Annotated in this window: 106 protein-coding genes and 1 rRNA gene (1 of these 107 running past the window's edge); 34 read left to right on the plus strand and 73 right to left on the minus strand. The window is 60.5% G+C overall.

Annotated elements, in window-relative coordinates; translation table 11 throughout:
* Positions 1-442: ribosomal RNA gene (locus tag OJHNALOF_RS15570) — 16S ribosomal RNA — on the minus strand; the annotation flags it as partial.
* A gap of 364 nt (positions 443-806) precedes the next feature.
* Positions 807-2,123, minus strand: a complete 1,317-nt coding sequence (locus tag OJHNALOF_RS15575; RefSeq protein WP_094202016.1) for a hemolysin family protein — start codon at positions 2,121-2,123, stop codon at positions 807-809.
* A gap of 237 nt (positions 2,124-2,360) precedes the next feature.
* Here OJHNALOF_RS15575 and katG point away from each other — a divergent pair, with 237 nt between their 5' ends.
* Positions 2,361-4,541 (plus strand): catalase/peroxidase HPI, encoded by a 2,181-nt coding sequence (katG, locus tag OJHNALOF_RS15580; protein ID WP_165662615.1) that lies wholly within the window; start codon positions 2,361-2,363, stop codon positions 4,539-4,541.
* A 91-nt stretch (positions 4,542-4,632) separates the two neighbouring features.
* Here katG and arsJ read toward each other — a convergent pair whose 3' ends face one another.
* The 6 genes from arsJ to OJHNALOF_RS17125 are packed head-to-tail and all read right to left on the minus strand — an operon-like array spanning position 4,633 to position 9,925.
* Positions 4,633-5,862, minus strand: coding sequence for an organoarsenical effux MFS transporter ArsJ (gene arsJ / locus OJHNALOF_RS15585; RefSeq protein WP_165662616.1), 1,230 nt, complete (start codon positions 5,860-5,862; stop codon positions 4,633-4,635).
* On the minus strand, positions 5,863-6,864 hold the full coding sequence (locus OJHNALOF_RS15590; RefSeq protein WP_165662617.1) for an ArsJ-associated glyceraldehyde-3-phosphate dehydrogenase: 1,002 nt from the start codon (positions 6,862-6,864) through the stop codon (positions 5,863-5,865). It lies immediately after the preceding gene.
* A gap of 24 nt (positions 6,865-6,888) precedes the next feature.
* Complete coding sequence (locus tag OJHNALOF_RS15595; RefSeq protein ID WP_165662618.1) at positions 6,889-7,377, minus strand: tyrosine-protein phosphatase; 489 nt, start codon at positions 7,375-7,377, stop codon at positions 6,889-6,891.
* Positions 7,378-7,379: 2 nt separating this feature from the next.
* A complete protein-coding gene (arsB, locus tag OJHNALOF_RS15600; protein ID WP_165662619.1) occupies positions 7,380-8,408 on the minus strand; it encodes an ACR3 family arsenite efflux transporter in 1,029 nt (342 codons plus the stop codon).
* 16 nt (positions 8,409-8,424) lie between these two features.
* Positions 8,425-9,144 (minus strand): arsenical resistance protein ArsH, encoded by a 720-nt coding sequence (gene arsH, locus OJHNALOF_RS15605; RefSeq protein WP_165662620.1) that lies wholly within the window; start codon positions 9,142-9,144, stop codon positions 8,425-8,427.
* On the minus strand, positions 9,134-9,925 hold the full coding sequence (locus OJHNALOF_RS17125; RefSeq protein WP_165662621.1) for a metalloregulator ArsR/SmtB family transcription factor: 792 nt from the start codon (positions 9,923-9,925) through the stop codon (positions 9,134-9,136). The genes arsH and OJHNALOF_RS17125 overlap by 11 nt, the downstream gene beginning before the upstream one ends.
* 330 nt (positions 9,926-10,255) lie before the next feature.
* On the opposite strand from OJHNALOF_RS17125, the gene folE2 reads away from it, so the two are divergent.
* Positions 10,256-11,173, plus strand: coding sequence for a GTP cyclohydrolase FolE2 (folE2, locus tag OJHNALOF_RS15615; protein ID WP_165662622.1), 918 nt, complete (start codon positions 10,256-10,258; stop codon positions 11,171-11,173).
* A 59-nt stretch (positions 11,174-11,232) separates the two neighbouring features.
* Entirely contained in the window at positions 11,233-12,564 is a 1,332-nt protein-coding gene (locus OJHNALOF_RS15620) for a dihydroorotase (RefSeq protein WP_165662623.1), read from the plus strand.
* Between the two features lie 2 nt (positions 12,565-12,566).
* On the opposite strand, the gene glmS is transcribed toward OJHNALOF_RS15620, so the two are convergent.
* The 30 genes from glmS to gspE form a co-directional block, all read right to left on the minus strand.
* Complete coding sequence (glmS, locus tag OJHNALOF_RS15625) at positions 12,567-14,396, minus strand: glutamine--fructose-6-phosphate transaminase (isomerizing) (RefSeq protein ID WP_165662624.1); 1,830 nt, start codon at positions 14,394-14,396, stop codon at positions 12,567-12,569.
* Between the two features lie 10 nt (positions 14,397-14,406).
* Positions 14,407-15,177 carry a DeoR/GlpR family DNA-binding transcription regulator gene (locus OJHNALOF_RS15630; protein WP_094202005.1) on the minus strand — a complete coding sequence of 257 codons (771 nt, stop codon included), beginning with the start codon at positions 15,175-15,177 and terminating at the stop codon, positions 14,407-14,409.
* A 256-nt stretch (positions 15,178-15,433) separates the two neighbouring features.
* On the minus strand, positions 15,434-16,792 hold the full coding sequence (glmU, locus tag OJHNALOF_RS15635; protein WP_165662625.1) for a bifunctional UDP-N-acetylglucosamine diphosphorylase/glucosamine-1-phosphate N-acetyltransferase GlmU: 1,359 nt from the start codon (positions 16,790-16,792) through the stop codon (positions 15,434-15,436).
* Between the two features lie 182 nt (positions 16,793-16,974).
* Positions 16,975-17,400 carry a F0F1 ATP synthase subunit epsilon gene (locus OJHNALOF_RS15640; protein ID WP_094202003.1) on the minus strand — a complete coding sequence of 142 codons (426 nt, stop codon included), beginning with the start codon at positions 17,398-17,400 and terminating at the stop codon, positions 16,975-16,977.
* A gap of 18 nt (positions 17,401-17,418) precedes the next feature.
* Positions 17,419-18,807: a F0F1 ATP synthase subunit beta gene (gene atpD, locus OJHNALOF_RS15645; RefSeq protein WP_094202002.1), complete on the minus strand. Its 1,389-nt coding sequence runs from the start codon at positions 18,805-18,807 to the stop codon at positions 17,419-17,421.
* A 33-nt stretch (positions 18,808-18,840) separates the two neighbouring features.
* Entirely contained in the window at positions 18,841-19,701 is an 861-nt protein-coding gene (gene atpG / locus OJHNALOF_RS15650; RefSeq protein ID WP_094202001.1) for a F0F1 ATP synthase subunit gamma, read from the minus strand.
* Between the two features lie 45 nt (positions 19,702-19,746).
* The gene (gene atpA / locus OJHNALOF_RS15655; protein WP_094202000.1) at positions 19,747-21,288 is read right to left on the minus strand and encodes a F0F1 ATP synthase subunit alpha; all 1,542 of its coding nucleotides are present in this window, start codon (positions 21,286-21,288) and stop codon (positions 19,747-19,749) included.
* Positions 21,289-21,302: 14 nt separating this feature from the next.
* Positions 21,303-21,833 (minus strand): F0F1 ATP synthase subunit delta, encoded by a 531-nt coding sequence (gene atpH, locus OJHNALOF_RS15660; protein ID WP_094201999.1) that lies wholly within the window; start codon positions 21,831-21,833, stop codon positions 21,303-21,305.
* 13 nt (positions 21,834-21,846) lie between these two features.
* A complete protein-coding gene (atpF, locus tag OJHNALOF_RS15665; RefSeq protein ID WP_014290940.1) occupies positions 21,847-22,317 on the minus strand; it encodes a F0F1 ATP synthase subunit B in 471 nt (156 codons plus the stop codon).
* Positions 22,318-22,367: 50 nt separating this feature from the next.
* Entirely contained in the window at positions 22,368-22,592 is a 225-nt protein-coding gene (atpE, locus tag OJHNALOF_RS15670; protein ID WP_071471457.1) for a F0F1 ATP synthase subunit C, read from the minus strand.
* Positions 22,593-22,652: 60 nt separating this feature from the next.
* The gene (gene atpB / locus OJHNALOF_RS15675; RefSeq protein WP_094201998.1) at positions 22,653-23,432 is read right to left on the minus strand and encodes a F0F1 ATP synthase subunit A; all 780 of its coding nucleotides are present in this window, start codon (positions 23,430-23,432) and stop codon (positions 22,653-22,655) included.
* Between the two features lie 8 nt (positions 23,433-23,440).
* Positions 23,441-23,833 (minus strand): ATP synthase subunit I, encoded by a 393-nt coding sequence (locus tag OJHNALOF_RS15680; RefSeq protein ID WP_165662626.1) that lies wholly within the window; start codon positions 23,831-23,833, stop codon positions 23,441-23,443.
* Between the two features lie 197 nt (positions 23,834-24,030).
* Positions 24,031-24,936 (minus strand): ParB/RepB/Spo0J family partition protein, encoded by a 906-nt coding sequence (locus OJHNALOF_RS15685; protein WP_165662627.1) that lies wholly within the window; start codon positions 24,934-24,936, stop codon positions 24,031-24,033.
* Positions 24,933-25,736 (minus strand): ParA family protein, encoded by an 804-nt coding sequence (locus tag OJHNALOF_RS15690; RefSeq protein ID WP_094201995.1) that lies wholly within the window; start codon positions 25,734-25,736, stop codon positions 24,933-24,935. The genes OJHNALOF_RS15685 and OJHNALOF_RS15690 overlap by 4 nt, the downstream gene beginning before the upstream one ends.
* A 9-nt stretch (positions 25,737-25,745) precedes the next feature.
* On the minus strand, positions 25,746-26,369 hold the full coding sequence (rsmG, locus tag OJHNALOF_RS15695; RefSeq protein ID WP_165662687.1) for a 16S rRNA (guanine(527)-N(7))-methyltransferase RsmG: 624 nt from the start codon (positions 26,367-26,369) through the stop codon (positions 25,746-25,748).
* A gap of 8 nt (positions 26,370-26,377) precedes the next feature.
* Positions 26,378-28,267 (minus strand): tRNA uridine-5-carboxymethylaminomethyl(34) synthesis enzyme MnmG, encoded by a 1,890-nt coding sequence (gene mnmG / locus OJHNALOF_RS15700; RefSeq protein ID WP_094201994.1) that lies wholly within the window; start codon positions 28,265-28,267, stop codon positions 26,378-26,380.
* Positions 28,268-28,791: 524 nt separating this feature from the next.
* The gene (gene mioC / locus OJHNALOF_RS15705) at positions 28,792-29,247 is read right to left on the minus strand and encodes an FMN-binding protein MioC (protein WP_165662628.1); all 456 of its coding nucleotides are present in this window, start codon (positions 29,245-29,247) and stop codon (positions 28,792-28,794) included.
* Between the two features lie 59 nt (positions 29,248-29,306).
* Positions 29,307-29,954 carry a general secretion pathway protein GspB gene (locus tag OJHNALOF_RS15710; RefSeq protein ID WP_165662629.1) on the minus strand — a complete coding sequence of 216 codons (648 nt, stop codon included), beginning with the start codon at positions 29,952-29,954 and terminating at the stop codon, positions 29,307-29,309.
* Between the two features lie 13 nt (positions 29,955-29,967).
* On the minus strand, positions 29,968-31,620 hold the full coding sequence (locus tag OJHNALOF_RS15715) for an ExeA family protein (protein WP_165662630.1): 1,653 nt from the start codon (positions 31,618-31,620) through the stop codon (positions 29,968-29,970).
* Positions 31,621-31,669: 49 nt separating this feature from the next.
* A complete protein-coding gene (gene gspD, locus OJHNALOF_RS15720) occupies positions 31,670-33,766 on the minus strand; it encodes a type II secretion system secretin GspD (protein ID WP_165662631.1) in 2,097 nt (698 codons plus the stop codon).
* On the minus strand, positions 33,763-34,287 hold the full coding sequence (locus tag OJHNALOF_RS15725; protein ID WP_165662632.1) for a type II secretion system protein N: 525 nt from the start codon (positions 34,285-34,287) through the stop codon (positions 33,763-33,765). The genes gspD and OJHNALOF_RS15725 overlap by 4 nt, the downstream gene beginning before the upstream one ends.
* Entirely contained in the window at positions 34,284-34,877 is a 594-nt protein-coding gene (gspM, locus tag OJHNALOF_RS15730) for a type II secretion system protein GspM (protein ID WP_165662633.1), read from the minus strand. Before gspM ends, OJHNALOF_RS15725 begins: the two co-directional genes overlap by 4 nt.
* The gene (locus tag OJHNALOF_RS15735; protein WP_240919771.1) at positions 34,874-35,950 is read right to left on the minus strand and encodes a PilN domain-containing protein; all 1,077 of its coding nucleotides are present in this window, start codon (positions 35,948-35,950) and stop codon (positions 34,874-34,876) included. The genes gspM and OJHNALOF_RS15735 overlap by 4 nt, the downstream gene beginning before the upstream one ends.
* A gap of 12 nt (positions 35,951-35,962) precedes the next feature.
* Positions 35,963-36,877 (minus strand): general secretion pathway protein GspK, encoded by a 915-nt coding sequence (locus OJHNALOF_RS15740; RefSeq protein ID WP_240919772.1) that lies wholly within the window; start codon positions 36,875-36,877, stop codon positions 35,963-35,965.
* Complete coding sequence (locus OJHNALOF_RS15745) at positions 36,855-37,520, minus strand: prepilin-type N-terminal cleavage/methylation domain-containing protein (protein ID WP_165662635.1); 666 nt, start codon at positions 37,518-37,520, stop codon at positions 36,855-36,857. Before OJHNALOF_RS15745 ends, OJHNALOF_RS15740 begins: the two co-directional genes overlap by 23 nt.
* Entirely contained in the window at positions 37,517-37,918 is a 402-nt protein-coding gene (locus tag OJHNALOF_RS15750; RefSeq protein WP_165662636.1) for a prepilin-type N-terminal cleavage/methylation domain-containing protein, read from the minus strand. The genes OJHNALOF_RS15745 and OJHNALOF_RS15750 overlap by 4 nt, the downstream gene beginning before the upstream one ends.
* The gene (locus tag OJHNALOF_RS15755) at positions 37,911-38,375 is read right to left on the minus strand and encodes a GspH/FimT family pseudopilin (RefSeq protein WP_165662637.1); all 465 of its coding nucleotides are present in this window, start codon (positions 38,373-38,375) and stop codon (positions 37,911-37,913) included. Before OJHNALOF_RS15755 ends, OJHNALOF_RS15750 begins: the two co-directional genes overlap by 8 nt.
* Entirely contained in the window at positions 38,344-38,772 is a 429-nt protein-coding gene (gene gspG / locus OJHNALOF_RS15760) for a type II secretion system major pseudopilin GspG (RefSeq protein ID WP_094201983.1), read from the minus strand. Before gspG ends, OJHNALOF_RS15755 begins: the two co-directional genes overlap by 32 nt.
* A gap of 10 nt (positions 38,773-38,782) precedes the next feature.
* A complete protein-coding gene (locus OJHNALOF_RS15765) occupies positions 38,783-40,000 on the minus strand; it encodes a type II secretion system F family protein (protein ID WP_165662638.1) in 1,218 nt (405 codons plus the stop codon).
* 1 nt (position 40,001) lies between these two features.
* Entirely contained in the window at positions 40,002-41,714 is a 1,713-nt protein-coding gene (gspE, locus tag OJHNALOF_RS15770; protein WP_165662639.1) for a type II secretion system ATPase GspE, read from the minus strand.
* Positions 41,715-41,941: 227 nt separating this feature from the next.
* On the opposite strand from gspE, the gene gdhA reads away from it, so the two are divergent.
* From gdhA to urtE, 6 genes are all read left to right on the plus strand, one after another.
* Positions 41,942-43,294, plus strand: a complete 1,353-nt coding sequence (gdhA, locus tag OJHNALOF_RS15775) for an NADP-specific glutamate dehydrogenase (RefSeq protein ID WP_165662640.1) — start codon at positions 41,942-41,944, stop codon at positions 43,292-43,294.
* 274 nt (positions 43,295-43,568) lie between these two features.
* Positions 43,569-44,903, plus strand: coding sequence for an urea ABC transporter substrate-binding protein (gene urtA / locus OJHNALOF_RS15780; protein WP_370462340.1), 1,335 nt, complete (start codon positions 43,569-43,571; stop codon positions 44,901-44,903).
* 132 nt (positions 44,904-45,035) lie between these two features.
* Entirely contained in the window at positions 45,036-46,634 is a 1,599-nt protein-coding gene (urtB, locus tag OJHNALOF_RS15785) for an urea ABC transporter permease subunit UrtB (RefSeq protein WP_165662642.1), read from the plus strand.
* Positions 46,635-46,637: 3 nt separating this feature from the next.
* Positions 46,638-47,744, plus strand: coding sequence for an urea ABC transporter permease subunit UrtC (gene urtC / locus OJHNALOF_RS15790; protein ID WP_165662643.1), 1,107 nt, complete (start codon positions 46,638-46,640; stop codon positions 47,742-47,744).
* Positions 47,741-48,586, plus strand: coding sequence for an urea ABC transporter ATP-binding protein UrtD (gene urtD / locus OJHNALOF_RS15795; RefSeq protein WP_165662644.1), 846 nt, complete (start codon positions 47,741-47,743; stop codon positions 48,584-48,586). Before urtC ends, urtD begins: the two co-directional genes overlap by 4 nt.
* Positions 48,586-49,284 (plus strand): urea ABC transporter ATP-binding subunit UrtE, encoded by a 699-nt coding sequence (urtE, locus tag OJHNALOF_RS15800; protein WP_094201975.1) that lies wholly within the window; start codon positions 48,586-48,588, stop codon positions 49,282-49,284. The genes urtD and urtE overlap by 1 nt, the downstream gene beginning before the upstream one ends.
* A gap of 19 nt (positions 49,285-49,303) precedes the next feature.
* On the opposite strand, the gene OJHNALOF_RS15805 is transcribed toward urtE, so the two are convergent.
* Positions 49,304-49,654: a RidA family protein gene (locus OJHNALOF_RS15805; RefSeq protein WP_094201974.1), complete on the minus strand. Its 351-nt coding sequence runs from the start codon at positions 49,652-49,654 to the stop codon at positions 49,304-49,306.
* Positions 49,655-49,751: 97 nt separating this feature from the next.
* Between OJHNALOF_RS15805 and OJHNALOF_RS15810 the strand changes: the two genes are divergently transcribed.
* Positions 49,752-50,864, plus strand: a complete 1,113-nt coding sequence (locus OJHNALOF_RS15810) for a YcbX family protein (RefSeq protein ID WP_165662645.1) — start codon at positions 49,752-49,754, stop codon at positions 50,862-50,864.
* 30 nt (positions 50,865-50,894) lie between these two features.
* Here OJHNALOF_RS15810 and OJHNALOF_RS15815 read toward each other — a convergent pair whose 3' ends face one another.
* From OJHNALOF_RS15815 to OJHNALOF_RS15835, 5 genes are all read right to left on the minus strand, one after another.
* Entirely contained in the window at positions 50,895-53,696 is a 2,802-nt protein-coding gene (locus tag OJHNALOF_RS15815; RefSeq protein WP_165662688.1) for an FAD-binding and (Fe-S)-binding domain-containing protein, read from the minus strand.
* Positions 53,696-54,349: a lactate utilization protein C gene (locus OJHNALOF_RS15820; RefSeq protein WP_165662646.1), complete on the minus strand. Its 654-nt coding sequence runs from the start codon at positions 54,347-54,349 to the stop codon at positions 53,696-53,698. Before OJHNALOF_RS15820 ends, OJHNALOF_RS15815 begins: the two co-directional genes overlap by 1 nt.
* On the minus strand, positions 54,350-55,768 hold the full coding sequence (locus OJHNALOF_RS15825) for a LutB/LldF family L-lactate oxidation iron-sulfur protein (protein ID WP_165662647.1): 1,419 nt from the start codon (positions 55,766-55,768) through the stop codon (positions 54,350-54,352).
* On the minus strand, positions 55,761-56,528 hold the full coding sequence (locus tag OJHNALOF_RS15830) for a (Fe-S)-binding protein (protein ID WP_206063769.1): 768 nt from the start codon (positions 56,526-56,528) through the stop codon (positions 55,761-55,763). The genes OJHNALOF_RS15825 and OJHNALOF_RS15830 overlap by 8 nt, the downstream gene beginning before the upstream one ends.
* Positions 56,529-56,591: 63 nt before the next feature.
* The gene (locus tag OJHNALOF_RS15835; RefSeq protein WP_165662689.1) at positions 56,592-58,289 is read right to left on the minus strand and encodes an L-lactate permease; all 1,698 of its coding nucleotides are present in this window, start codon (positions 58,287-58,289) and stop codon (positions 56,592-56,594) included.
* A gap of 163 nt (positions 58,290-58,452) precedes the next feature.
* On the opposite strand from OJHNALOF_RS15835, the gene OJHNALOF_RS15840 reads away from it, so the two are divergent.
* A complete protein-coding gene (locus OJHNALOF_RS15840; protein ID WP_165662648.1) occupies positions 58,453-59,358 on the plus strand; it encodes a LysR family transcriptional regulator in 906 nt (301 codons plus the stop codon).
* An 18-nt stretch (positions 59,359-59,376) separates the two neighbouring features.
* Here OJHNALOF_RS15840 and glcF read toward each other — a convergent pair whose 3' ends face one another.
* From glcF to OJHNALOF_RS15855, 3 genes are read right to left on the minus strand one after another with little or no spacing between them, the layout of a single operon-like run.
* Positions 59,377-60,591: a glycolate oxidase subunit GlcF gene (gene glcF / locus OJHNALOF_RS15845; protein ID WP_165662649.1), complete on the minus strand. Its 1,215-nt coding sequence runs from the start codon at positions 60,589-60,591 to the stop codon at positions 59,377-59,379.
* An 11-nt stretch (positions 60,592-60,602) separates the two neighbouring features.
* Positions 60,603-61,661: a glycolate oxidase subunit GlcE gene (gene glcE / locus OJHNALOF_RS15850; RefSeq protein WP_165662650.1), complete on the minus strand. Its 1,059-nt coding sequence runs from the start codon at positions 61,659-61,661 to the stop codon at positions 60,603-60,605.
* Complete coding sequence (locus tag OJHNALOF_RS15855; RefSeq protein WP_165662651.1) at positions 61,661-63,106, minus strand: FAD-linked oxidase C-terminal domain-containing protein; 1,446 nt, start codon at positions 63,104-63,106, stop codon at positions 61,661-61,663. The genes glcE and OJHNALOF_RS15855 overlap by 1 nt, the downstream gene beginning before the upstream one ends.
* A 208-nt stretch (positions 63,107-63,314) precedes the next feature.
* On the opposite strand from OJHNALOF_RS15855, the gene OJHNALOF_RS17180 reads away from it, so the two are divergent.
* Together OJHNALOF_RS17180 and OJHNALOF_RS15865 are read left to right on the plus strand one after the other, a co-directional pair.
* A complete protein-coding gene (locus OJHNALOF_RS17180; protein WP_206063762.1) occupies positions 63,315-64,085 on the plus strand; it encodes an FCD domain-containing protein in 771 nt (256 codons plus the stop codon).
* A gap of 108 nt (positions 64,086-64,193) precedes the next feature.
* Positions 64,194-65,228 carry a Gfo/Idh/MocA family oxidoreductase gene (locus OJHNALOF_RS15865; RefSeq protein WP_094201964.1) on the plus strand — a complete coding sequence of 345 codons (1,035 nt, stop codon included), beginning with the start codon at positions 64,194-64,196 and terminating at the stop codon, positions 65,226-65,228.
* Here the strand turns inward: OJHNALOF_RS15865 and OJHNALOF_RS15870 are convergent.
* On the minus strand, positions 65,222-66,193 hold the full coding sequence (locus tag OJHNALOF_RS15870; protein ID WP_165662652.1) for a TDT family transporter: 972 nt from the start codon (positions 66,191-66,193) through the stop codon (positions 65,222-65,224). The genes OJHNALOF_RS15865 and OJHNALOF_RS15870 overlap by 7 nt on opposite strands.
* Positions 66,194-66,284: 91 nt before the next feature.
* Here OJHNALOF_RS15870 and OJHNALOF_RS15875 point away from each other — a divergent pair, with 91 nt between their 5' ends.
* The 5 genes from OJHNALOF_RS15875 to OJHNALOF_RS15895 all read left to right on the plus strand — a co-directional run bounded on the left by OJHNALOF_RS15875 (position 66,285) and on the right by OJHNALOF_RS15895 (position 70,771).
* A complete protein-coding gene (locus tag OJHNALOF_RS15875; protein ID WP_094201962.1) occupies positions 66,285-67,157 on the plus strand; it encodes a LysR substrate-binding domain-containing protein in 873 nt (290 codons plus the stop codon).
* Between the two features lie 96 nt (positions 67,158-67,253).
* Positions 67,254-68,186: a metal ABC transporter substrate-binding protein gene (locus OJHNALOF_RS15880; protein WP_165662653.1), complete on the plus strand. Its 933-nt coding sequence runs from the start codon at positions 67,254-67,256 to the stop codon at positions 68,184-68,186.
* On the plus strand, positions 68,183-69,088 hold the full coding sequence (locus OJHNALOF_RS15885) for a manganese/iron ABC transporter ATP-binding protein (RefSeq protein WP_165662654.1): 906 nt from the start codon (positions 68,183-68,185) through the stop codon (positions 69,086-69,088). Before OJHNALOF_RS15880 ends, OJHNALOF_RS15885 begins: the two co-directional genes overlap by 4 nt.
* Positions 69,072-69,926 carry a metal ABC transporter permease gene (locus OJHNALOF_RS15890; RefSeq protein WP_094201959.1) on the plus strand — a complete coding sequence of 285 codons (855 nt, stop codon included), beginning with the start codon at positions 69,072-69,074 and terminating at the stop codon, positions 69,924-69,926. The genes OJHNALOF_RS15885 and OJHNALOF_RS15890 overlap by 17 nt, the downstream gene beginning before the upstream one ends.
* Positions 69,926-70,771 carry a metal ABC transporter permease gene (locus OJHNALOF_RS15895; RefSeq protein WP_165662655.1) on the plus strand — a complete coding sequence of 282 codons (846 nt, stop codon included), beginning with the start codon at positions 69,926-69,928 and terminating at the stop codon, positions 70,769-70,771. Before OJHNALOF_RS15890 ends, OJHNALOF_RS15895 begins: the two co-directional genes overlap by 1 nt.
* Before the next feature lie 17 nt (positions 70,772-70,788).
* Here OJHNALOF_RS15895 and OJHNALOF_RS15900 read toward each other — a convergent pair whose 3' ends face one another.
* The 7 genes from OJHNALOF_RS15900 to OJHNALOF_RS15930 form a co-directional block, all read right to left on the minus strand.
* On the minus strand, positions 70,789-71,832 hold the full coding sequence (locus OJHNALOF_RS15900; RefSeq protein ID WP_165662656.1) for a LacI family DNA-binding transcriptional regulator: 1,044 nt from the start codon (positions 71,830-71,832) through the stop codon (positions 70,789-70,791).
* 462 nt (positions 71,833-72,294) lie between these two features.
* Positions 72,295-73,584 (minus strand): histidinol dehydrogenase, encoded by a 1,290-nt coding sequence (hisD, locus tag OJHNALOF_RS15905; protein WP_165662657.1) that lies wholly within the window; start codon positions 73,582-73,584, stop codon positions 72,295-72,297.
* A gap of 291 nt (positions 73,585-73,875) precedes the next feature.
* Entirely contained in the window at positions 73,876-74,874 is a 999-nt protein-coding gene (locus OJHNALOF_RS15910) for an alpha/beta hydrolase (RefSeq protein ID WP_165662658.1), read from the minus strand.
* 98 nt (positions 74,875-74,972) lie between these two features.
* Positions 74,973-76,331, minus strand: coding sequence for a TRAP transporter large permease subunit (locus OJHNALOF_RS15915; RefSeq protein WP_206063763.1), 1,359 nt, complete (start codon positions 76,329-76,331; stop codon positions 74,973-74,975).
* The gene (locus tag OJHNALOF_RS15920) at positions 76,328-76,969 is read right to left on the minus strand and encodes a TRAP transporter small permease subunit (RefSeq protein WP_165662659.1); all 642 of its coding nucleotides are present in this window, start codon (positions 76,967-76,969) and stop codon (positions 76,328-76,330) included. Before OJHNALOF_RS15920 ends, OJHNALOF_RS15915 begins: the two co-directional genes overlap by 4 nt.
* Complete coding sequence (locus OJHNALOF_RS15925) at positions 76,969-78,063, minus strand: TRAP transporter substrate-binding protein (protein ID WP_206063764.1); 1,095 nt, start codon at positions 78,061-78,063, stop codon at positions 76,969-76,971. The genes OJHNALOF_RS15920 and OJHNALOF_RS15925 overlap by 1 nt, the downstream gene beginning before the upstream one ends.
* Positions 78,064-78,080: 17 nt before the next feature.
* The gene (locus tag OJHNALOF_RS15930; RefSeq protein WP_165662660.1) at positions 78,081-79,031 is read right to left on the minus strand and encodes a 3-hydroxyacyl-CoA dehydrogenase; all 951 of its coding nucleotides are present in this window, start codon (positions 79,029-79,031) and stop codon (positions 78,081-78,083) included.
* 474 nt (positions 79,032-79,505) lie between these two features.
* Between OJHNALOF_RS15930 and OJHNALOF_RS15935 the strand changes: the two genes are divergently transcribed.
* Entirely contained in the window at positions 79,506-80,270 is a 765-nt protein-coding gene (locus OJHNALOF_RS15935) for an SDR family NAD(P)-dependent oxidoreductase (RefSeq protein WP_165662661.1), read from the plus strand.
* Positions 80,271-80,322: 52 nt separating this feature from the next.
* On the opposite strand, the gene OJHNALOF_RS15940 is transcribed toward OJHNALOF_RS15935, so the two are convergent.
* A complete protein-coding gene (locus tag OJHNALOF_RS15940; protein WP_165662662.1) occupies positions 80,323-80,883 on the minus strand; it encodes a hypothetical protein in 561 nt (186 codons plus the stop codon).
* Between the two features lie 48 nt (positions 80,884-80,931).
* Between OJHNALOF_RS15940 and OJHNALOF_RS17100 the strand changes: the two genes are divergently transcribed.
* From OJHNALOF_RS17100 to OJHNALOF_RS15975, 8 genes are all read left to right on the plus strand, one after another.
* On the plus strand, positions 80,932-81,066 hold the full coding sequence (locus OJHNALOF_RS17100) for a hypothetical protein (protein WP_255459211.1): 135 nt from the start codon (positions 80,932-80,934) through the stop codon (positions 81,064-81,066).
* Positions 81,067-81,357: 291 nt separating this feature from the next.
* A complete protein-coding gene (locus tag OJHNALOF_RS15945; RefSeq protein WP_165662663.1) occupies positions 81,358-82,374 on the plus strand; it encodes an XdhC family protein in 1,017 nt (338 codons plus the stop codon).
* A 2-nt stretch (positions 82,375-82,376) separates the two neighbouring features.
* On the plus strand, positions 82,377-83,084 hold the full coding sequence (locus tag OJHNALOF_RS15950; RefSeq protein ID WP_165662664.1) for an NTP transferase domain-containing protein: 708 nt from the start codon (positions 82,377-82,379) through the stop codon (positions 83,082-83,084).
* A complete protein-coding gene (locus OJHNALOF_RS15955) occupies positions 83,077-83,568 on the plus strand; it encodes a (2Fe-2S)-binding protein (protein ID WP_165662665.1) in 492 nt (163 codons plus the stop codon). The genes OJHNALOF_RS15950 and OJHNALOF_RS15955 overlap by 8 nt, the downstream gene beginning before the upstream one ends.
* Before the next feature lie 3 nt (positions 83,569-83,571).
* Entirely contained in the window at positions 83,572-85,857 is a 2,286-nt protein-coding gene (locus OJHNALOF_RS15960; protein ID WP_165662666.1) for a xanthine dehydrogenase family protein molybdopterin-binding subunit, read from the plus strand.
* Positions 85,858-85,986: 129 nt separating this feature from the next.
* Positions 85,987-86,676 (plus strand): hypothetical protein, encoded by a 690-nt coding sequence (locus OJHNALOF_RS15965; RefSeq protein ID WP_206063765.1) that lies wholly within the window; start codon positions 85,987-85,989, stop codon positions 86,674-86,676.
* A 30-nt stretch (positions 86,677-86,706) separates the two neighbouring features.
* Positions 86,707-87,321 carry an NAD(P)H-dependent oxidoreductase gene (locus tag OJHNALOF_RS15970; protein ID WP_165662668.1) on the plus strand — a complete coding sequence of 205 codons (615 nt, stop codon included), beginning with the start codon at positions 86,707-86,709 and terminating at the stop codon, positions 87,319-87,321.
* On the plus strand, positions 87,318-89,255 hold the full coding sequence (locus OJHNALOF_RS15975; protein ID WP_165662669.1) for a monovalent cation:proton antiporter-2 (CPA2) family protein: 1,938 nt from the start codon (positions 87,318-87,320) through the stop codon (positions 89,253-89,255). Before OJHNALOF_RS15970 ends, OJHNALOF_RS15975 begins: the two co-directional genes overlap by 4 nt.
* 50 nt (positions 89,256-89,305) lie before the next feature.
* Here the strand turns inward: OJHNALOF_RS15975 and OJHNALOF_RS15980 are convergent, their stop codons facing one another.
* The 14 genes from OJHNALOF_RS15980 to azu form a co-directional block, all read right to left on the minus strand.
* Positions 89,306-89,665 carry a DnaJ family domain-containing protein gene (locus OJHNALOF_RS15980; protein WP_165662670.1) on the minus strand — a complete coding sequence of 120 codons (360 nt, stop codon included), beginning with the start codon at positions 89,663-89,665 and terminating at the stop codon, positions 89,306-89,308.
* A gap of 56 nt (positions 89,666-89,721) precedes the next feature.
* Positions 89,722-90,612: a DMT family transporter gene (locus OJHNALOF_RS15985; RefSeq protein ID WP_165662671.1), complete on the minus strand. Its 891-nt coding sequence runs from the start codon at positions 90,610-90,612 to the stop codon at positions 89,722-89,724.
* Between the two features lie 88 nt (positions 90,613-90,700).
* Positions 90,701-92,062, minus strand: coding sequence for a tRNA uridine-5-carboxymethylaminomethyl(34) synthesis GTPase MnmE (gene mnmE, locus OJHNALOF_RS15990; RefSeq protein WP_094201947.1), 1,362 nt, complete (start codon positions 92,060-92,062; stop codon positions 90,701-90,703).
* A gap of 118 nt (positions 92,063-92,180) precedes the next feature.
* Positions 92,181-93,842, minus strand: coding sequence for a membrane protein insertase YidC (yidC, locus tag OJHNALOF_RS15995; protein ID WP_165662672.1), 1,662 nt, complete (start codon positions 93,840-93,842; stop codon positions 92,181-92,183).
* Between the two features lie 4 nt (positions 93,843-93,846).
* Positions 93,847-94,092 (minus strand): membrane protein insertion efficiency factor YidD, encoded by a 246-nt coding sequence (yidD, locus tag OJHNALOF_RS16000; RefSeq protein ID WP_094201945.1) that lies wholly within the window; start codon positions 94,090-94,092, stop codon positions 93,847-93,849.
* Positions 94,053-94,415 carry a ribonuclease P protein component gene (rnpA, locus tag OJHNALOF_RS16005; protein ID WP_094201944.1) on the minus strand — a complete coding sequence of 121 codons (363 nt, stop codon included), beginning with the start codon at positions 94,413-94,415 and terminating at the stop codon, positions 94,053-94,055. The genes yidD and rnpA overlap by 40 nt, the downstream gene beginning before the upstream one ends.
* A complete protein-coding gene (gene rpmH / locus OJHNALOF_RS16010) occupies positions 94,415-94,549 on the minus strand; it encodes a 50S ribosomal protein L34 (RefSeq protein WP_014290886.1) in 135 nt (44 codons plus the stop codon). Before rpmH ends, rnpA begins: the two co-directional genes overlap by 1 nt.
* Positions 94,550-94,810: 261 nt before the next feature.
* Complete coding sequence (locus tag OJHNALOF_RS16015) at positions 94,811-95,551, minus strand: amino acid ABC transporter ATP-binding protein (protein WP_094201943.1); 741 nt, start codon at positions 95,549-95,551, stop codon at positions 94,811-94,813.
* Positions 95,552-95,561: 10 nt separating this feature from the next.
* Positions 95,562-96,227, minus strand: coding sequence for an amino acid ABC transporter permease (locus tag OJHNALOF_RS16020; protein ID WP_094201942.1), 666 nt, complete (start codon positions 96,225-96,227; stop codon positions 95,562-95,564).
* 4 nt (positions 96,228-96,231) lie between these two features.
* Positions 96,232-96,990, minus strand: a complete 759-nt coding sequence (locus tag OJHNALOF_RS16025; RefSeq protein ID WP_165662673.1) for an amino acid ABC transporter substrate-binding protein — start codon at positions 96,988-96,990, stop codon at positions 96,232-96,234.
* Positions 96,991-97,223: 233 nt separating this feature from the next.
* Positions 97,224-98,168, minus strand: coding sequence for a LysR substrate-binding domain-containing protein (locus OJHNALOF_RS16030; RefSeq protein WP_094201940.1), 945 nt, complete (start codon positions 98,166-98,168; stop codon positions 97,224-97,226).
* A gap of 27 nt (positions 98,169-98,195) precedes the next feature.
* A complete protein-coding gene (locus tag OJHNALOF_RS16035; RefSeq protein ID WP_165662674.1) occupies positions 98,196-100,205 on the minus strand; it encodes a CocE/NonD family hydrolase in 2,010 nt (669 codons plus the stop codon).
* A complete protein-coding gene (locus tag OJHNALOF_RS16040) occupies positions 100,189-101,793 on the minus strand; it encodes a BCCT family transporter (RefSeq protein ID WP_165662675.1) in 1,605 nt (534 codons plus the stop codon). Before OJHNALOF_RS16040 ends, OJHNALOF_RS16035 begins: the two co-directional genes overlap by 17 nt.
* A gap of 266 nt (positions 101,794-102,059) precedes the next feature.
* Complete coding sequence (azu, locus tag OJHNALOF_RS16045; RefSeq protein WP_094201937.1) at positions 102,060-102,512, minus strand: azurin; 453 nt, start codon at positions 102,510-102,512, stop codon at positions 102,060-102,062.
* A gap of 325 nt (positions 102,513-102,837) precedes the next feature.
* On the opposite strand from azu, the gene dnaA reads away from it, so the two are divergent.
* The 7 genes from dnaA (at position 102,838) to OJHNALOF_RS16080 (ending at position 111,977) form a co-directional block, all read left to right on the plus strand.
* Positions 102,838-104,220 (plus strand): chromosomal replication initiator protein DnaA, encoded by a 1,383-nt coding sequence (gene dnaA, locus OJHNALOF_RS16050; protein ID WP_094201936.1) that lies wholly within the window; start codon positions 102,838-102,840, stop codon positions 104,218-104,220.
* A 12-nt stretch (positions 104,221-104,232) separates the two neighbouring features.
* Positions 104,233-105,333, plus strand: a complete 1,101-nt coding sequence (gene dnaN / locus OJHNALOF_RS16055) for a DNA polymerase III subunit beta (protein WP_165662676.1) — start codon at positions 104,233-104,235, stop codon at positions 105,331-105,333.
* Position 105,334: 1 nt separating this feature from the next.
* On the plus strand, positions 105,335-106,441 hold the full coding sequence (recF, locus tag OJHNALOF_RS16060; RefSeq protein WP_165662677.1) for a DNA replication/repair protein RecF: 1,107 nt from the start codon (positions 105,335-105,337) through the stop codon (positions 106,439-106,441).
* Entirely contained in the window at positions 106,434-108,851 is a 2,418-nt protein-coding gene (gene gyrB / locus OJHNALOF_RS16065) for a DNA topoisomerase (ATP-hydrolyzing) subunit B (RefSeq protein ID WP_165662678.1), read from the plus strand. Before recF ends, gyrB begins: the two co-directional genes overlap by 8 nt.
* Before the next feature lie 360 nt (positions 108,852-109,211).
* The gene (gene ilvD, locus OJHNALOF_RS16070) at positions 109,212-110,897 is read left to right on the plus strand and encodes a dihydroxy-acid dehydratase (RefSeq protein WP_094201932.1); all 1,686 of its coding nucleotides are present in this window, start codon (positions 109,212-109,214) and stop codon (positions 110,895-110,897) included.
* Positions 110,898-111,045: 148 nt separating this feature from the next.
* Positions 111,046-111,468, plus strand: a complete 423-nt coding sequence (locus OJHNALOF_RS16075; RefSeq protein ID WP_094201931.1) for an Hsp20 family protein — start codon at positions 111,046-111,048, stop codon at positions 111,466-111,468.
* Positions 111,469-111,533: 65 nt separating this feature from the next.
* Positions 111,534-111,977: an Hsp20 family protein gene (locus OJHNALOF_RS16080; RefSeq protein ID WP_094201930.1), complete on the plus strand. Its 444-nt coding sequence runs from the start codon at positions 111,534-111,536 to the stop codon at positions 111,975-111,977.
* A 309-nt stretch (positions 111,978-112,286) separates the two neighbouring features.
* Here the strand turns inward: OJHNALOF_RS16080 and OJHNALOF_RS16085 are convergent, their stop codons facing one another.
* The 3 genes from OJHNALOF_RS16085 to glyS all read right to left on the minus strand — a co-directional run.
* Positions 112,287-113,546: a valine--pyruvate transaminase gene (locus OJHNALOF_RS16085; protein ID WP_165662679.1), complete on the minus strand. Its 1,260-nt coding sequence runs from the start codon at positions 113,544-113,546 to the stop codon at positions 112,287-112,289.
* Between the two features lie 148 nt (positions 113,547-113,694).
* Positions 113,695-114,036, minus strand: a complete 342-nt coding sequence (locus OJHNALOF_RS16090) for an antibiotic biosynthesis monooxygenase (RefSeq protein ID WP_165662680.1) — start codon at positions 114,034-114,036, stop codon at positions 113,695-113,697.
* A gap of 195 nt (positions 114,037-114,231) precedes the next feature.
* A protein-coding gene (gene glyS, locus OJHNALOF_RS16095) for a glycine--tRNA ligase subunit beta (protein ID WP_094201927.1) crosses the window boundary here: on the minus strand, positions 114,232-114,374 show its final stretch. The gene runs 1,927 nt beyond the window's last position; only the last 143 of its 2,070 coding nucleotides appear in the window; its start codon lies off the right edge, out of view — the gene reads right to left on this strand; its stop codon occupies positions 114,232-114,234.

Consider the following 114,374-nt stretch of genomic DNA (forward strand, 5'->3'; position numbering starts at 1 on the left):
GAAAGTGCTTTACAACCCGAAGGCCTTCTTCACACACGCGGCATGGCTGCATCAGGGTTTCCCCCATTGTGCAATATTCCCCACTGCTGCCTCCCGTAGGAGTCTGGGCCGTGTCTCAGTCCCAGTGTGACTGGTCATCCTCTCAGACCAGCTAGAGATCGTCGCCTTGGTGAGCCGTTACCTCACCAACTAGCTAATCTCACTTGGGTTCATCCAATCGCGCAAGGCCCGAAGGTCCCCTGCTTTCCCCCGTAGGGCGTATGCGGTATTAGCCGTCGTTTCCAACGGTTATCCCCCTCGACCGGGCAGATCCCCAAGCATTACTCACCCGTCCGCCGCTCGCCGGCAAAAGTAGCAAGCTACTTTCCCGCTGCCGCTCGACTTGCATGTGTTAGGCCTGCCGCCAGCGTTCAATCTGAGCCATGATCAAACTCTTCAATTAAAGACTTGATGCTCAATGAATATCTGAATTGCTGCTATTTCTAGTGCACTTCACACAACATTGAAAAACAATATTTTTTTGTTTCCCAACATCCTGCGAGTGCCCACACAGTTTGCTTGATAAATTGTCAAAGAGCGTTGACCCTTCTGCGGGTCAGGGCTGCGTATTCTACGCAATCCTTGGTGTTCGTCAAGCGTTGAATCAAACTTTGTTTCGTGTTGTTTCAACCCTGGTGACCGTCGGCGTGTTCCGCCGTGTCAGTGAGGGCGCATTATAGGGAGCCGCCGATTTTGCGCAAGGGCTTTTTGGGTAAAAGTTTCACTTTCAGCGCCAACAGCTCAAACCTTAAACAAAGCGGTGTTTTTTACTGCTTTTTGTTGTCTTCCGTGGCCTCGGAGTGGCCCAGACGGGTCACCAGCAACTGATCGATCTTGTAGCTGTCGATGTCCACCACCTCGAATTTGTAGCCGCCGTGCAGCACAAAATCGGTGCGTTTGGGAATTTTGCGCAGCATGTACATCATAAAGCCGGCAATGGTTTCGTAGTTTTCGTCATCGGGAAAACTGTCGATATCGAGCACCCGCATCACGTCTTCCAGGGGCGTCAGCCCTTCCACCAGCCAGGAGTTGGCATCCCGGGACACGATTTGCTCTTCCTGGGACTGCACCAGTTCCCCCATCACTATGCTCATCACGTCCTTGAGGGTGATGATGCCCACCACCAGCGCGTATTCGTTCATGATGATGGCGAAATCCTCTCCCGCGGTCTTGAAGTGCTCCAGCACTTCATACATGGACAGGGTGTCGGGAATGATCAGCGGATTGCGCAGTATGCCTTCCTTTTGCAGGGAAATAGGCTGCTGGTGCAGTACCTGCATCAAAATGTCACGGGAGTCCACATATCCCACCACCCGGTCCAGGCTGTCTTCGCAAACCAGAAACTTGGCATGGGGGTGTTCGGCAATCTTGGCCTTGATGTCTTCCTGGGCTTCATGAAGGTTGAAGTAGATCAGGCTCTCCCGGGTAGTCATGGCCGAGGTCACGGTGCGGGACTCCATTTCAAAGACATTTTCAATCAGATGGTGTTCCTGCTCCTGCAACACACCCGCCTGGGCACCGGCGTCCATCATGGCGATGATGTCTTCGGGCGTGATTTCGTCCTGACGCATGGTAGGTACGCGGAACAACCGGAACAGCAGGTTGGCCAGGCCGTTAAACAGCCATACCAGGGGGCGGAACAGAATGATCAGCACCCCCATCGGCCGTACCACCGCCACCGCGATTTTCTCGGGGGCTATCATCGCCAGCCGTTTGGGCATCAGATCCGCAAACAGAATAAACAGGGAAGTGACAATAAAGAACGACAGGAAAAACGCCATCTTGTCGAGCCACACGCCCTGCAGCCACCAGTCCAGCAGGCTGCGGGTAAAGGGCGTGAAGGCCGACTCACCAATAATGCCGCCCAGAATGGCCACGGCATTGAGCCCGATCTGCACTATGGTGAAAAAGTTGCCCGGCTGCTCCTGCAACAGCAATACCTTTTCCGCATTCACGTCGCCGTCACTGGCCATCAGCCGCAGTTTCATCTTGCGCGCCGCCGCCAGGGCGATTTCGGAAACGGAAAAAAAGGAGCTTATCGCCACCAGCAGGGCGATAAGCAGCACTTGCTCAAACATGGTCATCTTTATGTCACCAATACAGGGAGGGAGCGCCGAAGCAAAACCAGAATAAGGGAGCTATGTTACAAAATACTAAACAAGCCCAGAATCTAGCAGAACCTTTGGGCTTATACCACAGCCGGATTTTGCCGCAGCTAGCCCTCGGTCGGACGAAACGGCCCGTTTCCTTGGTCTATTCTGAAGCGACACCCTGTTACTCCCTACCCTGTTCATTCCTTTTATGTTCACAGGAGGCTTTTCATGACACAGCATTCTTCCGGCAAATGCCCGGTAATGCACGGCGCCCTCACCGAAGCAGGCAGCTCCAATACCGACTGGTGGCCCAAAACGCTGAACCTGGACATTCTTCATCAACACGACACCAAGACCAATCCGCTGGGCGAGGACTTCAATTACGCCGAGGCCTTCAGCAAGCTGGATCTGGATGCGGTCAAGCGTGATCTCAAACACCTGATGACCGACAGTCAGGACTGGTGGCCCGCCGACTGGGGGCATTATGGCGGCCTGATGATTCGCATGGCCTGGCACAGCGCCGGCAGCTACCGCATCGCCGACGGCCGCGGTGGTGGCGGCACCGGCAACCAGCGTTTCGCTCCGCTAAACAGCTGGCCCGACAACGCCAACCTCGACAAGGCTAGGCGACTACTGTGGCCAATCAAGAAGAAATACGGCAACGCCCTGTCCTGGGCCGATTTGTTTATTCTGGCCGGCAACATGGCCTATGAGTCCATGGGCCTGAAAACCTTTGGTTTTGGTGGCGGCCGGGCTGATATCTGGCACCCGGAAAAGGACATTTACTGGGGATCGGAAAAGGAATGGCTGGCCCCCAGCAACAACCCCAACAGCCGTTACTCCGGTGAGCGAAACCTGGAAAACCCGTTGGCGGCGGTGATGATGGGCCTGATTTACGTCAATCCGGAAGGGGTGGACGGCAAACCCGATCCGCTGAAAACCGCCCACGATGTGCGGGTCACCTTTGCCCGCATGGCGATGAATGACGAGGAAACCGCAGCCCTCACCGCCGGCGGCCATACCGTGGGCAAGACCCACGGCAACGGCAGTGCCGCCGACCTGGGAGCCGAGCCCGAAGGCGCCGGGCTCGAAGAGCAGGGCCTGGGCTGGAACAACAAGGTGGGTCGGGGCATTGGACGCAATACCGTGACCAGCGGCATTGAAGGCGCCTGGACCACTCACCCCACTCAATGGGATGGCGGCTATCTGGATATGCTGCTCGACCACGAGTGGGAGCTGGCCCAAAGCCCGGCCGGTGCCTGGCAATGGCAGCCGGTGAATATCAAGGAAGAAGACAAGCCGGTAGACGTGGAGGACCCCTCTCGTCGCTGCATGCCGATCATGACCGACGCCGACATGGCCATGAAGATGGATCCGGACTATCGCCAATACATGGAGCGCTTTCGTCAGGACCCGGCCTATTTTGCCGACACCTTCGCCCGGGCCTGGTTCAAGCTCACCCACCGGGATCTGGGGCCCAAAAGCCGTTACCTGGGCCCGGATGTGCCCAAGGAAGACTTAATCTGGCAGGATCCCGTTTCCTCGGTGGACTATTGCCTGACCGACCAGGAAATCGCCGACCTCAAGGCGGCCATTCTGGCCTCCGGCCTGAGCGTGCCCGAGCTGGTGGCCACCGCCTGGGACAGTGCCCGCACCTTTCGCGGCTCCGATTACCGGGGCGGCGCCAACGGTGGCCGCATTCGCCTGGCCCCGCAAAAAGACTGGCAAGGCAACGAGCCGGCCCGGCTGCAAAAGGTACTTAGCGCCCTGGAACAACTGCGGGACGGCCTCGACAAGCCGGTGAGCATGGCCGACCTGATCGTGCTGGGCGGCTGCGCCGCGGTGGAGCAGTCCGCCAAGAACGCCGGAGTGAAGGTCACCGTGCCCTTTGCCCCCGGCCGGGGCGACGCCACCGATGAAATGACCGATGTCGAGGCCTTTGCCCCGCTGGAGCCACTGCACGATGGTTACCGCAACTGGCTGAAACAGGACTATGCGGTCACCCCGGAGGAAATGCTGCTGGATCGTACTCAGCTGATGGGCCTGACGGCGCCGGAAATGACGGTGCTGGTGGGCGGCATGCGGGTAATGGGTGCCAATCATGGCGACAGCCGCCACGGTGTCTTCACCGACCGGGTGGGCGTGCTCAGCACCGACTTTTTCGTCAACCTGACCGACATGGCCTATCAATGGCGGCCGGCGGGGAACAACCTGTACGAAATCGTCGAGCGCAGCACGAGCAAGGTCAAATGGACCGCCACCCGGGTGGATCTGGTGTTTGGCTCCAATTCGGTGCTGCGCAGCTACGCCGAGGTCTATGCCCAGGACGACAACAAAGAGAAATTCGTGCACGACTTTGTGGCCGCCTGGACCAAGGTGATGAACGCAGATCGCTTCGATTTGCAGTAGGCCAACCGCTGAACCGTGGATGCCCCATGGTGATGAGTAAAACAAAGCCGCCGTAAAGGCGGCTTTGTCATTTTAAATGAGCACTAGCCATTCAGGCCGCCCTGGAAGAACGGGGCAAGCCGAATGAAATCAGCGTCGCCAGCAGCAGGAATCCCGCGGACACCCACAGGCAAGCCTGTATGCCGCTGCTGCCCTGTCCCGCCAACTGGAAAATCCAGCCCGACAGCACGGTGCCAAGCAGGCGCCCCATGGCGTTGGACATATAGTAGAAGCCCACATCCAGGGAAACGCCATCATCACCGGCGTAGCTGACGATCAGATAACTGTGCAGCGAAGAGTTAACCGCAAACACGGCACCAAACAGCAGCAGGCCGCCGATGAGCACGACCGTCGGATCCCATTCAGCCATCAGCCCCAGCGCCATCGCCCCGGGCAACAGGGTCAGTATCAACGCCCACACCGTAGCCGCCCGACCGTCGGGCACTCGGCCCGACGCCTTGCCGGTGATGCGCGGCGCCAGCGCTTGCACCATGCCATAGCCGATCACCCACAGGGCCAGAAAGCCGCCGGTCTGACTGTGATTCCAGCCCAATGTCTGGGACAGAAACACCGGCAGCGCAACCACAAACCAGACATCACGGGCACCAAACAGGAACATGCGTGCCGCCGACAGAATGTTGATGGAGCGGCTTTTGGAAAAAATGTCGCGAAATCTGGGCTTGTTTTTCGCCCTGCCCAGATCCTGCCTGAGCAATGCCAGGCTCAGCAGCCACACCAGCGTCAGCGCAATGGCCATGGCCGCCACCGCGCCGGCAAAGCCCAGCCCCATCAGCAGGGCACCGCCAAGGAAAAAGCCCACACCCTTGAGGGCATTCTTGGAGCCGGTGAGAATGGCCACCCACTGGTAGAGCTTGCCCTGGGCTTCACCGGGTACCAGCAACTTGATGGAGCTTTTGGCACTCATCTTGTTGAGATCCTTGGCAATGCCCGACAACGCCTGCGCCGCCATCACCCAGGGCACGGTCAGCCAGGCGGCGGGCACCAGCAGCATGGACAGCGCCAGCACCTGCAGCACCAGGCCGATATTCATGGTGCGGTTCAGGCCCAGATGGGCACCCAGCCAACCCCCGACCAGGTTAGTGATTACGCCGAAGATTTCATAGAACAGAAACAGCAGCGCAATCTCCAGCGGCGCATAACCCAGCCCGTGAAAATGCAGCACCACCAGCATGCGCAGGGCGCCGTCGGTCAGCGTAAAGGCCCAGTAATTGCCCGTTACCACCAGATACTGGCGAATGGCGGGGGAAAGCCGAGTCAGCATTTACCCACGCCCCACCTTCAGCGCCAGCTCGGCGGTGCGGTTGGCATAACCCCACTCGTTGTCATACCAGGCATAGATTTTCACCTGGGTACCATTGACCACCATGGTGGAAAGGGCATCGATCACGCTGGAGCGCGGATCCGTCTTGTAATCGATGGACACCAGCGGACGCTCTTCGTAACCCATAATGCCCTTCAGCTCGCTATCGGCGGCCGCCTTCAGCAGGGCGTTCACCTCTTCCGCCGTGGTTTCCCGTTCAACCTCAAACACACAGTCGGTGATGGAGGCATTGGCCAGCGGCACACGAATGGCATGGCCGTTCAGCTTGCCCTTCAGCTCCGGAAAGATATGGGTGATGGCCGTGGCCGAGCCGGTGGTGGTAGGAATCAGGCTCATGCCACAGGCTCGGGCACGACGCAGATCCTTGTGGGGCGCATCCAGAATGGTCTGGGTATTGGTAATGTCGTGAATGGTGGTCATGGAGCCGTGCCGAATGCCCAGCCGCTCATGAATCACCTTGACCACCGGGGCCAGGCAGTTGGTGGTGCAGGACGCCGCCGTTACAATGGAGTGTTCGGCGGCATCATAGAGGTGGTCGTTGACACCCATCACCACATTGAGCACGCCCTCTTCCTTGACCGGTGCACTGACCACCACCCGTTTAACCCCCTGGTCCAGGTAGGCCTGCAGCACGGCCTTGCTTTTCATCTTGCCCGACGCTTCGATCACGATATCGCAGCCGGACCAGTCGGTGTCCGCTATCGCCTTGTTACGGCTGACGGTAATACGCGAACCACCAATCAGCATGGCGTCGCCGTCTGCGCTGGCCTCATGCTGCCAGCGGCCATGCACCGAATCAAAGTTCATTAAATGGGCCAGGGTGGCCGCATCACCGGCGGGATCATTAATATGCACAATCTCGGCGTCATGCTGATCAAACAGTGCCCGCATGGTCAACCGTCCCATGCGGCCAAAACCGTTAATGCCAACTTTAATGGTCATCGTTTTCTCCGTTTATCTTTCGTCTTAGCCCAAAATATAGGCACGCTGGGCGGGATGACTGAACGCCTTAGGGCGCAGCACCTGGATGGCCGCCACCGCTTCTTTTGCATCGTAACCGGCGGCAACCATCAGCTTGGCAGCCACCAGCCCGGTACGACCCGAGCCGCCCTTGCAGTGCAGGGCCAGGGCTTCTCCCGCCGCCAGGCGTTGCAGCAGTTCGGCTGAGCAGGCCTGCCAGGCATGATCAAAGTCGTCTCCCGGCAAATCATCATCCGGCACCGGAAGATGAAACCAGTCCAGTCCCGCGCTCTGTACGGCCGAGGCAAAGTCCGGCAGCCCCGCCTCGTTCAGCTCGGTCGCCGACATCAGGGTGATAATGGCGCTGGCGCCGCCCGCCTTCAGTTGTAACAGAGACTCGTTCAAATCAACCCCTTGGGTACCCGGGCAGGGCGTCAGCAGCAGGGTGCCCTGCCCCATGGGCAGCGGCCAGTATGAGTGTGACGAAGCAGACATAATCAATCCTCTTGGTGGGCAAACCAGCGATGGGTTTTATTGACGAAATAAACCAGGGACAACATCACCGGCACTTCAACCAGCACACCAACCACGGTAGCCAGTGCCGCCCCCGAGTGTAGTCCGAACAGGGAGATGGCCACGGCCACCGCCAGCTCAAAAAAGTTGGAGGTGCCGATCATGCAGGCCGGCGCAGCCACGTTATGGGGCAGGCGCAGCCACCAGGCGGCCACATAAGTAATAACAAAGATGCCGTAGGTCTGGATCAGCAGTGGTATGGCGATAAGGCCAATGGTCTGGGGCTGGGTCACAATGGTTTCGGCCTGAAAGCCGAACAGCAACACCACGGTGGCCAGCAACCCGAGCATCGACCAGGGCTTGAGTACACGCAGAAAATGGTCGAGGCGAGCGCCATCTCCCTTACGCTCCAGCCGGTGCCGGGTCCAGGCGCCAGCCACCAGCGGCAGCACCACATACAGCAGCACCGACAGCAACAGCGTCTCCCAGGGCACGGCTATGTTGCTGACCCCCAGCAGAAAGGCGGCAATCGGCGCAAAGGCGAAGATCATGATGATATCGTTGACCGACACCTGTACCAGGGTGTAATTGGGGTCGCCCTTGGTGAGCTGACTCCAGACAAATACCATGGCGGTGCAGGGCGCCACACCCAGCAGTATCATGCCGGCGATATATTCACCCGCGCTTTGCGGATCGACCCAGTCGGCAAAAAACACGCGAAAAAACAGCCAGCCCAGCGCCGCCATGGTGAACGGCTTGATCAGCCAGTTGATGATCAGGGTCAGCAGCAGCCCTTTGGGTTTCTTGCCCACATCCTTGATGGCACTGAAGTCTATCTGCACCATCATGGGATAAATCATGACCCAGATGAACACCGCTACCACCAGATTGACATGGGCCAGCTCCAGTCGCGCAATCAGTTCAAACAGATCGGGAGCCAGATTGCCCAGCCCCACGCCGGCGAAAATACAAAGGGCAACCCACAGCGTGAGATAGCGCTCGAAAATACCCATTTATTCCACTCCCTCGTTAAATTGCGCGCTGGTTGACGCGAGCCGTGAGTTGCTCGGCGCTTTCGACCCGCTCGGAGTAGCGGTTGGTCAAATAGTCGCTGCCGCCTCGAGTCAGCAGGGTGAACTTCATCAGCTCTTCCATGACGTCCACAATGCGGTTGTAATAGGACGAGGGCTTCATGCGATCATTATCGTCAAATTCCATAAAGGCCTTGGCCACCGACGACTGATTGGGAATGGTGATCATGCGCATCCAGCGCCCAAGAATGCGTAACTGATTAACCGCGTTAAAGCTCTGGGAGCCGCCACTTACCTGCATCACCGCCAGGGTCTTGCCCTGGGTCGGGCGCACCGCGCCCATGCTCAGGGGAATCCAGTCAATCTGTGCCTTCATCACCGAGGTCATGGCACCGTGACGCTCCGGCGAACACCACACCATGCCCTCACACCACTGCACCAGCTCCCGCAATTCCCGCACCTTGGGATGCTGTTCATCGGCATCGTCCGGCAAGGGCAGCCCGCTGGGGTTGAAAGTGCGGGTTTCGGCGCCCATTGCCTGCAACAACCGGCTTGCCTCTTCGGTCACCAGGCGGCTGAAGGAGCGCTGGCGCAGGGAGCCGTACAACAGCAGGATTCTGGGCGCGTGCGCGGGTCCGTTCACACCCAGGGCGTGCGGGTCGGGGGTTAAAAACTGCCCGGCATCCAGGTTGGGCAGATCGGGAATTTCACAGGACATTAAGGCTCTCCTCACCACAGACATTGCTTTCCGAAGACGGTCGTGACGTCATTTCGCCGAGACGGGCGCAGGGTTGTTCCAGCAGCTCCGGGCTGTGCTCCAGGGTGTCTTTGAGTATGTTGCGCATCCAGTCATTGAGTAACGGATGAATACGATAGAACACCCACTGTCCCTGACGCCGATCCAGCAACAGGCCTACCTTGCGCAGCTGGCTCAGGTGCCTTGATATCTTGGACTGCGGCAGGTTCAGCGCGGCAATCAGTTCACATACGCACAGCTCCCCTTCCCGTTCGATCAACAGCAGGCTCAACAGCCTGGTTTCATCCGCCAGCGACTTGAAAAAGTCCAGCGGCTGTACGGACTTGACCTCAGACTTGATCTGCTTGCTGTTAACCAGCACAAACAGGCGTATTCGCTCACTGAGCTCCTGAAGCGTGAGGGCGAAGGCCCTTGGGTCACAGCTGCCCTTGGGATCGGGAAAATCCCAGGCCATGACCACGCCGCTGCCGGGCCAATGACGACACTCCCGATGGGCCTTGTCACACAAGCTGATCACAAAGTCGAAATGCTGGTGTTCCAGGCTTTCAACCGACTTGGATTCCAGCCCGGCGGTGCTCAGGCCAAAGTCCTGCAGCGCCTTCAGGGTGCGAGGGTCCACCTCCGCAGGCTCGGTTCCGGCACTGAACACCTCGAAACTGTCACCGGCAAAATGGCGTAACAGGGCTTCCGCCATCTGCGAGCGGGCCGCGTTGGCCGTGCACACAAACAATACTCGTTTCATTGAATTCCCCCGTATCATTGGCCCAACAATACATCCGAAAAAACAAATATGCAATTTATCACATATGTATTGTTTCAAATTTAATATCGTGCCCGATCTTGCTACCGGACAATGCGAAGGCAGTCGGTGCAGCAGGGATGGCGGTGAGCGGATATTCAAGACGGGTTCGAACCTTTCGGTGCCGGGTTCTCAGCAAAATAAATATGTTATAACATAACAGTAATTGAGGAATTATCACCCATCACGGCTGCTCCCTTGACGCCTGCCTCATCGTTATCGGGCAGGCTTCATCAACAAGCAGCACCATCACTGCATCCAAATAGGCTGAGCATGAACAGAGATCTGCCAGACGTTGCCGCCAACGAACACTCACCCATTCAGGCCCCGCTGGAATGGGTTGGCATGAGTGGAATCGACCTTCCCGTCACCATTTCCGAACCGGGCTGCCCGGGGCCGGTCCATGCCGTGGTTGATGCCCAGGTCAATCTGCCGTCGGCAACGGTCAAGGGCATACACATGTCCCGCATTTACCGCATGCTGAATGAGTTGTCCCACCAGGCCGAGATCGCGCCGGCGCAGCTTGAAACGCTGCTAGAGCGAATGATTGAAAGCCATAGTGACTGTCATACCGACAGCGCCCGGATCAGGTTGCGCTTTAACCTGCTGACCAGGCGCGCGGCCCTGAAAACCCCCGAGCTGGCAGGCTGGAAGTCTTATCCCGTTCGGCTTGAAGCCACCCTGAAGCGCGGCGAGCTGTCACTGCAGGCATCAGTGCAGGTGGAATACTCCTCAACCTGTCCCGCTTCGGCCGCCTTGTCCCGACAGCTGGTGGCTCAGGGATTCAGGGATCATTTCCCCGACGGCAAGGGAGTAACCACGGAAGACGTCGCGGCCTGGCTGGAGCAGCATGCCACCCTGGCCACCCCCCACAGCCAGCGCAGCGAGGCCCAGGTTGCCGTTACCCTTTGCTCAGATGCCTCAAGCTTTGGCCTGATGGCCCTCATTGATCGAATAGAGCAAGCACTGGCCACCCCGGTACAGACCGCCGTGAAACGCGCCGATGAGCAGGCATTTGCATCGCTTAACGGCCAAAACCTGATGTATGTAGAAGACGCTGCCCGGCGCATTCAGCATGCCCTCGGCGTGCACGACTCTGAAGCACAAATCCATGTTCGCCACCTGGAAAGCCTGCATCCCCACGATGCGGTGGCCTCTGCCAACGGAAACCCGGCCATGGCGGCGCCATAAAGTGACCTCGTTCGGCATCGCGCCAACCTGAATCTGATCAATAGGGAAACAAACACCATATGAAACATGCAGACCTGCTGGTACTCGGCGGCACGGTAATGACGCCCAATGGTCCCGAGCAAATCGACATTGCCTGCCGGGAAGGCCGCATAGTGGCACTGGGGCCATTACAGGGCACGTGGAGCGCAGACAACAGCCTGAATGCCCATGGACTGCATGTGTTGCCCGGGGTCATTGACAGCCAGGTTCACTTTCGTGAACCCGGCCTGACGCACAAGGAAGATCTCGATGGCGGCACCAAAGGCGCCGTGCTGGGCGGCGTGACCGCGGTTTTCGAGATGCCCAATACCAACCCGCTAACGCTGTGGCAGCACGATCTTCAGGCCAAGCTGAATGCCGCAGGGCAACGGGCCTGGTGCGATTATGCCTTCTATATCGGCGGCTCGGCGATTAACGCGCGGCAATTACAGGATCTGGAAACACTGCCTGGTTGTGCCGGGATCAAGGTTTTCATGGGCAGTTCATTTGGTGACCTGCTAGCGGATGAAGACGAGGTGTTGCGGCAAATACTTCGGCACGGACGCCGGCGTATGGCCGTTCACGCCGAAGACGAGGCGCGCCTGCGTGAGCGAAAATCCATGGTCGAGCTCAGCAAAGATGTGCATCAGCACCCCGAATGGCGTGATGTTGAAAGCGCCCTCAAGGCCACCAGGCGCATCGTGGCCCTGGCCGAAGAGACCGGCCGCCGCCTGCATATACTGCATGTCTCCACCGCGGAGGAAATGCAGTTTTTGGCCCGGCACAAACACAGGGTAACCGTGGAGGTTACCCCTCATCACCTGACCCTGGCGGCACCGGAGTGCTATTCACGTTTGGGCAGCCTGGCGCAGATGAATCCGCCGGTTCGAGAGCAGCGCCATCGGGACGCCTTGTGGCAGGCCATTCGTGAGGGAGTGGTTGACGTAATTGGCAGTGATCATGCCCCCCATACCCTGGAAGAAAAGGCACAACCCTATCCGCATTCCCCCAGTGGCATGACCGGCGTGCAAACCCTGCTGCCGATCATGCTTGACCACGTCAATGCCGGCCGGCTCAGCCTGCAGCGGCTGATCGATCTGACCAGCGCCGGCCCGGCACGTATTTTCGGAATACAGGGAAAGGGGCGAATCGCGCTGGGATACGACGCCGATCTGACCCTGGTCGACCTGGCCGCGCAGCGCACCATCACCAACGACTGGATCGCCAGCCGCAGTGGCTGGACTCCCTACGATGGCAAGGCCATCACCGGATGGCCGATACACACGGTGGTGCGCGGCCATGCCGTGGTGCGGGATGAAACACTGTCCCTCACACCACAAGGCCGCCCCCTTTGTTTTCTGGAAACCGGTTAGCCTTATTCCACCGTGACCGACTTGGCCAAATTGCGGGGCTGATCCACGTCGGTCCCCTTGATCAGGGCCACGTAGTAGGACAGCAGCTGCAGCGGCACCGTGTAGACGATGGGCGCGATCACCTCGTCCACGTGCTCCAGCGACATCACCCGCATGGTGTCGTCGCCTTTAAAGCCGGCGCGTTTGTCGGCAAACACATAGAGAATGCCGCCCCGGGCGCGTACTTCTTCCACGTTGGACTTCAGCTTTTCCAGCAGCTCGTTGTTGGGCGCCACCACGATGATCGGCATGTCGGCGTCAATCAGCGCCAGCGGGCCGTGCTTGAGCTCGCCGGCGGCATAGGCCTCGGCGTGAATGTAGGAAATTTCCTTGAGCTTGAGCGCCCCTTCCATGGCGATGGGATACTGCTCGCCCCGGCCCAGGAACAGGCTGTGATACTTGTCGGCAAACTCTTCCGCCAGTTGCTCTATGTCACCGGCCAGGGCCAGGGTGTCAACAATGTGCGCCGGCAGCGAACGCAGCGAGCGCACCAGGCTCGCCTCGGTCTGCTCGCTCATGTTACCTCGGCAACGGCCCACCGCCGCCACCAGCATCAGTAGCGCCACCAATTGCGTGGTAAAGGCCTTGGTAGAAGCCACGCCAATTTCGGCGCCGGCCCGGGTCATAAAGGCCAGATCCGACTCCCGCACCAGGGACGAGCCGGGCACGTTACAGATGGTCAGGCTGCCCATGTAGCCGGACTCCTTGGCCAGCCGCAGGGCCGCCAGGGTGTCGGCGGTCTCGCCACTCTGGGACAGGGTGATCAGCAGGCTGTTGGGACGCACCACCGACTTGCGGTAGCGAAATTCGGAGGCGATCTCGATATCGCAGGGCACCCCCGCTAGGGCTTCGAACCAGTAACGAGCGACCATGCCAGCATGGTAGGAGGTGCCACAGGCAATCAGCTGAATATGTTCCACCTTTTCAAAGATGTCCCGGGCGCCGTTGCCAAAAGACTCCACCACCACGCCCTGCTCGCTCAGCCGGCTCTCCAGGGTGTCGGTGATGGCCTTGGGCTGCTCGTGAATTTCCTTCAGCATATGGTGGCGGTATTCCCCCTTGTCGCCGGCGTCATGGATCACGTCCGACTCCTGTTCGGCACGGGTCACCGGCTGGCCATTGCTGTCAAAAATACGAATCTCCCGGCGGGTCACCTCGGCCACATCCCCCTCTTCCAGGAACAGGAAACGACGGGTGACCGGCAGCAGCGCCAGCTGATCCGAGGCGATAAAGTTCTCGCCTAACCCCAGGCCAATCACCAGGGGTGAACCGGAGCGCGCCACCACCACGCGAGAGGCGTCGTTAACGTCCATCAGCACGGTGCCATAGGCGCCGCGCAGTTCCCTGACCGTGGCCTGCAACGCCGCCAGCAGGCTGTCGGTGTGCTGGCGGTGCCAGTGCACCAGGTGAGCGATGACCTCGGTGTCGGTGTCAGACTCAAACACATAGCCTTTCTCTTTCAGCGCTTCACGCAGCTCTTCGTGGTTTTCGATAATGCCGTTGTGCACCACGGCGATATTGCCGGAAACATGAGGATGGGCATTGCGCTCGGACGGCTCACCATGGGTGGCCCAACGGGTGTGGGCAATGCCGGTGCCGCCGGCCAGCGGCTGCTCGTCAAGGGCGTCGGCCAGCGCCTGCACCTTGCCGAGGCGCCGCACCCGGCCCAGCTGGTTGTCGTGAATAATGGCCACCCCGGCGGAGTCGTAACCCCGGTATTCCAGACGGCGCAGGCCTTCCACCAGAATTTCCGCCACATCACGCTGGGCCACGGCCCCTACAATTCCACACATGCTCTTGTCCTCAGGATGAAGGCGCAATCACCAGGGTGATGCCCTTTTGCTCTAATGCTTGTTGTTCTGCTTCACTAATGCCGCTGTCGGTCACCAGGGTATGAATGGCGTTCCAGGGCAGTTCCAGGTTGGGGATTTTGCGGCCGATCTTGTCGGACTCCACCATCACCACCACTTCCCGGGCTACCTCGGCCATCACCCGCGACAGGCCGGTGAGTTCGTTAAAGGTGGTGGTGCCCCGCTCCAGATCGATGCCGTCGGCGCCAATAAACAGCTGATCAAAGTCGTAAGATCGCAGCACCTGTTCGGCCACTCTGCCCTGAAACGACTCGGAAGACGGATCCCAGGTGCCACCGGTCATCAACAGGGTTGGCTCGGGCTCCAGCTCACGCAGGACATTGGCGATATTGAGCGAGTTGGTCATCACCACCAGGCCACTTTTGCGGCCCAACTCGCCCAACAGTGCCGCCGTGGTGCTGCCGCTGTCGATAATGATGCGGTTGTGATCACGAATGCGCGCCGCCGCCGCCCGGGCCAGTGCCTGCTTTCGTTTTGAAACCGGTTCGGCCGGGCCGTCCGCCACCATTTCGCTCGGCACCGGTACGGCGCCGCCGTAACGGCGCAGCAACAGGCCGTTTTTCTCAAGGGCACCCAGATCCTTGCGAATAGTCACTTCCGAGGTATCAAACCGCCGGGCCAGTTCGTCCACGGTCACCTCGCCCTGCTCATTCAGCAGGGTGATGATGGTATGACGGCGCTGTTGGGTGTTGCGTTTCGACATGACGACATTAAGTTTCGTTTTGAAAGCTGAATGCTAGCAGATCAAAACAAGGGCTGGAAGCTTTAAGCGATTAGTTGTTGTAGGTTGAGAATGAGCGCAGCGAATTCCAACACGAGGCCGGCTGTGACATGTTGTGAATTCGCTGCGCTCATCGCCAACCTACCCACTGCCGAGAAACATGAGCACAAAAAAACGCGGCCGTGAAATCACAGCCGCGTCGGTTTTACTTCTGGCTTTCAGCTTCGCGCTTCCAGCTTTATTTTTTGGTTGGTCGTGGCCAGTTCTTGATATGGCGCTGGGCCACACGGGTGATCACCAGCTCGGCTTCGGCCACGTCCTTGGTGACGGTGCTGCCGGCCCCCAGGGTGGCGTTCTTGCCGATGCGCACCGGAGCCACCAATTGCGTGTCGGATCCGACAAAGACGCCGTCTTCGATCACGGTCTGGAACTTGTTGACGCCGTCATAGTTGCAGGTGATGGTGCCGGCGCCAATGTTCACGCCCGCGCCGATCTCGGCATCGCCCAGATAGCTGAGGTGTCCGGCCTTGGAGCCCTGGCCCAGGCGTGCCTTTTTCATTTCCACAAAGTTGCCGACATGGGCGTCCTCGGCCAGAACGGCACCGGGGCGCAGGCGGGCGAAGGGGCCGGCGCTGCTGGCGCAGCCCAGCTCGGCGTTCTCGACGATGGAATAGGGTTTCACCTCGGCATCGTCGCCAATGACGCAGTTCTTGAGCATGGCGCCGGCGCCGATTTTCACCCGGTTGCCCAGACGCACCTCCCCTTCGATGATGACGTTGACGTCGATCACCACTTCTTCGCCGGCGGTCAGAGTGCCGCGCAGATCGAAGCGGGCCGGATCCAGCAGGCTCACGCCCTCGCGCATCAGCCGCTCGGCCTGCATGCGCTGGTAGGCCCGTTCCAGCCCGGCCAGCTGCACCCTGTCATTGGCCCCTTCCACCTCGGCGGTGCTGGCCGGCTGCACGGTGGCAATGTCGCAGCCATCACGGTGAGCCATGGCAAAGATGTCGGTGAGGTAATACTCCCCTTGAGCATTGTCGTTGTTCAGCTCGCCCAGCCAGCCCTTGAGCCGGCCGGCATCGGCCACCAGCACACCGGTGTTCACCTCGGTGATGGCCAGCTGTGCCGGCGTGGCGTCCTTTTGCTCGACAATGCCGGTGACCTGGCCGTTCTCCCGCACGATGCGGCCATAGCCGGTGGGGTTGGCCAGATTGACGGTGAGCAGGCCCACGCCACCGGGGGGCTGGGCGGCGATCAGCCGCTGCAGGGTATCCGCCTGCAGCAGCGGGGTATCGCCGTAAAGCACCAGCACCTTGTCTTCATCGGCGATATCGGGCAGCGCCACCGCCACCGCGTGGCCGGTGCCCAGCTGTTCGGCCTGGTGGGCCCAGTGCAGATCCGGGGCTTCAATGCGCGCCTTGAGCTGCTCGGCGCCGTGGCCGTACACCAGGTGAATGCCATCTACCCCGCAGGCCTGAGCGGCCTCGATCACATGGGCCACCATGGGCTTGTTGGCCACCGGGTGCAGTACCTTGGGCAGGGAAGAGCGCATGCGGGTGCCCTTGCCCGCCGCCAGAATTACCGCCTGAATCGTCATGAAAATATATCCCGTTTGAAATGACCGTGAGGAGTGAGGGGTTAGAGGTGAGGAGTAAAACCCGTTTGCAGAACGGTTGTTTCTCCTCACCCCTCACTCCTGACACCTCACCGTTAATGCCGTTATTGTGATTTTTTCGCAAAAAAAAAGCGACCCTGAGGTCGCTTTTTCGAACGTTCGGCTTAACGTACGTTTTTCTTAACCAACTGCAGCACGCGCAGTTTCGCCATAGCCCGGGCCAGTTCGGCGGCCGCTTCTGCATAGTCCACATCGTGTGAGGAGTTTTGCAGCTTGGCTTCCGCCGAGCGTTTGGCTTCTTCGGCCTTGGCTTTATCCAGATCTTCGGCGCGAATCGCAGTGTCGGCCAGTACCATGACACTGCTGCCCTGCACTTCCAGCATACCGCCGGAAACATACAGAACTTCCTGCTGGCCGGCCTTGGTCACGTATTGCACCAGGCCGGGACGGATTGCCGTCAGCAGGGGGGCGTGTCCGTAACGAACGCCCAATTCACCCTCAGAGCCGGAGACTGTCACCGCGCTGACAGAGCCGGAAAACAGACGCTTCTCGGCACTGACGATGTCCAGGTGAAAGCTATACTCAGCCATCAGGTCCTCCTTAGAGGCTTACAGTTTCTTGGCTTTTTCGACCGCTTCGTCGATGGAGCCAACCATGTAGAACGCCTGCTCGGGCAGCGTGTCGTAGTCGCCGTTCAGGATGCCCTGGAAGCCAGCGATGGTGTCTTTCAGAGACACGTATTTGCCGGGGGCACCGGTGAACACTTCGGCCACGAAGAACGGCTGAGACAGGAAACGCTCGATTTTACGGGCGCGGGACACGGTCAGCTTGTCGTCTTCAGACAGTTCGTCCATACCCAGGATGGCGATGATGTCTTTCAGCTCTTTATAGCGCTGCAGCACGGTCTGTACGCCACGGGCAACAGAGTAGTGCTCTTCACCAACCACCTGCGGGTCCAGCTGACGGCTGGTGGAGTCCAGCGGGTCAACGGCCGGGTAGATACCCAGGGCAGCGATCTGACGGCTCAGTACCACGGTCGCATCCAGGTGGGCGAAGGTGGTGGCCGGAGACGGGTCGGTCAAGTCATCCGCGGGCACGTAAACGGCCTGTACGGAGGTGATGGAGCCGGTCTTGGTAGAGGTGATACGCTCCTGCAGAACGCCCATCTCTTCGGCCAGGGTCGGCTGGTAACCTACTGCGGAAGGCATACGGCCCAGCAGTGCGGATACTTCGGTACCGGCCAGGGTGTAACGGTAGATGTTGTCCACGAACAACAGTACGTCACGACCTTCGTCACGGAACTTCTCGGCCATGGTCAGACCGGTCAGGGCCACACGCAGACGGTTGCCGGGCGGCTCGTTCATCTGACCGTATACCAGAGATACCTTGTCCAGTACGTTGGACTCGGTCATTTCGTGGTAGAAGTCGTTACCTTCACGGGTCCGCTCACCCACACCGGCAAACACGGAGTAACCGCTGTGCTCGATGGCGATGTTACGGATCAGTTCCATCATGTTTACGGTTTTACCTACACCGGCACCACCGAACAGACCAACCTTACCACCCTTGGCGAAGGGACATACCAGGTCGATTACCTTGATGCCGGTTTCCAGCAGCTCGGCAGAGTTGGACTGCTCTTCGTAGCTGGGGGCTTCGCGGTGAATGGACCAGCGCTCTTCTTCGCCGATGTCGCCTTTTTCGTCGATGGGGTTACCCAGTACGTCCATGATGCGACCCAGGGTCTGAACACCTACCGGCACCTGAATGGGCGCGTTGGTGTTTTCAATTTCCAGACCACGGCGCAGGCCGTCGGAAGAACCCATGGCGATACAACGAACAACGCCGCCGCCGATTTGCTGCTGAACTTCCAGAACCAGACCCTGGCCCTGGCCTTCCGTCGTAATCTTCAGCGCGTCGTATACGTGGGGAACCGCATCTTGCGGGAATTCCACGTCAACAACGGCGCCGATGATTTGGACTATGATACCCTTACTCATGTCAAATCCTCTAAACCTTTGAATACCTTCGCCTTATACGGCACCGGCCCCGGCAACAATCTCACTCAGCTCCTGGGTAATGGCGGCCTGACGGGCCTTGTTATACACCAGTTGCAGATCGTTGATGAGGTTGCCGGCGTTGTCGGTTGCGGCTTTCATCGCCACCATCCGGGCCGCCTGTTCGCTGGCCAGGTTCTCGACCACACCCTGATACACCTGGGATTCCACAAAGCGTACCAGCAGCGTGTCCAGCAGCGATTTGGGGTCCGGCTCATAGAGGTAGTCCCAGCTGTGGCTGGCCACTTCTTCTTCCGATGCAGGCAAAGGCAACAGTTGATCGACCGTCGGCTTTTGCACCATGGTGTTTTCAAACTTGTTGTACACCAGGTACAGCTTGTCTATCTCACCCTTGTCGTATGCCTCAAGCATGACGCTGACCGAGCCAATCAGGCTGTCCAGGGCGGGGTTGTCACCCAGGCCGGAAGCCTGAGCCAGTACCTTTCCGCCATAGCGGTTGAAAAAACTCACCGCTTTGCTGCCGATAAGGCACAGATCAACGCCCACACCCTTGTCGGTGCATGCTTTCATTTCGTTCATGGCAGCCTTGAACACGTTGATGTTCAGACCACCACAAAGGCCACGATCGGTGGAGACGATAATAAAGCCTACGCGCTTGACCTCACGGTCTTCCAGATAGGGGTGCTTGTATTCCAGGTTCCCCTGCGCGATGTGGCCGATCACCTTGCGTATGGTTTCAGCGTATGGGCGGCTGTGGTCCATGCGATCCTGCGCTTTGCGCATTTTCGAGGCGGCCACCATCTCCATAGCGCTGGTGATCTTCTGAGTGTTTTTCACACTCCCGATCTTGCTACGTATTTCTTTTGCGCCGGCCATGTCGCTTCTCCAATTCAGGTGGCAGCAATAAACGCTGCCACATGGTTACCAGGACTGGGTAGCCTTGAAGCTATCCAGCAACGCAGTCAGCTTGGCTACAACGTCTTTGTTGTAGTCGGCTTTCTCGTTGATCTCCGCCATCAGGGCGGCATGTTCTGAATTGGCGTAAGCGAGCAGGGCGTCTTCGAACGTAGTGATGAGCTTCAGCTCAACATCGTCCAGGTAGCCGTTTTCGGCGGCGAACAGGGACAGGGCCTGCTCCGCAACGGACATCGGACGGTATTGCTTCTGCTTCATCAGTTCGGTCACTTTCTGACCGTGGTTCAGCTGCTTGCGAGTAGCGTCGTCCAGATCGGAAGAGAACTGGGCGAAGGCGGCCAGTTCGCGATACTGGGCCAGGGCGGTACGGATACCACCAGACAGCTTCTTGACGATCTTGGTCTGGGCTGCACCACCTACACGGGATACGGAGATACCCGGGTCAACGGCCGGACGAATACCGGAGTTGAACAGTTCGGTGGTCAGGAAGATCTGACCGTCGGTGATGGAGATCACGTTGGTCGGTACGAACGCAGACACGTCGCCGGCCTGAGTTTCGATGATCGGCAGCGCAGTCAGTGAACCGGTCTGACCTTTCACTTCGCCATTGGTGAACTTCTCAACGTAGTCGGCAGACACGCGGGAAGCTCGCTCCAGCAGGCGGGAGTGCAGGTAGAACACGTCACCCGGGTAGGCTTCACGGCCCGGCGGACGACGCAGCAGCAGAGAGATCTGACGGTAGGCAACGGCCTGCTTGGACAGGTCATCGTACACGATCAGGGCATCTTCACCGCGGTCACGGAAGTACTCACCCATGGCACAACCGGCGTAAGGCGCCAGGTACTGCAGGGCGGCAGATTCGGAAGCGGAAGCAACCACCACGATGGTGTTCTTCAGCGCGTCATGCTCTTCCAGCTTGCGGACCACGTTGGCGATGGTGGACGCTTTCTGGCCGATGGCCACGTACACACACTTAATGCCGGAGTCTTTCTGGTTGATGATGGCGTCAACGGCCAGGGCGGTTTTACCCACCTGACGGTCACCGATGATCAGTTCACGCTGGCCACGGCCGATCGGAATCATGGCGTCAACGGCCTTGTAGCCGGTCTGTACCGGCTGGTCTACCGACTGACGGTCGATTACGCCGGGCGCGATTACTTCTACCGGAGAAGTGATATCGGTCTCGATGGCGCCCTTGCCGTCGATCGGCTCACCCAGGGTGTTAACCACACGGCCCAGCAGGCTGCGGCCTACCGGAACTTCCAGGATGCGACCGGTGGAGTGAACCTTGGTGCCTTCGGCCAGATCGGCATAAGGACCCATGACCACGGCGCCCACGGAGTCGCGCTCCAGGTTCAGTGCCAGGGCGTAACGGTTGCCCGGCAGTTCAATCATTTCACCTTGCATGATGTCAGCAAGGCCGTGAATACGAATGATGCCATCGCTTACGGACACGATGGTACCTTCGTTTCGTGCTTCACTGACAACATTGAATTGCTCGATGCGCTGTTTGATCAGCTCGGCAATTTCAGTTGAATTCAGTTGCATGCTCTATTCCCCAATCAAGATTGCAGCGTTTCGGCCAAGCGGGACAGACGGCCCCGCACACTTCCGTCGATAACCAGGTCGCCGGCCTTGATGATAATGCCGGCCATCAGGCTCTTGTCGACGCTGCAATTCAGGTTCACCTGGCGTCCCAGACGCTGTTCCAGTGAAGCCTGAATCTTGGCCACTTGTTGCTTGGTCAGTTTGGCGGCAGATACCACATCGGCATCCACTACCCGGTCCAGTTCCGCCTTCATTTCGGCGAATTCCCGCACCACTGCCGGCAACACACTCAAGCGTCCGTTTTCAGCCAGAACCCGAATCAGGTTCTGGCCTTGCTCGTCGAGCTGTTCGCCACAGACAGCCAAAAACACTTCGGCCATCTTTTCCGCGTTCAGATCGCTGCTCAACACCTGGGCCATGCTGTCGTTTTGTGCCACTTCGGCGGCAAACGTCAGCATGGACAACCAGTTGTCGACCGCTTTTTTCTCAACGGCAAAATCGAAAGCTGCTTTGGCATAGGGGCGAGCAATGGTTTTCATTTCCATGGCTCTGATTCCCTTACAGTTCAGCTACTACTTTCTCAACGATGTCGCTGTTGGCAGCGGCATCAATCTGACGCTCGAGGATTCTCTCTGCACCCACCAGGGCAAGAGCAGCAACCTGCTTGCGCAGTTCCTCTTTGACACGGTTGCGTTCGGCTTCAACTTCCGCCTGGGCCTGTGCCAGAATCTTTTCACGCTCGGCCTGAGCCTCACGCGTTGCATCCTCGATGATCTGGGCCTTACGCTTGTTGGCCTGCTCAACAATTTGAGCAGACTGCAGCTTGGCTTCCTTCAGCTGTTCGGTTGCATTGGTCTGCGCCAGTGCCAGGTCTTTCTTGGCACGTTCGGCCGAAGACAGACCTTCGGCAATTTCTTTCTGGCGCTTCTCGATGGCACCCATGATGGGGGGCCATACGAACTTCATGCAGAACCAAACGAAGATGATAAACGCGATCGTTTGACCGAGGATTGTTGCGTTCATGTTCATCGCAACTCTCCTTTAAAGTTGGTTAGCAGACTGATTAACGTGCCGGGCCATTAGGCTACGGCGAAGATCAGGTACAGAGCCATACCAACGGTGATCATCGGGATGGCGTCAACCAGACCTACCACGATGAAGAAGTTGCCGCGCAGGGCAGGCAGCATGTCAGGCTGGCGAGCAGCACTTTCCAGGAACTTGCCACCCAGCATAGAGATACCGATAGCACCACCGATAGAAGCCAGACCCAGCATGAGAGCGGCAGCGATGAAAATCATTTCCATTTTTTTTCTCCAATTGTTAGCGGTTAGAACGACAGCTTGTTAAATTTTTGTTATCGTTAATTAATGTTCTTCATAGGCCATCGACATGTAGACGACGGTCAGGATCATGAAGATGAAAGCCTGCAGAGTGATTACCAGAATGTGGAAAATCGCCCACGGCACATTAAGGACCCATTGAGACCACCACGGCAGCAGACCCGCGATGAGGATGAAGATCATCTCACCGGCGTACATGTTGCCGAACAGTCGCAGACCCAGGGAGATGGGTTTTGCGATCAGGGATACAGTCTCAAGCACCAGGTTAACGGGAATCATGGACCAGTGGTTCAGCGGTTGCATGGTCAGCTCTTTTACAAAGCCGGACACGCCCTTCATCTTGATGCTGTAGAAAATGATCAGGAAGAAGACACCGAACGCCATGGACATGGTGATGTTAACATCGGCGGAAGGAACAACCCTCAGGTAAGGAACGCCCAGCAATTGCGCACCATAGGGCAGATAGTCGACCGGGATAAGGTCCATCAGGTTCATCAGGAATACCCAGACAAAAATGGTCAGCGCCAACGGCGCGATCAACGCACTTTTGCCATGGAAGACGTCCTTGACAGATTTATCCACAAACTCAACCAGCAGCTCGATGGCACATTGCCACTTGCCTGGAACTCCGGTGGTAGCACGGGATGCCACCTTGCTGAAGCCCCACAAGAACAGCGCGCCCAGGACAACGGAAACAAGCAAAGAATCGATATTCAACGCCCAGAATCCCGAACCAATCTGCAGGTGTTGCAGGTGGTGAGAGATATAACCCTGGGAAGTTAGGACATCTCCTGTTGCAGCCATGTGTTTTCCTAGTAACGGTTGTTGAGAGTGAATGAAAGAATCCACTGCATCAGCAATGCCAGGGCGTAAGCCGCGTACAGGGGCAAGATACTCACCTCCATGTACTTGAACACCACCACAAACAGCATGATGGTGCTGGCCAGCTTAATCCCTGCCCCGCTGTAAAAGCTCGCCACAATGCTTTGCGGCGTGGCGTCACCGGCGCATCTGGCCAGCACCACCACACTGAAAAGGCATTGGGGAACCCAGTAGATTCCGCCTCCAATGAAGGCGGAACGGGCGGCGGCCTCCCCCTGTCCGAAACCGAACAGGCTGGCGACTGCCACCACCAGGAGAAATTGATAAACCAGTATCGCCAGCGCCACTTGTCTGTCACTGAGGTGCCGGGTTTTCTGCTTCACAACCACTCCTGATACAGTTAGGGGCCTTTCCAATGGCATCCATCGGTTAAGCCCCAAAAAAGCAGGTCAAATTATACCCGTGAACGACACAAATGCAATTGCACTAAATCCTTATTTTTTACGGATTTCAGCGCTTTTTTTGGGCATTTTCGGTACGGTTGACCTGATTGAAGAATTACTACAAATTTTGCGTTCGCTCAGCCGCCGGGTTCATCCCCCAGGCCGAAGAAATTCCCTATTTTATCCAGCTCATTCAATGAGTTGTAGGAAATCACCAACTTACCTTTGTCCTTGTTGGTGGACTTGATTTCCACTTTTATTCCTAATTTTTCACCAAACTCCCGTTCGAGCTGGTCCATGAACAGCGAGCGGGGCTGCTCTGTTTGGGGCTTTTCCGGCGCAAGGCTGCGTTTTACCAGCTTTTCGGTTTCCCGCACCGTCAGCCCCTGCTGTGCCACGGTGTGGGCCAGCTGCGACTGGGCTTCCCCTTCCAGGGTCAGCAGCGCGCGGGCATGACCCATTTCCAGGGAGCCGTGCTCCACCAGCTGTTTGACGTCATCGTTGAGTTGATTGAGGCGCAGCAGGTTGCTCACCGCACTGCGGCTCTTGCCCACGGCGTCGGCCACCGTCTGGTGAGTGAATGCAAACTCCTCAATGAGCCGGGACAGGGCGCGGGCCTCTTCCATCACGTTGAGATCTTCACGCTGAATGTTTTCGATCAGGCCGATGGCCAGGGCTTCCTTGTCGGATACCGGCTTGACCAGTACAGGAACCTTGCTCAGGCCCGCCATGCGGGCGGCCCGCCAGCGTCGCTCACCGGCCAGGATCTCGTAACCGCCGGCCTCGAGCGGGCGCACTACGATGGGCTGAATAATGCCCTGCTGGCGAATGGATTCGGCCAGTTCTTCCAGCGCCGGCTGGGACATGTCCCGGCGGGGCTGGTATTTACCCGGCTGCAGGCTGCCGATGGCGAGCGCCTGCAGTTCGCCGCCGGCACCCGCTTCGGAGTGGCTGTCGGCCTGCTCCCGGCGCAGATTGGCGGCCGAGCTGGTGCTGAGCAGGGCGTCCAGGCCCTTGCCCAGTCCACGACGTTTGATATTCATGCTGTCTGTTCCACCTGTTCGGGGTTGGCCTGCTGATCTTCGGCCCGGCGCAGGATCTCGCCGGCCAGGGCGAGGTAGGACTTGGCGCCCACCGAGGACTTGTCGTAATACATGGCGGGAGTGCCGTGGCTGGGCGCCTCGGCCAGGCGCACGTTGCGCGGAATCACGGTGCGATACACCTTGTCACCGAAATAGCTCTTGAGCTGATCCGACACCTCGCTGGAGAGGCGATTGCGGTGATCGTACATGGTGCGCAAAATGCCTTCGATCTTCAGCGCCGGGTTGACCACCGCCGCCAGCTTGCTGATGGTATCGACCAGCGCGGTCAGCCCTTCCAGCGCGAAATATTCGCACTGCATGGGTACCAGCACCGAATCCGCCGCCGACATGGCATTGACCGTCAGCAGGTTGAGGGACGGCGGGCAGTCGATAAAAATGTAGTCATAGTGCTCCCGCACCGGAGCCAGGGCGTTGCGCAGACGCACTTCCCGGGCAAAAAACTCCATCAGCTTGATTTCGGCGGCGGTGACATCGCCGTTGCCGGCAATCAGGTGATAACCGCCGCTGGTGTCGGTGACCACCACCTCTTCCACCGGCCGCTCGTCCACCAGCAGCTCGTAGGCGGTGCAGTCCACCTGATATTTGTCGATGCCGCTGGCCATGGTGGCGTTGCCCTGGGGATCGAGATCAATCACCAGCACGTTGCGTTTGGTGGCCGCCATGGAGGCGGCCAGATTGACACAGGTGGTGGTTTTACCTACACCACCTTTCTGATTGGCAATGGCAATGACTTTTCCCACCGAAAACCTCTACTGGCTGGCTTGCGAAATGACCACCAGATGGCGGTCGCCTTCCTGCTCGGGCACGTGCAGCGGATAAACACCGTGACATATCAGGTGAGCGGGCAGGGATTGCAGCTCCTGCTCCGGAATAACCCCCTTGAGGGCGAGAAAACGGCCATGGGGAGCGGGCAGGTGCGCGCACCAGCTTAGCATGTCATCGAGGGAAGCAAAGGCCCGGCTCAGCACACCGTCAAACTTTTGCTCGGGCTGAAAGGCCTCTACCCGGCTCTGCACCGCGTCCACATTGGTCAGCCCCAGCTGATGCACCACGGTGCGAATAAAGCGAATGCGCTTGCCCAGGCTGTCGAGCAACACAAACTGCTTGTCGGGATTAATGATTGCCAGGGGCAGGCCGGGCAGGCCCGGGCCGGTGCCCACGTCGATAAAACGTTCACCCTCAAGGTAAGGGCTCACTACCAGGCTGTCCATGATATGGCGCACCAGCATGGCCTCGGGATCCCGCACCGAGGTGAGGTTATAGGCCTTGTTCCACTTGTCGAGCAGCCCCACCAGGGCCACCAGTTGTTCCGCCTGCCGTTCGTTAACCTCAAGAGCGGTCTCGGCCAGCAGGGCTTGCAGTCGTTGCAGCATCATCACCCTCACGCCGACTTGCGCAGCAGGCCGCGCTTTTTGAGATGAACCAGCAAAATGGAAATGGCCGCGGGGGTTACCCCGGAAATGCGCGAGGCCTGGCCGAGCGTCTCGGGACGAGCCTGATTGAGCTTGGCGATCACCTCGTTGGACAGGCCGGAGACCTCGGCGTATTCCAGATCCAGCGGTAATCGAGTGTGCTCGTTGCGCAGCTGTTTCTGAATTTCGTCCTTTTGGCGTTCGATATAGCCGGCGTATTTGGTCTGAATTTCCACCTGCTCGGCGGCCTGCTCATGGTCGATGCCCGGACCAATGCCCTCGATGGCCATCAGCGTGGCGTAGTCGAGCTCGGGGCGACGCAGCAGTTCTTCCAGATTGTGCTCCCGGCTGAGCGGGGTTTTCAGTTTTTCGTTCAGGGCCGGGGCGGCGGCGTGTTTGGGATTGATCCAGGTGCCGCGCAGACGCTGGCTTTCCTGCTCAATGCGTTCCACCTTGTCGCAGAACAACGACCAGCGGTGATCGTCCACCAGTCCAAGCCGGCGGCCTTCTTCGGTCAGGCGCAGATCGGCGTTGTCTTCCCGTAGCAGCAGGCGATATTCGGCCCGGCTGGTAAACATGCGGTAGGGCTCCTGGGTTCCCAGGGTGGACAGATCGTCCATCATCACCCCAAGGTAGGCCTGATCCCGGCGCGGCGACCAGGCATCACGGCCAAAGGCGCGCAGGGCGGCGTTGGTGCCTGCCAGCAGTCCTTGGGCGCCCGCTTCTTCGTAGCCGGTGGTGCCATTGATCTGGCCGGCAAAGAACAGGTTGTGCAGGCACTTGTTTTCCATGTTGGATCGCAGATCCCGCGGATCGAAATAATCGTATTCGATGGCATAGCCGGGACGAATGATATGGGCCTGCTCAAAGCCGCGGATCGAACGTACGATCTGTACCTGCACGTCGAACGGCAGGCTGGTGGAGATGCCATTGGGATACAGTTCGGTACTGGTCAGGCCTTCCGGTTCCACAAAGATCTGGTGCGCGTTTTTGTCGGCAAAGCGCATGATCTTATCTTCGATCGACGGGCAGTAACGGGGGCCGATCCCCTCGATCACGCCGGCATACATGGGGCTGCGATCCAGGTTTTGGCGAATCACTTCATGGGTCTGTTCGTTGGTATGCGTGATGTAACAGGGCACCTGCTGCGGTTGATCAGCCCGGCTGCCGATGAAGGAGAACACCGGGGTCGGGTTGTCACCGGGCTGGGGCTGCATTACCGAAAAGTCCACACTGCGGGCATCAATGCGCGGCGGTGTGCCGGTCTTGAGCCGGTCGATGCGCAGCGGTAGTTCACGCAGGCGGCTGGCCAGGGCGATGGATGGCGGATCTCCGGCGCGGCCGCCCTGATAGTTGTCCATGCCGATATGAATGCGACCGTTGAGAAAGGTGCCCACGGTCAGCACTACGGTTTTGGCGCGGAATTTCAGCCCGGTCTGGGTAACCACGCCGGTGACGGTGTCTCCGTCAAGGATCAGATCGTCGCAGGCCTGCTGAAAGATCTTCAGGTTGGGCTGGTTTTCCAGTCGGGTTCTGACCGCCTGACGATAGAGCTGACGATCCGCCTGGGCGCGGGTAGCTCGTACCGCGGGGCCTTTTGATGCGTTCAGGGTACGGAACTGAATGCCGGCATTGTCGGCGGCCTGGGCCATGATGCCACCCAGGGCATCGATCTCCTTGACCAGGTGTCCCTTACCGATGCCGCCAATGGCCGGATTGCAGGACATCTGCCCGAGCGTGTCGATATTGTGAGTCAATAACAGGGTGTTTGCCCCCATGCGGGCGGCGGCGGCGGCGGCTTCTGTACCGGCATGGCCACCACCAACGACGATGACGTCAAACCATTCTTCATATTGCATAGCGAACACTCTTGAAACACTCAGGTGAAAGGATCACGAACCCATGATGCCGACCGTCGGGTGGATCGGATGGCCTTGTTCAGGGGGCAAACATTTTAGCCGTTTTGCCGAACGGATGGAAACCGGATCGAGCGGATCCGTTGATCGCTTATAGATCTATGATCTTTAGATCGATCTTCTATTGGATCTATTATTAGCTTTCGCCGGATCTGTGTATAAGCGCTTTTTGATCATGGAGATCATTCACTTACCACCGATCGCTTGATGTGGAAAACGGATCCCGGACCCGCGTATGACCGGTGATTAACTTGCCACTTTATTCACAGGCGCTCGAGGTGATGAATTTAATTTATAGGATAACTATAGGTTTGGCACCGGTTTTATCCATAGTTATCAACATAAGCCATGGAAAGTAAAAATCCCGAGGGCATGACATTTGCCTCGGGATCTGTTGATAACTCGGTGGAAGAAAGGAGATCGCCCCTGGGCGCAAGATCGGACGACGCGCTCCAGGGGCTGGAGTATCAGTGGATCCCGGCCTGCTTCAGGCACTGATCCAGCCAGCGTATTCCCTGCTGCTCGGGCAGATCCCCCCGGCTTACATCAATCTCGAGGCGATCGCCGATCCGTTCCGCACCCAGGGTATTTAGCTGTTGATCCAGCTTTTGAATGGCGTGGCAAAAGGTATCGTAGCTGGTATCCCCCAGGCCCACGGCCAGGTACCGCAAGCCCTGCAGGGACGGGGCCTGCTGCTGCAGTTGCTCATAAAAAGGCTGAATGTTGTCGGGCAGATCCCCGGCTCCGTGGGTGGAGCACAGCAGCAGCAGAACATGATCGGGGGCGATCAAGATGTGATCAAGCTGGGGAGAAGTGTGAATAACCGTGGTATGACCCTTGGTTTGCAGTTGATCGGCCATTTCCTCGGCCAGATCCTCGGCGTTGCCGAGGGTGGATCCCACCAGCAGGGTAAAGTGATTCATAAGGTAACTCGCATGACTATCAGGCCCGTTATCTTAACCCAATATGGAATATTGAGCCCTCAGCCACCCACCGAATACAGATGGAACTCGTTGCCCTCAAAGTCCAGTATGACGCCTTCCGCAGTGATGCTGCGTACGGTTAACCCGTTGGTATGATCTCCTTCCCGCAGCATTTGACCGTTGATCTTGGCCCTGCGCGCGGCGGGATCCGGCGAGTATATGTGCACCGACAGGGTCAGGGCGGGCAGCCGGGCGCGAATGCCCGCGGAAAGTTCACGGAAGTCCGGTACGCCGGGATCATGGGCCGGTTTCGGTATGGCATTTGTGGCTGCCTGTGGTGGGGCAACCACGCCGTGATGGGCCGATGGCTCCGTGTTTGAGTCGTGCAATCGAATGGCCGAAGGCGCTTCCACCAGAATGCGGGGCGCGTGAGTTCCGCTGATGACGGGGGCGGTTGACGGTGTCACCTGGGAAGCCGGCGCAGGAGCGGAGGGCGGCCCCACCAGCCAGGGGACGCCAAACCGACCCAGCCCATAGCCGGCCGGCAACGCCAGCAGCAGGATCAGCAGCAGCCAGGGCAGGCGACGTCGGTAAAACGGCGGCGAGGGCGGCGGTGGCACCTCGGCGAGGATCGCGGGTCCAGTCACCGGCGCCTGGCCGTTGCGGCGGCGTTCCGATTGTTTCAGGGCATCGAGAATATAAGACATGGCAAGGCTCCGGTTAGTCGCTCAGCCTGGGCAGCCCGTTCAGGCTGGCACTGAAATAAACGCCGGTGCGGGGGCCGAAGATGCCGTCCGGGGTCAGCCCCTTGCTTCTTTGAAACGCCTCCACATCCATGCTCAGCACCTCGTCATAGTAGGGCTGATTGGTGCGCGCGGGGCGGTTTCGCCATGCGGCCAGGTGCTGCTCCAGCCAGGCGACGGCTTCACCCCGGCTGCCCGGTTGCAGCGACTCCTGATAATACGGGGGCGGTTGCCACAGCATCACATAGCTGCCGGGCCATTGTGCTGCCAGCTCGGTCAATGGCAATTGCATGGCCTTGCCGCCCAGCATGATGTTCGCCTGTTCGCCAGCAACGCCGGTCAGGGTGGCGTAAAGCGGGGGATATCCCGCACGTTCCAGCCTGAACACCGCCGGGTGGTTCTGTGCCAGCAGGGTGGAGAGCTCGCCATCTTGCTGCGCGCAGTCCAGCCGCTGGCTACGGGCGTAACGACAGACTACCGGATGGGTGTTGGGATCATACTCCAGTCTCCACAGGGCAAATAGCTGCCGATAGGCCATCACCTGGCTGAGTTCGGTATCCAGATGTTCTGGCCACTGAAAGGAAGGAGTCTGCACTTGAATGTCTTCAGCGGGCTGAAGCGGTGGCACCTGCTCTGGCGAGGCGGCCGGTATGGCGGTGAGGTTTGACTCGGTATCGGTTGTCGAGGGAGCGGCCTGCTTTAGCGACATAAACAGCCTGGAAACCGTGCCCTGGTATTGCCAGCCGGTCAGGCCCAGCCCGGCTACCAGCGCCAGCAGTGATATGGCGGCGATGGCGGCTTTCCTTCGGCGGGCCCTGGGTGCCGATGTTCCCTGCACCTCCATGGCGGCGCGGTTGATGATGCCGGCGTCCACCCTGGGCAGGCGCTGTACAAAGGCGCCCAGCAGGGCGCGATCGCAGATCACGTTGATCAGTCGGGGCACGCCGCCGGTCACACGGTAAAGCCGGCGCAGGCTGTCCGGATTAAACAGCTGTACTTCAATGCCCGCCACCGACAACCGGTGGGCAATGTAGGCGCGCATTTCATGAAATGAAAGCGGCGCCAGGTGATAACGGGCGGTGATGCGCTGCGACAGCTGCCTGAGCTCGGGTCGGGCCAGCTTCTCCGCCAGCTCCGGCTGGCCCAGCAGCATGATTTGCAGCAGCTTGTGGGTATTGGTCTCCAGGTTGGTGAGCAGGCGGACCTGCTCAAGCAGCGCCACCGACAGGTTTTGCGCCTCGTCGATAATCAGCACGGTGTGGCGCCCTTGAGCATGGGACTCCAGCAGGTGATGATAAATGGCATTGGTCAGCTTCAGCGAATCGGGACGTTCGGGAAGGATCACCTTCAGCTCGTGACAAATGGCGCTGAGCAGTTCGGTGGCACTGTTGCCCGGGCTGAGGATAAAAGCCAGATCGGTTCGCTCCGGTACCTGTTCCAGCAAGCTGCGGCAGACCGTGGTTTTGCCGGTACCCACCTCGCCGGTAAGCAACACAAAGCCGCCGGGGCAGTTCAGGCCGTACTGCAAATGAGCCAGTGCTTCCCGGTGCTGCTGACTGGGATAGAGAAAACGGGGATCCGGCGCAATGGAAAAAGGCAGATCCGTCAGGCCAAAATAGTTGCTGTACATTGTATCGTCCCTGTGTAAACGCTCCTAACAGCGGTTTGCCCGAAGCGGGTTACATGGCTACCTGCTGCAACTTGCTGCGGTATTCCTGCGTCACGGCCCGGGCATCAATGGCATTGGTCACGGCGGTTGGCGTGATCAGCACCACCAGCTCGGTGCGGCGTGTGTTGGTACCGCTGCTGCTGAACAGCCATCCCAGTACAGGTACATGGCGAAGACCAGGCACGCCCTGGCTGTCGCGGCTGGTGTTTTCGCGTATCAGACCCCCCAGCACCAGGGTCTCACCGCTCTGTATCGCCACTCTGGTGTCGATTTTTCGCTGGGTGATGGTGGGCGACTGAATATTGGATGTGGTGGTATTGGCCACGTCGTTCACCTCTTGCACCAGCTCCAGCACCACCATGCCGCCGGCGTTGACCCTGGGAGTGACTTCCAGCAGCACGCCGGTATCCCGATACTGAATGGTGCTGGTGACGTTCCCCACGTCGCTGTTGAGGTTGGTGGTCTCAGAGGTACGTATGGGCACCTGATCGCCCACCCTGATCAGGGCTTTCTGGTTATCCAGCACCATCAGCGAGGGAGAGGAAATGACATTGACCTTGGAATCACTGGCCAGGGCGGTTAGCAGGGCCCGGGTACCGGCGGCGTTAAAGACCTCGTAGCTGGCACTGACGTCCAGGCCGCCATCAAAGGGGGAAGGAATGGGAAGGGAGCCGACGGCACCCACACCACTGCGGCCGCCTCCCAGGCTGTTCTTGAAAAACCATTGCAGGCCATAACGCAGTTCGTCTTCCAGGCTGACTTCCACTATGGTGGCTTCCACCAGCACCTGCAGGGGCAGCTGATCCAGCCGCTTGATGGCTTGCTCGACCTTGGCGTAATCGGCGCTGGCGGCCATCACCACCAGGGCATTGCGTTCGGTATCGGCAATGACGCTGACTTCGCCCACATCTAGGCTGGCGGTGCTGATGCCGGTGGCAATCTGCACCGGTTCACCCTCTTCACCCTCCTCTCCGGTGGGCATTGTCTGTGGCCGGGGCTCTGCGCCATGGTGACGGCGCTGGCTGTCAAACAGCTGGTTAAGCAGCTCGGCCAGGTGTTCGGCCTTACCGTTCTGCACATGATAAACATACATGTTAAGGCCACGGGGGTTCTCGGCCCTATCCAGCCGTTCTATCCACACTCGGGCGTCGGTCAGGTAGCGCTCCTGGGGGGTGATCACCAGCAGGGCATTCAGTCGTTCTATGGGCAGGTAACGCACCATGCCCGCCAGGGGGCCTTCGGCTTCGTCGCCGAAAATGGCCTGCAGCTCGCTGGCGATAATCTCGGCGCTGCTGGCCTGCAGCCGAAACAGCCCCACCGACATGCCGCGCAGCTGGTCCACATCAAACAGGTTCACGGTATCGCGAATATTGGTGAGTTCGTCATGGGTGCCGACCAGGGTGATCAGGTTGCGCACATCGTCCACCATCATGGCACCCTGGCGCGGTTTGACCGGCTCCAGAATTTTTTCCATCTCCCGGGCACCGATGTAACGCAGTGGCAAAATCAACATTTGGTAGCCCCGCTCGGCGGTGGGCGCCAAACGCGGGTTGAGGGTCGAGGTCGGCACCTCGCCGGCGGGCACCACATTGAACAATCCATTGCTGTGTACCAGGGCGGCCCCATGGGTTTGCAGCAGGCTTTCGAGGGTGGGCAGCAGATCATCCTGGCTGATGGGGCGGTTGGTTTGCAGAAAGACCTGGCCACGCACCCGTTCGTCGAGGGAATAGTTCAGCTCCAGAATGTCGCCCAGAATGGTTTTTACCACCTCGGCAATGTCGGAGCCCTGAAAGTTGAGTGTCACCGCGCCGGGAGGCGGAGCCGTGCTCTGTGGCGCCTGGCCCAGGCGCAGAAAGTTGCCCGAGCCCCGGTAGATTTCGCTGCGGGTGACCGGCGTGGCCGAGGGTGCCGTTGTCAGGCTGGCCGAAAGGGGGGCGGCGGGGGTTTCACTGGAGGGCAGTTTGACCGGATCATAGCTGCGTTTCACCCTTTCCTTGCCCCAGGGCTTGTCGAGGGCGCTGTGATCGCCGGTGGGCGTGGTGCAGGCCAGCAACAGGGAGCAGACAATGCAGGCCCCAAGCCAGTGATGTAAATGAAGCTTGCTCATGATGACTCCCCGTTACTTCCCTGTTCGGTAGCAGGCTCTTCGCCGTCGCTGGTCTCGGTGCTTCGAGACTGGCCGCCGGTGTCGTCCTTTGATGCCAGCGGCTTGGGCAATGGCCGGGTGGAAGGCGGCCTGGGTTCCCACAGCTTCAGCCTCAGGCGCTGACCATTGTCGAGCAGCAGCACGCCATCCTTGGTTATTTCTTCAAGCAGCCAGTTGCCATGTACATACATGCCGGCGCGAACCCGCAGCCGGCCTTCCCCCAGCCGCTCGCTGAACAGGGCCAGGGGTTGATCGTCCTCCCATACCACGCCGCTGAGCCGCCAGTGCGCGCGCATTTCCGCGGCGCTTTCGGTCAGGGCCGCGCCGTTATCGTTGTCGGGGCGGCGGGTGGCCTTGAACAGCGGTCGATCCAGTATTGAGGCAAACTGCTCCAGGGGCGGATATTCGTGCCCTAAAGCATCATCGGGCTGTACCGGTGGCAGCCACAACAGGAATAACATGGGCCAGGAGAAAGGTTTCATGACGCCCCCTGTGGTGTGTAGCCAAGCAGGTTAAAACGCACATCAAGCGTGGGGCGCTCCGGCTGCTGGCGCCGGTTCAAGGGAGCGGTGCGCCTGTTCTCCCTGGATGAGGCGGATATCACCAGCTCACTGATAAACAGTACGGGAGTGTTTGACTCCAGGGCGTGGAGCAGGGGTACCAGCTCGTCCAGTTCACTGCGCAGGTGCACCCGCAGCATCACTTCCGGCAGGGGCGCATTGGCGTTGGCCGAGGCATTCTGAATGCTGATCAGCTGACCGCCGTGTTGCGCGACCAGGAGGTTAAGGTGCTGTTGCAACCAGGCCTGAGCCAGGGTGGGGCGCTGTTCGGGCAAATAAAGATCGTTGTCGGGCTGGCGGGCCCTGATGTGTTGCAGCTGCCAGTCGGTTTCATCCCGTTGTTCGGCCAATGCCCGGTAGCGCTCCAGCCGGGAGGCCAGCTGGTCGAGTTGCTCGCCCTGGTGGAAAAACAGCCCGATAAGGGGAGTGATGACCAGGCTGGTCAGCAGCACCATCACCAGCAGCAGTAAGCCCAGTGCCGCCAGTCGCTGTTGTCTGGCGTTCGGACTCATGGCGCCGCTCCTTGCACCAGGCGTGCGGTGATCATAAAGCGATCCCTGCTGGTGGCCGGGTTGATGGTTATTGGGGAGCCGAAGCGCACATCGAAAAACAGTGAGGAACCTTCAAGCAGGCCGATCAGCTCCGACGCACGGGTGGATTCGCCGCGAATCTGCAGGCTGTCTTCCTTCAGCTCGAGTCGCGTCAGCCAGGTGTGATCCGGCAACTGGCGAGTGAGTTCGTCCAGCAACAGCAGGGTGGCCCTGCGTTCGGCACGCCTCTGGCCAAGCCAGGTACGACTATCTTGAAGGGCCGTCAGTTCGCGCTTGAATGCGGCCGCCTGTTCGGCGCGCTGGCGCGGTAGCTCCAGTTCGGCGGTGAGGGTGTCAATGCGAGCCTGCCGGTGATAAAGGGGAACCGCGATCAGCAACAGCACCATCACCAACCCCAGGATCACCTTTCGGCTTTTCCGTCGACCGGCCCGTGGCGAAGTATCATTGGGATGAACGGGCAGCTTGATGGCTGGCGCCTCGGGCTGGTCGGCGGCGCACAGCAGGGCGGGGAAAATACTCAGCTCGGCCAGCTCGGCCAGGTGAGCATCGGTTTTCGCTTTGGGGGCCAGCAGCAGGTCAACCTGAATCTGCACGTTGGTTGCCTCCCTCGGTCGGGCATGAAAGCCGAAATAGACCTGGTCGGCGGTAAAGGGGGTGTGCCGGTCCATCTCAAAGCGCAGTACGGCTTCCAGATTGCCGGCAGTGGCGACGGGCAGGGTCACTCGGGTGAGCAACAGCTCATCCTGAGGCAGGTACAACCGTATTTGCCCCGCGTTGCGTACCAGCCGTTGCAGGGCCTCGGGTGGCAAGTCCTTGGGTGAGTGCACCTGGTTACCGGGTTGTTGCTCCAGCCGGTAGCCGTGGTGAGCGGGGTGAATGCACAGCATCTGGCCCGGCTGGCGTAGCCGCCGCTGCCATGTGGCCGGCAGCATGCCCAGCAATTGTTCGCGCCACCAGTGCCAGAACCGGTAAAGTTCGGCCGACACCTGGCGGCCGTGCTGGCCGAGCCTGTGAGCGATGTTGTCCCCATCCATAGGGCGTCTCCGTCAAGGGGAGGTCTTCAAAAACAGCGGAACGAATTCCTGCTCTGTTTTCAGTACCCGCATCTGGCCACGCTGATTTACCTGAACATTGGCGGTAAGCCGGTAGCGATATTCCGGAATCCTGCGGGCTTCTGTATGAATAGTGTAGTTGACCCCGAAGGCATCGTTAACGAGCTGTGCCCGGGGAAACAGTGCGGTGGCCGGCGGCGGTTGCCCCGCGTCATGGCGGGCACGCCTGTCTTCGATAAACTGATCAACCGTGGCTTCGCTCACACCGGGCAGGGAAAGCAGCACCTGGCGGGGGGCAAACTGCGGATTGATGCCCCGGCTCGGGTTGAGGATGGTCAGGCTGTGGCGAATCTGTCGGTACAGCGCCGGGGTCATTGCCAGCACGCGTTGCAGCTCTTCCACCGAGGTAAAGGGGGCATTGGCGGGGCCGTAGTCCAGGCCGGCGGCCAGATAGTCGTCGAGCTCGGCACCGTTGAGCCGGCGCAAATTGTCGCGGTCGCGCCAGTCCAGAATGGCATCCACCAGTCGGGCGCGCAGGGCGGCGTCGGGCTCCACCGTGGCCAGCAGGCCGTCGAGCAATTCGGGGCCGGCGGCGTTGAGATCGATGCGGCCGCTTTCATTGAACAGCGCCACATGCACTTCCATGTCGTCCAGCTGCACCACATTGGGACTGCCATCGGCCTGCCAGGGGCGTTGCTCTGGAGCTTGTGCCAGGGCCAGCAGCGCCAGCTGCTGGCCGGCCTCTGCCCCCTGGCGCAGTTGCGTGGCGGTGGCAATGTTTTCGCTTTGCCGGCCCTGGTTGCGGCTGTTCACCGACACCCCCGAGGCCAGCACCGTCAGCAGCAGCAACAGCCACAACACGCTGACCAGGGCGATGCCTGCCTGTCTAGTCGAGTTGCTTGATGACATCGGGCTGCCCTCCGGGAGATACCACCAGCGCCGGCCAGTCTTCGTTCAGTTGCAGCTTCACCAGTTCCGGCAGCGCATCTTGCTCCTGCCAGTCTGCCTGCCAATCGGACGCCGTGCCGTCTTCATGACGAGGCAGGTAGTTCAGGCTAAAGTCCTCGGCGGGCATCGTCAGCAACGGGGCAATGGTTTCGGGGTGCCGAAAGTCGTCCACCAGTTGGTACCAGTCAACAGTGCTCTTAGACCGCTCGGGCGAAATTTCGCTCAGGGCCCGGCTTTTCAGGATCAGCCTGGGCTGCTTTGGCTCCTGATCGTCCAGCGCCAGGTAGAACCAGGCCGGCTGGCTGACGCGGCTATGCCGCTGGGGCAGGGCCGAGAGAAAGAGAAGCGAATGCTCGTCTCCCTGAAACGACAGCAGCGCGGTTTCCCGAGCCTCCGGCACCGAGCGAGCCTCGCTGCGGGCCAGCAGCCGGCGCAGCAGGCGCTGGGCCTGCACGGTTTCACTCAGCACGTTGTTGTGTTCGTCCACGGTTTGCCAGGCGCGACTGGCCATCCGAAAGCCGCCGAACATCAGTCCCGCCAGCAGGGTAAGCAGACTCAGGGCTACCATCAGTTCCAGCAGGGTGAAGCCGCGGACACGTGTCATCTGGCCTCCGTGCGAACCAGCCGCAGTGTGGCGAGCTCATAGCGGCGGCTGTCGCCCCAGCTCACCACCACCGACAGCCGGTAGGGAAGCAACTGGCTCTGGTTGTCCATCAGCGTCTGGGTGTCGAATTCCTCAATGCGGGATTCCCAGGCAAAGCGGTCGTCAAAGTCACCCCGCTCAACCCCGGGGCGCAGGGTAACGCCGGCGCTCAGCTCGGCGAGCCTGGATTCCGCCAGCAGCACCGCCTTTTGCTGATCCTGGACGGCCTGGGTGGTGCGCATTGCTAGGGAAAAAATATTGAGCAGCACGCCAAGGGTGACGGTGAGCACGGCAAAGGCCACCAGCACCTCCAGCAAGGTGAAGCCGCGCTGGCTTTGGGGGAACGCGGGACTAGTCATCAAACGACACCCTTCCACTCAGCCAGTCGACGTGAATGCGGTATTGCCGGCCGGCCCCCGTCAGCTGCAGGGTGCCGCCGCTGCTGGCGCCGTCTGGATAAAATGCCAGCTCGGCGTGAACCTGTGAAGCCAGCGTTGTTTCAGTGTCGAACAGGCTCAGTTTCACTCCGTCAGGCCAGTCGTATACCGTAGCCTGTCCCGACAACCGGGTATGTCGTTGCTCTGCGCTCAGTGTCAGGGTAACGGTGTCGCCGGTGGCGAGGGCCTGACTACGGGCCAGCCGCAGCAGCGCGGCGGTTTGACGGCTGTAGCTCTTCAGCTCGGCGCCCGGCAGCAGGGCGGCAAAGCGGGGCAGGGCCACGGCCAGGGCCAGGGTAGCGATGGTCAGCACTACCAGCAGCTCGAGCAGGGTAAAGCCGGTGGCCTTATTCCCAACTGACCACGTCCTGGGCTTCACCCGAGCCTCCTTGCTGATTGTCGGCCCCCAGGCTGAACAGATCGAACTCGCCATGCTGGCCGGGAGCGCGGTACTGGTAGTCGTAGCCCCAGGGGTCCTGTGGTACCGATTTCTTGGTCAGGTAGGGTCCATTCCAGCCCTTCGTTTCGGTGGGGGCACTGAGCAGGGCTTCCAACCCCTGCTCGGTGGTAGGGTGGCGGCCCACTTCCAGCCGGTACAAATCCAGCGCCGTGCTCAGCTCCTTGATCTGCAGCGCCGCCGTTTTGGTTTTGGAGCCGCCCAGCTGGCGCAGCACCTGAGGGCCGGCCAGGCTGGCCAGCAGCCCCAGGATCACCAGCACCACCAGCAGCTCGAGCAGGGTGAAGCCGGTTCCGTATGTTTTATGTTGATAACGCACGTTTACCTCCCTAGATGGGCAGTTCGTTGATACCGAGAATGGCCATCAGCATGGAAATGATAATGCCGGCAATCAGCACCCCCAGGCCCAGGATCAGCACCGGCTCCAGTATGGTCAGCAGGCGCTGAATGGCGTTTTCCACTTCCCTGTCATAGGTGTCGGCTACCCTGAGCAGCATCTCTTCCAGCTGGCCGGTTTCCTCGCCCACGCGAATCATCTGTATCGCCAGGGGCGGAAACCGGCCCGAGGCCTGCAGTGGTGCCGCCAGCCGCTTGCCTTCCTTCAGCTCGCGGCCGGCCTCGGCCAGGACCGCTTGCAGCAACTGATTGCCCAGAGTCTGGCGGGCGATATCTAGGGCACCCAGCAGGGGTACGCCGCCTTTCATCAGGGTGCCCAGGCTACGGCTGAAGCGGGCCACTTCCAGCCGCTGTATCAGCGAACCGGCCAAGGGCAGGCGCAGTAACAGTGTGTGCCAGGCCAGGCGCACTCCGGGCTCACGCAACCGATGGCGCAGATAGAGCAGCACCAGCAGCAACCCCAGCAGCAGCCAGGGGCCGGTGTTTCTGATGAAGTCGGCGGTGCCGATGACGATGCGGGTGGGCAGGGGCATGGCCTGGCCCATGTCGGCGAACAGTTGCTGAAACTGGGGAATGACGTAGGTGAGAATGATCAGCAGCGAGGCGGCGGAAACCAGCAGCAGGATCAAGGGGTAGATCAGCGCCGAGAGCGCCTTTTCTCGCAGCCGGCGACTGCGATCAAGGTAGAGGGCCAGATCCGCCAGCCCCTGCTCCAGGTTGCCCGAGAGCTCGGCGGCGCGAATCATGTTGAGGTAAAAGGGCGAAAAGCCGGCGTTTTGCTCCGCCAGCACCGCCGACAACGCCTGGCCACGCCGAATGCCCTCGCGAATGCGGTCGAGCAAGTGCGTATCCTGCTCGCCGCGCACCTGGATCATGATGCCCAGGGCCCGCTCCAGGGGAATGCCGGCCTTGAGCAGGGCCGCCAGATCCTCGGTCAGGGACTGAATATATCGGGCGCCTGTGCCCTGGCGGCCCAGGCCGATTTTGCCGGTCAGTAAACCGGGGCCGTGCGCGCCGGCGGGTTCGACGCTGAGGGGGATCAGCCCCCGCTGTTGCAGTTGCCGCACTATGGCCTGCTGATCGGCGCCTTCCAGCCGGCCTTCCTGCTCTTCGCCGCCGTGGCTCACCGCCCGAAAGTGAAACAGCGCCATCTCAGCCCTCCTGAGTAACCCGAATCACCTCTTCCACATGGGTGATTCCCTGCAAGGCCTTGAGCAGGCCGTCGCCATACATGGTGCGCATGCCGGCGGCCACGGCGGCATGCTGGATCTGGCCGGCGTCGGCATGGCTCAATACCAGCTTGCGAATGTCGTCGTTCATTACCAGCAGCTCCTGAATGGCCAGCCGGCCGTGGTAACCGGTGCCGGCGCAGTGGTCGCAGCCCACGGGACGATACAGCCGTATCGGCTCATTCGGGGCGAGTGCCGCCAGCCCGAGTTCGCGCACCAGTTCAGGCAAAGGGGTATAGCCTTCCTTGCAATGGGGACAGAGCACCCGTATCAGGCGCTGGCCGATAACGCCGTTAAGGGTTGAGGTCAGCAGGTAGTCTTCCACCCCCATTTCCAGCAGCCGGGTTACGCTGCTGGCGGCATCGTTGGTGTGCAGGGTGGACAGTACCAGGTGACCGGTGAGGGCCGACTGCACACAGATGCGGGCGGTTTCCAGGTCGCGCATTTCCCCCACCATGATGACGTCCGGATCCTGGCGCACGATGGCGCGCAGGGCGCTGGCAAAGGTCAGGCCGATGGCGGGTTTGACGTGAATCTGGTTGATGCCCTCCAACTGGTATTCCACCGGGTCTTCCACCGTGATCAGCTTGCGCTCGGCGGTGTTGAGCCGGTTCAGCGCCGTATACAGGGTGGTGGTCTTGCCGCTGCCGGTGGGGCCGGTCACCAGCAGCACGCCGTGGGGAATGGTCAGCACCTGCTGCAGCCTGGCCCGAGTGTCGCGGGCAAAGCCCAGGGCGTCGAAGTCGAGCACCACGCTCTCGCGGTTCAGCAGGCGCATGACCAGGCTTTCGCCGTGCATGGTGGGTACGGTGGAAACCCGAATGTCGAGGTCCTGGCCCTGCACGCGCAGCTCAATGCGGCCGTCCTGGGGCAGGCGGCGCTCGGCGATATTGAGTCGGGCCAGTATCTTGATGCGTGAAATAATGGCGGGGGTCATGCTGACCGGCGGAGCCTCGGCCTGCTGCAACACGCCGTCGATGCGGTAACGAACGTTGAGCCGGTTTTCAAAGGGCTCAACATGGATATCCGACGCCCTCAGCTCCACCGCCTTCTGGATCAGCAGGTTGACCAGCCGAATCACCGGTGCCTCGCTGGCCATGTCTTTCAGCTGGGCGATGCGCTCCTCGGTTTCTTCCTCTTGCTGCACCGCCGACAGAATGTCGCCCATTTTGCTCTGGCCTTCACCGTAGAGTCGTTCAATGGCGGCGTCGATCTCGGAGCTGACTCCCACCCTGGGCTGCACCGGCTGGTTGCAGAGCATGGCCATGGCCTGCAGGGCAAATTGGTCACCGGGATCCACCATGGCCAGTACCAGGGTGTTTTCTTCCTGGCCCAGGGGCACCAGGTGGTGCTCCTTGAGAAACCGGTAGGGCAGGGGCTGCTCCAGCGGAGACGTGGGCGGGTAGTGCGCGCTGTCGGTCAGCGGCAGCCGGTACTGTCCGGCCAGGGTGCGGGCCAGCTCCCGCTCCGACATCATGCCCAGGTTGAGCAGCAACCGGGTCAGGGGCACCGTCTCCTGCTGCTGCTGGCGCAGGCGTGCCAGCCTGCCCAGCTCGGTTTGGGTGAGGTGCCCCTGTTCAATGAGTGTTTGGCCGAGGGCGCTGTCCTGCGCCGACCAGGATCCGCTGACATCCATATCCTTTGCCTCTCAGTGTGCATGATCAAGCATAGCCGCTTGCTTGAGGCCGAGGGCAGGTTGTGATCTGCCTCAACGTTCTAAGAGAGCATAAATATTCTTCTTTCTAGTATATGTATTTGAAAATTAGTCATTGACCCAAGGGCGGCGCCATATTTCAATATGTCGGGGTCTCTTAAATGTGCATCCCAGGTAAAGATTTAAATAAAATAACAAGGAAGAAACTCGTGACGTATATTCATGACACCATTGTCAGACTGCAGAAGACCAGCCCGGCACAAGCAGAATTTTATCAGGCGGTAGAGGAAGTACTCGACTCTCTGCAGCCGATCCTCGAAACCAACGAGAAATACAAGAAACACGCCATCATCGAACGCATGGTGGAGCCCGAGCGCCAGATTATGTTTCGGGTGCCCTGGGTGGACGACCAGGGTAACGTGCAGGTAAACAAGGGTTACCGCATTGAGTTCAATTCCGCCCTGGGCCCGTACAAGGGCGGCCTGCGTTTTCACCCCAGCGTAAACGCCGGCATCATCAAGTTTCTCGGTTTTGAACAGATCTTCAAAAATGCCCTCACCGGCCTGCCCATCGGCGGCGGCAAGGGTGGCGCCAACTTCGATCCCAAGGGCAAGTCCGACGGCGAAATCATGCGCTTCTGCCAGTCCTTCATCAACGAGTTGTACCGTTACATTGGCCCGACCAAGGACGTGCCTGCCGGCGACATCGGCGTGGGTGCCCGTGAAATCGGCTACATGTTCGGCCAGTACAAGCGCCTGACCGGCAACTACGACGGCGTGCTCACCGGCAAGAGCCTGCTGTGGGGCGGCTCCCTGGTGCGCAAGGAAGCCACCGGTTACGGTTGCGTGTACTTCGCTCAGTACATGCTGGAAGCCAAGGGCGACACCCTGGCCGGCAAGCGCTGCCTGGTGTCCGGTGCCGGCAACGTGGCCATCTACACCATCGAGAAGCTGTATCAGCTGGGCGCCATTCCGGTGACCTGCTCCGACTCCAGCGGCACCATCTATCACGAGACCGGCATCAACCTGGAGACCCTGAAGGAGCTCAAGGAAGTGCGCAAGGTACGTCTGAACGAGTACGTGACTGCCCACCCGGAAGCCAAGTTCATTCCCGCCGCCGACTACCCCGCCGACGGCAATGCGGTATGGCGCATTCCGGCCCAGCTGGCCTTCCCCTGCGCCACCCAGAACGAGCTGTCCGAAGCCGATGCCAAGGCCCTGATCGCCAACGGCATTATCGGTGTGTCCGAAGGCGCCAACATGCCCTCCACCCAGGATGCGGTGGAAGTGTTCCTGGATGCCAAAATCTGCTATGGCCCGGGCAAGGCCGCCAACGCCGGTGGCGTGGCCACCAGCCAGCTGGAAATGGCCCAGAACGCCAGCATGCAGCGCTGGAGCTTTGAGGAAGTGGACGAGAAGCTCAAGGTGATCATGAAGAACATCTTCCTGAACGCCAGCGAGACCGCGGCCGAATTTGGCGAGCCCCACAACCTGGTGCTGGGTGCCAACATTGCCGGTTTCCGCAAGGTAGCCGACGCCATGATCGAGCAGGGCGTGGTGTAACCGCACCACCCCTTTGAATTACGTCTAAAGGCCCGGTATACCGGGCTTTTAGTTTTTCTGGGCCCGGCGTTGCCGGCCCGGTTTTGGTGACGTTTGCCACTTCGCCCGTGCCCTTTGCCCCCTTTTGGTGCCGGCTTCGCCCGTGTCCTCTGCGGCTGCACCCTTTTTGGGTTAATCTCGCTCACCATTTTCGAACTTTTATTTCATGTAATTGTTTTTAATTGACTTTTTGTGATGGCATGGCCCTTGCTTTGCTCTCGAAGCACCCGTATCAGTGTTTCATCACAAGGAGCTTACCGTGAACAAATCCCTTTGCTACTCCGCCCTGTTGGCCGCCGGCCTGACATCCTTTTGTGCCAGCGCCCAGGACGATGTGATCAAGGTCGGCATACTGCATTCCCTCTCCGGCACCATGGCCATCAGCGAGTCCACCCTTAAAGACACCGTATTAATGCTGATCGAGCAGCAGAACGCCGAGGGTGGCCTGCTGGGCAAAAAGCTGGAGCCGGTGGTGGTGGATCCCGCCTCAAACTGGCCGCTGTTTGCCGAGCGGGCCCGGGAATTGCTGGCCCAGCAGAAGGTGGATGTGATCTTCGGCAACTGGACCTCGGTGTCGCGCAAGGCGGTACTGCCGGTGGTGGAAGAGCTGAACGGCCTGCTGTTTTATCCGGTTCAGTATGAGGGTGAAGAGTCTTCCCGCAACGTCTTCTATACCGGTGCCGCGCCCAACCAGCAGGCCGTTCCGGCGGTGGATTACCTGATGAAGGAGCTGGGAGTCCAGCGCTGGGTACTGGCCGGCACTGACTATGTATATCCGCGCACCACCAACCGCATCCTCGAAGCCTACCTGAAGGATCATGGCGTGGCGGAGCAGGACATCATGATCAACTACACCCCCTTTGGCCACGCCGACTGGCAGAACATAGTGGCGGAGATCAAGCGCTTTGGCAGTGCCGGCAAAAAGACCGCCGTGGTGTCCACCATCAACGGCGACGCCAACGTGCCCTTCTATCGCGAGCTCGGCAACCAGGGCATAGACGCCGCCGACATTCCGGTGGTGGCCTTCTCGGTGGGCGAGCAGGAGTTGTCCGGCATCGACACCGGTCCCCTGGTTGGCCATATGGCGGCCTGGAACTACTTCATGAGCCTGGACACCGAAGCCAACGGCGACTTTATCGATGCCTGGCTGGACCATACCGGCAAGGACGACGCCGTCACCAATGATCCCATGGAGGCCCATTATATCGGCTTCAACATGTGGGCCGAGGCGGTGCGCAAGGCCGGCACCACAGAGGTGGATGCCGTGCGGGACGCCATCGTGGGTGTGACCGTGCCCAACCTGAGCGGTGGCTACGCCACCATGCTGCCCAACCATCATATCACCAAGCCGGTGTTTATCGGGGAGATTCAGGACGACGGTCAGTTCGAAATGGTCTGGCAGACCAGGGGCACCGTGATGGGGGACGCCTGGTCGGATTATCTGCCCGGCTCGCGACAGTTGGTGGCCGACTGGACCACCCCCATGCAATGCGGCAACTACAACGTGGTGACCGGTCAGTGCGGTGGCAGTCAGGCGCTGAAGGAAGCCCAGGCGGCGCTGGGCAACTGACCCCGGCATAAGGCCGGCAGCGGGCACGGGGTCATGCTGCCGGCCATTCACCGCCTGCCTTGAACAGCGTCATCACGGGGTGATGCTGTTCAAGGAAGCGCCTGAACGCACCGAAGAACAAAGGACAACACCATGAAGATGCTCAAGGACCTGACGCTCAGGCTATGGCTGGTGGCGGGGCTGCTGATCCCGGCGCTGCCGGCCGCGGCTCAGGTCGATAACGGCCAGGCCCTGCTGGAGGCGCTGGACGTGCGCGCCTTTGACGCCAAGGGGCAGGCCATTGACGCCATTATCAACAGCGGGGATGCACGGGCGCGGGACTGGCTGGCGGCCCTGCTGGACGGCCGGTTGCAGCGCAGCAAGGCCGATCGGCGGTTTGTGCTGGTCGTCAGTACCGACGGCCGGCACTGGCCGGTGCTCGATGCCCTCAGCAATGACAGCCTGGGTACCCTGGGGCGCCGGGAGTTGAATCGAATCAGCATCAACAACCGCCTGCGCAACCAGTTGCGTAACGCCCTGGCGCTGCTGGATCTGCATGGGGACGATGCGGCCCTGCGCCGGGCTTCGGCCGAGCGCCTGCTGGGTGGGGTAGACGACGGACTGGTTCCCACCCTGACGGCCCTGCTGGCGCAGGAGAGCGACCGTCAGACGCGGCACCGGCTGAATCAGGCCCTGGCCATACACCGTCTGGAGCAGGGGGACATCACCGCCGTTGAGACGCTGACAGGCGATCTGCACAACGAAGTGCGCATCGCCCTGAACCGCGCCGCCGCGGGTGAGGGGGAACTGGCCGAGGCCGCCGGCCGGGCGCTTGCCGACATCGAACAGAACCTGAGGCTCAATCGCGCCGCCGAAACCCTCTACTTCGGCCTGAGCCTGGGCTCGGTGTTGGTGCTGGCCGCCATCGGGCTGGCGATTACCTTTGGGGTCATGGGCGTGATCAACATGGCTCACGGCGAGCTGATCATGCTGGGGGCCTACAGCACCTGGATGCTGCAGCAATTATTGCCGGGGCAGCCCGGACTGGCATTGCTGCTGGCCATTCCCACCGGGTTTTTGGTGGCGGCACTGACCGGTATCGCCATTGAGCGGGGGGTGATTCGCCATCTCAAGGGCAAGCCCCTGGAAACCCTGCTGGCCACCTTTGGCGTCAGCCTGATCCTGCAGCAGCTGGTGCGCACCTTGGTCTCTCCCCTGAACCGTACCGTGGTCACGCCGGAGTGGATGAGCGGCTCCCTGGTGGTGAACGACGCCCTGTCGCTGACCCTCAACCGGCTTTATGTGCTGGGCTTTGCCCTGCTGGTGTTCGTTGCCCTGATGTGGGTAATGAAAGGTACCCGGCTGGGACTGGAGGTGCGCGCGGTCACCCAGAACCGCAGCATGGCCCGGGCCATGGGCATTCGTGCCACGCGCGTGGACATGCTGACCTTCGGGCTGGGCTCCGGGGTGGCCGGGCTGGCCGGAGTGGCCCTGTCCCAGCTCACCAACGTGGGGCCCAACCTGGGGCAGAACTACATTATCGACTCCTTTATGGTGGTGGTGTTCGGTGGTGTGGGCAACCTCTGGGGCACCCTGGTGGCCGGACTCTCGCTCGGTGTGCTGAACCAGATCCTGGAGCCCTGGGCCGGCGCCGTGCTGGCCAAGATCATGGTGCTGGTGTTCATCATCCTGTTCATTCAAAAGCGGCCGCGCGGACTTTTTCCGCAGAAGGGCCGGGCGGCGGAGGGCTAAACCATGTGGTTATTCCAACCTTTGCAGGAGCGCCAGACTCGGCTGTTTCTGGCGGTGCTGCTGCTGGCCCTGCTGCTGGTGAGCCTGGCCAATCTGCTGCTGCCGGCGGCGCATCCGCTGCATGTTTCCACCTATACCGTGACCCTGCTCGGCAAATACCTGAGCTATGCGCTGCTGGCGGTGGCGGTGGATCTGGTGTGGGGCTATCTCGGCATTCTCAGCCTGGGACATGGCGCCTTCTTTGCCCTCGGCGGTTATGCCATGGGCATGTACCTGATGCGTCAAATTGGTGATCGGGGCGTATATGGCCATCCCGAGCTGCCCGACTTCATGGTGTTCCTCAACTGGGACAGCCTGCCCTGGTACTGGGCCGGCTTTGACATGGCCTGGTTCGCCTTTGCCATGGTGCTGCTGGCCCCGGGACTGCTGGCTCTGGTGTTCGGTTTTCTGGCGTTCCGCTCCCGAGTGACCGGGGTCTATCTGTCAATCATCACTCAGGCGCTGACCTTTGCCCTGATGCTGGCGTTTTTCCGCAACGAGATGGGGTTTGGCGGCAACAATGGCCTGACCGACTTTCGCGAGTTGCTCGGTTTTGATCTGCGGGCGGACGGCACCCGGGTGGGGCTCTTTATCGCTTCCGGCATCGCCCTGGCGCTGGGTTACTGGCTGTGCCGGGCCATCGTGCTGAGCAAGCTGGGCCGAGTGTGCATGGCCTCTCGCGACGCCCAGGCTCGAACCCGTTTTATCGGCTACCGGGTCGAGCGGGTACAGCTGTTCGTCTTTGTGGTGTCGGCCATGCTCGCCGGTGTGGCCGGGGCCTTGTATGTACCCCAGGTCGGCATTATCAACCCCAGCGAGTTTTCGCCGCTGTTTTCCATTGAAATCGTGGTCTGGGTGGCCCTGGGCGGACGCGCCACCCTGTATGGGGCGGTGATCGGTGCCCTGCTGGTGAACTACGCCAAGACGGTGTTCACCGGGGTCATGCCCGACGCCTGGTTGTTTGCCCTCGGCGGCCTCTTTGTGGTGGCGACCGTATTGTTGCCTAAAGGCATTGCCGGCGTGCTGGCTCACCGCCGCTCTATCACCGCCCCCAAGGAGGCAAGTGCATGAACATGTTCAAGGCCCTGGCCCGTCGGGATCAGGTGTTTGATTTTATGACGCCCGAGGTCTCGCCGGTGGATGTGCGCCACGGCCCCATCCTCTATCTGGAAGACGTCAGCGTCAGCTTTGATGGCTTTCAGGCCATTAACAAGCTCAATCTCACCATAGATGACGGCGAGTTGCGGTGCATTATTGGCCCCAATGGGGCCGGCAAGACCACCATGATGGACATCATCACCGGCAAGACCCGGCCCGACAGCGGACAGGTGTGGTTTGGCAGCCGCCACAACCTGCTGCGAATGTCGGAGCCGGAGATCGCCACCCTCGGCATTGGCCGCAAGTTTCAGAAGCCCACGGTGTTTGAGGCGCTCACTGTCATTGAAAACCTGGAACTGGCCATGGCCGCCGACAAGCGAGTGCTGCCCAGCCTGACCGCCCGGCTGAGCTCGGAGCAACGGGATCGCATACACGAAGTGGTGCGGCTGATCGGGCTCAAGCCCGCCGCCCATGACCTGGCGGGCATTCTCTCTCATGGCCAGAAGCAGTGGCTCGAGATCGGCATGCTGCTGATGCAGCGGCCCCGGTTGTTGCTGGTGGATGAGCCGGTGGCGGGCATGACCGAGCAGGAAATGGAGCTGACCGCTGATCTGCTGACCCGGCTGGCCGGCAAGGGCAGGCAGTCGGTGGTGGTGGTGGAGCACGACATGGGCTTTGTGCGCTCCATTGCGCGCCAGGTGACGGTGCTGCACCAGGGCTCGGTGCTGGCCGAGGGCACCATGGATCAGGTATCCAGCGACCCGCGGGTGGTCGAGGTATATCTGGGGGAAGAAAGCGGCGCCGAGGTGGCCTGATGCTGACAATAGACAAACTCAACCAGTTTTACGGCGAAAGCCATACCCTCTGGGATCTGAGCCTGGAGATTCCCCGCGGCCGCTGCACCTGTGTCATGGGTCGCAATGGCGTGGGCAAGACCACCCTGCTCAAGTGCATCATGGGTGAAGAAGCCAGCCGCAGTGGCAGTATTCGCCTGGACAATGGCACCGAACTGACCCAGCGGCGGCTGGAGGACAGATCCCGGTTACGGCTGGGGTATGTTCCCCAGGGCCGGCAGATTTTTCCGCTGATGACGGTGGAAGAGAACCTGCGTACCGGCCTGGCGGCCCGGGGCGATGGCCTGCGCCGAATTCCCGAGCGAATCTACCAGCTGTTTCCGGTGTTGAAGGAGATGCGTCAGCGCCGGGGCGGAGACCTGTCCGGCGGTCAGCAGCAGCAGCTGGCCATTGGCCGGGCCCTGGTGCTGGAGCCGGAGCTGCTGATCCTGGATGAGCCGGGGGAAGGCATTCAGCCCAATATCGTGGCCGATATCGGCCGAGTGATTCGCCGGCTGATGGAGGAAGACGGGCTGACCGTGTTGCTGGTGGAGCAAAAGCTGCCCTTTGCCCGTAAATATGCCGATCGCTTTGTGATCCTGGATCGGGGCCGGCGTGTGGCCGAGGGCGAGATCGACGGTTTGTCCGACGATCTCGTCAGGCAGCATTTGACGGTGTAGACCAAACCGCCGGGGGGTATTAACGCTCGGCGGCCACCACGGAAATTTCCACCAACAGCTCGGAGCGGGCCATGGCCGCTTCCACGCAGGCCCGGGCCGGGGCATGGCCTTCCGGTACCCAGGCGTCCCATACCGCATTCATGGCGGCGAAATCGGCCATGGTTTTCAGGTAAATGGTGGCGGACAGAATGTGCTCGCGGTCGGAGCCGGCTTCCTGCAGCAGCTCGTCCACTTTTTCCAGCATGGTGGCCGTTTGCTCGGCGATGTCCTGAGTGGCATCCTTGCATACCTGACCGCACAGGTAGATGGTGCCGTTGTGCTTGACGATGCGGCTCATGCGCTGGCCGATCTGCTGGCGTTCAATAGTCATTTGTACTTCCTTTTTGGCTTTTGATGAGGGCTAAAAGCCAGACCATACCGACTGCCTCCGGTTTGTAAACTTCATATTCTTATAAAGGTAAAACAATATGGCGACGATCACGGGAATTCACCACTATCCGCTCAAGTCCGCCGCCGGCCTGAGCCTTGAGGCGGCGCAGGTCACGCGCGAAGGACTGGCCGGCGATCGCCGCTATATGCTGGCCCGGCCGGACGGCAGCTTTGTGACCGCCCGCTCTCACCCTCGCTTGCAGCTGATTGGCGTTCGGCCGGTGGCGGGCGGGCTGGAATGTTGGTACCAGCAGCACAACCTGTCGGTGCGCCACCGGCTGTTTTCGTTGCAGCCGGTGCAAACCGGTGTGTGGGGTGATGCGTTTATCGCCTATGCCACTCATGGGGAGTACGACGCCTGGTTCAGTGAAATACTGGGCGAGCCGGTGCAGTTGCTGTGGCTGGGAGAAAGCTCCAATCGCTATCGCGACAAGCTGGGCACTTCGGTCAGCTTTGCCGACGGCTATCCGTTGTTGCTGATATCCAAGGCGTCGCTGGCGGATCTGAACCGCCGTGCCGGCACTCGATTGGACATGTCCCGGTTTCGACCCAACCTGGTGGTGCGCGGCCGGCGGCCGTTTGAGGAAGACGGCTGGCGTCGCATTCGTGTGGGTGAGGTGGAGTTTCTGGTGGCCAAGCCCTGCAGCCGTTGCATCATGACCACCATCATCGCCGGTACCGACCGTTTTCACCCTCAACAAGAGCCGCTGGCCACCCTGGCCCGCTACCGCCGAGGGGAAGACGGCGAGGTGTATTTCGGCCAGAACCTGGTAGCCCTGAACGAGGGCGTGATTCGCGAGCACGACGAGGTGGAGGTGCTCGAATACGCCACCGCGCCCATCTATCCGGACTTGGGCCAGGGTGTCGCGAACACCGAAGGCAGGGGGCGGGAGCACAAGGCGGTGCAAGTGCGTATCGGCGAGCATGAATTTACCGGCAATAACCAGCACAGCCTGCTTACTCAGGCCGAGCAACAAGGCCTGACCCTGCCCCATTCCTGCCGCGCCGGCCTGTGTGGCCGCTGCAAGCAGACCCTGAGCGCAGGTGACGTACACCAGCCCGAGGCTCCGGCGCTGTCGGCGGCGGAGCGGGCGGCCGGTGTGGTGCTGGCCTGCTGCTGCGTGCCCCTGACCGATGTAACGTTGTCTTGAGGGGGCTTGCAGCAGCAGGTGTGAGCAGAGTTACCGGCTGGCCTCATCCACCAGGTAGAGAATGGACTCGTAGTTGATACCGCTGTGGTGGCTCAGACCCAGTTCGCAGGTGCGGCTGTTACTCACCCCTCGCGTGCAGCCTGCCGGCACCTGGGCCTTGAGCGGCTTGAGCGCGGCGGCATTCAGTTCCGGAGTGGTAAAGCCCTTGTCGCCGGCAAAGCCACAGCACTCGATATGCTCCGGCACCACCACTTCCCGGGCGCAGCGCCGGGCCAGTGTCAGCATGGGCTCGGCGAGATCCATGCGTCGGCTGCTGCAGGTAATGTGCAGCATCACGGTGTCGTCCACCGGCTCAAGTGTCAGCCGGTCCATGGCGTGCTCCAGCACAAACTGCACCGGTTCAAATACCTTGAGCGGCAGATCCTGCGTTTCCTTGCTGCGCTTGGCGCAAGGGCTGGTGTCCATCAGCACCGGCCAGCGGCCCTGCTCGCTGGCCTGCCACAGGCGGGCTTCCAGCTCGGCGGCCTTGTCGTCGGCCTGTGCCATCATGCCCTTGCTCTGATAGGGCATGCCACAACACAGGTTGTTCAGATCAAAGGGCAGTATCACCTCAAAGCCGGCCTTTTTCAGCACCGCCAGGGTGACCTCGGTGAGGGAGCGCGCATCCCGGGCCCCCGGCGACTGACCCAGCACTCGGCTGGCGCATGAAGGAAAATACACCACCTTGTCGGGCCCGGTCCCGCCGGCTTCGGGACGGTGCGAGTTGGCCGCCGGGGTTTCCGGCAGCCACAGCGGCACCCGGTTCTTGCTCGCCTTGCGCAATCCGGCATTTAGTCGGGACAGGGTGCTTTCGCCCAGCAGCTTGCGCCCTGCGTGGGCGGTGTTCAGCCCCAGCGCCACGGCCCTGGTGGTGGCGGCGAAATGGCCGGCACTCCAGCGGGCGATGGGCTCGAACTTTTTATAGCGGGCGGTGCGAAGCTGACGCACCAGATCGCCGGTGTTAATGCCTACCGGGCAGCGCTGGGCGCACAGGCCGGTAGCGGCGCAGGTGTCCACTCCCTGGTAACGGAATACGGCGTCAAGCCGGTCTTCATTATGTTCACCCGCAGCCTGGCGGCGTTGCAGCTCGCGAAACAGCACAATGCGCTGGCGCGGGGTCAGGCTCAGATCCCGGGACGGGCACACCGCCTCGCAAAAGCCGCATTCAATGCATTTGTCGACGATCTCGTCGGCGGCGGGCAGGGGTTTGAGATCCTTGAGGTGGGCCTGGGCATCCTCATTGAGGATCACACCGGGGTTGAGCAGGCCGTCCGGATCCAGCAGCGCCTTGATGCGCTGCATCAGGGCATAGCCTTCCCGGCCCCATTCCAGCTCTACATAGGGGGCCATATTGCGACCGGTGCCGTGCTCGGCCTTGAGCGAGCCGCCATAGTCGACCGCCACCAGCCTGGCGACGGCGTCCATAAAGCCACCGTAACGGTCCAGTTCGGCCTGGTCGTCAAAGCCCTGGGTAAACACGAAGTGCAGGTTGCCGGCCAGGGCATGGCCAAAAATAATGGCTTCGTGATAGCCGAACCGCTCAAACAGCGCCGTTAGCTTTCTTACCGCCGTTGCCAGCTCTTCCACCGGAAAGGCCACATCCTCGATGATGACGGTGGTGCCGGTTTCACGTACCGCGCCCACCGCCGGGAACATGCCCTTGCGCATGGCCCAGAGGCTCGCGCAGATGGCTTTGTCCTGAGTAAAAGCCACCTCGTTGCGGCGTTCATAGGGGGTGACGGCGGTCATGGCCCGCTCGCACTTGTCCAGCAATTCGGCTTCGCTGGCGCCGTGCACTTCCACCAGTAGGGCGGCGGCTTCGGCGTCCAGCTCTCGCACAAAGCCGGGCATGCCGGGCTTGTCGGCAATAGAAGCCAGCGCCCGGCCGTCCATCAGCTCCACCGCGGCCACTTGTGTGCCGGCCAGGGCGGTCACCGCCCGGCAGGTGGTTTCGATATTCGCATAGACCAGCAGGCAGGAGGCCTTGAACGGGTGATCGGGCACGGTGTGGTAACTGACTTCGGCGATAAACCCCAGGGTGCCTTCCGAGCCGATCATCAGGTGAGCCAGCATGTCGATGGGATCGTCGAAGTCGATCAGGGCGTTGAGGCTGTAGCCGGTGGTGTTCTTCAGCCGGTACTTGTGCCGAATACGCTCGCTCAGCTCGGGGTTGGCCCTGACCTCGTCACTCAGTTGCCTGAGCCCGGCCAGCAGCTCGGGTTTTTGCTCGGCAAGGCGGGCTCTGCTGTCGGCGTCGCGAGTGTCGACCCGAGTGCCGTCGGCCAGCACCAAACTGAGTCCGTGCAGGGTGCGGTAGGAATTCTGGGCGGTGCCGCAGCACATGCCTGAAGCGTTGTTGGCGGCGATACCGCCTATTTTGCAGCTGTTGATGGAGGCGGGGTCCGGGCCTATCTTGCGGCCAAAGGGCGCCAGATAGCGGTTGGCGTCGGCGCCGATCACGCCGGGTTGCAGGGCAATACGGCGGCCATCATCCTCGATGCGGTGATGGCGCCAGTCATCGGTCAGGGTGATCAGCACCGAATCGGATACCGCCTGCCCCGACAAACTGGTGCCGGCGGCGCGAAAGGTGCAGTGAATCCGCTGCCGGCGGCAGGCCGCCAGCACCCTTACCACTTCATCGAGGTTGGCCAGGCGCAGCACCAGTTTGGGCAGCAGCCGGTAAAAGCTGGCGTCGGTACCAAAGGCCAGGCATAGCGACGGGTCGGTAATAATGCGCTCGGCCGGCAGGAATTCACCCAGCTCGTCGGCCAGGCGCTGGTAGCGAACCTCCATCACGCATCCTCCAGGATCAGTACCACCAACTCCTTGGGGCCATGGGCACCATAGGCCAGGGTTTGCTGAATGTCGGCGGTTTTGGACGGCCCCGACACCAGCAACAAATTGGTGGGCATGCCTCGGCTCCAGCCCTGATCCGTCATCATGGCCGGCAGGTTGGCGTGCAGGGTGGAGGCCTTCAGAATGGCAATATGGCAAGGTGGCACCAGCGACAGGGTGCGTGGCTCCGCCGGCCCCGGCCACAGCACCAGGCTGCCGGTGGCGGCAATGGCGCCGTGGCAGCCGGTGATGCCGGCATCGACATGGTTGAACAGTTCGTCCTTCCACTGCTCCAGGGGCTGGTCAAAGCACAGCTGTTCGGCAGTGCCCTGCAGCGCCTGGGTGATCTCTTCAAAAAACTCGCCACCGGTGCCGGTGGCCAGCCGTTTGAGGCGGGCGCCGCTCACCCGTTCCCTGAGGGCGGCAACCAGCTCGGCGCGAGGCAGGCGCGTCACCTCGGCGTGATTCTGCTCCAGCAGTTCGGTCAGCCGGACCAGCATGTCTTCACGGTCGGTGCTGGTCCAGATCGGATAATCCGGGTTTTTGACCGGCAATGGCCGGGCGTTGACTCGACGCAGCCGGTCGAGAATGGCGGTACGTGCAGTCGACATTTATTTGTTCCTCTCGGCCATCAGCTCCCGCAGGGTTCTGGCGGCGGGTTTGGGGGCGGTGCGGCAGCGGGTCCAGGGGCCCAGTTTATTTGGAATCAGCCGGCGAAAGCGAGTGGCGCACCAGGTCAGCATGCGATACAGCACCGGTCGGCTGGTGATCAGGGCGAAGCTGCGCCATACAAAGGCCTCGGCGTTACTGGCCGCCGCCTTCTGGCCGCGCATCGGTGCGGTGCCAGGCTTGGGATCCTGCTTGGCTTCGTGGCGCAGGCGCTGCAGCAGCTCAGGAATGGGAATGCGTACCGGGCATACCTCACCGCAGGCACCGCACAGGCTGGAGGCGGTAGGCAGATCCTGAGTGGCCTCCAGGCCCATCAGGTGCGGCGAGATGATTTTGCCGATGGGGCCCGGATAAACGGTGCCGTAGGCGTGACCGCCGATACGGGTGTACACCGGGCAATGGTTCATGCAGGCGCCACAGCGAATGCACTGCAGGGTCTTGCGCATTTCCTCGTCGGCAAAGGCCTGGCTGCGGCCGTTGTCGAGCAGCACTAGGTGCACCTCTTTAGGACCGTCGAGCTCGTTCTCCTTGCGCGGACCGCTGATCATGTTGAAGTAGGTGGTCACCAGTTGGCCGGTGGCGGAGCGGGTAAGCGCGCTGAACAGCGGCGGCACGTCGGCGAGGAATTCCACCACCTTTTCAATGCCGGTAATGGCGATATGCACCTCGGGCACAGTGGTGCACATGCGGCCGTTGCCCTCGTTTTCCACCAGGCACAGGGTGCCGGTCTCGGCCACGGCGAAGTTGACCCCGGACACCCCCACGTCGGCGGTGCGGTATTTTTCCCGCAGCACGTTCCTGCCGGTCTGGATCAGGGTGTCCACATCCAGGGTGTGCTGAAAGCCGGGCACGTGCTCGGTGAACAGCTCGGCCACCTGCCGTTTGTTCTTGTGAATGGCGGGCATGATGATGTGGGACGGCGTTTCCTGGCCGAGCTGGACGATGTATTCACCCATGTCGCTTTCCAGACAGGTAATGCCTTCCTTCTCCATGGCGTGATTGAGCTCGATCTCTTCGCTCACCATCGACTTGCCCTTGACCGCCAGGGTGCCGCCGTGGGACTGAATAATGTCGGTGAAAATGGCGTTGGCCTGGTCGGCATTTTCCGCCCAGTGCACGCGAATACCGTTGGCGATGCAGTTATTTTCCAGTTGCTCCAGCAGTTCGGGTAGCTTGCTCAGGCAACGCTGGCGAATGGCCTCGGCCCGATCGCGAATGGTGCGCTCTTCGTCGGCGTCGGCAAAGGCGGTCTTGCGCTTGTCGCGCAGGTAGTCCATGGCGCCGCGAAAGTTGGCACGCAGTTCCGCATTGGCCAGGGCGGTTTCGGCCTGGGCGTGGAAGTGTTGGGGCCGGTTATGCATGTTTTTCCTCCAGCCGGCTCAGCAGAAAACTGGCCAGGTGCATGCCCCTGAGGGGCTGGCCCTGGTATTCCAGGGCGCCGTTGATATTGAGCAGGCAGCCCCAGTCGGCACTTATCAGTTGCTCGGCCCGGGTTTCGCACAGGTGCCGGGTCTTGTCCTGCACCATGGCTTCGCTGATCGCCGGATGGCGCACCGAGAAGGTGCCGCCAAAGCCGCAGCATTCGCTCTCGTAATCCTGCTCGCGCAGCTCCACTTGTTCGAGCTGGCCGAGCAACTGACGGGCGGTGACGTGTACATTCATCTCCCGACGGGCGGCGCAGGAGGTGTGCAGCACCACGGACGTGGCCGGGCCCTTGTCTTCCAGCCGCAGGCGGCAGACATGCACCAGGAATTCGGTGAGTTCAAATACCCGATCACAGAATTCATTAACGCTCTGCTCGTGTTCACTGCCGGCGAACAGGCGGCGGTAGTGATGATGCATCATGCCACCGCAGGAGCCCGACAGCACAATAACGGGCCAGGGCTCGGGAAACAGCGCCATCTGGCTGAGCGCCGTGGTTCTGGCGTCGTCATCATAGCCGGAAGAGTAGGCGGGCTGGCCACAGCAGCTCTGCTTGGGCACATAGACAACCTCGACGCCGGTTCGCTCCAGCAGGCGAATGGCGTCCAGCCCGCTGTCGGGTGAAAAGGTGTCTACCAGGCAGGTGGCGTAGACATACACCTTTTTCGGCATGGCCGGATAGATGCGAATCGTGGACAACATAAGGCAATTCCTTTCAGGGTTACAGCAGCGCCGCCGGCTCGCACCGGCGGCAGCATGGCATCAGGACAGTGACAGCAGCGGGTCGGACACGCCCAGGCCATAGATGGCGATCATGCCGATCAGGCCGAGGGCCACCAGGTAATAGAGGGTGGGCAGGGCGGTCTTGCGCAGGGTGGTACCTTCCCGGCCGAGCAGGCCGACGGTGGCCGAGGCCGCCACCACGTTGTGAATGGCGATCATGTTGCCGGCGGCGGCGCCCACCGCCTGCAGCGCCACCACCATGGCGGTGGATACTCCAAGGGTCTGAGCCACCTCAAACTGGAACTGGGAGAACATCATGTTCGACACCGTGTTGGAGCCGGCGATAAAGGCCCCAAGAGCACCGATCACGCCGCTGATGGCGGGGAAAAAGCCACCCACCAGATCCGAGGCCACCTTGGCGGTCATCACCGGCATACTGGCAATATCCGCCTCGTTCACCCCTGAGTTGATGAAGATGCGCACCATGGGCACGGTAAACATCAGCACAAAGCCGGCCCCGATCAGGGTCCTGGTCGACTCGTGAATGGCCGGGCCAAAGCTTTTGAGCGAGCGGGTCTGGCTCAGCACCGCCACCAGCGACACGAACACCAGAATGCCGCCGGGCAGATACAGGGGCTGAATACCGGCACTGATGCCTGCCTCGCCCAGCAGATTGCTGAAGGCGATGTTCCAGCCGGTCAGCAGCCCCTTGAAGCCATCATGGGTGCGGCTCAGCACCAGCAGCACCGGCAGCAGCAGATAGGGGAACCAGGCCAGGCCCAGGCTGATGGGTTTCTTTTTCAGGTCTTCGGTATGAATGACCAGGGAGCCCAACCACTCGGCGGGCCAGTCTTTTTCTTCCTGAAAATCAAAGCTGGCTTTGGGTACCAGAAAGCCTTTGCGAGCGGCGGTCACTACGATGGCCAGGCCCACCAGGCCACCCACCAGGGACGGAAACTCCGGACCCAGCAGGACGCCGGTCAGGGCATAGGGCAGGGTAAAGGCCAGGCCGGCAAAGATGGCGAAGGGCAGAATTTCCAGGCCCTGTTTCCAGCTTCTGTCCTTGCCGAAGAAACGGGTCAGCATCATGCACATGAACAGCGGCATCAGAATGCCGATAATGGCATGGGTAATGGCCACGTTGCTGGTCACGGCCTGCAGGTAGGCCTCCCAGCCGGAGCCGGCCGTACTCAGGGTGTTGTCGATGGCGCCGTTATCGAGGCCGGTGGTCACGCCAACGATAATGGGCGTGCCCACGGCACCAAAGGAAACCGGCGTACTCTGAATCATCATGCCCATCAACACCGCCGCCAGGGCCGGGAAACCCAGCGCTACCATCAGCGGTGCGGCCACGGCGGCGGGGGTGCCGAAGCCTGAAGCGCCTTCGATAAAGCAACCAAAGCACCAGGCCACGATAATGGCCTGAATGCGGCGATCCGGGCTGATGGCGGTAAAGCCATTGCGAATGGTGGTGATGGCGCCGGTATGCTTCAGGGTGTTGAGCAGTAAAATGGCGCCGAAGATGATCCACAGCAGGGAGATGGAGATCACCAGTCCCTGCAGGGTCGAGGCCAACACACGCGTGCCGGTCATGTCCCAGGCCCAGAGGGCGATGATCACGGTGAGCAGAAAAGCCAGGGGCATGGCCCGTTTGGCCGGCCATTGCAGACCCACCAGCAGCACGGCGGCAAGCACTATGGGTGAAAAGGCCAGCAGCGCCAGCAGGGTTTCATTCAGCATGAGGTTGTCTTCCTTGTCGATTACGGGCAGTCATCACAGACATACAATAAAGGTAGGTTACGATTGCAGGCCGGATGTTAATCGAATGTAACCTTATCCATTCGCTTTTTGTGGATATATAGATTTAATGAAACTCATTGTTTCCAAAACTGGATAAATAATGCCGAGAACCGATGATCTCATTCTGTTTGCCCAGGTGATTGAGCTGGGTTCCTTCAGCAAGGCGGCCGAGGCCCACGGCCTGACCAACTCGGTGGTGAGCAAGCGCATTGCTCGGCTGGAGGAAGAGCTGGGCAGTACCCTGATCCACCGCACCACACGGCGCCTGGCCTTGAGTGAGGCGGGCCAGGTGTTGTATCAGCGGGCCCGGCTGGTGGCCCAGTCGGCACAGGAAGCGTTTGACGCCGTTACCGGCTACAGCCAGGCGCTGCAGGGGCACATTCGCATGTCGGTGCCGACCATTTCCGGCGAGCTGCTGCTGGCGGAGGCGGTGGCCGAATTTTGTGATCTGCATTCGGCCATCAGCATCGACATGTCGCTGGAAAATCGCTTTGTCGACCCGGTGGGGGAAGGCTATGACCTGGTGATTCGCACCGGTCACCTGGATGACTCCAACCTGATCGCCCGCCATATTCTGGACTCGCGCTGGCTTATCTGCGCCGCCCCCAGTTACCTCAGCCGGCACGGCAAGCCGCAGCAGCCCAATGATCTGCTGCAGCACAACTGCCTGATTTACAGCTATCAGGAGAGTGGCGCCCGGGACTGGCTGTTCAGCCGTCACGGCGAGATATATTCACTGCGGGTGAGCGGCAACTTTTCCACCGATAACGCCGCTGCCCTGCGCAAGGCCGCCCTGGCCGGGTACGGCCTGGCCTATGTGCCCCGCTGCCTGGTCTATCCGGATCTGCAGGCGGGCAAACTGGTTGAGGTGCTGCCCAACCGGGTGGGCAAGGTGCTTGGCATTTACGCGGTGTATCCCTACAACCGGCAACCTCCCCGCAAGATAAAGCTGCTGATCGAACATATTCGCTCCCGTTACATGGACATTCATCACTATTTCGAGTGATCGGCGCCGGCCGGCCGTTCAGGACTCCGGGTCGAGCAGTTCAATCCAGTGTTTTACCGGCACGGGTGCCCGGCTGGCCAGGTGCAACTGGCAGCCGATATTGGCGGTGACGATCTGCTCGGGGTTGCCCGCGGTCAGCGCCGCCAGCTTGTTGCTCAGCAGTCGCTGGCTCAGTTCGGGTTGCAGGAGTGAATAGGTGCCCGCCGAGCCACAGCAGAGGTGCCCATCCTGGACCGGGGTCAGTTCCACGCCGGCCTTGCGCAAAATGGCTTCTACTCGACCGCTCAACCCGAGGGCATGTTGCAGGGTACAGGGGCAATGCACCGCGGTTTTGCGCCCCTTGCCGGCCGGTTGCAGCCGGCCCAGATCTTCATTTTCCAGCACCTCGCTCAGATCCCGGGCCAGGGCGCTGACCCGTCTGGCCTTGTCGGCATAGGCCGGATCACCGGCCAGCCGGTCGCCGTATTCCTTTACCATGGCGCCACAGCCGGAGGCGCTGATCACGATGGCTTCGGCGCCGGCTTGTATATGGGGCCACCAGGCATCGATATTGCGGCGCATAAAGTCGAGGCCTTCCTCATGGGCCGACAGGTGATAGCTGACCGCGCCGCAGCACCCCGCCTCGGGCGCCGGCATCAGGCCGATGCCCAGCCGGTCCAGCACTCGGGCGGCAACGGCATTGGTATTGGGGGTGGCGGCGGCCTGGGCACAACCCGCCAGCGCCAGCATGACCCTGGAATGGCGAGGGGCGGGCCAGCGTCGTGCCGGTTGCGCCAGAGGCACCTTGGCCGCCAGCGCCGTCGGCAGCAGCGGTCGGGCCATGCGACCCAGCACCAGCAGGGGGCGCAGCCGGCCCGAATAGGGCAGCACGCGACGCAACAGCCAGCGCAGCAGGCGCTGGCCCGGCGTGCGGGGCAGCTGCCGCTCCATGATGCCCCGGCCGATATCGGCCAGGCGGCCATAGCGCACGCCGGAAGGGCAGGTGGTTTCACAACTGCGGCAGGTCAGGCAGCGATCCAGGTGGGTTTGGGACTTTTGACTGACGTCGCCGCCTTCCAGCAGCTGCTTAATAAGGTAGATGCGCCCGCGGGGCCCGTCCCGCTCGTCGCCCAGCTCCTGATAGGTGGGGCAGGTGGCGGTACAAAAGCCGCAGTGCACGCAGCTGCGCAGAATGGCGTCGGCCTCTGCAATATCGGGGTGATCCAGGTATTTCACATCAATACTGGTTTTCATGATGTTTCCCTCTACAGCCAGCCATACAGGCGGCCCGGATTGAAAATGCCCTGAGGATCCAGCGCTGCCTTGAGCCGGCGCTGCAGTTGCTGCATGGGCACCGGCAAGGAGTGCAGCACCTCGCCCAGCCTGTTACCGCCCCGGTACAGGGAGACCTGGCCGCCCGTGGCATCGGCCAGGGCCTCCAGCTTCACTCGCTCGAATTCCCCCCGCAGCCAGCGTTGGCTGCCGCCCCAGTCGAGCAGCCAGGGGGCGTCGGGCAGGGCATGGGCCGCCGTCGGCTTCACCGAAAAGCGCCACAGCGGGGCCTCGCCGGCAAAGAATCCCAGTTGCTGCTCGCGCAGTTGTTGCCAGAAGGCCTCGCCGTCTTCCATGATGTCGCCCGGCCATGTGCGGGCCGTGCCCTCGACCGCACTGGCGGCGCCGGACAGCCGCAGGTAAAGGTGATGGTCCAGCCAGCAGGCGGCGGTAAGCGGTTTGGGCTGGCCCGCCAGCCGGTTCATCTCGGCCAGGGCGGTGTCGGCGTCCATTTCCCGCACCAGGGTCAGGGTGCGGTCGGGCACCGGCATGACCTTGAGGCTGAGTTCGGTGATCACCCCCAGGGTGCCCATGGCGCCGGCCTGCAGCCGGGACACATCGTAGCCGGCCACGTTCTTCATGACCTGGCCGCCGAAACGCAGGTGTTCGCCCCGGCCATTGATCAACCTAAGCCCCAGCAGGTGATCGCGAATCGAGCCGGTCCAGGGCCGGCCCGGCCCCGACAGGTGGCAGGCCAGGGTGCCTCCCAGGGTGGCCTGGCCGCCGAACAGCGGCGGATCACAGGCCAGCATCTGCCCTTGCTCCGCCAGGGTGGCCTGAATGTCGGTGAGCGGCGTGCCGGCCCTGGCGGTGAGCACCAGCTCCACCGGCTGGTAGCCGATGATGCCGCTGTGGCCGGCCAGGCGCAGCGGCTCGCCTGTCGCCTGCCGGCCCATAAAGAACTTGCTGTTGCCACCGCTAAGGTTAAGTTGAGTGCCCTCGGCCAGTGCCTGGCGTACCTGCTCAAGCAGGCTGTTGGTCAGATCTGCCATCAGTGCTCCTCCCTGTGGTCGAGGCTGCGGTATTCCTGGCAATGCCTGAGCAGGGGAATGCCCTTGCCGGGGTTGAGGGTGCCGAGCGCATCAAAGGCTGCCTTGATGGCGTGAAACTGGGCCAGCTCCTGGTCGCTGAACTGCACTCGCATCTGCCGAATCTTTTCGATGCCAACACCGTGTTCGCCGGTGATGCAGCCACCTACCGCCACGCACAGCTCCAGGATTTTGCCGCCGAACTCTTCGGTCTTCTCGAATTCGCCGGGCACGTTGGCATCGAACAAAATCAGCGGGTGCAGGTTGCCGTCGCCGGCGTGAAACACGTTGGCCACCCGCAGGCCGTAATGCGCCGACATTCGCTGCATCTCGGTCAGCACCTCGGCCAGCCGGCCGCGAGGAATGGTGCCGTCCATGCAGTAGTAGTCGGGAGAGATGCGGCCCACGGCGGGAAAGGCCGACTTGCGACCCTTCCACAGCAGCATTCGCTCGGCCTCACTCTGGGACACGCGAATATGGCTGGCGCCCTGTTGCTGAAAGATGGCTTCAACCCGCGCAATGTATTCCTCCACTTCTTCCGCGGTGCCGTCCAGCTCGCACAGCAGCAGGGCCTGGGCGTAGGTGGGGTAGCCGGCCCGCGCAAAGGCCTCGGCGGCCACAATGGCGTGGCTGTCCATCATTTCCAGCCCGGCAGGAATGATGCCCTCGGCGATCACCGCCCCCACGGCGTCGCCGGCCTGTTGTACCTGATCAAAACCGGCCAGCACCACGCGGGCCTGTTCCGGCAGTGGCAACAACCGCACCGTGACTTCGGTAATGATGCCGAGCAGACCTTCGGAGCCGGTGATCAGCGCCAGCAGATCCGGCCCCTGGCTGTCGAGGCCGTCGCAGCCCAGGGTCAGCTTGTCGCCTTCCACCGTGAGCAGTTCCACCTTTTGCAGGTTGTGCACCGTGAGGCCGTACTTGAGGCAGTGCACGCCGCCGGAATTCTCCGCCACATTGCCGCCTATGGTGCAGGCGATCTGGGATGAGGGGTCGGGTCCGTAGTAGAGGCCGTAAGGGGCGGCCGCCTCGCTGATGGCCAGGTTGCGCACTCCGGGCTGGAGCCGGGCGGTGCGCGCCAGCGGGTCTATATCGAGAATATGCTTGAAGCGGGCCATCGACAGCAGTACGCCCTCTGCACTGGGCATGGCGCCGGCGCACAGGCCGGTGCCTGCGCCCCGGGCCACCACCGGCACGCGGTGCTGGTGGCACAGTCGCAGCACGTGCTGTACCTGCTCCACCGTGCCCGGCAACACCACCAGCAGAGGCAGTTCGCAATACATGGACAGGCCATCGCACTCGTAGGGCCTTTGGGTTTCGGCGTCGGCTATCACGTATTCCGGCTCGATAAAGGTGCGAAAGGCCTGAGCCAGACGATCGCGCAACGCCGCTTGAGGGCTGGTCATGGATTTCTCCTTGCTGCAATGGGGTCATGGCGAAGCCCGCCATTGGTGCCGTCACCCTGTCAGCATGGCCCGCCGACGATGCCGCAGCCACGGCTATTTCAACTGGTAACACCAGTTTTTACGCCGACGGTTGTTTCACGTTTGTTGCAATACTTTGTATAAAAAGGAGTATTTTGTCTGAGGGAGATTCATTGCGGAGGAATTCAAGGTGGTACAACCCATAGTGTCCGGCCCGGAATCGCTCTCCAGTGCCATCGCCCGCCGACTGGAGCAGATGATCCTTGATGGCACCCTGCTGCCCCGGCAAAAAATACCGTCGGAACGGCAGCTGTCGACCCGCATGGGCGCCTCGCGCACCATAGTGCGCGAGGCGCTGAAGGAGCTGCGTGGCCGAGGGCTGATTGAAACGCGACACGGGCAGGGCTCTGTGGTGGCCGGCCTGGTGCCGGTGGCACCGGCCGACGATCCCCTGAGTGGTCTGTGCCGGGAGCATGGCCGCACCCTGTTTGATCTGCTGGAGGTGCGCGAGCTGCTGGAAGGCCAGGCCGCCTGGCTGGCCGCCAGCCGGGGCAGCGAGCGGGACTTTCACCGCATTACCCATGCCTTTCAGGCCCTGACCCAGGCGCCTTCCGATGCCATGGCCGCGGCCCGGCTCGATCACCGCTTTCATCAGGCTATCTGCGAGGCTTCCCATAACCCGGTACTGGTGCATACCCTGCAGGGCCTGATGCAGCAGATGCTGAATACCGTGTTGGCCTCGGTTACCCATCTCTATCACCGTGCGCCCTGCAAGGAGGAAATCGACCGCCACCACCGGCGAATCTACCTGGCGGTAACCGGTCGGCGTGCCGAGCGGGCGCGCAACGCCGCCACCGCCCATATTCGCCATATTCGCGAACGTTTGCTGGAGGTACAGTGGCAGGAGCGGCAGCCGGAGTACACAGGCCATGGCGGGCGGCTGTCGAGGGAGGCCGAGTAGGGGGTGCTTGACCCGGTGGGAAGGTCTGTGGTTTGTTGTGGGCCTGTATTTGCTTTCCCACGGTGCCGGCCCGACATCAGTGCGCCGGTTATTCGATGAGGTTGTTTCATGATTAAAACCGCCGTGATCGGCTACGGCCAGTCGGCCAGCATTTACCACCTTCCCTTTATCGACAGCCTGCCGGAGTTCGAGCTGGTGGCCATTCACAGCTCTCGGCCGGAACGGGTGCAACGGGACTGGCCCGATGTGCCGGTCTATACCGACGTGGACGAAATGCTGCGGGAGTCCGGTGCCCGCCTGGTGGTGATCACCGCCCCCAACGAAGTGCACTACGAGCTGGGGCGCAAGGCCCTGACCATGGGGCTGCATGTGGTGATGGAGAATCCGGCGGTCACCCAGCTGCACCAGGGCAGTGAGCTGATGCGCCTGGCCGACACCAGCCGGCTGTGCCTGATCCCCTTTCATAACCGCCGCTGGGACAGCGACTTTCTCACCATTCGGCGGTTGCTGGCCGAGGGCAAGGTGGGGCCGGTGCATAATTTTGAGTCGCACTTCGATCGTTTTCGCCCCACGCCCGAGGGCCAGGAAGATCAGCCCGGCGCGGGAGCCGGATCCTGGTTCGATCTGGGCGGTCACCTGGTGGATCAGACCCTGGAGCTGTTCGGCAAGCCGCTGGCGGTGACCGGCCGCTGCCTGCCGCAGCGGCCCGGCTCAAATGTGACCGATTATTTTCATGTGCAGCTGCATTATGCCGACAAGGAAGTGGTGCTGCATTCCAGCTCCTACCATCCGGGGCCGACCCTGCGCTTCAAGCTGCAGGGCGAGCGGGGCTGCTACATCAAGCTGGGGTTTGATCCCCAGGAAGAGCGGCTGCGGGACGGCATAGTGCCCGGCTCCCCCTATCTGGCCAAGGAGGCCGAGAGCGATTACGGCGTGTTTTATTCCGACGGCGAACCCGAGGTGATCGTGTCCGAGGTGGGCGGCTACCGCCATTTCTATGAAGACACCGCCAAGGCCATTCGCGGCGAGGGCCCGCTGCCGGTCACCATGCGTGACGCGCTCAACGGGCTCAATATCATCAGCCTGGCGGAAAAGAGCAGCCGGGAAGGGCGCACCCTGCCGGTGCCCGACGTTAATTACTGAGCCGGCTGGCGCCCCGGCCAGCGCAGCCGACCAAGGGCGGTCAGGTGCAGGGCGTAGCGCAGGGTCACATAGGCCACCATCAGGGTGGCCACCATCAATTCCAGCCGGGCCAGGCCTTCCAGCCGCGCCAGGGTGGTGGCATCCAGTCCCAGGCCGGCGGCCAGCGCCGTTACCTTGAACAGGGCGGTGGCCCCGATCACCAGTGGAAAGGTGAAGGCGGCGTAGCCGGGGCTGAACGGCAGCCGCAGCAGGTGCAGCAGCGCCAGGTAGATCAAGGCCGTCATCAGCACTGCCACCCCCAGCAAAATGGCCACCAGCAGCGGATCCGGCTGTTCTGTCACGGTCAGGTAACCGGCCAGCGACAGACTGGCCGGTGCCGCCAGAATGGCGATGGTGGGCTTGGCGGCGTCCGGCACCGCGGTGCAGAAAATCAGCCGGTACAGCATCAGCGGCAGCAACAGGCCATAACACCCCAGACCAAACCACATCAGCCCCTGTGCCAGTGGTGCCAGCTCACCCCCCGGGCTGGCCACGGCGGCCACGATAATGCCCACCGGCGGCACAAACCAGCTCGGCACCATGTGGTGCAGACGAAAGGCCCGCAGCCGATGCCAGGCAAAGGCCAGCAAAAACACCCCGTGCAGCCCGGTGGCCAGCAACCACAGCAGTTCCCGGGCGGCGCCTGGCAGGGCGGCGGAGACCACCATGGTGGCCATGGCAAAGGTGGGCACCACGCTGCCCACCACCGGATGGGCCAGATCTTCCGCCAGCAAGCGCGGGTGCAGCACAAATTTGGCGGTGAGGATCAGCAGCAGCACGGCGGCCAGGGCGGCGCCCAGCGCCTGCCCCTGGCCGGCAAACAGGCCGGTGTTTTCCCAGCACCAGCCGAGGCTGGCAATGCCCAGGGCCAGCCCGGCCATGGGCGTGGGGGCGGCGGCGAGACGATGACGAGTGGTGATCAGCATAATGGCGCTCCTCAGTGACTGCCGCCATCATAGAAAAGCCATGACATTCATGATATCCAAATGATTTAAAGCTAGCGTTTGGAAAAACTAAATGATCACCCTGAAACAACTGCAAGTGTTTGCCAGCATTGCCCGTCATGGCAACCTGGGCCTGGCGGCGGACGAAATCTGCCTGAGCCGGGGCGCGGTGTCTCAGTCCCTGAGTGAGCTGGAGCGGCGCCTGGGCAGTCCCTTGTTCGATCGGGTACACCCCAGGCTGCAACTCAATGATCAGGGCCGCCGGCTGCAACCCCTGGCGGAAGAGGTGCTGGGCCGGGTGGAGGAGATTGAGCGCCAGTTCGAGCAGGGTGGCGAGCTCACCGGCAGCCTGCGGCTGGGCGCCAGCCAGACCATAGGCAATTATCTGCTGCCGGCGCTGCTGGCGCGCCAGCCCTGGCTGCAGGCCGCGGTCACCATTACCAACACCCAAACCCTGTGCGACATGGTGGCGCGCTTCGAACTGGACATGGCGCTGATCGAGGGGGAAAACCGCCATGCCGAGCTGGAAACCCGGGACTGGCTGACCGACGACATGCTGATCGTGGCCGCCCCAACGCATCCGCTGGCGGGGCAGTCCTGCCTGACGCCGGCCTGCCTGAGGGGCTGCGACTGGGTATTGCGTGAAGCCCGTTCCGGTAGCCGGGAGCAGTTTGACCGCCAGCTGGCACCCCATCTCGCCGATCTGGGCCGCGTGCTGGAGCTGAATACACCGGAAGCGGTGATGCAGGCGGTGGAGCAGGGGTTGGGGCTGGCGCTGATCTCCCGGCTGGCGGCGGCGAACCGGCTGGCGCAGGGGCGGCTGGCGGTGATCGATGTGGGCCTCCGTCTGCCGCGCACCCTCGCCCTGGTGTGGCACCGGCAAAAGTACCACTCCGCGCTGCTGCACCGTTTTGTGGAGATCTGCCGGGAACAGGCCGGCCTGTGAAAATTATTTGAAAACGATTCTCATTCGTTTAGTGTGGTCGAGTAGGCCTGGCCGGAACCTGATTCAGGCACCATCATAAATAAACGAGGAGGAGCCATGGCAGATTGCATCACCAAAGGCCGGCGGGCAGGGCTGTGGGGACTGGCGTTTTCGCTCGTGCTGACGGCCCAGGCCGTGGGCGCTCAGGAAAAGTTCAAGGCGGTCACCACCTTTACCGTGATCGCCGACATGGCCCGCAACGTGGCCGGCGACGTGGCCGAGGTGGAGTCCATCACCAAGCCCGGCGCCGAAATTCACGAATACCAGCCCACCCCGGGCGATATTTTGCGGGCCCGCGGCGCCCAGTTGATTTTTGCCAATGGCCTCAATCTGGAGCTGTGGTTTGAAAAGTTCTATCAGAACCTGAACGACGTGCCCGAAGTGGTGGTGAGCCAGGGCATAGAACCCATGGGGATTGCCGAGGGCCCCTATGAAGGCAAGCCCAACCCCCATGCCTGGATGTCGCCGAAGAACGCCCTGATTTACGTGGATAACATTCTCGCCGCCTTTGTGCAGTACGACCCGGCCAACGCCGAGGCCTATCGGGCCAATGCCGCCGCCTACAAGCACAAGATTGCCGCCGACACCGCGCCTATTCGTGATGTATTTGAGCAGATCCCGGAACAGCAGCGCTGGCTGGTGACCAGTGAAGGCGCCTTCTCCTACCTGGCTCGGGACTATGGCCTGAAAGAGCTGTATCTGTGGCCGATCAACGCCGATCAGCAGGGCACGCCCCAGCAGGTGCGCCATGTGATCGACACCGTGCGCCGGCATGCCATTCCGGTGGTGTTCAGCGAGAGCACCGTCTCCGACAAGCCCGCCCGCCAGGTGGCCCGGGAAACCGGTGCCCATTATGGCGGCGTGCTCTATGTGGACTCCCTGAGCGAGGCCGGCGGCCCGGTATCCACCTATCTGGACCTGTTGAAGGTCACCTCCGAAACCATTGCGAAAGGCATGAAGGACGGCATCAACAAGGAAAAGGCTGAATGACCCTGAGCACCGACATCGATGCCCTGGCCGCCTCAGCCGAGGGCGCCGGCATGGCGGCGATGGGTGTGACCGTCACCTATCGCAACGGCCATACCGCCCTGCACGACGCCAGCTTTCATATTCCCCTGGGCACCATTACCGCCCTGGTGGGGGTCAACGGCTCCGGCAAGTCGACCCTGTTCAAGGCCATCATGGGCTTTGTGCGCCCGGCCGCCGGCCATATTCGCCTGCTGGGCATGCCGGTGAGCAAGGCGCTGCGGCAGAATCTGGTGGCCTATGTGCCCCAGGCCGAGGAGGTGGACTGGAACTTTCCGGTGCTGGTGGAAGACGTGGTGATGATGGGCCGCTACGGCCACATGGGACTGCTGCGCCGGCCCAAGGCCGCGGATCATCGCGCGGTGGAGCAGGCGCTGGCGCGGGTCAACATGACCGGCTTTCGGCAGCGTCAGATCGGCGAGCTCTCCGGCGGCCAGAAAAAACGGGTGTTTCTGGCCCGGGCCCTGGCCCAGGACAGCCGAGTGATTCTGCTCGACGAGCCCTTTACCGGGGTGGACGTGACCACGGAAGAGCAGATTATCGCCCTGCTCAAGGAGCTGCGCGACGAGGGCCGGGTGATGCTGGTGTCCACCCACAACCTGGGCTCGGTGCCCGAGTTCTGCGATCGCACCATTTTAATCAAGGGCACGGTGCTGGCCCACGGCACCACGGAGGCGACCTTTAACCAGGCCAACCTGGAGCTGGCCTTTGGCGGCGTGCTGCGCCACTTTATGCTGACCGGCAACATGGTGCCCATTGGCGTGATCAGTGACGACGAGCGTCCGCTGATCATTGAAGGCGGCCGGGTACAGAGCCGCGACAGCCAGGCCAGGCGCGAAGAGGGTGGCGATGACGATCCTGCTTGAGCCCTTTGCCTATGGTTACATGATCAACGCCATCTGGGTGTCGGCCCTGGTGGGCGGAGTGTGTGCCTTTCTGTCCTGTTACCTGATGCTCAAGGGCTGGTCGCTGATTGGCGATGCCCTGTCCCATTCCATCGTGCCCGGGGTGGCCGGCGCCTATTTGCTGGGACTGCCGTTTTCCCTGGGCGCCTTTCTGGCCGGGGGCCTGGCCGCCGGCGCCATGATGCTGCTCAACCAGCGCAGCAAGCTCAAGGAAGACGTGATTATCGGCCTGATCTTCTCGGCTTTTTTCGCCCTGGGGCTGTTTATGGTGTCGCTGCAGCCCATGGCGGTGAACATTCGCACCATAGTGCTGGGCAACATTCTGGCCATCGACCCCGCCGACATTCTGCAACTGGTGATTATCGGTGTGGTGTCGCTGGCGGTGCTGCTGTGCAAATGGAAGGATCTGCTGGTGGTGTTCTTTGATGAAAACCACGCCCGTACCCTGGGGCTGAAGCCGGGGCTGCTGAAGCTGGTGTTTTTTACCCTGCTGGCGGCCTGCACCGTGGCCGCCATGCAGACGGTGGGCGCCTTTTTGGTGATCTGCATGGTGGTCACCCCAGGGGCGACCGCCTATTTGCTGAGTGATCGCTTTCCGGTGTTGCTGATGATAGCCGTTGCACTGGGGGCCATCACCAGCGCCGTGGGCGCCTATATCAGCTACTTTCTCAACGGCGCCACCGGTGCCCTGATCGTGGTACTGCAGACCCTGGTGTTTTTGCTGGCCTTTGTGTTTGCGCCCAAACACGGCTACCTGGCGGCCCGCCGGCGTGCCGCCGAGGCCAGGGGGGCAGCCTGATGGGGATGTTCGAGTGGTTGTTGCTGCCCTTTCAGCTCGACTTTATGGTGCGCGCCCTGGTGATGGCCATGGTGATGGCGGTGCCGGCGGCGTTGCTGTCCTGCTTTCTGGTGCTCAGGGGCTGGGCACTGATGGGCGATGCCATGAGCCATGCGGTGTTTCCCGGTGTGGTGCTGGCCTATATGGCGGGCATTCCGCTGGCGCTGGGGGCCTTTGGCGCCGGCATGGCCTGCGCGCTGAGCATTGGCTTTCTCACCGCCAACAGCCGCATCAAGCAGGACACCGTGATGGGCATTGTGTTCTCCGGCATGTTTGGCCTGGGCCTGCTGGTCTATGTGCAGATCAGCGCCGAGGTGCACCTGGATCATATTCTGTTTGGCGATCTGCTGGGGGTCGGCTTCGGGGATATTCTGGAGACCGGCGCCGTGGCCCTGCTGACCGTGCTGGTGCTGGCCACGAAGTGGAAGGACTTTTTGCTGCATGCCTTTGATCCGGTGCAGGCCCGGGCGGTGGGGCTCAAGGTAGGTTGGCTGCACTATGGCCTGCTGTGCCTGATCACCCTTACCATAGTGGCGGCGCTCACCTCGGTGGGGCTGCTGCTGGCCATTGCCCTGTTGATCGCCCCGGGTGCCACCGCCTTTCTGCTGACCCGGCGCTTTACTCACATGCTGCTGCTGGCGGTGCTGTTCGGCATCACCGGCGGTTTTTTCGGGGTGTATGCATCCTTCTATCTCGACAGCGCCCCGGCCCCCACCATAGTGCTGCTGATGACGGGGCAGTTCGCCATCGCCTTTGTGTTGGCGCACCGTCGTACTCAGCGGGCCGACAAGGTGGTGGCTCAGTAACCTTCTCGAAAGGCGGTTTAATCCACTTTTTCCCAGGTATGGTAAAGGCCAATGTGCTCGGGCAGGCGGGCGGAGTCCCGAATGGCCAGCTCGATGCTTTCCAGGGTTGCCAGCAGTGGAGTGTCGGGGTTTTCGATGCGTTCAATCAGGTGGTTGATGGTCGTTTCGACCATTCGCTCCACCGGCAGCCGAATGCTGGTCAGGCGATAGCCCTGCCAGGATGAGGCCGAGATATCATCAAAGCCGATCACCGAGACGTCTTCCGGTACGCGTAACTTCAGCGGTCCCCGCAAGGCGTCCAGGGCGCCGAGGGCCATGATGTCGTTGGCACAGAATATCGCATCGGGCGTGGGGGATGCTTCGAACAGGCGCAGTGCGGCTTGGTAGCCGTCTTCATAGGTGTAATTGCCCACTTCCCGTCGCATCGGCTTCGCCCGTCGTTCTTCGATACGTGAACTGAAGCCGTATTCGCGATCCTTGTTGGTGGAAGTATTTTCAATGCCGGCAATGTAGCCCAGTTGCTGGTGTCCGGCGTCGAGCAGGAGGTCGGCTACTGCCCTGCCGGCGCCGATGTTGTCGCAGCAGACCGAACTGGCCTCCACGTTGGCCACATAGCGGTTGAACAGTGCCACCGGGGTGCCCAGCCTGGCACAGTGTTCGGCCATCTCCGACGACAGGGTGGAAGAGGTAATGACGACACCATCGACCTGATATTCCAGCAATTGTGGCAGCAGGTCGTCAATGGTCTGGCCTCGCGTGGCCATAAACAGCATGACCCTGTGACCGCGTTCCTGCAGCTGACGCAAAAACATGTCGAGCACGGCCGGGTAAAATGGGTTCACGATATCGGCCATGACAATACCGATCATGTTGGAACGGCGGCTGATCAGGCTGCGAGCTATGGCATTGGGCTGATAGCCCAGCTTGAGGGCTGCCGCCAGGACCTTTTCCTTGGTGGCCTTGGCGATGCTGGCACCGGGCGTATAGGCCCGGGATACCGCCGATTGGGAGACGCCCGCTTCCCGGGCTACGTCGAAAGACGTGACGCGTTCACGTGCCATGTAACGCTCCTGTGCAATGCTGCTGAAAATGGCGGGGCACTCGGGCTTGTTGAAATCATTGTTGCAAACGAATTCATGTCGGCTCGGCCCCGCCTGGCCCATCAGTGTGATTTGCGGGCCAAAAGGGTGATGATGTTATGCAATATTATGCACGCAAAACCCCGTCAATATAAGCCTTTGGCAGGCAGTGTTATGGTCGATGGACGCATTCCCATGGTCCGCAATATGCTTTGATATCGAGATATGCATGCGGTTTCACCTGCGCCGAATAATCGGGGGCGGGCCGTTGTCACGGTGTTTACTGCGATATTCGGAATGGTTGGAAATCGTTAATGGCGGTGGATGGACAGACAGGGGGGAGTGGCGGGCGACAGGGTCAGCCGCTGATGAAATAGCGTGCGACTGACTCCGTGGTATCAGGGCCGGGTTGACGCTGTGATGCAACCCGGCGGTTGGCGTGGCTTACTTGCCAAATTGTTCCTTGTAGCGACGCACGCGAATGTCGGCCTGCTCCTTGTGACCGGCAAAACCTTCCAGGGCACACAGGCGGGAGCAATATTCACCCACCATCAGTGAGGCTTCCGGCGTAACGCGCTGATAGGTACAGGTCTTGATGAACTTGCCAACCCAGAGTCCGCCGGTGTAGCGGGCGGCTTTCATGGTGGGCAGGGTGTGGTTGGTGCCGATGACCTTGTCGCCGTAGGACACGTTGGTCTCGCGGCCCAGGAACAGGGCACCGTAGTTGGTCATGTTCTGCAGGAAATACTCCGGATCCCTGGTCATCACCTGCACGTGCTCGGACGCGATGTCGTCGGCAACCTGCACCATCTCTTCGTAGCTGTCACAGACGATGATCTGGCCGTAGTCGGCCCAGGCCTTGGAGGCCACGTCGGCGGTGGGCAGTATGGTCAGTTGGCGTTCGATTTCCACCAGGGTCTGCTTGGCAAATTCTTCCGAGTTGGTCAGCAGTACCGCCGGTGAATTGTAGCCGTGCTCGGCCTGGCCCAGCAGGTCGGCGGCGGCCAGCTCGGGGTCACAGCCTTCATCGTCGGCAATCACCAGGGTTTCGGTCGGGCCGGCGAACAGGTCGATACCCACACGGCCGAACAGCTGGCGCTTGGCTTCGGCAACAAAGGCATTACCGGGGCCGACAATCATGTCAACCGGGGCAATGCTTTCGGTGCCCAGCGCCATGGCGCCGACCGCCTGCACACCACCAAAGCAGTAAATTTCGTCGGCACCGGCCATGTGCATGGCGGCCACGATGGCGGGGCTGGGCTTGCCGTTGAACGGTGGTGCACAGGCGATAACACGTTTGACGCCGGCAACCTTGGCGGTCAGCACGCTCATGTGCGCCGAAGCAACCAGCGGGTATTTACCACCGGGCACATAGCAGCCCACGCTGTTTACCGGAATGTTCTTGTGGCCCAGGGTCACGCCCGGCAGTGTCTCTTCCTCGACATCACGCAGAGAGGCTTTCTGAATCTCCGCAAAGCGGCGAACCTGAGTTTGTGCAAACTCGATGTCCTTGATCACGTCCTCAGGCAGGCTGTCGACGCAGGCCTGAATTTCTTCCTCGGACAGGCGAAAGGAAGCGGGGCTCCACTTGTCGAACTTCTCGGACAGCTCGCGAACGGCTGCATCGCCGCGCTGGCCAATGTCGGCAAGGATGTTTTCTACGGTCTGCTGAACTTCGCGACTGTTGGCGGCGGCTATTTCAACGCTGATACCGGGCTTAAGGTAGTGGGCCATAATCAGAACCTCTGTGTGATTTCATCGTGGTGTTAAAAATGTGGAATGCAAGTTGCGTTGCATTCGTATGCATTACATTATTCAAAGCTTTTTGTTTCGTCAACTGCTGTTTGAACGAAATCGAGTAATAATTAATATTTTCTCGGGAAATAAGCAGGCATGAAATAACAAGCGCCACCATGTAGCCATGGGTGCCTGTTATAAATAATAAAGAACAGAAAAAATAATGGATTCCGCCAAGCGAAAGATGGCCAGGCTGTTATTTTTCCTTATTCTTGTAGTTATTAATGCTCAGCTGAATTTTATGCTGGAAAGTATAAATTCGACCGATTTATCCAGTACTGTCGTCGCCTCCTTCATTACCTTGCCGACGGTGAGAAACCCGTGCATTTCACGGGGCAGATGCAGGTGCTCCACCCTGTTTCCGGCGGCCCGCAGGCCTTCGGCATAGTAGATGCCTTCATCGCATAGCGGGTCATGGCCGACGGTAACAATAAATGCCGCCGGCAGGTTCGAAAGCGAAGGGCTTAGCAGGGGAGAGGCCCGCCAATCCCTGGCATCGATCGGGCTGGATAGATAATTGGCGGTGAAATAATTCATGCTGTCGGCCGTTAATGTGACGCCTTCTTTGACGCGCTCGTAGGAGCCTGTTCGGTTGTAGAGATCCGTCACGGGGTAAAATAACACCTGTGCCGCCACATTCATGAAACGATGCTCGCGATTGAGCAGAGTCATTACGGTGGCCAGATTGCCCCCCGCGCTGTCGCCGGCAACGATGACTCGATTGCTGTCTATATTCCATTGCCCGGCGTGACTCATCACAGCTTTCAATACTTCATGGCACTGAGATACCGCAACTGGGAATTTGACTTCCGGACTCAGGCTGTAGTCTACCGCCACCACCATGATGCCGGTGCCGGCGGCGAGGTAACGGCATATGCCATCATGGGTGTCGAGGTTACCAATAACCCAGCCACCGCCATGGAAAAAGAAAATAACCGGTTGTTCGGTTTCATCGTTTCGTGGAGGTTGGTAGACCCGAATGGCAATGTTTCCCGCCGGTGTCGCAATGCGTGTGTCATGCACTTCCATCAGGTGTTTGGGTGGCAACCCGTAGCCCTGGCAGGTCATGATGTATTGTGCCCTTGCATCGGTCACTGACAATTGCTGTACGGGTCTTCTGCCCTCGGCTCTGGCACTGCGAATAAATTGGCGCGCATCTTCCGACAATGCTTCAACACCGTATTCGGCGGGCGCCGGTTGCGCCACTGTGTGCGTGCTGGTGATCATGGGGGCTCCAGTAAAAGGTAACATCATCCGGTTCGGCCTGTGGTCACCGGCCGTGAAATGGCACTGCCGGTGACCATGGCCTGTTCAATCAGGTCTGGTTATGGCATCAGTCCCGGTAACCAGAGCACGAGGGACGGAAAGACGATACACAGGGTCAGACCGGTCACCTGCAGCAGCACAAAGGGAATGATCGAGCGGTATATGGTGCCTATGCTGATTTCTCCCTGAGTAATGCCTTTCAGGTAGAAGAGGGCATAGCCAAAGGGGGGCGTCAGGAAGCTGGTTTGCAGGTTAATGGCCACCAGTATCGCAAACCAGACCAGCAGGCCCTGTCCGGACAAGCCAAAGCCAAAGTCGAGCAGTTCCACCACGGGGGCAACCAGCGGCAGAACCACAAAGCTGATCTCTATCCACTCAAGAAAGAAGCCAAGCACGAAGATCAGTCCCATCAACAGCAGCAGCAGGCCGTATGGGCCCAGACCAGTGCCGGTGATCATCTGCTCAATCATGTAGTCACCGCCCAGGCGTTTGAACACCACCGAGAAACAGGTGGCGCCGATCACCACAAACAGGATCATGGCCGAGGTGCGCGACGTCTCGCGCACGGCGTTGCGCAGGTTGTTGAGATCCAGTTGCCGTGCGACGGCCGCCAGGAGCAGGCTGCCGCCGGCACCGATGGCCGCGGCCTCGGTGGGCGTGGCGATGCCCGCCATAATGGAGCCAAGCACGGCGGCAATCAGCACCACGGGTCCCAGCAAATCACGCACCAGCGCCAGCGCCAGGGGCGTGGTATCGGCATCAACGGCGTTGGGGTCGGCCAGCGGCGCCCATTCGGGCTTCAGCGCGGCGGTGGTCAATACGTAAAGAATATACAGGCCTCCCAGCAACAGGCCCGGGATCAGGGCGGCCTTGAACAAGGCGCCTACGGAGATCTGCAGGATGGAGCCCATCAGTACCAGCATGATGGAAGGTGGGATCAGAATGCCCAGGGTACCGGAAGCGGCAATGACGCCACAGGCCATCTCCGGACGGTAGCCCTGTTTCGACATGACAGGCAGGGCAAGCAGGCCGAGCATCACCACGGACGCACCGATAATACCGGTGCTGGCGGCCATGACCACGCCGAGAATGGCCACCGACACGGCCAGTCCGCCCGGGGTTCGGCCAAGCAGGCGTTGCAGGGTCAGCAGCAGGTTTTTGGCCACCCCCGATTGCTCCAGCATCAGCCCCATAAACACAAACAGTGGAACCGCCAGCAGCAGCCAGTTTTCGATGACGCCGCCAAAGATGCGCGAGCCTACCGTTCCCAGAAAGGGAAGGGGAATGTCACCGATAAAAGCAAAGGCGATACCCAGGCCGCCGAGCAGAAATGCCACCGGGTAGCCGGAAAAGATACCGACCAGCAGTGCCACGACCATTAATATGGCCAGGTTATATTCTTGAATAAACTCTATCACTTCGAGGCCTCCGAATCGTTCGGAACAGACATGGCTTCTGGCAGGTAGGCGGGATCAAGTACGCCGGCGAGTTTGCGCAGCACCTGACCAAAGGCGCCAAGCGCCATAAATAGCAGGCCTAGCGGCAGCATGGCCTTGATAAGGTAGCGGTCGGTGAGACCACCGTAGTTCGACTTTTCACCGGACATATAGGCCATGCTGACGAAATGCTGAGACAGCCAGGCAATCAGCAGGCAGAACGGAATCAGCAACAGCAGGTGGCCAACGATATCGACGATGGCCCGGTTACGCAGTGACAGGTTGTGGTACAGCACATCGACCCGAACATGGGTGTCGTGATGCATGGCGTAGGTGCTGCCGAACAAGGTCAGTACGCCAAACAAATGCCATTGCAGTTCGGTCATGCTGTTCATCGTCAGGGCGTTGCCGAAAAGGATGACACTGGTCTCCCAGCGCGCGATTTCGTTGAACCCCAGAGCATTAAGCGTGACGGTGGTGAGCACTGCCAGCATCACCAGCAGAACCAACCAGCTGGTGATGCGGCCCACGACAAGCCCCAGCCCGATAATATACCGGGCCAGGGTTGCACATACCGCCGCGCTGCGCACGCGTAATGGCGCAGTACGGGCTGAGTGCATTAGTTATCTCCTTCCGCTTCGGCGGTGGCTTCAAAGCTCTGCAGGCTGTTCCATTTTTCGTAAACGGCCGCATGTTTCATCAGTGAGGCATATGCTTCCTGCAGCTCCGGGCTGTTATTCAGTTCTTCTTCACGAACCTCATCCCAGGCCGCCTTCAGTGCATCAATCACCGGATCGGGGAAGCGCAGAATCTTGACGCCCTTGGCTTCAAACTCTTCCATGGCGGCAACCTGAGACGGAATCTGCTGAGACATGCTCCACTGCACGTTGGCGCGGCAGGCGGTTTCGAACTGTGCCTTGCGCTCATCGCTGTACTGATCCCAGGTCGCCTTGTTGATTAATAGCGAATTCCAGTTGGCTCCCTGATGCCAACCCGGGAAGTAGTAAAATTCGGCCACTTCCTCAAACCCCATATCGATATCAACCCGGGGAGTGGAAAACTCGGCCGCTTTCACGCGACCCCGTTCCAGCGCCAGGTAAATTTCATTACCGGGGACCAGCTGGGTGGATGCGCCGAGCTTGGACAACACCTTGGCTCCAAAGCCGGCAATGCGCATGGACAGGCCTTCAAAGTCTTCGGGCGACTCTATGCGTTGGTTATACCAGCCGCCTGTTTCCTGCAAAGACACCATGCAGGGCAGCACCTTGACGCCGTATGGGTCATAAGCCTTCTGGATCAGATCCAGTCCTTCACCGTCCCACACCCAGGACATAAAGACCTCCGGAGAGGGGCCAAACGGCAGGCCACCATACAGCGCGGACAAGGGAATGGCGCCGGCCCAATAGCCCATCCAGTCCCAGCCGGCGGTCACGGCACCGGACGATACCGAGTTGAAGACTTCCAGCGGTGGCACCAGATCACCCGGTTCATGGATGCGCAGCTTCACTTCGCCACCGGTGGCAACTTCAAGCTCTTGCGCGAGCTTCATGGCCCCCTGTCCAAGGTAATTTTTAGTGCCAAATGTACTGGCCACATCCAGTTGCTTGGGGCCTTCGGCCAGCGCGGGAGTCACGGCCAGGGCAGACAATGCCATGCCGACGGCACCATGGATTAACGTGCGGGTGAAAGGTTTACGCATAGGGATATTAGACATGTGAATCTCCTTGATTTTTATATGTCATTCCTGCGGGAATCGGGGGTGATATTGTTGGTCAGCCTCCACGTCATAAACGAACGCAACATTTCATTACGCCAGGCCTGTAGATCTTTATTTTCCAGGCGCTGTCTTAACGCTTTCATTTCCTTGCTTGCCGCCTCGATGGCATTACTGCTCCAGGGGGTGGGGTTTGCCCTGCTACTGGCAATGGAAAAATAAAGCGGGGCCAGCCGGCGGGCATAATCACCAATACCATCGGGCGCATTCAGATCGATGGTCTGAAATGGCCCCATAAAAGACCACCTTAAGCTCAGTCCATCGCGGACGGTTCGATCGATTTCGTCAATGGATGCATAACCTTCTTCAAACAACCACCAGGCTTCATTCAGCAGCGCTCCCTGAAGACGGTTGAGAATAAAGCCCTCTATTTCTTTTTTGACCTGAACCGGGGATTGCCCTACTTGTTGCATCAGCGCCATGGTTCGCCGAACGGTGGCATTGCTGGTCCAGGGCGCGGGAACGACTTCCACCAGAGGGATCAGGTGAGGCGGATTGACCGGGTGGGCAATCACGCATTGGGTGCGATGGATGAGGTGCTCGGTAAATGCCGAGCAGGGAATGCCGGATGCCGAACTGGCGAGAATGACATTGTCTTCGACCTGTTCGTCGAGCGCCGAGAAAATAGCTGTTTTGACGTCCTCGCGCTCAAAGGCCGCTTCCTGTACGTAACATGCGTCTTCAATGGCTGTGCTCAGTTCAGTGGTATGGCGAATGGCGCCCAACCATGCATGAAGCTCGTCATCGTTTGCTGCCTGAGTTTTCAACTCTGCTTCAATGTATTTTTTGGAAGCGGAAAAGGCGTTTTCATTCTGGTCGAAGATACGGACCTCATGGCCTTTTCTGGCAAATACAATGCCCCAGGAGGAGCCGATCAGCCCCGAACCAATGATTGCAATTTTACTCATGGTGAATACCCGTGTTCAGAAGGCAGGGTGTGGGTAAATGGCGCCGTATGCCTTGAACGCCGTAGAAGTCGCGCTGCAGGCACCGGTCCGAAAAGGACTGTCGGCGAAGAAGCCTGCCTGCATGGATGTATTCACCGGTAGAAGCATCACCTGAACCTCTCTACGCTCTTCGTTTGACCAGTGTGATTCAAAAATCGCAATGAATTCGTATGCATTATGATAAGGGGATGTTACAGGGTCGTCAAGGAGCTCTTTGCCGTGTTTTTATACCCGGTCGTTTATGTATGCTTTTTGTTAATCACTACAGTGGCTTATAGGTTTTTTGTCTTTTCTGAACGAATAATCGTCAGTAATGCCAGTGGCGTGAGACTGGAAGACAGATCACACCTGCAGGACGGAATCATGGTCCATTGTTGAATACGTAGTCGTTTTCGGCTAGAACGGTAGATCATTCACTTGCAGAGAGGTACCCCCATGTCTGTTCCGGCTACTCCTTCTTTTTCATTGGTTGGGAAAATTGCGTTGATCACCGGTGCCAGCAAAGGCATCGGCCGTGCGGCGGCCCTGGCCCTGGCAAACCAGGGGGCCCATGTGGTGTGTGTGGGGCGTGGCAGGGAGGCGCTGGATGTGTTGTGCGAGGAGATTCGCCAGCTCGGTCAGAGCGCGGAAGCCCTTGAGGCAGACATGTCCTCCATGCGGGATATTGTCGACAAGATTGGGGGGGTGCCCCGAATCGACATTCTGGTGAATAACGCCGGCACCAATATTCCCGAAGCCTTCGTGGACGTGACGGAAGCGCATTTCGACCAGCTGGTTCAGCTCAATATCAAGGGATATTTCTTTGTGGCGCAACAGGTTGCCGCCAAAATGCAGGCCCACGGAGCAGGTGGCAGCATCATCAACATGTCGTCCCAAATGGGCCATGTGGGGGCCGCCCAGCGCACGGTGTATTGCATGACCAAGCATGCGGTAGAGGGCCTGACCAAGGCCATGGCGGTAGAACTGGCCCCGCATGCCATTCGGGTCAACAGCCTGTGTCCGACCTTTATCAAGACGCCCATGACCGAACCCTTCTTTGCATCCCGGGCCTTTCAGGAAGACACCCTGACTAAAATCCCTCTGGGCCGCGTAGGCACAGTGGAAGACATTATGGGGGCGGTGATTTACCTGGCCTCCGATGCCAGTGCCCTGGTCACCGGCAGCAGCCTCAAGGTCGACGGCGGCTGGACGGCGCAATAATGAAAATGCGCTCGCTGCAACTTCTTCCAGCGAGCGCTGTTGCCATAAAGGATTATGAAGTTCGACTACGGTAAAGCACCCAGAGGCAGAGGGCTCCCAGCAGCAAGGAGAAACCCACTGTGGTGCTCGTCAGGCCGGCATATTGTGAACCCATACCGGCGAGAATGACCGGCAGGCTGAAGGGCAGGTAGCTGAGCAGGTAGAACAACGCGATAACGCCGGAGCGTTGTGAAGCCGGGGCCCGCGCCAGCATGGCCTTTTTGGTGCCCAGAAATCCGGCGCCAAACCCGACCCCGGAAGCGATGCCGCCCAGCAGCAGCCAGACTGCCTGATGCCACCAGGCTCCCAGCACTATCATCGACAAGCCGATAATCATTGAAATACAGGAAACCCGAACATTGGTGACCGCCTGCCGGTGCCGAAGGGTCACCGCCGCGATGCCGCCAACAAATGGCAGCAGAAAGATGAGGAGGCCGTCCTGCCAGGCCGCCTCGCTGGCCATGATGCCGGCACTCAGTGAGGGCATGAGCGCCAGGTAGAAACCGCACAATGCCCAGCCCGCCATGTTGACGGGGGCAATGCCCCAGATGACCGGCTTGATGTTCGCAGGCAACACCATCACCGTGCGCTGACGCGCCCGCGGCAGGAAGGGGCAGTGGTCATGGAGGCAGACGAGCTGCTGGAACGTCTGACGGACAAGTTGTTGGCACCATTGTTATACCGGGTCATTTACGATTCCAGAGGGGTCGGTGAAGGTCAGCTGGACGCCTGGATAAAGGACGCCATTCACCGCTGATCCCCAGCGACGACGAAACCTGTACTCGTGTTTATCGGGGTTGAACCGGGTCGCACTTTCGTGCCCGCAGCGGCCACTTTTTCATGAAGATTGTGTTGCACCCGGCTTGCTTCCCGGCCAGCTTCGGCATGGTTTTTCAAGCTCTCGGGAGTTTGTGCTTACTTACTTTCTACTCGAATGAACACTCATGATTTGAGTGGTTACCAAAAGTATACTGGTTGAATATCGTTACCAACCTTCTAGACTAATTCTTCAGGCACCATAATCCCGAACTTAGTCGAAAGGCTCGCCATGTCTAACCAGCTGTCCACCCTGCTCGCACAATGGTATCCGCAAAGGTCTCAGGCCGAATGGGTGTTGGGTACCGTCTACCAGACGGAAGGCTCAAGTTACCGCAAGGCCGGCGCCATGATGTTGTTCAGCAGCCTGGGGCAACAGCTGGGTATGCTGAGCGGTGGCTGTCTGGAAAGCGACATTCAGCTGCACGCCCGCAAGGTGATGCAGACCGGCAGCGCCATGACGCTGCGCTACGATGGCAATGATGAAGACGATCTGTCCTTTCAGCTTGGCATTGGTTGTGGCGGCGTGGTGTATGTGTTGCTGCAGCCCGTTACCGCCGGTAATGACTACCTGGGGCTGGAGCAGGTGCATCAGGCGCTGTCTGCAAGACAACATGGCGTTTATTACCAACGCATTCCCGAAGCCAACGGCAGGGTAGAAGGGCGCTTTCTGCTCAGCGAGGCCGTTTCCGGCAACTCCTTTCATATCAAGGGCCAGCTGATTCGTGACGGAGACGAGCAGTGGCTTGAGACCCCCATAGTGCCAGAGCCTCACCTGCTGATCGTGGGCGGAGGCCTGGATGCCAGATCCGTGTCTGCCATGGCCCATACACTGGGTTGGCGGGTCAGCATCTGGGATCCCAGACCGGCCAATGCGCGTGCCGAGTTTTTTATGTCGGCAAGCGACATCCTGCGTGCCCCGGCCGACACACTCACGTATTTTGTCAGTGCCCGGCGCGTGGATGCGGCGGTATTGATGGCCCATAACATCAGCCTGGATGGCGCGGCTCTTCGGGCCCTGCATCAGACGCCGCTGCGTTACCTGGCCATGCTGGGGCCCAGCCACCGGCGAGACCAGGTGCTGGAGTGGGCGGGGCTGTCCATCGACGATATCAATATGCGCCTGGCAGGACCGGCCGGCCTGGCCATTGGCGCCGCGCTGCCCGAGAGCATCGCCCTGGCCATTCTGGCCGAGTGCCACGCGGTACTGGCCGGTGGCAGCACGCGGTCACTGAGCGGAGTGCTGTAGTCATGCCGCGCATTGCTACCCTGATCATGGCCGCCGGTGGCTCCACGCGCTTTGGCGGCTGCAAACTGCTGGCGTCCGTCAATGGAATGCCGCTGCTGAGAAGAAGCATCAACACCGCCCGGCAAGTGACGCTGGGGCATGTATTTACGGTGACCGGCGCCTGGCATAACGAGGTTGAGCAGGCGAGCACCGACGAGTCCTGGGAGCCTTCATCCTTTATTTACCACCGTGACTGGGCCCGAGGGCTGGGCAGTTCCATTGCGGCCGGAGTGCGTCACCTGGTTGCCGGTCGGACGGGCTATGACGCCATTCTGGTCATGCTGGCGGATCAGGTCGACCTGACCCCCGCCAACCTTGCGGCGCTCACCGCGCAGGCCAGCCCGCAGGCCCTGTTGTGTGCGGCCTATAGCGAGTCCCGCCGCGGCGTGCCGGCCCTGTTTGGCAGCGTGTATTTTGACACCCTGATGCGCCTGAACGGCGATAGTGGCGCGCAGCAACTGCTCAGAGCCGGGTCTTCTGCGGCGATAGCGCTGCCCATGCCAAGTGCGGCGGTGGATATCGATACGCCGGCGGCGCTGGCCGCCTGGCATCAGGCGGCCATTTCCCATGAGTCATTCCTGTCGGGGTCTGCGAACAGTTCAGATTCAACCAATCCACTACCAGCAAGCCCCCATCACAGCCCCCAAAAAGAGAGTTACCACCATGATTGAGTTCACGTTAAATGGCCGGCAGGTCAGTACCGAGGCCGAGGCAGATACGCCGCTGCTTTGGGTTATTCGGGACGAGTTTGACCTCAAGGGCACTAAATATGGCTGCGGCGTTGCCATGTGCGGCGCCTGTACCGTGCATATTGACGGCAATGCCTATCGCTCCTGCTCCTATATGGTTGGCCAGGTGGCCGGCAAGTCGGTGACCACCATAGAAGCACTGGACAACCACCCGCTTCAGCAAGCCTGGATAGAAGAGCAGGTGCCCCAGTGTGGTTACTGCCAGTCCGGCCAGATCATGCAAGCCGCCACCTTGCTCGAAGCCAATCCTAACCCTTCCGAGCAGGACATTGTGAACCACATGAGCACCAACTACTGCCGCTGTATGGCGTATGTACGGATCAAGAAGGCCATCCAGCGGGCCGCTACCGAGTCTCAGGCCGGCGTGAATATCTTTGACCCCAGCGCGCCCAATCAGGAGGCCTAAACCATGAATAGCCTGAAAGCGAAGAAGGACACCATAGATCTGTCACGCCGCAGCTTTTTGATCGGCACCGTGCATGCCTCCGTGATGATGGCGTTTGCCCCGGCCATCTTTTCTTCTGCCCTGAGCGCGCAGGAAGCGCTGTCTGACAAAATGTTTTCTCCTACCATCTGGTTTGAGATGGATGCCCAGGGCAATGTGATGATTAACATCGCCAAGGCAGAGATGGGGCAGCATATCGGCACGGCGCTGGCGCGGATCCTGGCGGATGAGCTGGCCTGTGACTGGGACAAGGTGACCATCAGGCATGTGGATACCGATCCCAAGTGGGGCTATATGGTGACCGGTGGCTCCTGGTCCATCTTCCATTCCTACAAGCCGCTGTCTCAGGCCGGTGCCGCCGGCCGGCTGGCACTGATTGACGCCGGCGCAAAACTGCTGGGTGTGAGTGCAGAGCAGTGTGAAGCCCGGGATGGCAAGGTCTTTCATGGTGACCGGTCCGTCAGTTATGGCGATATCGTCACCAGGGGTGAGCTCAACAGAGTATTTACCGCCGAGGAAATTGCCGAACTGCCCATCAAGCCTTCCAACAAGCGCCATTTGATAGGCAAGCCTTCCAGGGCGCTGGATATTCCGGCCAAGACCAATGGTACCGCCGTGTATGGCATCGATGTGGAAGTGGAAGGCATGGTGTATGCGCGCCCGATTCTTCCTCCCACCCGCTATGGCAGTACGGTTGAAAGGGTGGACGACAGCGCAGCGCGTGACATCAAGGGATACCTTGGCTATGAGGTGCTGAAAGACCCCAGCAAGACCTGTGAGGGCTGGGTGACCGTGATTGCGGATAACTTTCCCTCGGCCATCAAGGCCGCCAATGCCATCAAGGTGGACTATAAGGCGGGCGAAACCGCCACTGTCAGCGAAGCCGACCTGCAGAAAGAAGGGGAGCGGCTGGTGCGGGATCGCACTCAGGGGCTGCTGTTTGTTGATGAGGGTGATGTCACCAGGGCGCAGGCCGACTCCGGCAAAACCATAGAGGCCCTCTATACCACCGCCACCGCCAGCCACTTTCAGCTGGAGCCGTTAAATGCCCTGAGTGAATTCAGGGACGGCAAGTGGCATGTGCATACGGGGAACCAGTGGCAATCACTGACACTGCCGACCATTGCCAAGGCCGCCGGCGTTTCCGAAGACGACGTCATCATGCATCAGTACTACCTGGGAGGGGGCTTTGGACGTCGTTTGTACGGAGACTGGATCGTGCCCTCGCTGCTGACCGCCAAGGCCATCGACAAGCCGGTCAAGCTTATCTTCACGCGAGAAGACGACACCCTGTTTGATCAAAGCCGTTCGGCATCTACCTCACTGTTTCATGCTTCTTTTGATGATAACGGCAATTTCACCGGCCTGGAGCACGCCTTCGCCGCCGGCTGGCCCACCCTGACCATGGCGCCCGGATTTATGGCCGACAGCGTGGACAAGAAAGGCAAGATCGACATGTTCTCCGCCTCGGGCGCCGATCACTGGTACAGCATGGCCAACCACCGTGCGCGCGCGATCAACAATGAACTGGCGCAAAAAACCTTTACCCCCGGCTGGTTGCGCGCCGTGGGGCAAGGCTGGATCGTCTGGGGCCTGGAGTCGTTTATCGATGAAATCGCCGTGGAACTCGGCAAGGATCCGGCCGAGTTCCGTCTGGCGTTGCTGGATGGCGCCGGCAAGCAGGCGGGCAAGGCGCCGGAAAGTGTTGGCGGAGCAAAGCGCCTGCACAACACCCTGGCACAGCTGAAGGCCAAGGTGGCAGATATCAAGCTGGAGGCGGATGAAGGCATCGGCTTTTCGGTCAGCGCGGGCCAGGAACGTACCATGCCGGCCTGGATTGCCACGGCGGCGCATGTTCATGTGAACCGCCAATCCGGAAAGATTACCGTCAAGAAACTCTGGGCCGTTGTCGACGCCGGCATTGTGATCCACCCCGATGGCGCCCTGGCGCAGATTGAGGGCTCATTGCTTTGGGGTACCAGCCTTGCCCTGTTTGAGCACAATGCCTACCAGGATGGCCGGGTCAGCAAGACCAACCTGCATAGCTATCTGCCGTTGCGCATGAACGACCTGCCGGAGATGGACATTGAATTCATCGAGAGCGATGAATTTCCGGTCGGCCTGGGTGAGCCCGGTGTCATTGGCGTTGCACCGGCGATTGGCAACGCGGTTTATCAGGCGGTGGGCATTCGGTTGCGCGAACTGCCCATGCTGGCCAACCACGTACTGAATACCCTGGCGGTTGGATAAATCTGGCGGATTACACCAGGCGAAAGTGTTCCGCGTATCGCGCGTGGAACACTTCCTTTGGCCTGAATCGGTTACCACGGTCGTGTGCCAATGACCGGTAACACGTGATGAAAGGGAATGGTGACAACAATGAAGGCTCTTACATCGGTATCACTGAATTCTCTGTTTCTGGCAGTGGTGGCGCTGGCGCCACAGCATGCCAGGGCAGACGCCTATTCGGATTACATGGCCTCGCCATCGGCGGCAGGGGCATTCCAGTATCTCTACCAGGTGGCCACCCACCCACGTTGTGCCAATTGTCATGGTGTGGTGGAAGATGGTATACACCGGCCGACGGTGGGCGATCAACGTATTCCGCACCCGATGAATATTACCTCGCTCAACAACATTCGGCTGATCGCACAGGATGGCAAATTTGTCATGGCAGACAATCTGCAGCCGGTTAACTGCCGAAGCTGTCACCGGGACGAAAACGGAACAGAAGCGGGCATGCCTCCCGGCGCCGCGAATGATTTAATGCCCGGGTTTGTCTGGCATATGCCGCCCGTCACCATGGTGATCGAGCAAGACATCACGCCGGCGGAACTCTGCAACAACTGGCTCGACCCGGCCAAAAACAGCTTCCTGGCGATGCGTGGCGGTCGATCCGATATGGCGACCTTTAAAAAGGAGTTTGAGCACCATGTTCAGGACGATCCCCTGGTGCGGTGGTCGTGGGACCCCGGGCTGAATCGCACCCCGGCGCCCGGCTCCCACAAGGATTTTGCCCAGGCCATGACACTATGGATTGATGGCGGTGCGCCCTGTCCCGCTGGCTGATGCCTATGAAACCTCACAGGGGAGCATTGAATGCCGCGTAATATTCTGATCCTGTTTGCTCATCCTTCGCTTCATCGATCAGAGGCCAATGCTCCCCTGCTGGCAACGGCACGACAGGTTGACGGTGTCTCTGTTATCGATCTTTACGCGGAGTACCCCAACTTCGCCATCGATATCGACAAGGAACAGCAGCGCCTGCGTCAGCATGAGATCATTATCTTTATGCATCCCCTCTACTGGTACTCCACGCCTGCCATGCTCAAGGAATGGCAGGATCTGGTGCTGGAATATGGGTTTGCTTATGGCGCCGGCGGCACCGAACTGAAAGACAAAATCTTTCTCAGTGTCACCACCGCCGGAGCGAACGCCGATGCCTATTGCGCCGAGGGGTTCAACCACTTCAGCCTGAGGGAGTTAATGCGCCCTCTGGAGCAGACCGCCCGCATTTGCGGCATGCATTACTTGCCCCCCTTCGTACTCTATGGTGCACGCACTGCCGGCGACGAAAACAGGATTCAGCCGCACCTGGAACGCTGGCAACGGCTGCTGATCGCATTGAGGGACAACACTCTGGATCTGAACCGGGCGCAGTCGGCCGCCTCTCTCAACGACGTGCTCTCGCTGTCCGCGGAGGATATGTCATGACGGTTTACTTCATTCAGGCCTTTATCTATCTGTGTGCGGCGGTGATCACCGTGCCCCTTGCCAAGCGCCTGGGCATGGGCTCGGTGCTGGGTTATCTGATTGCCGGGGTGATCATCGGCCCGGTGATTGGGCTGGTGGGTGAAGAAACCGAAACCTTGCAGCATTTTGCCGAGTTTGGGGTGGTCATGATGCTGTTTCTGGTTGGCCTGGAGCTGGAGCCGAAGGTGCTGTGGTCTATGCGCAACCGGCTGCTGGGGCTTGGCGGATTGCAGGTTGGGCTGACGTCGGTCGCCGTGGCCGCGGGGTTGATCGTCCTGGGCCTGGATTGGCGCCTGGCCACGGCCATCGGCGTTATTCTGTCACTGTCTTCCACCGCCATTGTGCTGCAGACCCTGAACGAAAAGGGACTGACCAGAACCGAGGGCGGGCGGGGTGCGTTTTCCGTGTTGCTGTTTCAGGATATAGCGGTCATTCCCATTCTGGCGTTGCTGCCCTTGCTGGAATTTCCGGCGTTAATGGCCGCGGGTGCGGCCGTTGCTGAACAGACGGCCGAGCACGCCCATGGCAGTGCGCTTGAGCATCTGCCCAACTGGTTGTATGCGCTGGCGGTACTGGGAGCCATTGCCGGCGTTATTCTGGGAGGGTACTTTCTCAGCCGCCCGCTGTTCCGGTATGTGGTGCAGTCGGGTCAGCGCGAAGTATTTACGGCAACGGCCCTGATGCTGGTCATTGGCATCGCGGCACTGATGAGCCTGGTGGGGCTGTCTCCGGCATTGGGAACCTTTCTTGCCGGTGTGGTGCTTGCCAACAGCGAGTTTCGTCATGAGCTGGAGTCCAATATCGAGCCCTTCAAGGGGCTGCTGCTCGGGCTGTTTTTTATTACGGTTGGCGCCAGCATCGACTTCACCGTGTTGGCAGCAGAATGGATGCTGGTGATTGCGGCCGTGATAGGGCTGATGACAATAAAGGCGGCCATTATCTATGTGGTGGCTCTTCCCTTTGGCCTCGCCAAGAGCGACCGCTGGCTGTTGGCCCTGAGTCTGGCTCAGGCAGGGGAGTTTGGCTTTGTCTTGATCAGTTTCAGCCTGCAGAATCATGTTATTCCTGCCGAAGTGGCCCAGCTTGTGGCGCTGGTGGTGGCCATCTCCATGTTCCTTTCTCCCGCACTCTTTATTGCGTATGAGAAGGTGCTGCTGCCCCGTTTCACCGTTGCCAGCAATACGCGGGAAGCCGACCGAATCGACGAGCAGGGGAAGGTGCTCATTGCCGGTGTTGGGCGGTTTGGCCAGATTGTGAATCGTTTGCTGGTGGCCAATGGCATCAAGACCACGGTGCTGGATCATGAGGCCGGACAAGTCGAAAACCTGCGCAAGATTGGTGTGAAAAGCTATTTTGGTGATACGACCCAGCCGGAGCTGCTACATGCCGCCGGCATAGAGCAATGTGCACTCTTCGTTGTGGCCATTGATGACAAGGTGCGCGCGGTGGAGCTGGTCAGGCATGTGAAGCGTGATCATCCCGGGCTCACGGTACTTGCCCGCGCCCATGACCGTGGCCATCTTTATGAGTTGCAGGAAGCGGGAGCGGATCATGTAGTCAAGGAGACCTATCATTCGGCACTGGCCCTGGGGGGCGAAGCGTTAACGCGTCTGGGCCTGCATCCGTTCCGGGTTGAGCAAAAGAAGTTCATCTTCCACAGCATGGAGGATGGTATTCAGGGCACCATGTATCAGGACTGGAAAGCCACCGCAGGGGAAGGGCGGCATTTGACCAACTACCGGCAATTGTTCCTGGAACTGGAAGTGTCGCTGAGACAGGCAATGGAGCGCGATCGGGCGGATAATCATGCACATGATGAGCGCGGCTGGGCACCACCACCCAAAGGCTATGATCAAGTGCTTAAAGAGGCAGACAAGACAGCCTCTGAACAGTGATACGACGTCATGCATGCCGGCCAGGGAGGCCATCGCCATGCACTATTGGCTCAGTCTTTTTGGCCAAACCGGCCAGCCAGTTGGTGTTGTCCTGGCGCAGAAAGTTGCCGAAAGCGCTCGCCCAGGGTCAGTTCCAGCCGGCGCAGGGTGCGCTCCAGTTGCACGCGTTCGGCGTGATTTTCGGTCGCGGCCAGCAGATCCTGCAGGCGCAGATATTCCTTGCGAGCTTCCAGTTCCGGCGGCAGGTAGCCGGCGTTTTTCAGCAGCCGGTAACCGGCGCGCAGGTGCTCGGGCACCAGGCTGTCGTCTTCCAGCTGCTGGGGCCGACCGGCACCGGGCAAATCGTCAAACTGACCTTCCTTGCGCGCCTGGTTGATGGCCTGCTCGGCCAGCTGGTCAATTAACCACATGATTCCTCCGTACTCATGCCCGCCCCATACCAATACTACCTTCGCCGGCAAGAGGGTTAGCGGGAAGGCGACACGGCCACCAGGCGCCGGCTCTGCAGCAGGGTGTAGGCGCCGCTGCCCACAATCAGTACGCTGCCGAGCACCGTCATCACATCCGGCTGCTCGTGAAATACCAGCATGCCCAGCACCAGGGCAAACAGCAGGCGGGTATAACGAAACGGGGTGACCACGGAAATTTCTCCGGTGCGCATGGCAATGGTCAGGGCGTTGTAGGCCGCCACACCGAACAGGACGGCGGCCAGCACCTGGGCCGCCGTGGCAGGAGCCATCTTCCAGCCGTCGAGCGCCAAGGCCTGTCCGTTGACAAGCTGAAGCAAAATGCCCGAGGGGATCAGCACCAGAAAACCGCATACACCCAGCTGAAAGTTGGACAAGGCGGGTGGTGCGGCCCGGGTGGCCAGATCCCGGCCCGCAAACCCCAGGGTACTGATGACGGCAAACAGAGAGGCAGGGTTAAAACCCTCCAGTCCCGGCCGAATGATCATCAGGACACCGGCAAACCCGACGGCAATGGCCAGCCAGCGCTGCATGCCAACCCGTTCGCCAAAAATGACCGCCGCGCCCAGAATCACCACCAGGGGAGACGCCTGCAGTATGGCCGACGCGCTGGAAAGCGGGGTCAGGGCGATGGCAAGGGCAAAGCACACACGCCCGGTCATTTCACAGAGGGAGCGGATCAGGATGGCGCGGGACCACATGGCTCGGGTCAGAATCGAGCTTCCGCTTCGCCATGTCAGCATCATAAAGATCAGGGTGCCGCCCAGGCCGAATAGGGTGAGCACCACCCCAATGGCCGCCTCGGTGGCCGCCGCCTTGATGAACATGTCCTCGACCGCAAAGGCCGCCATCGCCATCACCATAAATAGGCTGCCGCGCATGTTCTCCATTTGTGCCGCTCCTCCTTGAGTGGAAATACGCTTCGGGGGGATGCCGATCGTGCCCTTCAGCCATCGGCCGGCCAGCGAATTGACGGTTTCACTTGCCGATACAAAAGCTTGAGAAAATCCTGCCAAGCAGGTCGTCGGAGGTAAATTCGCCGGTGATCTGGCTGAGTTGTTCCTGGGCCAGGCGCAGTTCTTCCGCCACCAGTTCGCCGGCCATATACACCTCCAGCTGCTCTTTCGCCATGATCAGGTGCTGATCGGCATGGTGCAGGGCGTCCAGGTGGCGCTGGCGGGCGCTGAAGCCGCCTTCGCCGCCGCCCTGAAAGCCCATGCAGGCCTTGAGATGCTCTTTGAGTGCTTCCACCCCTTCGCCGGTGCGGGCGGAGATGGGGTATACCGGGTGTTCGCCGTCGCTGCTCACGGTCAGTGCCTCGCCGGTCAGGTCGGCCTTGTTGCGCACCACGGTCAGGCCAATATGGGCCGGCAGCCGGTCGATAAAGTCGGGCCAGATGTCTTTCGGGTGCAGCGCCGCCGTGGTGGTGCCGTCCACCATAAACAGAATGCGGTCGGCCTGCTCGATTTCGGCCCAGGCCCGCTCGATGCCGATGCGCTCCACCGCATCGCTGGCCTCGCGCAGGCCGGCGGTGTCGATAATGTGCAGGGGCATGCCGTCGAGGTGAATGTATTCCCGCAACACGTCCCGGGTGGTGCCGGCAATGTCGGTGACAATGGCCGATTCCTTGCCGGCCAGGGCGTTGAGCAGGCTGGACTTGCCGGCGTTGGGCCGGCCGGCGATCACCACCTTCATGCCCTCGCGCATAATGGCGCCCTGACGGGCTTCCCGCTGCACCTCGGTCAGCCGGTCCATGATGCCGTACAGCTCGCCGGCGATTTTGCCATCGGAGAGAAAGTCCACTTCCTCGTCGGGAAAGTCGATGGCCGCTTCCACATAGATGCGCAGGTGAGTAAGCGCTTCCACCAGGCCGTGCACTCGAGTGGAAAACTCCCCCTGCAGGGATTGCAGCGCCGAGCGGGCGGCCTGCTCGCTGGACGCCTCAATCAGATCGGCAATGGCCTCGGCCTGGGCCAGATCCAGTTTGTCGTTGAGAAAGGCGCGCTCGCTGAACTCGCCGGCCCGGGCCGGGCGCAGGCCGGGCAGGGTGAGAATGCGGCGCACCAGCATGTCCAGCACCACGGGGCCGCCGTGGCCCTGCAGCTCCAGCACGTCTTCGCCGGTAAAGCTGTTGGGGCCCTTGAACAGCAGGGCAATGCCCTGATCCAGCACAGTGCCCTGTTCGTCCCTGAACGGCAGGTAGTCGGCATAGCGCACTCTGGGCACCCGGCCCAGCACGGCCTGAGCCACGGCCTCGGCTTGAGGGCCGGAAACGCGAATAATGCCGACGCCGCCGCGTCCGGGGGCGGTGGCCTGAGCGACTATGGTGTCGTTGGACATGGGTTCTGTTACTCCGGAATAAGCTGTTCGGTTCAGTATGGCGGTGATGTCCGCCAATAAAAAAGGCGGCCCTCAGGCCGCCCAGTGTATTGCGTTATCGTCACTCAGGCCAGTCGCCTCAGGACGTGGCCTTGCTGTGCAGGCCCTTCTTCTCCAGCTGGCGGAAGATATACCACTGCTGGGAGATGGTGACCACGTTGCTCACCAGCCAGTACAGGGTAAGACCGGCGGGGAACCACAGGAAGAAGAAGGTAAAGATGATGGGCATAAACTGCATCACCTTCTGCTGCATCGGGTCGGTGATGGTGGTCGGGCTCATCTTCTGAATCACATACATGCTGGCACCCATCAGAATGGGCAGCACGAAGTAGGGATCGCGCACCGACAGATCGTCAATCCACAGCATGAAAGGGGCGTGACGCAGCTCAACAGACTCCATCAGAACCCAGTACAGGGAGATGAAGATGGGCATCTGAATGAGGATGGGCAGACAGCCGCCGAGCGGGTTGACCTTTTCCTTCTTGTACAGCTCCATCATGCCCTGAGACATCTTCTGGCGGTCGTCGCCGTAGCGCTCGCGCAGGGCCATCAGCTTGGGCTGCAGCATGCGCATCTTGGCCATGGAGGTGTACTGGGCCTTGGTCAGCGGATACATGATGCCACGCACCACAAAGGTGGTGAGCACGATGGCCAGACCCCAGTTGACCACAAAGCCCTGCAGGATCTGCAGCAGCTTGAACAGCGGCTGGGCGATGAACCACAGCCAGCCGTAGTCCACGGTCAGATCCAGGTTGGGGGCCACTTCGGCCATCTCATCCTGCAGCTTGGGACCCAGCCACAGCTTGGCAGACAGGCTCTGCTCGGCGCCTGCTGCCACCGTGGTGACCGGGGCCTTGAAGCCGATAATGCCCTGGCCCTGATTGTTCAGGAAGCGGGTATACAGCTGGTTTTCGCCGTTTTCCGGAGCCACCCAGGCAGACACGAAGTAGTGCTGCAGCATGCCGATCCAGCCGCCTTCGGTGGTCTGGTTCAGGTTGGCTTCACGCACGTCCTGGAAGTCGTATTTGCTGTAGCGGGTTTCGCTGGTGGAGTAGGCCGGGCCGCGGTAGGCAGACGCCATCAGCATGCTGCCGCCATCGTCACCGGGCTTGCTCTCGCTCTGCTTGAGCTGGGCGTAGAGCTGAGCCTGTACCGGCTTGTCGCTTTGGTTGCGAATGTCGTAGTTAACACCCACTACGTAGCGACCGCGCTCCAGGGTAAAGGTTTTGGTGAAGGTAACGCCGGCCTCGTTGGTGAAGGTCAGCGGTACGCTCAGGCGGTCTTCGCCCTCGGCCAGACGGAATTCACCCTGCTCGGTCTGGTAGACCGGACGGCCGTCGGCGCTGGCATCGGGACCGTCGCGACCGATAAGGCCACTTTGTGCCACGTTGACGAAGTTGGCGCCATTGCTCAGCAGCACGAACTTGTCGTCGGAGTTGAGCTCGTCGTCATGCTCCAGCAGCTCGGCGCGCACAATGTCGCCGCCCTGGGTGTCGATGGTCAGTTCCAGGGTGTCGGAGATCAGGGTCACCAGCTGGCGGCTGGCGGTCACGGGGGCGTCGGTAGGCACTTCGCCACCGGCCTGGTCCGACTCGGGAATAAAGCTGTCATCGCCCGTGCTGGTTTGGGTGCTTTGCTGCGCCGTCTCTGGCTGGGGCGCCTTATCCGTCTGCCACTGTTGCCAGATGAGAAAGCTCACCAGCAGCAGCGCAATAACAAGTATGTTGCGTTGGGATTCCATAGTGTCAGTTTCTTCGCTTTGTCGGGACCGGATCGTGGCCGCTTGGACCTAAAGGGTGGCATTTTAATAGACGTTTGATAGTTAACCAACCGCCTTTTGCAAAACCGTGGAGTTGAATGGCTTCAATGGCGTATTGAGAGCAGGTGGGGGTAAAGCGGCACCTGGGACCGAGCAGGGGGCTGATAACCAGCTGATAAAGCCGTACCAGGCCTATGCCGAGTCTTTGCAACGGCGAGAGAGGGTGCGCCATAGCCTTTCCATCAACTCGAACAGTTCGTCGTTGGGCACGTCTCCGATACCTTTCTTGGCGATCACCACAATGTCGACCGAGGGCAGCTTGTGCTGCTTCAGGCGAAAGGATTCACGCGCCACCCGCTTTACCCGGTTACGCCACACGGCGCGCTTGAGTGCTTTTTTGGGCACGGCAAGACCGAGTCGGGGGTGTTCCAGACCGTTGGGTTTGGCCAGCAGGGTAAGATGGGGGGAGGCGGCTCTGACGGGGTTGTCGAAGACGTTTTTGAATTGAGCGGGAGTTAACAGACGTAACTCCCGTGAAAAGGCGTGCCGGGCCATTAGGCGCTCAGACGGGCACGACCTTTGGCGCGACGGGCAGCCAGTACTTTACGACCGTTTTTGGTGGCCATACGAGCACGGAAACCGTGGCTGCGCTTACGCTTCAGATTTGAAGGTTGAAAAGTGCGTTTCATTGTTATTACCGCTTCAGTTAACTGTACAGTTTGACCGCCGTGGCGAAAGGCGCGCTGCACCAACCAAGACGACCCATAAAAGAGGCCGAATTCTAAACAGTTAAGTGCGCGTCGTCAATCGACATGGCATTGAATACCGAGCCGGCGCCTTTGCATGCATGGCTGGCCGGATCGATCCCGGATCCGTGAGGATCGCGGGGCATGAATTATACCCACACCGGCGCCGTTGGCAACAGGTGTCTGCCAAGCCCGGCGATCGTCTCAGCCGGCGGGCAGCACCTTGCGCAGAAAGGCGCGAGTGCGCGGATCCTGCGGGTTGGTCAGCAGCTCGGCCGGTGGGCCCTGCTCCACGATGCGGCCGCCATCCATAAAGATGACCCGGTCGGCCACGTCCCGGGCAAAGCCGATTTCATGGGTGACCACCACCATGGTCTGGTGCGCCAGCGCCAGCTTTTTCATCAGCCCCAGCACCTCGTCCACCCATTCCGGATCCAGCGCCGAGGTGGGTTCGTCAAACAGCATGACCTTGGCGTGGCTGGCCATGGCCCGGCCAATGCCCACCCGTTGCTGCTGGCCGCCGGACAGGGACGACGGATAGGCGCCGGCCTTGTCTTCCAGGCCGATGTCGCCAAGTATGCGCAGGGCCTCCGCCTGGGCCTCGGCCTTGGGCTTTTTCCATACGGTGATAAGCCCCTCGGCGATGTTGTCCCGGGCGGTCTTGTTGGCGAACAGGGCATAGTTCTGAAACACAAAGGAGGTGCGCTTGCGCAGTTCAATGGCCTGTTTGCCGTTGTGCCTGGCCAGATCGATGGCAAAGCCGTCTATCTCCAGGCTGCCCGCTTCCGGGGTTTCCAGCAGGTTAAGGCAGCGCAGCAGGGTGGACTTGCCGGTGCCCGAAGGCCCCAGGATCACCACGATTTCACCCTTGTTGATGTCCAGGCTGATGTCGTTCAGTACCGTCTGGCCGTGATAGACCTTGGTCAGGTTGCGTAACTTGATCATGTTGCCTCGGTCAGTAAGCCGCGTTCAGGCGGCGCTCCAGCCGGCCCTGCAGGTGGGTAAAGAACACCACCACCGCCCAGTAGATCAGTGCCACCGCAATAAAGGACTCAAAGAACTTGAAGCTGCTTGAGGCTTCCTTCTGGGCCGTGGCCATGATCTCGGCCACTCCAAGGGTAAAGGCCAGCGAGGTGCTCTTGATCATGTCGATGAAGTAGTTCATCAGCGAAGGCGTGGCGATGCGTGCCGCCTGGGGCAGAATAATGCGCTGCATGGCCTGGCCCCGGGTCATGCCGATGCTCATGGCCGCTTCCATCTGACTTTTGTGAATGCCCAGAATGGCGGCGCGAATCGACTCGGCCATGTAGGCGGCAAAGTGCAGGGTCAGGCCGATGACGGCGGCGGTAAAGGCGTTCATGCCGATGAAAATGGGCATGATCTGGGGCAGGCCGTAATACAGCAGGAACAGCTGCACCAGCAGCGGCGTACCGCGGAAAAACGAGATAAACAGCCGTGCCAGGGCGTTCAGCCCCGGCAGTTCAAAGGTTCTGATCACCGCCAGGGTGCCGGCGATGATCAGGGCGAGCACAAAGCCCAGCAGCGCCATTTCCATGGTCGTGCCCAAATATTTGAACAGGATTGGAAACAGCGCCAGGGTGTAGTCGATATCGAACTGCATGAGGTTACTTGCTGGTAATGTCGGCGTTCAGCCACTTCTCGGAAATGGCCTGAAGGGTGCCGTCGGCACGCATGTCGGCCAGCGCCTTGTTCACCTCGGCCAGCAGTGCCTGCTGTTCGGGTTTTTTCACAAAGGGAAAGGCGTTTTCAATGGTTTCAAAGGGCTTGCCGGCCAGTTGCAGCGGCAGGCCAGCCTCGTTGATCAGCTGGGCGGAGCCCACCCGGTCCATCACAAAGGCGTCAATCCGGCCCAGGGCCACGTCCTGTTCCAGGTTGGTTTCGTAGGTGATGATGTCGATCTCGTTATTGGTGTCGTGCTTGCGCATCAGCTGCTCAAAGTTGGAGCCCAGGTTGACGGCCACTTTCTTGCCCTTGAGATCCTCCAGGCCCTGAATGCTGTCGTTGCCCTGACGAACCACTATCTGTGCGCCGTCATACACATAGGGTTCGGCGAAGTCGTATTTTTCCAGCCGCTCTGGAGTAATGGAGATCTGGTTGGAAATGGTGTCGATGCGGCCGGTGTCGAGCATGCCGAACAGGCCGGAGAAGTTGGTGGTTACAAACTCCATATCCCGCTCGATACGCTTGCCAATCTCGTTCCATACATCCACTTCAAAGCCCTGCAGCTCGTCTTGCTTGACGAAGGTAAAGGGAAAATAGCGGCCAGACATGCCCACCTTGACCGGATCGGCGGCCATGGCGGGGGCGATAAGGGTAGCGGACAGGGCCAGGGCGGTGCCCAGACGACGAATGGATGCGAACATGGTAACTCTCCTTATTATGAACCCGGACGAAAACGGCCACGTCCGGCATCATTACAGCATAAATGACGGTGGCCTTTTTATACCAGCCGGGGCCATGACACCAGTATCTTACAAGTTATCAACCTGAAAAGGGGAGGCGGTGGCGCCACCCGGCCGAAAAATCCTCAACAAAAGATTCATGAGAATCCTTTTTCCATGAGTGTGACGATGCGGCGAACCGGGGAAGCAAGGGCTCACTCCGGCAGCAGCCAGCGTATAAACTGGCGGGCGGCCACCGAAGCGTGGCGATGGCTGGGCTCCAGCAGGCACAGGTAACCCCGGCTGGGCATGCTCTCGGGCAGGGCCTGCACCAAAGCGCCCTCGCTCAGATAAGGCTCCAGTAACCGCTCCCACCCAAGCGTAATGCCCTGACCGGCCAGGGCCGCCTGCATCAGCAGCAGATAGCTGTTGGCCTTGAAGGTATGGGCCGGCGCCTGCCAGGGCTGCTCAATGCCGGCAAACCAGTCCCGCCAGGTGAGCCAGTCGTGGTAGTGATCTTCCAGCTCCAGCAGGGTGTGTTGCTTCAGCATCTGGGCCGGGTCGGTAATGGGGCCGTTTTGTTGCAGATAAGCCTTGCTGCACAGGGCGATCACCCGCTCCGGGCCAAATACCGGCCGAATGCGTACGCCTTCCGGTTCCCGCTCGCCGGGCAGCAGATAATACAGCGCCAGATCGAACTCGCTGGGATCGAGCCGGCGCGGGTCTTCTGCGGTCAGAATGCGAATATCCAGTTGCGGACAGGCCCGCTTTAGCTCGGGCAGCCGGCGGGTCAGCCACATGGAAGCGACGGTGGGGCTGGATGCCAGGGTCAGCTGCAGGCTGCCCTGGCGCCGGGTGAGCTCGGCGGTGCCGCTGGCCAGTTCCCGCAGCAGCCCCTGCACCAGTTCAAAATAACGCTCGCCCGCCGGGGTCAGCGTCACACTCAGGGCATCCCGAGTAAACAGCGGCCGGCCCAGACACTCCTCCAGCCGTTTGATCTGCCGGCTGACGGCGCTCTGAGTCAGGTTGAGTTCGGTGGCGGCCTGCGTAAAGCTGCGGCGGCGTGCCGCCGCCTCAAAGGCCTGCAGGCAGTTGAGGGGCGGCAGTGGCGAGATTTTCTGGGACATGGCGGTGCGGGCAAGGCTGTCGGTAACAGTCATTACTCTACCCCTGCCCGTCCGTCATGACTACTGAGCTCGGCGCGGAATGCGATATTCCCAGCTTTTATCGTTAAAGGGCTGGTCATTGAGCCAGGCCTGCTGATGGGCGGTCAGGTAGTAGTAGTGTTCGTCTCCGGTCATGCTCAGCCGGCTTTCCACTCGCACCTGCCAATCGTCCCGGCCGGCCCGGTACAGCCAGTGAATGTCGGCCTGAGTGGCGTCGGGATCATAAGGCCGAGTGCGGTACTCCTCGGTGGCCTTTTGCTCTACCCAAAAGCCGTGGTCAAGGAAGCGGTAGGTACCCATGTCGTCGTCCACCCGCAGGCACACCTCGCCGGACGCCACGTCCTCGGTAATGGTGCGTTTGGGGGCGGGCTCGCGCAGGTAGTCCATGTTGACCGGTTGGGCCGATTCGGGCGGCTGAAACGGGTTGTCGATGGCCTTGCCCTCAAAGACCGGCAGCAGCAGTTGCTGGGCGCCGGGAGCCAGGGTCAGGGTGGTCAGCTTGCGGCTGGGCCACAGCAGCGGAAAGTGGGCGGTGGAAATGGCCAGCCGCAGCCGGTGACCGGCGGGCACCTTGTAACCCATGTTGTCGAGCACCACCTCAAAAGCCATGTTTTCGCCCGGCACCGGCGGCGTGACTTCGGCGCGGTCATGGCGCAGGCTCAGATTGAGGGTGCCGTAGCTTACCAGGGTGGCGCGGCCGTCGGGGGCGACGTCGCAGAGGCGTACCGTGACCTGTCCGCAGTCCTGATCCACGGCGCCGGTCAGGCGCACCCTGGGGTTGCCCAGCAGCGGCAGCGGCTCGGCGAGCGGTGCGCTGTCAAAGCACAGCGACTGGGCGTCGTCCCGGCGCTGGTCGGTGGGAAAGTCCGGGCCAAACCAGATGGCGCAATATTCGCCGCCGTGTACGCCCGTGGTCAGCGGCGAGCAAATGGAAGTGGGCTCAGTCAGCGAGTACTCACCCTCGCGCAGGCCGCCGTCGGCCAGGCTGAAGGTTCTGTCGCGAACCTGGGAGGCGGGCCAGCCCTCGGTCTGCACCCAGTCACCGGCGCGATGGGCGGCCATGGCTACCGGCGGCTGTGCCTCCTGCAGGTAAAAGGTGCACTCGGGCTCGTCCATGATGCCGGTGTCGATGTCCTTGAGCCAGTGATCCCACCAGCGCAGTGCCTCCTGTAAAAAGCCGATGGCCGGATCGGGAATGGCGAAGTGGGGATACTTGTGGATCCAGGGACCTATCAGCGCCTTTTTCGGGCAGGTCAGCTGTTCCATCATGCGCACCGGAGTGTTGCGGTAGGCATCGCCCCAGCCGCCGATGCAGTATACCGCGGCCTCGATGTCGGCATAGTTTTCACAGACGGAGCCGTGCTGCCAGTAGGCGTCCCGGGTGCCGTGCTCGATCCAGGGATGGGCCATCAGCGGCATGTTCTCCAGCCGGTATTTCCAGCGTTCCAGCCAGTCGTCACCCACCAGTCGCGGGTCGGGCACGGCGGCGGAAAAACTCAGCATGGTGGCGGCCCAGCCCAGGTTTTCCAGCAGCAGGTTGCCACCCTTGAAGTGCACGTCGTCGGCATAGCGGTCGTCGGTGGAACAGAGGGTGATAATGGCCTTCAGCGGCGCGGGCCGGCGCGCCGCCAGCTGCAGGCTGTTAAAGCCGCCCCAGGAGATGCCCATCATGCCCAGCTTGCCGCTGCACCAGGGCTGGCGGCTGATCCAGTCGATCACTTCCAGGGCGTCGTCCTGCTCCTGTTGAAGGTATTCATCCAGCATCAGGCCGTCGGACTCGCCGTTGCCGCGAATGTCCACCCGCACGCAGGCATAGCCGTGACCCGCCAGGTAGGGATGGGTGAGGGCGTCGCGCACCGCGGTGCCGTCGAGCTTGCGGTAGGGCAGGTACTCGAGAATGGCGGGCACCGGGTTCTGCTCCGCGTCTTCCGGCAGCCAGATGCGGGCCGCCAGCTGAGTGCCGTCCTTCAGCGGAATCAGGGTGTGTTCGATCTCGCGTACGCGATGGGGAAATTCATGCCTGATGTGCATTTGCCGGAACTCCTTCAGGGGTGGATGAATGTGTGGTGTTGCGTCCGCCGGCGGCGCCGGGGTGTGCGGCGTTAGTAACCAGCGCCGGGTTGGACAGCCAGTGCCACAACGAGCCGCTGGCCAGCAGAATGATGAACAAGGCGGGCAGGCCGCCCAGGTTGGACAGCATCTTGACGCCGTCGATGCCCACAAAGGACACCATCACCCAGGACACGGTGCCGATCACCGACCCCCATAGCACCTTGATACCGATATTGCTGTCCTGCTGACTGTCGGCGGTCAGGCCGCGAGTGCACAGGCCGCCAATGGCGTCGGTGTTGGAATCGGCGGCGGTAACGTAGGACACAAAGGCGATAAACAGCAGCAGCACTATCATCAGCTGGCTGCCCGGCAGCTGCTCAAAAATGTGGTAGAGCACGTGCTCCACGCCGTCGTTATTGAGCACTGCGTTGAGGCCGGCGGCCTGGTGCAGATCGAGATAAATGGCGGTGCCGGAGAAAATGCAGATCCAGACGATGGCGAACAGCGCCGGATACACCAGGTTGATGCGAATAAACTCGCGCACCGTGTAGCCCCGGGCGATTTTGCCGAGGAACAGGGCGGTGACCGGCGCCCAGGCGAACCATACCGCCCAGTAGAAGATGCTCCACCACTGGGGCCAGGGGTCGCCGGCGGCGGCGCCGGTAAACAGGCTGCGGGAGAAGAAGGTGTCCAGATACAGGCCCAGGGACTCGGTGCCCAGGGCGACCATAAAGGCGCTGGGGCCAAAGCAGAACATGAACACCCCGAGCAGCAGCAGCAGCCAGGCGTTGAGCGCCGACATGCGGGCGATGCCCTTTTTCAGGCCGCTGGCGGCGGAGAACACAAAGGTGGCCACGATCAGCGCAATCACCACGCCCAGTCGAAACGGGCTGGTGTCGCCGCCCAGATACTGACCGGCGCCGCCGGCCAGGGTGAGGGCGCCGGTACCCAGGGACGAAGCCATGCCGGCCACCAGGGCGTAGAGGGCGATGGCGTCGATCAGGCTGCCAAGGCGGCGGGTCAGCCGCGGCCCCAGCACCGGCTCCAGCATGCTGCCGATGGAAAAGCGCTTGCGCTGGTTATAGAAGGCCAGGGTGAACACCAGGGAAGGAATGGTGTAGATGGCGTAGGGGGTAAAGGACCAGTGCAGGAACATGGTGGCCATGGCAAAGCGCGCCGCCTCGGGGGAGCCGGCTTCCAGCCCGGCGCTTTCGGGCGGACCGAACAGGTGATACAGGGGCTCGGCCGTGGTCCAGAACAGCACGCCCACCGCCAGGGTGGTGCACAGGGTAATGGAGAACCAGCGCCAGCGGCTCAGCAGCGGCTCGGCCTGGTCGCCACCGATACGAACCCGGCCCAGGGGCGAGCAATACACCAGCACCGCCAGCACCAGCAGGTAGAGGCTGCCCAGGCTGAACAGCCAGGAGAAGTTATCGAGAATGGCGCCGTTGAGTGTCTTGGTGGTGGCGAGAAAGCCATCGAGGTTGAGATAGCTGGCGAGCAGGGCACCCAGCAGCAGCAAAAAGGTCGGCCAGAACACCAAAGGCCGTATATTGGTCAATAGCATAAAGAATCACTCCATGATCGGATACTGCATATCCTGTTGATTCTGTTCGAAATAGAGCCATATGGGCTGGAATTTAATCCACTATTTCAACATTCCACAGCCAGTGTGCAGAGTCGCCCTTTATGGCTCAAATGACATATGAACACGGGGTCATGATCCCATGGCATGGGGAGGGAGAGTGATGCTGGCCCCGATAAGGAGCAGGCCGGGGCAACAAAAATGCCGGCGGTTGCCGGCATGGTGAACAGCATGGAGCGGGACTAGCCTTATTCCGTGATGGTGAACTTGCCTTTCATGATGCCGATATGGCCGGGAAAGGAGCAGAAATAGCTGTAGTCGCCACCGGCACTCATGCCCTCGGTGCTGAAGGTGACGGTGCTGCTTTCGCCGCCGCCGATCAGATCGGTGTGGGCCAGAATGCGCTCATCGCTGGTGTCCAGGTAGTCGTTGTCGGCGCCGGCACTGATGCCGCCGCTGGCAATGGCCTGCATGTCGGCGGTCTGGCTCAGCACCCAGTTATGGCCCATGACTTTCTTGTCCAGGTTGCCGGTGTGGTTCAGGGTCAGGGTCACTTCCTTGCAGCTGGCGGGTACGCTCAGCTCCTGCTGATTAAACTGCATGGCGTCGTTGCCTTCGATGGTCAGACTGCACTCGTCGGCCAGGGTGGGAAGGGCCGCCGACAGCAGCACCAGGCCGGCCAGAGACTTGATTACTTTCATGCCGTGAACTCCTCAATGATGGAATGAATCGAAAACCACCCATGAGGGTGGATCGATCCCTACCTTTACACAAGGTGATAATGATTATCAATATTCATTTTTCAGAGGATCCCGGCATTTACAGGGATCCTTTGTGCAATCTACAGTATACAAAATGTGCGTAGCTTGTTTATAAAGCTGAGGATCCTGTGTATTGCGGTGTGGTTTATTCACATAAGTCAAGGATCATATTTTTCAGGATCGGCGCGATCCGGCTAGAGATCCTGAAGTCGGGCAAGTAGAATGACGACCCCCTTGATTGATCCCTTTTGTTTCAGGAGTTCGAATGAGCGCTATGCTTTGGCAGCAGTGTCTTGCCCGGCTACAGGACGAATTGCCTTCCGCGGAATTCAGCATGTGGATCCGGCCGCTGCAGGCGGAGCAGGGCGACGAAACCCTGACCCTGTTCGCCCCCAACCGTTTTGTGCTCGACTGGGTGCGTGACAAGTACTTGATTCGCATCAACGGCCTGCTGGGCGAGTTTTGCGGCAACCAGTGCCCCCAGCTCAAATTCGAGGTGGGCAACAAGCGTGCCCAGGTCAACCTGATGGCCAACAGCGCCAGCCCCAACGGCAGCAAGCCCCAGGCCCGGCCGCAGCTGGTGCCGTCCTGGAGTGAGCAGGCGGACGACAAGCCGCAGATCAATCACAAGAGCAACATGAACACCAACTACACCTTTGACAACTTCGTTGAAGGTAAGTCGAACCAGCTGGCCCGGGCCGCCGCCCGCCAGGTGGCCGACAACCCGGGTGGGGCCTACAATCCGCTGTTTCTCTATGGCGGCACCGGCCTCGGCAAGACCCACCTGCTGCACGCGGTGGGCAACGGCATTCGCGAGCGCAAGGCCGATGCCCGGGTGATTTACATGCATTCCGAGCGCTTTGTGCAGGACATGGTCAAGGCGCTGCAGAACAACGCCATCGAAGAGTTCAAGCGCTACTACCGCAGCGTGGATGCCTTGCTGATCGATGACATTCAGTTCTTCGCCAACAAGGAGCGCTCCCAGGAGGAGTTTTTCCACACCTTTAATGCGCTGCTGGAAGGCAATCAGCAGATCATTCTGACCTCGGATCGTTACCCCAAGGAGATCGACGGGGTCGAGGATCGGCTCAAGTCCCGCTTTGGCTGGGGCCTGACCGTGGCGATTGAGCCGCCGGAGCTGGAAACCCGGGTGGCGATCCTGATGCGCAAGGCCGCCGAGAACAAGATCCACCTGCCCGACGAAGTGGCCTTCTTTATCGCCAAGCGCCTGAGATCCAACGTGCGCGAGCTGGAAGGGGCACTGAACCGGGTGATCGCCAACGCCAACTTTACCGGCCGCTCCATCAATATCGACTTTGTGCGCGAGGCACTGAGAGATTTGTTGGCGCTGCAGGAAAAGCTGGTGACCATCGACAACATTCAGAAGACGGTGGCGGAGTATTACAAGATCAAGGTGGCGGATCTGCTGTCCAAGCGGCGATCCCGCTCGGTGGCCCGGCCACGCCAGCTGGCCATGGCCCTGGCCAAGGAGCTGACCAACCATTCACTGCCCGAGATCGGCGACGCCTTTGGCGGCCGGGATCACACCACTGTGCTGCACGCCTGTCGCAAAATTGGCCAGCTGCGGGAAGAGAGTCATGATATAAAGGAAGATTATTCCAACCTGATTCGAACCCTGTCTTCCTGATCGGAGAGCACCATGCAGTTTACCATCAGCCGCGAAGCCCTGTTGCGCCCCCTGCAACTGGTATCCAGTGCCCTGGGAGGCCGACCCAACCTGCCGATCCTCAATAATATTCTGCTGAGCGTCGGCGACGACGCCCTGTCGATGACCGGCACCGATACCGAGGTGGAAATGGTGGCCAGAGTGCCGCTGGAAGGCGCGGTGACCGCCGGCCGCACCACGGTGCCGGCGCGCAAGCTGTTGGATATCTGCCGGGGCCTGCCCGACGGCGCCGGGCTGACCTTCAGCCAGGAAGGCGATCGCCTGCTGCTGCGCTCCGGTCGCAGCCGTTTTAACCTGTCCACCCTGCCGGCGGAAGATTTTCCCAATATCGAGGAATGGAGCTCGGAACTGGAGTTCGACATCAACCAGCTGGCGTTGAAGAAGCTGATTGAAGCCACCCAGTTCTCCATGGCCATTCAGGATGTACGCTATTACCTCAACGGCATGCTGTTTGAAACCGACGGTAACAGTTTGCGCACCGTGGCTACCGACGGTCACCGCCTGGCCACCTGCCAGCGTGAGCTGGAGCAGGAACTGCCGGCCCAGCAGGTGATAGTGCCGCGCAAGGGCGTGCTGGAACTGGCAAAATTGCTGGAGCACGAAGATCAGGAGGTGCGTCTGCAGGTGGGCAAGAGCAACCTGCGTGCCGTGACTCAGGGCTTTATTTTTACCTCCAAGCTGGTGGACGGCCGGTTTCCCGATTACCGCCGCGTGCTGCCCCGTGAGAGTGACAAGACCCTGATCTGCGATCGGGAAGGGCTCAAGCAGGCCTTTACCCGGGCGGCGATCCTGTCCAACGAGAAATTCCGTGGCGTGCGCCTCAACCTGCAGCAGCAGACCCTGAAAATCACCGCCAACAACCCGGAGCAGGAAGAGGCGGAAGAGGTGCTGGACGTTAACTATCAGGGCAGTGATCTGGAGATTGGCTTTAACGTTTCCTATGTGCTCGACGTGCTCGGTACCCTCAAGTCGGAGCAGGTCAAGATGAGCCTGAAGGATGCCAGCAGCAGTGGTCTGATCGAAGCCGAAGACAACGGCGATGCCCTCTACGTGGTGATGCCCATGCGGCTGTAACATGGCCCTGCTCAACCTTCAGCTCAAAGACTTTCGCAATATTCGCCATGGCCGGCTGGTGCCGGCCTCGGGCATCAATGTGCTGGCCGGCCCCAATGGCAGTGGCAAGACCAGCATTCTGGAAGCCATTCACTACCTCGGCGTGGGCCGCTCCTTTCGAACCCATCTTACCGGCCGGGTTATTCAGCAGGGCGAACAGGCCTTTACCCTGTTTGCCCGAGTACAGCGTGAGGACGAAGAAGGCCTGCCGGTGGGCCTGTCCAAAACCCGGGGTGGCGCCACCCGGCTCAAGGTGGCGGGCCGCAGGGCCGAGCGCCTGGCCGATCTCGCCCACATTCTGCCCATTCAGTTGATCCACCCGGAAGGGTATAATCTGTTGACCGGCGGGCCCAAGTTGCGGCGGGCCTACCTGGACTGGGGGCTGTTTTATTCCCGGCCGGAGTTTTTTGCCGCCTGGGGTCGCTTTCGGCGTTTGCTTAAGCAGCGCAACGCCCTGCTGCGGCAACAGCGACCTTACCGCGAGCTGGGTTATTGGGATCCGCAGCTGGTGGCGGCGGGCGAGGCATTGAGTACGTTTCGGCAGGACTATGCCGACGCCATTGCCCCGGTGATCGCGGCCATTGCCGCCGATTTTCTGCCGGAGTTCGAGTTCAGCTTTGACTTCTTTCGCGGCTGGGACCGGCAGACCGAACTGGCGAAAGTGCTGGAGCAGGGCTTTGAGCGGGACGCCAACCTGGGCTATACCCAGGCGGGACCGCACAAGGCCGAGATAAGAATAAAGGCCCGGGGTATGCCGGTGCAGGATTTGCTGTCGCGTGGCCAGCTCAAGCTGCTGGTGTGTGCCATGCGCCTGGCCCAGGGGCTGTATTTAAAGCAGCAGTCCGGACAGGACTGTATTTTTTTGATCGACGACTTTGCGTCCGAGCTGGACCAACACAAGCGGGGATTGCTGGCCGGGCGGCTGAACGAGCTGCAGGCCCAGGTGTTTATCTCCGCCATCGACATCAGCCAGCTCGGTGACATGATCACACGGGACAACAGTAAGCTGTTTCACGTGAAACAGGGTGAAATCACCGAAACCCAGGAGTGCAAGCAAGCCAATGAGTGAACACACTTACGACTCTTCGAGTATCAAGGTATTGAAAGGTCTGGATGCGGTCCGCAAGCGTCCGGGCATGTATATCGGCGACACGGATGATGGCACTGGCCTGCACCACATGGTGTTTGAGGTGGTGGACAACTCGATCGACGAGGCCCTGGCCGGCCACTGCAAGGACATCGTCGTGACCATTCATGCCGACGGCTCGGTGTCGGTGTCCGATGACGGCCGGGGCATTCCGGTGGACATTCACGAAGAGGAAGGCCGCTCCGCCGCTGAGGTAATCCTGACCGTGCTGCATGCCGGCGGCAAGTTCGACGACAACTCCTACAAGGTCTCCGGCGGTCTGCACGGGGTGGGGGTGTCGGTGGTGAACGCCCTGTCGGAAAAGCTGCAGCTGACCATCTGGCGTCACGGCAAGGTCCATGAACAGACCTACCAGCACGGCGAGCCTCAGGCCCCGCTGACCGCCGTGGGTGAAACCACCAAGTCCGGTACCCAGATTCGGTTCTGGCCCAGCGGCGCCACCTTCAGTGACACCAATTTCCACTACGACATTCTGGCCAAGCGCCTGCGCGAGCTGTCGTTCCTCAACTCCGGCGTCTCCATCAAGCTGCTGGACGAGCGGGACGGCAAGGAAGTTCACTTTCAGTACGAAGGCGGTATTCAGGCCTTTGTGGAATACCTGAACCGCAACAAGACCCCCATTCACCCCAAGGCCTTTCACTTCACCAGCGAACGGGAAGACGGCATTGCGGTGGAGGTGTCGATGCAGTGGAACGACTCCTATCAGGAGAATATCTTCTGCTTTACCAACAACATTCCCCAGCGGGACGGCGGTACTCACCTGGCCGGTTTCCGCGCGGCGCTGACCCGTACCCTGAACGGCTACATGGACAAGGAAGGCTTCAGCAAAAAGGCCAAGACCTCCGCCTCCGGTGACGACGCCCGGGAAGGCCTGACCGCGGTCATTTCGGTCAAGGTGCCCGATCCCAAGTTCTCGTCCCAGACCAAGGACAAGCTGGTGTCGTCCGAGGTGAAAACCGCGGTAGAGCAGGCCATGGCCGAGCGCTTGCAGGAATTCCTGCTGGAAAACCCCAACGACGCCAAGATCGTGGTCAACAAGATCATCGACGCGGCCCGTGCCCGGGAAGCGGCGCGCAAGGCGCGGGAAATGACCCGGCGCAAGGGCGCCCTGGATCTGGCCGGCCTGCCCGGCAAGCTGGCCGACTGCCAGGAAAAGGATCCGGCGCTGTCCGAACTCTACATCGTGGAGGGTGACTCGGCGGGCGGCTCCGCCAAGCAGGGTCGTAACCGCAAGTACCAGGCCATACTGCCGCTCAAGGGCAAGATCCTTAACGTGGAAAAGGCCCGCTTCGACAAGATGCTGTCGTCCCAGGAAGTGGCCACCCTGATCACCGCCCTGGGCTGCGGCATTGGCCGGGACGAGTACGATCCCGACAAGATGCGTTACCACCACATCATCATCATGACCGATGCGGACGTGGACGGTGCCCACATTCGAACCCTGCTGCTGACCTTCTTCTACCGGCAGATGCCGGAGATCATCGAGCGCGGTTACGTCTACATCGCCCAGCCGCCCCTGTACAAGGTGAAAAAAGGCAAGCAGGAGCAATACCTGAAAGACGAGCCGGCCATGCTGCAGTATCAGACCAGCCTGGCCCTGGACGGCGCCACCCTGCATGTTAATGAATCGGCCCCGGCCATCGGCGGCGAGCAGCTGGAAAAGCTGGTCAATGACTACCGCAAGGTGCAGGAGCTGATTGTGCGGTTGTCCCGCCGGGCGCCGGAAGTGGTGCTGAACGAGCTGATCTACCAGCCCGAGCTGACCCTGCAGGCGCTGACCGATCAGGGCCTGGTCAACGGCTGGATTGATGCCATCAACCAGTCCCTGGAAAACAGCAACACCAACGGCACCCAATACTCCCTGGACGCGGTGTTCTCGGAAGAGCGCAACTGCTACCTGCCGCGAGTGAAAGTGCGTCAGCACGGCATCGAGCGGGAATTCCCGATCAGCTACGACTTCTTTGCTTCCGGCGAATACCGCAGCATTGTGGAGCTGGGCAAGGGCATCGCCAACCTGATAGAGGAGGGTGGCTACGTCAAGCGCGGTGAGAAGACCAAGACCGTGGACAGCTTTGCCGAGGCCCTGGAGTGGCTGATGAACGAAAGCAAGCGCGGCCTCTATGTGCAGCGCTACAAGGGGCTGGGCGAAATGAACCCGGAGCAGCTGTGGGAAACCACCATGGATCCGGAAACCCGCCGCATGCTGCGAGTGACCATTGAAGACGCCGTGGCCGCCGACCAGCTGTTCTCCACCCTGATGGGCGATCACGTGGAGCCGCGCCGCGACTTTATCGAGACCAACGCCCTCAAGGTCGCCAACCTGGATATCTGATTCCGGCTTGTGCACCGACACCAAAGGCAGCCCGCGGGCTGCCTTTTTCATATCTCGAAGCCTACAGTGCGAAGCAGTAACGAGGTTGCACTCCGCCGACACGCTTCGTTGAAGGCCACTCACTAAAAAGCCTGCTGCGAACATACTTAATGTTCGTTCAGGCTTTTTACTTCGTCACGGCGAGCAAGCCCGCCCCATGGGACGTTCGGCAAATGTCATCCCTGACATTTGACGGTCGACTACGACAATCCCCGTTACTGCTTCGTTTGACTACTGAGTTGTCTGTGCCCTTGACTACCTCATAAACCTAAGCCTACTAGACTGGAATAAGCCACATACTTAACGATAAAGGGGAGCACAATGAGCAACCACAGTCGCAAGTATTCCAGCCGGGTGGTGGACGGCACGGCCAGGGCGCCGGCACGTGCCATGTTGCGGGCCACCGGGTTTGAAGACGACGACTTCCACAAACCCCAGGTGGGCATAGCGTCTACCTGGAGTAACCTCACTCCCTGCAATATGCATATCAACCAGCTGGCGGAAGAGGCGGCACGGGGGGCCGACGGCGCCGGCGGCAAGAGCATTATTTTCAACACCATCACCATTTCCGACGGCATTGCCAATGGTACCGAGGGCATGAAGTATTCCCTGGTGTCCCGGGAGATCATTGCCGACTCCATCGAGGCGGTGGCCGGCTGCGAAGGCTTTGACGGTCTGGTGGCCATTGGCGGCTGTGACAAGAACATGCCCGGTTGCCTGATTGGCCTGGCCCGGCTCAACCGGCCGGCGGTATTTGTTTATGGCGGTACCATACTGCCCGGCGACAACCACACCGACATTATTTCGGTGTTTGAGGCGGTGGGTGCCCACGCCAAGGGCGACATGACCACCCTTGAAGTTAAACAGATTGAAGACACCGCCATTCCCGGACCGGGCTCCTGTGGCGGCATGTATACCGCCAATACCATGGCCTCGGCCATTGAGGTGATGGGCATGAGTCTGCCGGGCAGCTCGGCCCAGAACGCCACCTCCGACACCAAGCTGAAGGACTGCCAGCGTGCCGGCGAGGCGGTGCTGAATCTGCTCAGGCACAATATTCGCCCGTCCGACATCATGACCAAACCCGCCTTTGAAAACGCCATCACCCTGGTGATTGCCCTTGGTGGTTCCACCAATGCGGTGCTGCACCTGTTGGCCATGGCCCATGCGATTGGGGTGGAGCTGAGCCTGGACGACTTCTCCCGTATCGGCAAGCGCGTGCCGGTGCTGGCGGATCTGCGCCCCAGTGGTCATTACATGATGTCGGAGCTGGTGGATATCGGTGGCATACTACCGCTGATGAAAACCCTGCTCGACGCCGGCCTGCTGCACGGCGACTGCCTCACCGTCACCGGCAAGACCCTTGGCGAGAACCTGGCCGGGGTGTCGCCTTACCCTGACGGCCAGAACATCATTCGCCCCCTCGACAACCCCATCAAACCCGACAGCCATCTGCGTATCCTGCACGGCAACCTGGCGCCGGGTGGTGCCGTAGCCAAGATCACCGGCAAGGAAGGCTTGAGCTTTACCGGCCCGGCTCGCGTGTTTGACTCGGAAGAGGAAACCCTGGCACGCATTCTCGATGGCACGGTGCAAAAGGGCGATGTGGTGGTGATCCGCTACGAGGGGCCTCGGGGAGGACCGGGCATGCGGGAAATGCTGAGTCCCACGTCGGCCATCATGGGCCGAGGCCTGGGCAAGGGGGTGGCGTTGATCACCGACGGCCGTTTCTCCGGCGGCAGCCATGGTTTTGTGGTGGGCCATGTGACCCCGGAAGCCCGCCAGGGCGGTCCGCTGGCGATCGTCGAAGACGGCGACATCATTACCATAGACGCCGAGCACAACCGGCTGGAACTGGAGCTGACCGACAGCGTCATCGCCGAACGGCTGGCCCGCTGGCAGCCACCCGAGCCCAGATATCGTCGGGGCGTGCTGGCCAAATATGCCCGCACCGTGGGCTCTGCCTCTTACGGGGCGGTAACCGACGGACGGGAAGAGGGACACTGAGTGAACAAAAAATATTCATGTTGCCGCTTGAAAGCGTAAAAGACCGTCCCTATATCTTTTAGTGAACAAGGCGGGTCGCTCGGTTGAGGGCCCGCACCGCCCGTCCGTATGGAGGGCAAGTCATTATCGCTCACTGGAGGATAGATTTATGTCACGCTTTGATTTCTCACCCCTGTACCGCTCCGCCATCGGTTTTGATCGCCTGGCGTCCCTGATGGAAAACGCCGCCAGCAATGGCAGCAACGGCAACAGCGGTTATCCCCCCTACAATATCGAGTTGCTCAGCGAGAATCAGTACCGCATCTCCATGGCGGTGGCCGGTTTTGCCCGCAACGAGCTGGAGATCACCAGCCATGAGAACACCCTGATGGTGAAGGGCCACAAGGCCCAGGAGCAGCAGGGCCGCAATTACCTGTATCAGGGCATTGCCGAGCGTGGCTTTGAGCGACGTTTTCAGCTGGCCGATCACATCAAGGTGACCGGCGCCGATCTGGAAAACGGCCTGCTGCACATCGATCTGGTGCGGGAAGTGCCGGAAGCGGCCAAGCCGAGAACCATCAGCATCGGCTGAGCGCGGTTGCACAAACAATTTGTACACACCCATTGACCTATTGCTTGCGATTGGAGGATAGGATTATGAGTCGTTTTGATTTGAGCCCCCTGTACCGTTCCGCCATTGGTTTTGACCGCCTGGTGGGCGATCTGGAACACCTGCTGCACGGCAAGAGCAGCGAGCAGCCGCCCTACAATATCGAAAAGCAGGACGACGACCGTTACCTGATCACGGTGGCGGTGGCCGGTTTCGCCGAGTCAGAGCTGGAACTGTCGGTGGAGCAGAACACCCTGCTGGTTAAGGGCAAGCGCGAACAGCCCGCCAGGGAAAGCCGCTACCTGTATCAGGGCATCAGTGAACGGGACTTTGAACTCAAGTTCCGGCTGGCGGATCACGTACAGGTAAAAGACGCCAAACTGGAGCACGGCCTGCTGCGCATCAGCCTGCTGCGGGAGGTACCGGAAGCACTCAAACCGCGCCGCATTGAAATCGGCGAGGGCCGGGTCCTGGAGCACAAGGACAAATAACCGATAGCTCGATAACACAACGCCGGCGAAAGCCGGCGTTGTTGTTTGTGAGGGCGGGGTAGCGAAGCCACAGCAGGGTTACCTCCACAGACACGCTGCGAGCCCATCCCTGGGGCGCTCGGCACATGCCGTCCCTGGCATGTGACGGTCGGTTCCGGCAATCCCTGCTGCAGCTTCGAGCAACATTGGTGTTGTCTGCATGAAGCCAGTACGTAGGTTGGGATGAGTTTACGAATCCCAACACTTTGCCGACAGCTTGAATGTTGTGAATTCGCTGCGCTCATCGCCAACCTACGCCATAAGCCCATTTCAGTTTTGGCTCTCACCGTAAATCGCCAGCACTTCCTGCGCCAGGATCTCGATGCCGGCTTTCACGTCCGCTTCCGGCTGGGCGTAGTTCAGGCGAATGCATTGCTTGCTGTGAGCCCAATCGTCGTCATCGATGCCGGGGAAGAAGTAGTGCCCCGGTACCACCAGCAGTCCTTTTTGCTTGAGGCGCTGATACAGCTCCTGGCAGTGCACCGGCAGATCCTCAAACCACAGCCACAGAAACAACGCGCCTTCGGGCTTGTGAATATGAAACTGGGGCAGGGGAATGGCCTGTTGCAGCCATTCCACCGCCTGCTGCGCCTTGTTCTGGTAGAAGGGCTTGATAACGTCGTTGCTCAGGCGAATGATGTCGCCGTTCTGAATCATCGGCAGGGTCAGGGCCGGGCCCATGCTGCCCGGCGCCAGATTGACGATGCCGCTGATATTGGTAATGGCCTGCACTATGGTGGGGTTGGCGATCACGATGCCACAGCGCACGCCGGGCAGGCCCAGTTTGGACAGGCTCATGCACAGTATGGTGTTGTCGTTCCAGAACGGCGTGGCATCACTGAAGATGATATTGGGAAAGGGGGTGCCGTAGGCATTGTCGATCAGCAGGGGAATGCCCTTGGCTCGTGCAATGCGATCCAGGTGGCTGATCTCTTCGTCGGTGAGCACGTTGCCGGTGGGATTGGTGGGACGAGAGACGCAGATCAGTCCAATGTCGTCACCCACTTCCAGGCGGTCGAAGTCCACGAAATACTTGAACAGGCCATCGTCAAACCGACGAATTTCCGGCTTGCAGGCCACGAAGTGATCCTCGTCCAGGGCGCTGTCGCCATAGCCGATGTACTCCGGTGCCAGCGGGAACAGCACCTTCTTTTTTCGGCCATTCGCAAATTCACCGGCCAGTAGGTTGAACAGGTAGAAGAAGGCGGTCTGGCTGCCGTTGGTGAGGGCGATGTTTTCCGGGCCCACCTGCCAGCCCAGCTCGTTGGAGAGCAGATCGGCCAGGGCACGAATAAAGCTGTCCTTTCCTTGCGGACCGTCGTAGTTGGCAATGGCTTTCAGCAGGTCTCCGGTTTTCAGCAGCGACTGTGCCTGGCTGTCCAGGTAGGCCATCACCTCGGGAATGGCAGCCGGGTTGCCGCCGCCCAGCATAATGGTGTTGGGGGCGGTCAGGCCCTGGTTGAGATCGTCCATCAGCTGGGTAATGCCGGAGTGACGGGTAAACTTCTGTCCGAAGGCTGAAAATTCCATGTTCGAGCTACCAATTGCGATACGAATGCGAAAGCTTCACGGTATCCGATATTGTGATTGGTGTCGACCGGCCGGCGGTGGTGTTTCACGCTGCCGGTACGTTCCTTGTTTCACGTGAAACAAGGAACGCGCCTTGGCTGGATTGTACCTAGTAGGTGTAGGTTTGGGTGGGACGGGCAAACTTGGACGGTTTGGCTTCATAACTGACCTTGAGCGCCAGTACGGTGCACTTCTCATCCTGCTCCAGCAGCGGGGCCAGTTCGGTGAGCAGTCGTTGACGCTGTGAGGAGTTCTGCCAGTGCTCCCAGCTTTCGATGCTTTGCCAGTTGGAGATGACATAGAAATGGTTGGGATGGTGCACATCCCGGTAGGCATCCCCCTTGAGGAATCCGGGGCGTTCGGTGATTTGCAGCATCAGGTTGCGAATGGTGTCCTGGTAAACGCTCTCCAGTCCTTCCGCCACCCGGCGTTCAATAATGACCTTGATCATCGGCATCGTCCTTGTGCGAGTGAAGTCACATTAAGTATTAACACAAATTCGGTCGATATTGGTAAGACCAGAACAAGAAACCGAGTGGGGTCAGGCTAGGGGCATGAAGGCTTGGTCGGGTGAGTCCATGGCTGACGGCCTCCGGATACAAAAAAGCCCCGCGAATGCGGGGCCTTGAGTGGCTATCTCACCGGCTTATTGCAGCAGGGAGATATCGGCCACACGCAGGAACAGGTTGCGCAGTTGATTCAGCAGGGCCAGGCGGTTGAGGCGAATGGCCTCGTCGTCGGCCATCACCATCACCTGGTCAAAGAAGGCGTCCACGCCCTCGCGCAGGG

The organism is Oceanimonas sp. MB9 (genome assembly GCF_011319775.1).
Taxonomy (GTDB): domain Bacteria; phylum Pseudomonadota; class Gammaproteobacteria; order Enterobacterales; family Aeromonadaceae; genus Oceanimonas; species Oceanimonas doudoroffii.

Bases quoted from the DNA above. Each gene is read 5' to 3' on its own strand.
- OJHNALOF_RS15975 (WP_165662669.1), top strand. From the start codon at position 87,318: ATGACGGTTTACTTCATTCAGGCCTTTATCTATCTGTGTGCGGCGGTG.
- OJHNALOF_RS16075 (WP_094201931.1), top strand. From the start codon at position 111,046: ATGTCACGCTTTGATTTCTCACCCCTGTACCGCTCCGCCATCGGTTTT.
- gspE (WP_165662639.1), bottom strand. From the start codon at position 41,714: ATGGATGTCAGCGGATCCTGGTCGGCGCAGGACAGCGCCCTCGGCCAA.
- atpH (WP_094201999.1), bottom strand. From the start codon at position 21,833: ATGGAAATGAAAACCATTGCTCGCCCCTATGCCAAAGCAGCTTTCGAT.
- rpmH (WP_014290886.1), bottom strand. From the start codon at position 94,549: ATGAAACGCACTTTTCAACCTTCAAATCTGAAGCGTAAGCGCAGCCAC.
- urtC (WP_165662643.1), top strand. From the start codon at position 46,638: ATGTGGTTATTCCAACCTTTGCAGGAGCGCCAGACTCGGCTGTTTCTG.
- urtE (WP_094201975.1), top strand. From the start codon at position 48,586: ATGCTGACAATAGACAAACTCAACCAGTTTTACGGCGAAAGCCATACC.
- OJHNALOF_RS16015 (WP_094201943.1), bottom strand. From the start codon at position 95,551: ATGATCAAGTTACGCAACCTGACCAAGGTCTATCACGGCCAGACGGTA.
- OJHNALOF_RS15985 (WP_165662671.1), bottom strand. From the start codon at position 90,612: ATGGAGAACATGCGCGGCAGCCTATTTATGGTGATGGCGATGGCGGCC.
- rsmG (WP_165662687.1), bottom strand. From the start codon at position 26,369: ATGCTGCAACGACTGCAAGCCCTGCTGGCCGAGACCGCTCTTGAGGTT.
- OJHNALOF_RS16085 (WP_165662679.1), bottom strand. From the start codon at position 113,546: ATGGAATTTTCAGCCTTCGGACAGAAGTTTACCCGTCACTCCGGCATT.
- OJHNALOF_RS15815 (WP_165662688.1), bottom strand. From the start codon at position 53,696: ATGGAGGTTCGCTACCAGCGCCTGGCCGACGAGCTGGGTGAATTCCTG.
- OJHNALOF_RS15935 (WP_165662661.1), top strand. From the start codon at position 79,506: ATGTCTGTTCCGGCTACTCCTTCTTTTTCATTGGTTGGGAAAATTGCG.
- OJHNALOF_RS15725 (WP_165662632.1), bottom strand. From the start codon at position 34,287: ATGAAACCTTTCTCCTGGCCCATGTTATTCCTGTTGTGGCTGCCACCG.
- OJHNALOF_RS15810 (WP_165662645.1), top strand. From the start codon at position 49,752: ATGGCGACGATCACGGGAATTCACCACTATCCGCTCAAGTCCGCCGCC.
- OJHNALOF_RS15875 (WP_094201962.1), top strand. From the start codon at position 66,285: ATGATCACCCTGAAACAACTGCAAGTGTTTGCCAGCATTGCCCGTCAT.
- OJHNALOF_RS15620 (WP_165662623.1), top strand. From the start codon at position 11,233: ATGAAACATGCAGACCTGCTGGTACTCGGCGGCACGGTAATGACGCCC.
- glcF (WP_165662649.1), bottom strand. From the start codon at position 60,591: ATGAAAACCAGTATTGATGTGAAATACCTGGATCACCCCGATATTGCA.
- OJHNALOF_RS15945 (WP_165662663.1), top strand. From the start codon at position 81,358: ATGTCTAACCAGCTGTCCACCCTGCTCGCACAATGGTATCCGCAAAGG.
- OJHNALOF_RS15710 (WP_165662629.1), bottom strand. From the start codon at position 29,954: ATGTCTTATATTCTCGATGCCCTGAAACAATCGGAACGCCGCCGCAAC.
- glmS (WP_165662624.1), bottom strand. From the start codon at position 14,396: ATGTGTGGAATTGTAGGGGCCGTGGCCCAGCGTGATGTGGCGGAAATT.
- gspD (WP_165662631.1), bottom strand. From the start codon at position 33,766: ATGAGCAAGCTTCATTTACATCACTGGCTTGGGGCCTGCATTGTCTGC.
- OJHNALOF_RS16090 (WP_165662680.1), bottom strand. From the start codon at position 114,036: ATGATCAAGGTCATTATTGAACGCCGGGTGGCGGAAGGACTGGAGAGC.
- mioC (WP_165662628.1), bottom strand. From the start codon at position 29,247: ATGAATCACTTTACCCTGCTGGTGGGATCCACCCTCGGCAACGCCGAG.
- OJHNALOF_RS15685 (WP_165662627.1), bottom strand. From the start codon at position 24,936: ATGAATATCAAACGTCGTGGACTGGGCAAGGGCCTGGACGCCCTGCTC.
- OJHNALOF_RS15870 (WP_165662652.1), bottom strand. From the start codon at position 66,193: ATGCTGATCACCACTCGTCATCGTCTCGCCGCCGCCCCCACGCCCATG.
- urtD (WP_165662644.1), top strand. From the start codon at position 47,741: ATGAACATGTTCAAGGCCCTGGCCCGTCGGGATCAGGTGTTTGATTTT.
- OJHNALOF_RS15745 (WP_165662635.1), bottom strand. From the start codon at position 37,520: ATGACACGTGTCCGCGGCTTCACCCTGCTGGAACTGATGGTAGCCCTG.
- OJHNALOF_RS15595 (WP_165662618.1), bottom strand. From the start codon at position 7,377: ATGTCTGCTTCGTCACACTCATACTGGCCGCTGCCCATGGGGCAGGGC.
- mnmE (WP_094201947.1), bottom strand. From the start codon at position 92,062: ATGTCCAACGACACCATAGTCGCTCAGGCCACCGCCCCCGGACGCGGC.
- recF (WP_165662677.1), top strand. From the start codon at position 105,335: ATGGCCCTGCTCAACCTTCAGCTCAAAGACTTTCGCAATATTCGCCAT.
- rnpA (WP_094201944.1), bottom strand. From the start codon at position 94,415: ATGGCCCGGCACGCCTTTTCACGGGAGTTACGTCTGTTAACTCCCGCT.
- OJHNALOF_RS16030 (WP_094201940.1), bottom strand. From the start codon at position 98,168: ATGACTGTTACCGACAGCCTTGCCCGCACCGCCATGTCCCAGAAAATC.
- OJHNALOF_RS16080 (WP_094201930.1), top strand. From the start codon at position 111,534: ATGAGTCGTTTTGATTTGAGCCCCCTGTACCGTTCCGCCATTGGTTTT.
- gyrB (WP_165662678.1), top strand. From the start codon at position 106,434: ATGAGTGAACACACTTACGACTCTTCGAGTATCAAGGTATTGAAAGGT.
- dnaN (WP_165662676.1), top strand. From the start codon at position 104,233: ATGCAGTTTACCATCAGCCGCGAAGCCCTGTTGCGCCCCCTGCAACTG.
- glmU (WP_165662625.1), bottom strand. From the start codon at position 16,792: ATGACGATTCAGGCGGTAATTCTGGCGGCGGGCAAGGGCACCCGCATG.
- OJHNALOF_RS15955 (WP_165662665.1), top strand. From the start codon at position 83,077: ATGATTGAGTTCACGTTAAATGGCCGGCAGGTCAGTACCGAGGCCGAG.
- OJHNALOF_RS16020 (WP_094201942.1), bottom strand. From the start codon at position 96,227: ATGCAGTTCGATATCGACTACACCCTGGCGCTGTTTCCAATCCTGTTC.
- OJHNALOF_RS15840 (WP_165662648.1), top strand. From the start codon at position 58,453: ATGCCGAGAACCGATGATCTCATTCTGTTTGCCCAGGTGATTGAGCTG.
- gspM (WP_165662633.1), bottom strand. From the start codon at position 34,877: ATGAGTCCGAACGCCAGACAACAGCGACTGGCGGCACTGGGCTTACTG.
- OJHNALOF_RS15900 (WP_165662656.1), bottom strand. From the start codon at position 71,832: ATGGCACGTGAACGCGTCACGTCTTTCGACGTAGCCCGGGAAGCGGGC.
- atpD (WP_094202002.1), bottom strand. From the start codon at position 18,807: ATGAGTAAGGGTATCATAGTCCAAATCATCGGCGCCGTTGTTGACGTG.
- katG (WP_165662615.1), top strand. From the start codon at position 2,361: ATGACACAGCATTCTTCCGGCAAATGCCCGGTAATGCACGGCGCCCTC.
- folE2 (WP_165662622.1), top strand. From the start codon at position 10,256: ATGAACAGAGATCTGCCAGACGTTGCCGCCAACGAACACTCACCCATT.
- yidD (WP_094201945.1), bottom strand. From the start codon at position 94,092: ATGGCGCACCCTCTCTCGCCGTTGCAAAGACTCGGCATAGGCCTGGTA.
- hisD (WP_165662657.1), bottom strand. From the start codon at position 73,584: ATGGCCCACTACCTTAAGCCCGGTATCAGCGTTGAAATAGCCGCCGCC.
- OJHNALOF_RS15910 (WP_165662658.1), bottom strand. From the start codon at position 74,874: ATGATCACCAGCACGCACACAGTGGCGCAACCGGCGCCCGCCGAATAC.
- OJHNALOF_RS15825 (WP_165662647.1), bottom strand. From the start codon at position 55,768: ATGCATAACCGGCCCCAACACTTCCACGCCCAGGCCGAAACCGCCCTG.
- OJHNALOF_RS15965 (WP_206063765.1), top strand. From the start codon at position 85,987: ATGAAGGCTCTTACATCGGTATCACTGAATTCTCTGTTTCTGGCAGTG.
- glcE (WP_165662650.1), bottom strand. From the start codon at position 61,661: ATGGCAGATCTGACCAACAGCCTGCTTGAGCAGGTACGCCAGGCACTG.
- OJHNALOF_RS15865 (WP_094201964.1), top strand. From the start codon at position 64,194: ATGATTAAAACCGCCGTGATCGGCTACGGCCAGTCGGCCAGCATTTAC.
- arsH (WP_165662620.1), bottom strand. From the start codon at position 9,144: ATGTCCTGTGAAATTCCCGATCTGCCCAACCTGGATGCCGGGCAGTTT.
- OJHNALOF_RS15920 (WP_165662659.1), bottom strand. From the start codon at position 76,969: ATGCACTCAGCCCGTACTGCGCCATTACGCGTGCGCAGCGCGGCGGTA.
- OJHNALOF_RS16035 (WP_165662674.1), bottom strand. From the start codon at position 100,205: ATGCACATCAGGCATGAATTTCCCCATCGCGTACGCGAGATCGAACAC.
- atpF (WP_014290940.1), bottom strand. From the start codon at position 22,317: ATGAACATGAACGCAACAATCCTCGGTCAAACGATCGCGTTTATCATC.
- OJHNALOF_RS15575 (WP_094202016.1), bottom strand. From the start codon at position 2,123: ATGACCATGTTTGAGCAAGTGCTGCTTATCGCCCTGCTGGTGGCGATA.
- OJHNALOF_RS15960 (WP_165662666.1), top strand. From the start codon at position 83,572: ATGAATAGCCTGAAAGCGAAGAAGGACACCATAGATCTGTCACGCCGC.
- yidC (WP_165662672.1), bottom strand. From the start codon at position 93,842: ATGGAATCCCAACGCAACATACTTGTTATTGCGCTGCTGCTGGTGAGC.
- OJHNALOF_RS15855 (WP_165662651.1), bottom strand. From the start codon at position 63,106: ATGACCAGCCCTCAAGCGGCGTTGCGCGATCGTCTGGCTCAGGCCTTT.
- ilvD (WP_094201932.1), top strand. From the start codon at position 109,212: ATGAGCAACCACAGTCGCAAGTATTCCAGCCGGGTGGTGGACGGCACG.
- OJHNALOF_RS17100 (WP_255459211.1), top strand. From the start codon at position 80,932: ATGGAGGCAGACGAGCTGCTGGAACGTCTGACGGACAAGTTGTTGGCA.
- azu (WP_094201937.1), bottom strand. From the start codon at position 102,512: ATGAAAGTAATCAAGTCTCTGGCCGGCCTGGTGCTGCTGTCGGCGGCC.
- OJHNALOF_RS15930 (WP_165662660.1), bottom strand. From the start codon at position 79,031: ATGAGTAAAATTGCAATCATTGGTTCGGGGCTGATCGGCTCCTCCTGG.
- OJHNALOF_RS15925 (WP_206063764.1), bottom strand. From the start codon at position 78,063: ATGTCTAATATCCCTATGCGTAAACCTTTCACCCGCACGTTAATCCAT.
- atpB (WP_094201998.1), bottom strand. From the start codon at position 23,432: ATGGCTGCAACAGGAGATGTCCTAACTTCCCAGGGTTATATCTCTCAC.
- atpA (WP_094202000.1), bottom strand. From the start codon at position 21,288: ATGCAACTGAATTCAACTGAAATTGCCGAGCTGATCAAACAGCGCATC.
- OJHNALOF_RS15590 (WP_165662617.1), bottom strand. From the start codon at position 6,864: ATGACCATTAAAGTTGGCATTAACGGTTTTGGCCGCATGGGACGGTTG.
- atpG (WP_094202001.1), bottom strand. From the start codon at position 19,701: ATGGCCGGCGCAAAAGAAATACGTAGCAAGATCGGGAGTGTGAAAAAC.
- OJHNALOF_RS15640 (WP_094202003.1), bottom strand. From the start codon at position 17,400: ATGGCTGAGTATAGCTTTCACCTGGACATCGTCAGTGCCGAGAAGCGT.
- OJHNALOF_RS15885 (WP_165662654.1), top strand. From the start codon at position 68,183: ATGACCCTGAGCACCGACATCGATGCCCTGGCCGCCTCAGCCGAGGGC.
- OJHNALOF_RS15735 (WP_240919771.1), bottom strand. From the start codon at position 35,950: ATGGATGGGGACAACATCGCTCACAGGCTCGGCCAGCACGGCCGCCAG.
- OJHNALOF_RS15970 (WP_165662668.1), top strand. From the start codon at position 86,707: ATGCCGCGTAATATTCTGATCCTGTTTGCTCATCCTTCGCTTCATCGA.
- OJHNALOF_RS15715 (WP_165662630.1), bottom strand. From the start codon at position 31,620: ATGTACAGCAACTATTTTGGCCTGACGGATCTGCCTTTTTCCATTGCG.
- OJHNALOF_RS15895 (WP_165662655.1), top strand. From the start codon at position 69,926: ATGGGGATGTTCGAGTGGTTGTTGCTGCCCTTTCAGCTCGACTTTATG.
- mnmG (WP_094201994.1), bottom strand. From the start codon at position 28,267: ATGCAATATGAAGAATGGTTTGACGTCATCGTCGTTGGTGGTGGCCAT.
- OJHNALOF_RS15805 (WP_094201974.1), bottom strand. From the start codon at position 49,654: ATGACTATTGAACGCCAGCAGATCGGCCAGCGCATGAGCCGCATCGTC.
- OJHNALOF_RS15880 (WP_165662653.1), top strand. From the start codon at position 67,254: ATGGCAGATTGCATCACCAAAGGCCGGCGGGCAGGGCTGTGGGGACTG.
- arsJ (WP_165662616.1), bottom strand. From the start codon at position 5,862: ATGCTGACTCGGCTTTCCCCCGCCATTCGCCAGTATCTGGTGGTAACG.
- OJHNALOF_RS16025 (WP_165662673.1), bottom strand. From the start codon at position 96,990: ATGTTCGCATCCATTCGTCGTCTGGGCACCGCCCTGGCCCTGTCCGCT.
- dnaA (WP_094201936.1), top strand. From the start codon at position 102,838: ATGAGCGCTATGCTTTGGCAGCAGTGTCTTGCCCGGCTACAGGACGAA.
- OJHNALOF_RS15950 (WP_165662664.1), top strand. From the start codon at position 82,377: ATGCCGCGCATTGCTACCCTGATCATGGCCGCCGGTGGCTCCACGCGC.
- OJHNALOF_RS15740 (WP_240919772.1), bottom strand. From the start codon at position 36,877: ATGTCATCAAGCAACTCGACTAGACAGGCAGGCATCGCCCTGGTCAGC.
- OJHNALOF_RS15890 (WP_094201959.1), top strand. From the start codon at position 69,072: ATGACGATCCTGCTTGAGCCCTTTGCCTATGGTTACATGATCAACGCC.
- OJHNALOF_RS15980 (WP_165662670.1), bottom strand. From the start codon at position 89,665: ATGTGGTTAATTGACCAGCTGGCCGAGCAGGCCATCAACCAGGCGCGC.
- OJHNALOF_RS15820 (WP_165662646.1), bottom strand. From the start codon at position 54,349: ATGTCGACTGCACGTACCGCCATTCTCGACCGGCTGCGTCGAGTCAAC.
- OJHNALOF_RS17125 (WP_165662621.1), bottom strand. From the start codon at position 9,925: ATGAAACGAGTATTGTTTGTGTGCACGGCCAACGCGGCCCGCTCGCAG.
- arsB (WP_165662619.1), bottom strand. From the start codon at position 8,408: ATGGGTATTTTCGAGCGCTATCTCACGCTGTGGGTTGCCCTTTGTATT.
- OJHNALOF_RS15750 (WP_165662636.1), bottom strand. From the start codon at position 37,918: ATGACTAGTCCCGCGTTCCCCCAAAGCCAGCGCGGCTTCACCTTGCTG.
- urtB (WP_165662642.1), top strand. From the start codon at position 45,036: ATGAAGATGCTCAAGGACCTGACGCTCAGGCTATGGCTGGTGGCGGGG.
- atpE (WP_071471457.1), bottom strand. From the start codon at position 22,592: ATGGAAATGATTTTCATCGCTGCCGCTCTCATGCTGGGTCTGGCTTCT.
- OJHNALOF_RS15630 (WP_094202005.1), bottom strand. From the start codon at position 15,177: ATGTCGAAACGCAACACCCAACAGCGCCGTCATACCATCATCACCCTG.
- OJHNALOF_RS16040 (WP_165662675.1), bottom strand. From the start codon at position 101,793: ATGCTATTGACCAATATACGGCCTTTGGTGTTCTGGCCGACCTTTTTG.
- OJHNALOF_RS15765 (WP_165662638.1), bottom strand. From the start codon at position 40,000: ATGGCGCTGTTTCACTTTCGGGCGGTGAGCCACGGCGGCGAAGAGCAG.